Raw genomic sequence first — 115343 nt, 5'->3', positions numbered from 1 at the left:
CTTACATATGCATCACTCAAAAAAAGGGCAACAAAAAAACCGGATAAATCCGGCTTTTGTTTTTCTCTTCTATTTAGGTTTCTTTTTGTTTCCACAGCCGCAGCCTGTTTTCTTGATTTTCTTCGTATATACAGATTGTTGATTTGACTGCGCTGGATAACCTTGAAGCGTATGTGACGGCGTTTCGTTTGGTTTCATCGCAACCCTTCCTTTCCTATTCCATGATAGTATATGCATTTGTTGAAAGCGTGTCTGATCAGAATGCCTGTTTATTTCACAAGCTTTGAGACGACCGCTTCAATGATGCCTGCTGCTGCGGCAATCGCTAATAGTAAATTAAGCCACATGCTGATGACAGGAAAAAGTATGTATATCAGAAGTAAGGCAGCAGTGCACCATATGCCAGTACACCAATAACAGCTTAACAGTTCTCCAACCCAAGACCGCAGTCCTTCCCCTTTAATGATGATATATGTTTCGACCTCACCTTGTTCGTTTACCTCTTCCTGTTCTTCATGAAATAGACGGCGGAAAGGGGCCGTAATGGTATCAAACACAATCAGTCTCGTCAGTCTAAAGGATGCGAGGGCAAACACGACAAATGACAAAGCACCGCTCAGAAGCCTCCACCTCCTTCTTTCTTCTTTTTCCGTCCTTTCTTTATATATGCAAGAAAAAAGATCGTCATGATGAATCGAGCGGAAATAAAATTGGGTTGTACTTTTTCACACTTTCCGATTCCACCTTGCGTCCTTGCTGCATTAAATAATGTATAGATAAGAAAGGAGTGAAAGTATTGTCTATTGAAGAAAGTGCTGAAATATTATATACACAACTGTTAAACGAATTAATCAGCAATTATGATGATTTCATTGAGATCAAAGATTCCGAAAATGTCACAATTCATAAAACAGATGTAACAGCTGCACTCTCCCTTCAAGCGACCGTAACGACAATCATTACTCTTTTAATCCAAATTCTTGTACCAGACGATGAAGTGGCTGCCGACATCACAGATCAGCTTTTATCCACACAACAAGTGACAGTCCAAAAGAAAACTGTGATTCAAATCATCAACTGCCATAACATTACGATTACATTATCAGATGCATCCATTATAAACTCCGTCCAAATTCTCACTCAAACATTGAATGTACTCTTAGTTGAAGCCGGCATTCTTTGACCCTTTCTTTTTCTAACATGACGTATGAAAGAGGTGAAATCATCGTGGCTGAAGAGAACGAAAAAAAGGAGTTTCAAATCAATACTGATATTGATCCATTAACAAGTCTTCTTGTCAGTGATGTGTTAAACAAAAACAATATTACTGATGATCAGAAAGCAAATATCTCAGATGATCAAAGAAGAATGATTTTGAAATTAGTGGAGGACTTGCAAAAGAAAGCAAATGATTTCGTAGAACAGCAGCAGGAGAAAAAAAGGCAGGCTGAGGCAGCAAAACAGCCGGAACAAGTAGAGCCTGAACCAAAAGTACGTCCAAAACGAAATTCACTTCGAAATCGTATTCAGCAACGCCGTGATGCGCAGCGTAATAACGATTAAATAAAAATGGGTTGCCTGCTAGGGTAAATGCCCGAGACAAAACCACGCATTCCAGCATTTAATAAAGTAAACGGAAGGAGGAATAGAAATGGATTCTAAACCATATTCTTGGGTCGCTCTAGATCGTAACTGTACACACCACGGACACCACGGACATCACAGACACCACGACGATTGCAACTATGAAAGAAAAGCACTTTGTGACGACTATTATGATGATGAAGATGTCTTACAAGACTTGGATCAAGTAAGTTTCACAAAGCAGACATCTGAAGAAGTCATTATCGTCAGAGACTCTTGTGACATTAACGTCTCTTCTGTTGATGCACAGGTTGCAGCATCTATCCAAGTAGCGATTCAAACAGCGATCATCACTATTACAAATATCTCAATCGCTGACGGTGATTTGGCAGACCGCGTTACGCAGGATCTTTTACAAGCTGCTACTCACAAACAAACAAACCGCCAAAAACTTGTCATCGAAAATTCAAGAAACGTTACAGTATCTACAATCGATGCGGACATCTCTATCGCAATCCAAACACTTACTCAAACACTTGTTGCGACAATCGTTGCAATCGGTATCCTCTAATGTACAAAAGCAGAGCGAAAAGCTCTGCTTTTCCTTTTATCAAAATACATCAAATATAAATGGTCATTTACCCACACCAACTAGAGGGCGCATACATATGTTGTTAAGGACTAAAGTCAAATACCTTGTTAAAGGAGCTGAAATCCATGAGCTGCGGAAAACACCATGGCCGACATGATGAAAACTGTGTATGCGATGCGGTTGATAAGATTTTAGCAGAGCAGGAAGCTGTAGAAGATAAATGTCCTACGAGCTGCTACAGTAATTTATTAAGCCCAACAGTTTCTGGAAAAGATACGATTCCGTTTTTACTTTTTGATAAAAAGGGCGGGTTGTTCTCTACTTTCGGAAACATCGGAGGATTCGTTGACGATTGCCAATGCTTCGAATCTATTTTCTTCCGGGTTGAAAAATTACACGACTGCTGTGCTACGTTATCTGTATTAAGACCTGTTGATGTACACGGACATACGCTAAGCGTATGTCACCCTTGTGACCCTGACTTCTTTGGTCTAGAAAAAACGGACTTTTGTATTGAGGTTGATCTAAACTGCTTCTGCGCAATCCAATGCTTAAACCCAGAGCTTGTCGACAGAGTCATGCCATCAAAAGATAAAAAGCATCATCACCACGGCTAAATCAACAGGCCGCTCATCTAACTTGTCATGAGTCAAAGCATCCCCTTCCTCACGAATGACAGCCAATCATGCGGAGCAGTCAGCATAAGAAGCGGCTGCTTCCGCATTGGTTAAAAGTAGATGCATGAGCCGGCAAAGATAGCTTGAAGATGATGACAGTGCTCAAACACTCAAACAAATTTCCTAGTATAGGAGGGTTGAATATGAGCCGCAATCATTCATGGAGCTGTGTAACAGAGGCTGTTGAAAACATTAGCGACTTGCAAAATGCTGTCAAAGAAGATTGCCCGACCAGCTGTTACAGCAATCTCCTTTCTCCATCACATTCATTAGGTGACACTGTCCCGTTTGTTCTCTTTACATCCAAATCAAAACCATTCGTCGCATTCGGAAACGTCGGAGAAGTAGATGCAGGCCCTTGCTTCAGTACTGCATTTTTCAGAGTCGAACATATCTGTGATCACTGTGCAACACTCAGCTTGCTTATCGCATTTGACAAAGACCGTCATATTTTAGATTTTACAGATAAAGATTCCCTATGTGATGTGTTCCGATTAGAAAAATCGAAGTATTGTGTTGAAGTAGACCTTGACTGCTTCTGCGCAATCGAGTGCCTAAACCCAAGACTCATCAATCGTAACTGCTAACAAAAAAAGTCCCTAAATGGGACTTTTTTTATTAGTTAAAAACCTAGCGGGTGGATGGAAGAAATCTCAGCAATCGCTAATTCGACTGGATTTCCCCCGCCTGCTGTACGAATGATCACAGTATCATCTTTTCGATCCATGATGATCCCTCGATATGTTTTACCATCAGCTTCAATCAGACAAAGAGCCCTTGGCATATTATGAGGCAGTCTTGTGAGAAAATCGACTTTTTCATCAATACTCATCTGACTTAAAGGCTTTTTCACTCGTTTTCTTCTTGGTTCTTCTTTTGTTTCATGAAAGACACCTTCTGGCTGGTTTCCCTCTTCTTCTTGAGGCTCTCGCTTTTGTATGATCTCTGGTTCTTGTGTGATCTCTTGTTCCTGCGCAGGCTCGGCTTCTTGTGTAGCCTCTTGTTCCTGTGCAGGCCCTGCTTCTTGTGGGATCTCTTGTTCTTCTGTAAACTCAGCTTCTTGTGTTATTTCTCGTTCATGTTGAAGTTTAGGCGGCTCGGCTTCTTTTTTATGCTCTATTTCTTGAGCTGCAGGTTCCTCCTGCTTGCTTTCTTTGATCACATCTTTTGTATTGGGCTCACTTTCTGGCTGTTTTTCTGATTTCTTTCGCTTTCTCACAATATTTTGCATGGCCGGCTTTGATTCTTGATAGCTCGGCTGAACAATATACATCAGCGGCTTTTGATTCTCATCACCTTTATTTGACATACTAATCCCTCCCGAATGATTCATTCCTTATATATATGAACGGAGGCCTCAAATCAGAAGAAAAATAAAAAAACAGCATACCCTTCATCGGTATGCTGCAAGTCTTGTATTCGTTTAGCGGGCAATGATATGGAAGCCAGAATCAACATGCAGATTCTCACCTGTCATGCCGCGAGATAGATCACTGAATAAGAATAGAGCTGTATCGCCAACTTCTTCAGGAGTTGTTGTACGGCGGAGCGGTGCACGCTCTTCAATATCCTTCAGAATGGTATTAAAGCCGCTGATGCCTTTTGCAGATAACGTACGAATTGGACCAGCAGAAATACTGTTCACGCGGATGCCTTCTGCGCCTAAATCAGCTGCTAAATATTTCACACTTGCTTCAAGTGATGCTTTCGCTACACCCATTACGTTGTAGTTTGATACAACACGCTCTCCGCCTAGGTATGTAAGCGTCACAATGCTTCCACCCTCTGTCATTAATGGACGTGCTGCTTTTGCTACAGCAGTTAATGAGTATGCACTAATATTGTGCGCCAAAAGGAAACCTTCACGGTTCGTGTTCAAGTATTCGCCAACAAGCTCTTCCTTGTTTGCAAATGCAATGGCATGTGCAACGCCATGAATGACTTGTACTTTTTCTTTAATTGCAGCGAAACATTTTTCGATTTCTTCGTCACTTGTCACGTCACATGGAAGAATAATTGAATCATCACGCTCAAGTGTGCTTGCCAGCTCTTTTACCGATTCAGCAAGACGATCTCCAACATAAGTAAAAATCAAACGAGCTCCAGCTTCATGAAGTGAGCGGGCAATTCCCCAAGCGATGCTTCGTTTATTGGCAACACCCATCACCACGATATTACGGCCTTCTAAAGAAAAGTTCATATGTAATAAAGCCTCCTATTTTTTCAAGACATAGTATTAGTACCTGATCATAATATTATCACAGATCATAAGAGAATGACAATTTCCGCTGAAAGAAAGTTTCATTTTCACGAAAAAACCGCCCTCACAAGTGAAGACGGTTCGATTCGGTTATCGTTTGATTCTGTTTTGCTGATAAGCAAAGTGGTTCGTAGGCCCATGTCCAGATCCAATACGTAAAGGGAATTTAATGGCTTCATGGACAAAGGTTTCTGCTGTTTCAAAGGCTTCCTTCATCGAATATCCTTTCGCAATTTCAGCTGTTAATGCTGCTGCAAACGTGCAGCCTGTACCATGTGTATGCGGTGTATCAATATGTTCATTTGTGACTTCAATAAAGCCTTTTCCATCATACAGCAGGTCTGAAATCATCCCATCAGATGGACCATGGCCGCCTTTGATCACGACATGTTTCGTGCCAAGCTCATAAAGACGCTCCGCTGCCACATAGCGGTCCTCTTTCGTCTGAATACGTATGCCTGTTAGTACTTCTGCCTCAGGAAGATTCGGTGTTACAGCATAGCTGACAGGCAGCAAGTGTGTTTTCATCGCAGAGACCGCATCTTCATTTAATAAAGAGGCCCCTCCTTTTGCGATCATGACTGGATCTACAATCAGCTTCATTTCATATTGAACCGTTTTTTCAGCTACTATTTTAATCATGTCTGCACTCCACAGCATCCCTGTTTTGACGGCATCTGGCAGTAAGTCTTCTGCCACTGCATCTATTTGACGCTCTAACGCCTCAATTGAAAGCGGGTATATCCCGTGAACACCTAGTGTGTTTTGCGCAGTAATCGCTGTGATCGCAGACATTCCGTACACACCGAGCTCCTGAAAAGTTTTCAAATCTGCCTGAATGCCTGCTCCGCCGCCAGAATCAGAACCCGCGATTGTGAATGCTTTTTTGATCATTTCTTCACACCTCTCATTAGCCAATCCATTGATGATAAATAGTTCTTGCTTTGGCAATATCATTCGTACCATGAACAAGTGCTCTGCCATCTTTAAATAAGACAAGCTTAAACTCATCCTTTTGACACGAAAGCAAATATGGATTCTCAAGCACATCCATTCCTGCCCTCTTTAACCGAAGAGCTACTTCATGTAAAGGCGGCGGTGTTTCTGCTGCACTGCGGATTTGTACCGTATTGCGGCCGCATAGTACATCTGCCTTCGCTCTCTTGTCATATGAAAGAAATGGATAGGTCTTCAGTCCACAGCTTGGACATTGCTTCTTCTTTAAAGACGCGGCCGATCGAATATCAGACCGTTCATTTTTCCATAAATCGAAGGATTTTAAAATTGGCGTCACTTGATGTCCTGTTAAATATTTAAGTGCATCTGCCACTTGATATGCGGCCACCTGCTGCACAACTGGACTGATGATACCTGCAGTATCACATGTCATGCCTTGTGCAGGTAAATGTTCAAGCAGACAGTGTAAACACGGCGTCTCACCAGGAATCACAGTGAATTGAATGCCGTAACTTGCTACACAGGCACCATAAAGGAACGGAATTTGATGTTTGACAGCGGCATCATTTGCGATCATTCTCACCTCAAAATTATCCGCTGCATCGACAATGATTGAAGCCTCACTGACAAGTTCGTCAATATTGTGAGCAGTCACATCGATTACGATTCCTTTGATGTGCACGTCACTGTTTACTTGCTTGAGTCTTTTTTCAGCCGCCACAGCTTTTGGCAGCCGATCCTTCACGTCTTGCTCCGTGTAAAGCTGCTGACGCTGAAGGTTGCTCCATTCAATATAATCTCGGTCCAAAATGGTGACAGAACCAACGCCGGCACGAACGAGCATTTCAGCACTTGCGGTTCCAAGTGCCCCCGCTCCAACAATAACTGCCTTTGAGTCATTTAGCCGCTTTTGACCCTCTGTTCCGATTGGCTGAAAAAGCTCCTGGCGTGAATAACGAGTGCTCAAAATGACGGCATTCCTTCCTGTGGACTGCTCGCTGTCCCATAGTTTTTTAGCGGAATACGTCCTGCCTCAAAGCCTAGTCTTCCTGATTCAATCGCCAGTTTCATTGCTTTTGCCATTTTCACAGGATCCTTTGCACCGGACACAGCGGTGTTTAGTAATACAGCGTCAGCTCCAAGCTCCATCGCATAAGCTGCATCCTTCGGAGAACCTACGCCAGCATCAACAATGACCGGCACCTTCGCCTGCTCGATAATAAATGAGAGATTCAGAGGATTTAGTAAGCCTTGGCCTGAACCAATCGGTGAAGCACCAGGCATGATGGCATGGACACCGAGTTCTTCTAATTTTCTTGCCAGCACCACATCATCAGATGTATATGGCAGCACGATAAATCCTTCTTCGAGCAGCATTTCAGATGCTTTTAATGTTTCAACTGGATCTGGCAGAAGAGACCTTGAACAGCCAATGACTTCTACCTTGATCATGTCACAAAGCCCAGAAGCCTTTGCTAAACGGGCAATACGCACTGCCTCTTCTGCTGTACTTGCTCCAGCTGTATTCGGAAGCAGCGTATATTTTGATAAATCAAGCTGCTCCAAAAAATTAGGCTGAGATGCTTCGAATATGTTCATTCTTCTGACAGCAAAGGTTAAAATTTCGGCTTCCGATACGTTCACCGCTTCTTTTTGAACCTCAAATGATGGGTACTTTCCTGTTCCTAGTAATAGTCTTGATGTGAATGTTTTTCCGCCAATGTGCAGCATTCGATCATCCTCCTCCTACGAAATGAACGATTTCAATCGTGTCATTTGGTTGAATTTCTACTTGTTGAAACGCTTCTTTATCAATGATTTCATGGTTCTTTTCAACGATCACCACACGGTTTTCAAGCTGATAGGCTGATAGCAGATCATAGATCGTTCCATTCTCTTGATCGAAATCAACGATTCTGCCATTCAATTGAATCTTCATACGAATAGTGCCTCCTTTCGTCCAATACGAAACGCATGAAGCCATTCCTCTTTGACCGGTTCGTCTAATATCAGGTCACGAATGATTTCTCCAGTAATCGGCGCTAGTAAAATACCGTTCCTGTAATGCCCTGCAGCAAAAAGAATACGCTTGTCTTCTGGATGTCTTCCGATATAAGGATGCCGGTCGTTTGTCGCCGGACGAAGGCCAGCCCAGCACTCTTCAATCGGCATCTCCTTAATAGAAGGCATAAGCTGAGACGCCTTTTGAATCACAGCTTCCATGCCGCCAAGCGTTGGAACAGCCTGCCACTCGTTTGGCTTCATTGTTGCGCCGATAACAAGCTTTCCGCTATCTCGCTGAACGATATAACAATGATCATGATAAATGGTGTGTGCGAGCGCCGGACCATTATTCCATACAGACACACATTCCCCTTTTACTGGATAAAGAGAATGAGATAATCCGAGTTCTTCAAAAAAACGGCCAGACCATACACCACTTGCGACTGTCAGGTCATCACATGTGAATGTGCCCTTCGTTGTTCTGACAGTTAACGCTTCTTTGTCCCGCTTCACTTCGATCACAGGTGTACACTCTTTCACATCTGCCCCGTACCGGACAGCCGCCTGCCATAAAGCCCTGCATACAGCGTAAGGTTCCACATGCACATCCTCTTCAATCAAACCTGCTCCCAGCATGTGATCTGTAACTTGAGGCATGCATTTTTTTACGCTGCTTGCGTCAAGCCATTTAAATGTAGACAAATGCTGCATCCGGCAAAGGGCTTGTTTCTCTTCTTCTGTAAAGGCGACCTTCATGATACCGCCCGCTGAAGTTCGAATATCAATGCCTGATTCATGAAGAAGATCGACTTTTAATTTTTCGTACAATGCCTGGCTTGCTCTGCCTGCCTGAAAGAAAACATCCTCATGACCCTCTCCTTCCGCATGTGCACCGAGCATCCCGGCAGCCGCACTTGTCGTTTGCTTCCCTATCTCATTCGCTTCAAATAAGACCACCTGTTTTCCTGCTTTTGCAAGGTGATAAGCGATGGACATCCCTATGATTCCACCACCAATGATTGCAACGTCATAATGCTTTTTCATAAGGATTCTCCTTTACCTTTTCAGAAAATGCTTGTGCCATCATACGCGGCTGATGATGAGCAAAAATCCCAGACATGACAGCAATTCCTTTCACATTTGCCTGTTTCAATTCTGGAACTCGTTCTGGGGTCACCCCGCCGATGGCCACCACTGGAATTGTTAGTGCAGAAGTCAGTTTCTTCACAAGCTGTACACCTCTTGCCTGAAGTCCTGGTTTACAAGAGGTGGCATATACGTGCCCAAACATGACATACTCTGCTCCATTTTTCTCTGCTGCTTTCGCTTCTTCTATCGAATGGACAGATACTCCCGCATGAAGGTGAGGAAATTTTTTTCGCAGCTCTTTTGGCGAAAAGCTGTGGCCCGGGAGATGCACCCTGTGAATATTGGTAAGCAGCGCAACGTCTACTCGGTCATTGATGACGAGCTTTTCTTTCGGCACACCTTCTAAAAGGAGATTTTTCACGAGATCAACAAGCTCACTTGCTGTTTTAGACCGTTCCCGAATATGAATAAAATCCACTTCAGACGCAATGGCTTTTATTTGTTTGATCAGTTCACCCGCAGGAAGGGAATCATTTGTCACTGCGTGGAGTTCCATTTGCACCAACCCCATCTAAGCATGCTGTTTGCCACATTTCTTTTTGATACGCCATCTCCCAGAAGTGATATTCGTAATAGCTTGAAATCACAAAATTTTCTTTCATATTGGCCCGTACATGTTCTGGTGCTTTTTCCGCGAGTTCATCAAAGCGGTTCACCTGTTCGAAGACAAGTTCCTTAAACCAATCGCCTCCATATGTCAAAATCCATTCTTGATAAATCGGATGGTCAGGTGTTGTTTGTTTCAGCTTTTCACCTACCTCATAATAGAGCCAGTAACATGGTAATAACGCGGCTAAAATCTCTTCAAACCGTCCGCTTTTTACAGATCGGTACATATGAGAGGTATACGCATAAGCAGTGGGAGAAGGCTTAAAGTTCTCAATGGCTTCATCAGAAATCTGCAGAAGCTCTGTAAATTTCCTATGCAGCGACAGCTCTGCTTCATACGTGCCCTGAGCATGATACGCCATTCTGCCCGTCGTATGTAAGTCCTCACTAATCGCCGCTCCATATGCCTGCACCTTTGCAAAATGAGTTAAATAATACGAATCCTGCATCACGTAATAGGTGAAACGATCGAGTGAAAGTGTGCCATCTCCAATCCCTTTGACAAAAGGATGTGTAAAGCTTCCATTCCACCATGTTGCTGCAGCCTCTTTACATTCTGTTGAAAACGTCATGTTCCTCTCCTCCTGTTTTTCCATATAAAAAAGCCACTTTCCGCGTGGAAAGTGGCTTGGAATTTGTAAAAAGCATAGTCAAAAACCGCACCACTTCCCTACGCAGGTATGAACCTGTTCAGGTAATGAGGGTCTAAAAGTCGACACTTTTATCTCAGCCCTTTTAAAGGACTCCCCTAGTGGATCAAATATATGATGTTGTACCTCTATCTTAATCAGGAATTGTTCATTGGTCAAGGGTTCATTGTCATTCTAATTGGGCTCTTAGTCCTGCCACATACTCACGAGAGCCCGATACAAGCACACGGTCGCCGCTTCTGAGTGTCGTATCTCCATGCGGTACTAAGCTGTCTATCCCTCTGAAAATACGGACAAATACCAAATCACCGGTGAAAGGAAATTCTCTCAGCATGACATTATGATAACGATGATTGTTCATTTGAATTTGATACAAAGAAGAATCCTCATTTGTTAGCAATCGAATCGCATCAGGTGCTTCAATCAAAGCTCTTAGCACCGTTTTAGATGACAGGAAAGTAGAAAACGTATCAATTCCCGCTTCCTTCAATGTCAGCTCTGCCTCTGCTTTGTTGACACTTGCAATGACTTGTTTTGAACCTTCTTCTTTTGCAAATAAAGCAATTTCCTTATTTTTCGTCTCACTGCCTGTTGCGACGACAAGGACATCCTCTTGGCCAACGCCTGCCTTTCTCAGCGTCTCATCGTCGTATTGTTCAATTGATTCGACTTCAAAGATAGAGTCTGCCAGCAGTGCTTCCTTATTTTCTTGAAAAACATGCAAAATCCGAATGTCATATTCATCCTGATGTAAGTCAAGTGTGACAGGTAAGGTCAGCTGATTTGCTCCAATAAAGGTCACACGCTTCTTATGGATTGCCGCTTGTTCTTTTTTAAACAGCGCTTTAAACCAAACAGGTGTTAAAATACTCGTTAGCACAGCAACTAAAATCAGCGCCCCTGACATTTTATGATCAATGACACCGAGCCGCTCACCAATCGTCGCAGCTGCAATGACGAGAGATAGCGTTGAAGTTAATAAAAAGCCGGAGCCAATGACCTTTTTCATGTCATACCATTTTTTCAAATAAAGAATCGGAATGAGCTTACTTATAAGCAGCGCAATAAACAGCAGCGGAATCATGATCATGATGTTTGGGTCCTTAAACAGTGCCCATATATTCAGATCTACTCCGACCATCACAAAAAAGATCGGGATTAAAAATCCATAGCCAAATGAGTCCAGCTGCTGAACGAGCTCTTTATTTGGTGAAAGAAGGGACACAAGCACGCCAGCTAAAAACGCCCCTAGAATATTTTCAGCCCCGAGTGATTCAGATAAGGCAACTAAGACTATAATGAGAGTAAAGATTGCCCTTGTCCCAATTTGCACGGTCCCTTTAGACATCGACTGAAAAATTGACTTTGTCTTAAATACGCGGCCAAATAAATAAAGAAGAATGCCTGCAGCAAATAATAAGAGCAGGAGCCACATGTTCCCTGTTCCATCTCCATAAATGGAGGAAAACACAGCAAGCAAAATCATCGTGACCAAATCGGCAATGACAGCTACAAGCAGAATGATTTGACCGATATTCGTCTGCATCAACTTTTCCTCTTTTAAAGTTGGGACCACTACGCCTAATGAGATGGTAGAGATAATGAGCGTCATTAAAAAGGCATTTTGGATAAACCCTGCGAGTACAAACGCATAGGACAGAATAAAAGAAATACAAAATACCCCAAGAAAAATAATGGTGGCAGCTTTAAATGTATTTGGTTCTTTTAAACCATTTGGAAGTTCTCGTGCTTTCTTCTTTGACTCAAAAGAAGAAAAATCTATTTCAAGTCCACTTAAAAACATCAGAAAAATAAAACCGAGCATGGATAATGTATCTAACCACGCATCATGTTCGACAACCAGTTGAAGACCGCTTTTCCCAATGATGAGCCCCATGATGATTTCAGCTACAACGACCGGAATGGTCAGCTTAAATCGGTGCAATAAAATAGGGGTGAAAAAGGCGACAATGATAACGACAACGAGTGATGAAACAGATGTATGCTCCATTGGCTAAAGCCTCCTAACATTCATGTTTAATTTTTTAAGTCTTACGTTAAAGCATTGATTCTAACAATTGCCCAAATGAAATGAAAGCCATTCGTTATATTTTCTAAAATTCAAACTTCTTTATATCCGACGAATGGATGAAAAAAATCAGGAGGAAACCTTATGAAATTCGATATTATTGGCGATATCCACGGCTGCTACGAAGAGCTGCTTACCCTCATACACAAACTAGGATATGAACTCAAACATGGATTACCCGTCCATCCTGATAAGAGAACGCTGGCCCTTGTTGGTGATCTAACAGATCGTGGACCTCAGTCAGTAGACGTCATGCGATTTGTCATTCATGCCTATTCACACGGCGCAATCCGCTATGTACCTGGCAACCATTGCTTTAAGCTTTATCGTTACTTAAAAGGAAATCCCGTCAAATTGCTTCATGGCATCGAAACCACAGTGAACGAAGTAAAAAAACTGCCAATTCACGAACAAAACAAATTGTCACATGAATTTAAGCAGTTATTCGAGAAGGCTCCGCTTTATGATGTACTCATTCCTGATGAGCTGATCATTGCACACGCAGCGATGAAGGAAAAGGATATTGGAAAAAAGCCGAATAAACAGATGCGGTCCTATCTATTATTTGGTGCCGTCACTGGAGAAACATGGCCAGATGGACGGCCTGTTCGGAAGGACTGGGCAAAGGAGTATCACGGAAAACCGTGGATTGTGTATGGCCATACACCAGTAAAAGAACCTCGGTTCGTTGGCAGAACCGTCAATATTGACACAGGCTGCGTATTTGGCAACCAGCTGTCTGCCCTCACATACCCTGAGCTTAAAACAGTCTCTGTTCCTTCATCTATGCCTTATGACGATTCAAGGTTTCAGCATTTCACATCATAAAAAAACCCGGCCCTGCGCTGCAGGTGACCGGGTTTCTCTATTTAAAAAAGCAATGATTTCATATCATCAGGAAGCGGGGCTGAAAATGTCATTTGCTCACCTGTCATCGGATGAGGAAATACAAGGGTTTCACTATGCAGTGCCTGCCGGTCTATCCGCTCGGTCGTTCCGCCATACAGCGTATCTCCGATGAGCGGATGCCCAAGAAATTGCATATGAACACGAATTTGATGTGTTCTCCCAGTTTCAAGTGAGAGAGACACATCCGACATGTTCAACTCAGCGATTACCGCTCGCACGAAATAATGCGTCACTGCGTCCTGCCCAGTATCATCAACCATCCGCTCGATAATACTATCCCCTTTTCGGGCAATTTTTGCAGCGATCGTTCCATGTTTTTCTGTGATCATGCCATGTGTAAACGCTCTGTATGTTCGCTTAACCGCTCCACTTTTTTGCGCCTTTGATAAAAGGCTATGGGCAAAGCGATGCTTCGCCACAAGCATGACGCCAGATGTGTCACGATCAAGACGGTTCACCAAATGGACCGTATGCCGAACAGACTGCTTGGCATAATGATGCAGCAATCCATTCGCAATACTGTGCTCAGGGTGCTCCCGAGAAGGGATTGAAGGAATATACGGCCTTTTATTCAGCACAAGGACATGCTCGTCCTCAAATATAATATCAAGTGGAATCGGTGCAGGCTTTAGTCCTTCACTCACTTTTTCCTCGGGAAATAAAATGGTGAGCCTGTCCCCTTCATGCAGCTCGCACTTCACGGTAACATGCTCTCCATTAATGAGGAGGTCACCGCCAGCAAACTTAATATCTGTCAGCATTCTTTTCGAAATGCCAAGATCAATTAAATATTCCTTTAAAAGCAGCCCTTCTTCTTTGGCTGTTATGGTTTTGTTTAACGTAAAGTATTCCAGCGGGAACAACCTCTTTCTTATTCTCCTTTTCCGATAAAGGAATCTTGCACCCTTTTCCAAAACGGAAACGGTCTAAATCTGGCAAAACGGACATTCTCGTCTGCCACCCGGCATTGAATGGATTTGACGTCTTTATGAAGCAGTGTTAAATGATCAATGGTCACCTGAAAATCCACATCATTCCTCGGCTTAATCACACAAGTATGGTGGTCAGGCAAAATAAGCGGTGAACCGACCGTCCGAAACACTCGGTTGTTGATTGAAGCCATTTCTGCCAGCTGAATGGCTCTAATGGAAGGGTGAATAATGGCGCCACCTAGTGCCTTATTATAGGCCGTACTGCCAGATGGTGTAGACAAACAAAGACCGTCACCTCTAAATGTTTCAAACAGCTGGCCTCTGATTTCAACATCTGCCACAAGTGTCCCTTCCATACTTTTAATTGTACATTCATTCATTGCTAAATATTTCTCTTCTCTGCCGCCGTCGTTGTATCTGACAATGACTTCTAAGATCGGATATTCCACAATATGATAAGGCGTTTTCGCAATGGCTAAGACGAGTTTTTCAATTTCACTCGGCACCCAGTCAGCATAAAAGCCAAGATGACCTGTATGAACACCGACAAAAGCCGTTTCATTTAGACGATCGCTATAACGGTGAAACGCATAAAGAAGGGTGCCGTCTCCACCAACCGTAATGACAAGATCCGGTTCCTCTTCATTTAGTTCCATACCAAAATCCAATAAGTAGGTCTGAATTTTACTTTTGAGCGTGTCAGATACAGAATTCCCTTTTGAAGAAACTGCAAATTTCATGAATTCTTCTCCTTTTTCACCTTGCTGCTATGAGAGGGCAGCATCATATTTGATCAAACTGGCTCAGCTGTCGTTTTTCTTTTTCCGGGAAAATGCCACTTGTGCTTCTTGAATTTCCCCTCTAATTTCGGACATTTCTTCATCGAGACGAGAAGCTGCCTCAGATGCTCTTTGAAGGCGCAGCTTGACCTTCTCCGGGATGTTCCCGCTATATTTATAATTCAGAGAATGCTCAATGGTCGCCCAAAAGTTCATCGCAAGCGTACGAATTTGGATTTCGACGAGGAGCTGTTTCTCTCCGCTTACGGTTTGCAGCGGATATAACACAACAAGGTGGTAAGAGCGGTATCCGCTTTCTTTATGTTCTGCAATATAGTCGCGTTTATCTACAACCACAAAATCTTTACGTGACTGGAGCATTTTTTTCACGACTTGTATATCTTCTACAAACTGGCACATAATGCGAAGCCCAGCAATATCCTGCATCGTTTCAATCTCATGCATCGGGATGTTTTTACGCTTTGCCTTTTCTAATATGCTGGCAACGGGTTTCACTCGGCCTGTGACAAATTCTACTGGTGAATGGTCATCCTCGAATTCATACAGCTTTCGAATGCCTTTTAGTTTCACTTTTAGTTCTTCGACTGCTTGTTTATACGGTGCGAGGAATTGATCCCATTGTTTTTTGTCCATGAAACTTCCCCCAATTCCATATACCTAATTATTTCAGAGGAATGTGCTTTTCACTTTCTCTTCCATATCTCCGTAATTGGCATTGTCTTTAATATTGTCGATTAAATAATGTAATTCCTGTTGAAGCTGAATGAGTTCCAGTGAATGTTCATCTGATGCCAAATAGACAGGGATGTCACGATTCATTGCTTCTTTTAATGGAGCCCATGTATGTTCCCCTAAAATAAGATACGAAAAGGACTCCTCGGTTTCAAGTATGTAAACGAACGCAAAGTGATCAGAATCAACAAGCATTTGTCCTGATGCTTTTGCTTTTTGGATTTGCTCTTCTGACTGGATTGTCAAAATCAGCCTGTCTTCTTTTAAAGTTGCTTCTGTGATTTCAATTCTGTTTTGCATCATGATCTCCTTTACAACAAAGTACAGCTTTATTTTATCATATCAAGTTCAATATTGATAAACCGAACTTTTTGAGAAAATCCTGTTTTTCTCTTTTAAATGATCCTTTCCCAAGATTCTTCATTCATTTTGTCCATACCTAAATTGAAAATAGAGAGAAAAAAACAGTCTTTTACATGTTGAACACACTTCATGTACAATAATCATATTTCCTCTAATGAAAGGTTGATGTCAAATGGCACAGGAAATTGAAATCGAACTAAAGCAATTATTAATGAAAGAAGAATTTGAACAGCTGAAACAGCATTTTCAATTGAAGGATGCGGATTTCCATACGCAAACCAACTATTATTTTGATACACCTCAATTTGATATAAAATCTCAATTGGCTGCATTAAGAATGAGAGAAAAAAACGGTCAATGGGTGCTCACATTAAAGGAACCACATGAAATAGGCTTGCTCGAAACCCACCAAACGATTGCTCCCCCTTCTCAACTTGACGATTTTAAGCTGCCAGAAGGTGAAGTTGCAGACAGATTAGACCACCTGAACATTCTAAAGGATCAAATTGTGTACTTTGGTTCACTTGAAACGTCAAGAGCAGAAAAAATGATCCAAGAAGGCTTAATTGTTTTGGATCACAGCCGATATTTAACAGTAGAGGACTATGAACTTGAATTTGAAGTGAGCGACCTGGAAATCGGACAAGCCGCTTTCTCCGAATTGCTCCGCAAATTTCATATTCCAGTACGAAACACGAAAAACAAAGTCGTTCGTTTTTATGAAGAAAAAATGAAAACACAGAATAGATGAATTCCTTGAAGGAGGAACATGATGAACGTCAATCAACTTCAATCCTTTATGCAGCTTCAAGCGCTTAAAACGTTACAGACAGATCCAGCACAAACGCAAATGTCTGGGGGTCAAGAATCGAATGCCCAAGCTTCATTTCAGTCGCTGCTGCAAGATTTTTTAGGCGGATCGGAATTATTACGTCTCCCGCTTTCCATCTCAGCTTTTTTGGGCACGGATCCATCAACGGCTCCAAACACGCAATATGCGCGTACAAACCCATATTTATCTGCCACTTCCGGCAGTGATCAGCTTGAGGCCCAATCTTTATATGCAAATGACAATCAATTAAATACAGCGAATGGCATTGGAAATGTCTTAAACAACAGCTACACGCCGCCGCTTCAAAAGGCTGTCTCAAGTAGCTCATCATCAAAAGAGATTAATCAAATCGTGTCACAAATGGCTCAAAAGCATGGCGTTCCCGAAAAGCTGATTCACGCGGTCATCAAGCAGGAATCCGGCTACCGCTCAAATGCTGTCAGCCATGCAGGTGCGCTTGGACTCATGCAGCTCATGCCATCTACTGCTAAATCACTTGGCGTCAACAATGCCTTTGATGCGTCCCAAAACATTGAAGGCGGAACGAAGTATTTAAAACAAATGCTCAATAAATATAACGGAAATATCTCACTCGCCTTAGCTGCCTATAATGCAGGCTCAGGAAATGTAGATAAATACGGGGGCATTCCTCCATTTAAAGAAACACAAAATTATGTCAAGAAAATCACAGCTCAATATTTCGCTTAAACCGAAGAGAATAACCTCTTCGGTTTTTTGTATGTCGCTTTTCCCCCTTTTTTGACTGAATGTGTTATGATATGGTCAATTGATCACAGAATCCGATTCTCTCTTTATTTTGAGCAGACCAAAGCGGTTTGTTTGTGGAATTGAGATGAGGTTGTTAAAATAAGTACAAGAATAGAAACAATAAAATAGAACAAACTGAATATCACTTTTGAAATAAATGAAATGCGCAATAGGGTGAGTCATCCTATTAACTACGAGTAAAAGGAGTAGTCAACATGGTACAATCGTTTAACGCACCTTACGAAGCGGTTGGAGAGGAACTTCTATCGCAACTTGTTGATACTTTTTATGAAAATGTAAAGTGTCATCCTTTGCTTCATCCTATTTTCCCGGATGACTTAAAAGAAACAGCAAGAAAACAAAAACAGTTTTTAACGCAATATTTAGGCGGACCACCGCTTTATACAGAAGAGCATGGCCACCCAATGCTGCGGGCGAGACACCTCCCTTTTCCGATTACTGAGGAGCGGGCTGACGCATGGCTTGAATGCATGGAGGATGCAATGGATCAAGTAGGATTAACCGGCGATATTCGTGACTTTTTATTTGAACGGCTTTCTCTGACGGCTCGTCATATGGTCAACCAAACACCTGAAAAGGATGGACGATCTTGAGCTGCAATACGCACGATCAATATTTCTCACACTGTCACGGACATCCTCAAAAGCCGATTGAAATCTATGTATTCATTGATCCTCTAAGCCCAGACTGCTGGTTATTAGAGCCATCCATTAAAAAGTTGAAAATGAAATATGGCCGTTTTTTCACTTTACGAACGGTAACAAGTTCTAGTATTAATGCTTTGAATCGGAAAAGAAAGAAACATTTACTGACTGAAGCATGGGGGAAATTTGCCACTAAAACGCAGACTAAAAAAGAACAAATGCTGTCTGAACAAATTGTGACATCACCCTACCTCGCCTCACTCGCACTAAAAGCAGCGGAGCTTCAAGGCAGAAAATGCGGAATGAAATTTTTGCGTCTTATTCAAGAATCACTTTTTTGCCATCAGCAAGATGTCACAAGTGAGCAGGTACTGATAGAAAATGCAAAAAGTGCTGGTCTGGACATCGAGGAATTCCAGCGCGACATTCATTCTCAAAGTGCTGTGAAAGCACTGCAATGTGATATGAAAATTGCAGCTGAAATGGACGTATCTGAGCTTCCGACCTTCGCCTTTTTTAATACCGTAAATGGAGATGAAGGATTAAAAATTTCAGGTGCCTACTCTTATGATATATACGAGGAAATCCTTTTTGAAATGATTGGTGAAAAACCAACACCATCAGAACGTCCTCCAATTGAATGGTTTATTGCTTACTTTCAATTTGCTTCCGCAAAAGAGATAGCCGTTGTCTATGACCTGACGCTTGAAGAAGTTGAACGAGAAATGAAGAAGCTGGCTTTCGCTCAAAAGGTAGAACGTGTACAAGTGCAGCAAGAAATGTTTTGGCGCTATAAAGAGAATGACCACCATACAGATCTTGATGTCTATCGCTGTGAAAATGAACATGGGTGCTGACCCATGTTTTTCTTTACTCCAAAAAGGAACATTCGTTCCATTTATAAACACGAAGAAACCGCGCCGGGATAAGCGCGGTTTCACTATGTCTTAACGACAACAAAGGGGATGGGAGAAATTTTTCACGGTCAAACAAAGGGGTAATGTTTGTATGTGATTAATTTCACATCTGTAGTATATCAAATTTTGTCGACTTATGACAACAGATATACTATATGTTCATATTTTTGTCACAAAACATAAGAGGGTTGTCACTTTCATATAGTAAAAGTAACAAAAAAATGGGGGGATCTGCATGCGCAGCACAACTATTGGACTTGTTGCCATTGGCTTATGTTTCTTTTTAAATATATTAGGCTTAATGAAGATGCTTCCTCTTTATTTGACGTCTCCACTCTTATTTGCTTCGATTCTTTTTACGCTTTATCGAATGAATCACCGTAAGACCTTTAGAGGTTTTAAAGGTTGATGATTGACAAGGAACGGCCTCGACATCTGAAGAGGTCTTTTTTTATGAGAAAAAAACTCCTGTCAAAAGATGAGATAGCACTCACACGTCTGACAGAAGTCTTTTCATTACTCACCTGTTTTGGAGATGAGCTCTTCCATTTCTTTTAGTTTTTCTTCGAACAATTGACATGCTGCTTCGATTGGTTCTTTAGAAGCCATATCAACCCCTGCTTTTTTCAGCACATTGATTGGATAATCAGAGCTTCCTGCTTTAAGGAAATCGGTGTAGCGCTCTACCGCTGGTTTTCCTTCTTGTAAGATTTGCTTGCTTAATGCCTGCGCCGCACTATAGCCTGTCGCGTATTGATACACATAATAGTTGTAATAAAAATGAGGGATTCTCGTCCACTCTAATCCAATTTCCTTATCAACCACCATGCCGTCACCAAAGTACTTCTTGTTCAGGTCGTAATAAAGGTTTGTCATAAATTCTGGCGTTAAAGCCTCTCCTTCTTGTGCTTTCACATGAATAAGATGCTCAAACTCAGCAAACATCGTTTGTCTGAATACCGTTCCTCTAAATCCTTCTAACAAGTGGTTTAACACATACAAACGCTGCTTTTTATCGTCTAAATGATTGAGCAGGTATTCGCCTAGTAACGCTTCATTTGTAGTGGAAGCCACTTCAGCTACAAAGATACTATAGTTTCCATACGGATATGGCTGGTGCTTTCTTGTATAGTAGCTGTGTACAGAATGCCCAAATTCGTGAGCGAGTGTAAACAAATTATCAATATTATTTTGCCAGTTCATGAGGATATATGGATTTGTACCATAGCTCCCAGATGAATAAGCACCGCTTCGTTTCCCTTTATTCTCATAAACGTCTACCCAGCGATTGTCGAGTCCTTCTTTTAACACGGACACATATTCTTCTCCTAATGGCGCTAACCCTTTCAGCATATAATCCTTTGCTTCATCATAGGTGAGCTTCATGCCAGCATCTTTCACAAGTGGTGTATACAAGTCGTAATTGTGCACTTCATCAAGCTTTAATACCTTTTTACGCAATTCAATATAGCGGTGTAATAACGGTAAATATTGATGAACTGTATCAATTAGATTGTCATACACTTCTTCCGGGATACTGTTTCGTGATAATGCTGCTTCTCTTGCGGATTTGTAATTTCGCACTTTTGCATAAAAATTATCCTTTTTAATCGAACCGCTCAGTGTAGAAGCAAGTGTATTCTTATACTGATCATACGTTTTATACACAGCTTTAAAGGCATTTCTTCTCACTTCACGATCATCACTATTTAAAAATGTGATGAAGTTGCCGTGGGTAATCTTCTTTTCCTCCCCATTCTCATCCTTTACAGAAGGGAACGAAATATCGGCGTTGTTAAACATACTAAAGGTAGTAGATGAAGATGAAAGTGGTTCAGATGCCTCAGCTAATAAAGCTTCTTGCTCTTCACTTAATATATGTGGACGCTCTTTATTAATTTCTTCGAGAGCATGTGAATACAGTTTTAATTCTTCTTTTTCTAGTATGAATTGCTGCAATTTATCTTCTTGGATCGATAAAATCTCTGGAACAATATAAGCAGATGTACTAGACAGCTGTGTAAATAGATTCGATGCCTTATCATTTAACGCCTGAAATGATGAGTTCGTTGTATCTTCATCATATTTCATGTGCGCATATGTATAAAGCTTGCCAAGCTTTTCAGAAAGTTGATCCTGAAAGGTGAGGGCTTCATACAGAACATCAGCAGAATGGGCCAGCTTTCCTTTAAACTGGGCCAGCTTCGGAATTTCTTTTTTGACCGCTTCGAATTCCTTGTTCCATGCATCGACGCTTTCAAAAATATCTTCAAGACGCCATTTGTTTTCTTCTTTTACTTCGCTTCTGTCTGGTAAATGATTGTTTTTGTTTTGTGAAGTCATATGAATCCCCCTTGCATGAGTTGTGTTAAACCAACCTTTCGGAAAGTGAAAGAAATTGGTGTTGTATTTATCTTCTTTGTTTTGAACTATATTTGTCAAATCATATGCAGAAATAAATACCAAACAGACTAAAAAAATGAGGAAAAAGCGTTTCTTTTGATTCAATAGCAACACCACCTTTTTCTTATCATGATCAAAGTGGTCATGAAACATGCTAATGAAATAAGAAAGCATCTCGTTTTAACACTTCATCTAGTGTTCGTATAGGCATTTGATTCGACGATACTTCATAATTACCCTCTTTCGTCATATGTAAAAACCCTTGTCTTACAAGCGCATTTACATATGCAGTGACCACCTCTTTTATTTCTTCTCTTGAAACATCGCCATATCGGAGTTTCACTTCTTTCATTTGCACACAGCGATTGATTTCCATCATCAGCTGTTGAATCGTCACTCTTCCGCTTCCTTTTTTCCGCATCATCCAATCATAGAGACACCCTTGCCAAACATACACGGGACTTGTAAAGATATACGCTTCTTGCACCGGAATAAATAATTCAGTTGGCAAAAAAGGGAATGCCGTATGATGATGCTCATAAAAAATATTTCTCAAACGTTTGCTTTCATTTGATAAACTGCGAGGAGGACGCTGCCTAAATTGCTGTATACATTTAATCCATTGTTGGTTTACTTGTCGCTTGCTGGAAGGCAGAGATAGAAGTGCCGGAATATCACGGTATGCTGAAGGTGGTCTGACAGTCATGGCCGCACATATTTTCGTTGGTTGAAACACGAGGAATTGATCAAGATGGATGAACCTTTTCTGGATCGGGCAGAAAAAAATCAAGCGCCTTTCCTCTGATTCCCTTAAAATTCCCCAATGAATGGAGGAGAAAGAAAAAAGCTGGGCAGATTTTCGGTTTAAACGATTTGCCCCTATCATCCATATGGGAAAGAGCCCTGCCTCGCGGAGACCTGCTGTTCTTCTGCGAAGCTCTTGCCGGGAAATATTTGCACATTGAAATTCAATTGCATAGTTTTCATTTCCTATAGAGACGGTCACATCAGGACGCTGATGAATATTTGACATATACTTTTCCAGCGCCGGTCTATGTCCAAGCCCCTTCAGCCAATTCATAATGGCTTCCTTTCCCGCCTGATGATAAGCCGTTTCGCCTGAAGCTAACGGACATGCTGTCAGCTGTTTATGCGCAAAATGATAGACACGATGCTCCCCTAGCTTTAATTGCACTTCCTCCCTGCACTCAGGACAATAAAATTTGCACGTCGTTCTTACATGCTCCAAACGGCTTTTCGATAGATGATGTGTCATTCGGATAAGCTTACCGTTATCCATAATTGCTGCATTCATTCAGTTCGCCCCTCGCTCTTTGATGAGCGTATTATAGCTTGTTCGTCTTTAAGGAAGCGAATAGACAAAATGAATTTTTATCGTGTCAAAAGATGATTTTACTGATCATTTCCTTAGTAAAATCAAAAATCCCCCTTATAGAAAAGGGGGAAAATACAATCTTTATAAAAGTGGTGATAATAATCTTGCTGTTGATTCAAACAGTCTGACCCCCAAGGGTCTCTTTGCAAACTCTTCTGGAACAATTTCATGTGACTGCTCTAAATCACCTAAGAAATCATTGACGAGCTTCTCGGTGCTTTTTGTTTTATAGAGGAAGGCATTCACTTCAAAGTTCAAATGAAAGCTTCTCATATCCATGTTTGCCGTTCCTATCGAAGCCAGCTCGCTATCCACAATAATAAATTTACTATGCATAAAGCCTTGATCATACTCGTATACCTTTGCTCCTGCGTCAAGAAGCTCCGGGAAGTATGAACGAGATGCATGGAAAACAATCCGTTTATCTGGATTCTTTGGAGCAATAATCCGTACTTCTACTCCGCTCAATGCGGCAATTTTCAATGCGGACAAAATATCATCATCCGGCACAAAATACGGTGAAGCGATCCAGATGGACTTTTTGGCGGAGATGATCATGGAGAAAAAGAGATTTTTAATGACCTCCCACTGCTTGTCAGGCCCGCCAGCAATCATTTGTACGCCTTCTGTTGTACTCTCAAGGTGGCTGAAATCTTTGAAATAGTCCACACCAGAGCATCTTTCATTCGTCATATAGTACCAATCCTGCATGAAAATCTGCTGGAGGTCACGAACAGCTTCGCCCTTAATCATCAAATGAGTATCACGCCAAAATCCATATTGTCTGCTTCTGCCCATGTATTCGTCTCCAATGTTAAGCCCGCCGACAAATCCCACTTCCCCATCAATTACGACAATTTTTCTATGATTTCGGAAGTTGATTTTATTATTTAAAAGGGGGAGCCTTACTGGTAAAAACGGAACAATCTGAACGCCAGCCTTTTCTAGGTCAGCAATATATTGACGGGAGAGCTTTAAGCTTCCTACATCGTCATATAAAAAGCGGACAATCACGCCATTTTTCGCTTTTTCAATGAGAATGTCCTTTAATTCTTGGCCAAGGTCGTCGTGGCGGAGAATGTAATATTCTAAATGAATGTGATGAGTTGCTTTTTTAATCTCTTCAAAAATATGAGAGAATGTTTCTTCACCATTGGTTAAGACTTTAGAGGACGTGCGATATGTAATAGGAGTATGTCCGAGTCTGTGGGCCAGCTTAAATAAGAGCTGCTGATGATCACCCATATGCGTCATTTTTTCAATCGCTTCTCTATGGATACGTTCATCTTCCTGAATTAATTTCTCGTCCAATACCGCCTTCTTTTCAAACAGCCGGCGCTTTTTGATATTGCGTCCAAAGAAAATGTAGAACAAAAAGCCGAATAACGGAAAGCTGCCAAGCAGGACAAGCCATGTAATCGTTTGAGACGGATTCCGGTTCTCCAAGAAAATAACAAATCCGATGAAAATAATCGATAAAGTAAATAGAACACTCACAGAACTTAATACACTTACCGCTAAATCACCGACAATCAATTGGATAATTAAATAAGCACCTACCGTAATGATTAGAAAAAATAGAACTTTGACTACATTTCTCATTTCATTTTTCTCCTTGCCGATCTCTTTATTTATCTATTCATTCAGATAAAAAAGCCGATTCCTCTATAGAAATCGACTTTTTGTTAGTTACGAGAAGTGCTGTTGAATCGTTTCAAGGGCATTCCCTTCGATAATCAGCTGACCGTATTCTTTCAGTCTGTAGATGCTGACCACTGATTCATGAGCATATTCAAGCAAAATGCTGAGCTTATTCTCCACTTGCTCATCTGACAAATCCTCGTGGAAGTCAACATATAGATAATAACGGTTTTCAAACGAATATAAACTTGTGGTAAAATCCTGCATATTTAATTGAGAAAGTGCAATCAAATCTTCAAAGTCATCCATTTTCAATACGAATTGAAGTTGAAGTTTTTTGTCCTTCTCATTATGGTCTTCTTGATCTTGCTCTTCTTTATGAAAATCATCAAGCAGTGCGTCTAAGCTTTCTTCATCTGTTTGATCTTTTTTATCTTCTGGAATCGGCAATTCGAGCTTTTGTCCATCTTTAGAAAGTTGGGCTTTTGTCACGACAATTTCAAGACCTTTGTCAAGTGCCTGTACTTGAATCCAAAGCGGTCCCTCTACTGCAAATTCTTCTTCTTCGTGCACTTCGTCCATTACTTCCCAAAACAGCTCTTCACTGCGCTCACGATTGTACCAGATCTCTTCACGGTCAAATCCGCGATCTTCAATATCACCGTAGGAAATATAAAATTTGACTGTATGTTCATTTATTCTTTCGATTTCCATTTTGCCAACCTTCCCTTCTATATAAGATGTTGAAGGGACATACAAGCTCCCAATTAATAGTACTTTACTACACTTTACCCGTTCCGTCTACATGTTAACCGTTTAAAGAATTGAGGTATTGCTTCGTACTGTCTATTTTATGATAAAACATGAATAAAAGAAATAAAAACGCATTTTTTGCAGAGAAAACTTGCAGAAACATATATTTGAATTGTCCTCATATATTGGTTGTACGAGCTCTATTTGGGACATGAGGTGAAATAGATGGAAACAGAGTGGATCGTATCCTTACTGATGATTATTGGCATAGACCTAATTTTAGGCGGAGATAATGCGCTCATTATTGCGATGGCGAGTCGCAGTTTATCACATGACAAACGCAATAAAGCCATTTGGATCGGCACCCTTTTAGCCGTGCTGATGAGAATTACAATGACTGGTGCCGCCGTTTATTTATTGACTATCCCTTATTTGCAGTTTATTGGCGGTCTTTTTCTCCTTTATATAGGATACAATCTGTTAATTGAACAAAAGAAGGAATCCATTCGGATAAAGAGCAGCGGCTCCCTTTGGCGTGCGGTTCAAACCATTGTGATTGCCGACCTCTTTATGTCACTTGATAATGTCATCGCAGTTGCAGGTGCAGCAAAAGGCAACATGCTTCTGACCGCTTTTGGCCTCATGATTTCTGTACCGATTATTATTTGGGGAAGCAAGCTGATTCATGCAGCTTTAACAAAATTTCCGTTTCTTTTATACGGAGGAAGTGCTCTCTTGGCCTTTACAGGGGGTGAAATGATTGTGCGTGATGTGAAATTGGCTGAATTTATGGCACAGCATGCCACGCTTGAATTGATGCTTCCGTTTTTAACCGTCATAGTGGTCATATTAGCGAGCCTCTTTTACGAACAAACGGCTGAAAATAAATAAAAAAAGCTGCCAAATGATCGGCAGCTTTTTATGTTTTTATTAGTTAGCAAGTCGCTGAGCTTCTCTTAGTTGGAATGTACGAACCGTTCTTGGTAAGAAACGTCTAATTTCATCTTCATTGTACCCAACTTGTAATCTTTTTTCATCCAAGATAATTGGACGACGCAAAAGACCTGGATGCTCATTGATTAGTTTATACAATTGTTGAAGCGGCATTGTCTCAACATTGACATTTAGTTTTTGGAATACTTTTGAACGTGTTGAGATAATTTCGTCTGTACCGTCTTCTGTCATTCGAAGAATTTCTTTGATTTCATCGATTGAAAGAGGCTCAGAAAAAATGTTTCTCTCTTGATATGGGATATTGTGCTCTTCTAACCACGCTCTTGCTTTTCTACATGATGTACAGCTTGGTGATGTGTATAATGTTACCATAAATCTTCACTCCTCAATTTGTAGAATGAATATTGATCTGTATTCTTAAATTAAAATTGTTCTAAATAAGTAATCTTTATAGTGATTATACTATAAAAAAGTAAGTGTGAACAGATTTTCTTGCAATTTTTGTGACAAAAACTAGACAATTTCATTCATTTTGTCGTGCTGCTGGATGTCAGAACATTCTCATTTACTCGAGATGATCGAAAATATTTTTTTGCTTTCTATTTTCAATGATCTTCAATACATCATCAACATCCTCATACGATTGTCCATACCATTCTTCATCTTTATACGTATGGATTCGTTCATAGGTCTTCCTCATGGCTTCCATGATCTCTTCCTCATGATTTGTAAGAGGCGACCAATAAAGAATTTCCATGCGGTTCACTTCATTTGTTGCAAGTGACCTGCGTTTATAACCGATTGATTCTGCATGCTTGAAGTGCTCTCTTTGGTAAAACTTTAGGCGTTTTGCAGTATCTGCATCATCTTCATCTACAGGCTCAACCTCAAGCAAGATCGGTTTCTTTTTTTCCTTCAGCTTATGAATAAGCTTTGACCCGAGGCCTTCACCTCTTGCATCTTTGGAAACAAATAAATAATCAATAAAGATGAAAGAATCAAATTCGGCGTACATCATCACATGATGAGGTCCTTCTTCCTTATGATAAATATCACTTCTTTCCTTTAATAAAGCTTCCATATGCTCTTTTGATTTCATTTCTTCTATCGGGAAGTATTCACTGAGCTTTTCATACCAATTCATGGATCTGCTCCTTATGCTATAGTTAAGAACCACTTCCTTAGATATTCCCGATTTCCTGCTATTTAAACGCCTGTACTAGTAAGACGCAGCAAAGTCTTAAGTAGTTTCACTTTTTTTCAATTAACGCAAAAAAAGTTTTATAACGAACGATTCATGACGAGTTGAATACAGACAAACAGGATAATTGTCATCGCAATTTGAAGCATAATGAAATAAAGATATTTTACGCGCCATGCTTCTTGCTTCTGACCGCTTGTCTTTCGGTTAAGCATATATTCCATTGAAAAAGACACAATCCCAATGAGTACCATAAACGCGAGCATCCACTTTCCTCCGTTTGGTTTCCTGAAAAAAGACGTTGAAAAAAGCATGAATACAATGAGAACATGAAGCAATGAATAACGAAAGGTTTTCCATCTCAACATCCTATTTTTCCCTCCTTTTATTTGTTTAATTCTTTGGTCAGAATGTTGATGGCTTCCTTAACTTCTAAAATATTTTCTTTAGTGTTCATTTCATTTCTAGCGTGAAGTAATACTGGTCGGACTGATTCAACTGAACGCCCGAAGTTATACATCCATTCATATCTTGGTACCATCCAAGTATGAAAATGATGGGTTGTATCTTCGTTGTAAAAATAATAGACATGTTCTATCCCTAAAGCGGTTCTTTGTGCTTTTCTTATCTTTGCTAAAACGTCTATGTAGTCTAATCTTTCCGAATTAGTTAAATCATCTAAACATTTGATGTGTCTTTTTGAAGCTAAAATTATTAGCCCTCTGATTGGATAAGCGACATCTTGATGGGCGTGAAAGTACTCTGTTTCAATAACCACACCACCTTCTGGTTCAACTAATCCATTCGTTAAAGCACAACTAAGACACTCGACTTCAACTGTTTCTCCATTTGATAATGTTATTTTTTCCAATTGTCCTCCCCCAAACGAAATAGTATACAATTTGAACTTTCATTACTTAAGCGTATCATATTTTTCCTTATTTTGAATTAAACTCCTCATTATCACTTCACCTATGATTGAGTTTATTTCTTTTTGATGAGTGACACTTTCTAATATATGAAACCAGATCCAAATAAAAGAAGCACTGACTTAGCAGTGCTTCTTTCTTCTTATGATTGTTTCGCCTGAAGCTCTTTGAATTCTTCCTCTGTGCAGCTCACAAAATGACCTGGCTTCACTTCACGGAACTCGGTGTTTGTTCCTTTGTGAACAGATGGATCATACTTGATTCGTTTGCGGTTACGCTCATAATCAGGATCTGGAAGCGGAATCGCAGACAGCAATGATTTTGTATATGGATGAAGCGGGTTTTCGTATAATTCATTCGCTGGTGCCAGCTCAACCAATTTTCCAAAATACATCACACCGATACGATCGCTGATGTATTTTACCATGGACAAGTCATGGGCAATGAATAAGTACGTTAAACCTTTTTCCTCTTGAAGCTCTTTCAATAAATTGACGACCTGCGCTTGGATCGACACGTCTAATGCAGAGATTGGTTCATCGGCGATGATGAAATCCGGCTCTACTGCTAATGCACGGGCAATTCCGATACGCTGCCTTTGACCGCCTGAGAATTCATGCGGGTATCTGTTCGCGTGCTCTTTGTTCAAGCCAACAGTTTCAAGTAATTGGTACACACGCTCTTTACGCGCCTGTTTTGTTTTTGCAAGGCCATGAATGTCGATGCCCTCTGCAATGATATCAAGCACTGTCATTCTAGGGTTGAGTGAAGCATATGGATCTTGGAAGATCATCTGCATTTGACGGTTGAACTCAAGCATTTTTTGTCTTGATTTCTTCCCGTGTACATTTTCTCCCTTATAAAGAACTTCACCATCTGTCGCATCATAAAGTCTAATGATCGAACGGCCCGTAGTGGATTTACCACAACCAGACTCACCTACAAGACCAAGCGTTTCACCTTTGTAAATATCAAATGAAACCCCATCAACTGCTTTCACAGTTCCTCTTGCTGTATGGAAATGCTGCTTCAAATTTTTGATTTCTAACAGTTTTTCTGCCATGCTATTCACCCTCTTTTACTAATACAGGTTTTTCGTAGCTACCTTCTAGTTCACGCATTCTCGCCTTTACAGAAGCAGGCGGTTCAACTTTAGGTGCATTCGGATGAAGTAGCCATGATTTCACATAATGCGTATCTGATACTTTGAACATTGGCGGTTCTTGTTCAAAGTCAATTTTCATTGCATAATCGCTGCGGAGTGCAAATGCATCTCCTTTCGGCGGGTTTGTCAGATCTGGCGGTGTTCCTGGAATGGCAGTCAGCTTTCCTTCATCTCCGCCATCTGTGTCAAGACTCGGCATGGATGCTAAAAGTCCCCATGTATACGGATGCTTAGGATTGTAGAAAATTTCATCGACAGTCCCTGTCTCCACAATCTGTCCTGCATACATAACAGCTACACGATCAGCGACGTTGGCAACAACACCTAGATCATGCGTAATAAAGATAATCGAAGTGTCAACCTTTTGCTGAATTTCTTTCATTAATTCTAAAATTTGTGCTTGAATTGTTACATCAAGTGCAGTCGTCGGCTCATCGGCAATCAGCAGCTTTGGATCTGCTGCAAGCGCCATGGCGATGACAACCCTTTGTCTCATCCCGCCACTAAATTCGTGCGGATATTGTTTAATTCTTTTTTCAGGCATTGGAATTCCAACGAGCTCCAATAGTTCAATGGCTCTTTTTTCAGCCGCTTCTTTTGAAATTTGTTCATGCTTGAACAGCACTTCTGTAATTTGTTTCCCGACTTTCATCGTTGGATTCAAAGACGTCATCGGATCTTGGAAGATCATTGAGATATCTTTTCCTCGAATGGTTTGCATTTGTTTTTCAGTTTTCTTGACAATATCTTGGCCATCAAACAGGATCTGTCCGCGCTTGAAATAACCCGGCGGCATCGGAATTAATCTCATGATCGCTTGTGATGTCACACTTTTACCAGAGCCAGATTCACCTACAATAGCAAGTGTCTCGCCTTTATTTAAGTGGAAGTTCACACCACGAATGGCTTGAACCTCTCCACCATATGTTTTAAATGAGATTGCAAGGTCTTTCACCTCTAGAATACGTTCACGTTCCATCCTAATCACTCCTTATTTACGCAACTTCGGATCTAAAGCGTCTCTTAGTCCGTCTCCAACCACGTTAAAACCAAACATTGTAATACAGATAAATGCGGCTGGGAACCATAATCTCCAAGGGTAATACGTCATGGCTGGAATTCCGTCAGACGCCATTGTTCCCCAGCTCGCTAACGGAGCCGGTACACCAAGCCCTAGGTAGCTTAGGAATGCCTCTGTGAAGATAGCAGAAGGAATCGTTAATGTCATCGTCACAAGGATTGGTCCCATTGAGTTTGGAATTAAGTGTTTAAATAAAAGTCTAGATGTTTTCGCACCTAATGTTTGTGCTGCAAGAACGTATTCTTGACTCTTTAATTGTAAAACCTGTCCCCGAACAATACGTGCCATGTTAATCCAGCCTACGACTGTCATAGCGAGGATAATCGTTAATAATCCTTTTGGCAGAACAACCATCATTAAGATAACCATTAATAGTGTTGGAATTGCCCATAAAACGTCTGCGATACGCATCATCACTTCATCTGTACGGCCGCCTTTGAATGCAGCAATACTTCCCCAGATAATACCGATAATCACGTCAAGCACCGCTGCAGCAAGCCCGATAAAGATCGAAATTCTTGCCCCGACCCATGTACGGACAAACATGTCACGTCCTAAATCATCTGTACCAAACCAGTGTTCTTTTGAAGGCGGCTGGTCAGCATTCAGCAAATCAGTCGTAGAGTAATCGTATTTAGAAAACATCGGAACAAAGATGGCCAGCATCACGATAATAAAAATAATTGTAAGTCCAACCATTGCAAGTTTATTGGCACGGAAGCGAAGCATGGCATCCTTCCATAAAGATAGACTAGGTTTAGAAATTTTTTCAGATTCTGCTGCGTCAGCTGTCGCAGGCACAAATAAATCTTTTCTCATCTCTTCCATGTGTTAGACCCCTTTCTTCGCCTTCGTCAGTTTAATTCTAGGATCGATAATACCGTAGAGGACGTCAACGACTAGAATACTGATTAATAGAATAATACTGTAGAAGACTGTGACACCCATGATGACGGTGTAATCACGGTTTGTAATGCTTGTGACAAAGTGAGAGCCTAAGCCAGGAATACCAAAAATCTTCTCAACGACAAAACTACCTGTTAAAACTGAAGCAGCCATTGGTCCCATGTATGTGATAACAGGTAACAATGCGTTTCGGATGGCGTGTTTGATCGTCACAGCAGATTTTGTTAATCCTTTCGCTCTAGCCGTTCTAATGTAGTCACTATTTAGTACTTCAAGCATACTTGACCGTGCAAGTCTAGCGATAAATGCCATTGGCATGAAGGAAAGTGCAATAGAAGGTAGTACGGTGCTTGCCCAAGACTCCCATCCTGCAACTGGGAAGATCGCTATAATACTTGCCTCAGATGCAAATACATATTGTAGTAGCGCCGCTAAAATGAAACTTGGAACTGAAATTCCAAAGATCGTTAAAATGGCAATCGTATAGTCTTGCCACTTGTTATGATAGAGCGCTGCAAGGACCCCAAACAATACACCAAATGCTAATGCGAGGAGAATTGCCTCAATTCCGAGGGTAAAGGAAACGGGGAATCCAGAACTGATTAAGTCATTTACGGTTTGTCCTTTATATTTAAATGAGGGACCAAAATCTAATGTTGCAACTGAACCTAGGTAGTTTACATATTGAACAAATAAGGGCTTGTCCAATCCGTAGTGCTCGTTTAGGTTTGCTTCAATTTCAGCAGGAAGTTTCTTCTCACCAGAGAATGGACCACCAGGTGCTGCCTGCATGAGAAAGAAAGTTGCAGTTACAATAACAAACAGTGTGATTAAAATATATATTAATCGCTTACCGATATATTTAAGCAACGGAATTGCACCTCCATGATTTTACAACAATTTCTCTAATCAGCAAGAAAGGTATATGGAGAGACATCCTCCATATACCTTAAGATCCTTGCCGTAGATCTCTTACACTATTACTCTTACTTTTCGAAATGTGCCCATTTGTATTGAACATCACCTAGTCCAGATACAACTACACCTTTAAGTTTTGGATCTTGTACCCAAAGCTGAGTGTAGAAGTAAATTGGTGCTATAGGCATATCGTTGATGATGATTTCTTCTGCTTTTTTCAGCATTTCTTCACGCTTCGTTTTATCTGTTTCTTTTGCAGAATCATTCAACAATTGTTTGTACTCTTTGCTTTCCCATCCAGTGTCGTTGTTTCCGCCGTCTTTATCTTTGTAAAGCTCAAGGAAGTTCACTGGATCGTTGAAGTCACCTAACCAGCCCATACGTCCGATTTGGTAATCTCCGCTGTGGATTTTGTCGATGTATACGTTCCACTCAGAGTTATCAAGTTCAACTTTCACACCTAAATCTTTTTTCCACATTTCTTGAATTGCTTGAGCAATCTTTTGGTGGCCTTCATCTGTGTTGTAAGAAAGTTTCAATGTTGGAAGATCAGAAACAGACTTATAACCTAATTCTTTCGCACCTTTTTCAAGAAGCTTTTTAGCTGTATCTACATCGTGATCTTTGAAGTAGCCAGTTTTGTTATCTGTGAATCCTTCCATTGTTGGTGGAACGATTGCCATTGCTGGAACTTGTTCACCTTGCGTAATTTTGTCAACGATCGCTTGACGGTTGATTGAGTATGCAAGGGCCTTACGGATGTTTGCATTGTTTAAAGGTTTTACTTCTGTGTTGAATTTGTAGTTATAGATACCAGCGATCGTCTGGATTTTCAGACCGCCTTCTTTTTTCAATGTTTTTAAAGACTCAGTTGGAAGGCTTCCAGTTGGAGAACCAGCCCAGTCAAGCTCGCCTTTTTTGAACATGCTAAGCTCAGTGTTTGTATCTTTGATCATAGACATGTTGATTTTTTTCAATTTCACAGTATCTTTATCCCAGTATTCATTGTTCTTTTCAAGCGTGATAGAACCGCCATGTTTCCATTTAGAAAGAACGAATGGTCCGTTAGATACGTAGTTTTCACCAGCATTTGTGTACCAGTTTTTATTCTTTTCAGCCACTTTTTTGTTGACTGGCATATAAGTATAGAATGCAGTTAGTTCAGTAAAAAACGGTGTTGGGTTTTCTAGCTCAACTACAAGCGTTTTGTCGTCTTTAGCTTTAATGCCAACATCAGCAACTTTCGCTTTCCCTTTGTTCGCTGCTTCAGCACCTTTAATATAGTAAAGCTGGTAAGCATATTGAGATTCATTTTTAGGATCTAATGCCCATTTCCAAGCATATTCGAAATCTTCTGCTTTTACAGGGTCGCCATTAGACCATTTTGCATCACGAAGTGTGAATGTATAAGTTTTACCATCAGCACTTGTTTTGATATCAGAAGCCATTGCATTTTCTGGCTTTCCTTCAGCGTTAATTCTTGTTAACCCTTCAAAAGTCTGACGGATGACACTACCTGAAGTTGAATCATTTGCCAATCCCGGATGTAGAGAAAAAGGCTCAGTGGAGATATTCACATTTAATGTTGTTTTAGCCTCTCCAGAACTGCTCGTGCTGTCGCCTGATTTGTTTCCGCTGAAACCACAAGCGCTTAATACAAGTGTGAAAATAAGCATTAAAGTAACAACAGACCAACGCTTTTTCAACTGTATTCCCCCTTATAATATGTTTTTAGTTCAAAGGTCTCGATAGAAGATGAGATTCAGATTTAAGAAATAGCGTAAAAAAGTCCCTGAATAGCTTACTTTCTATTTCTTTTGTTTTTTCTGAATTTTCACTATGTAAAGAGCCTAGCACAAACGTGTGAACAAATTCATTATAATGAATAGAATAATTTATTGCAATATCAATTTCATATATTTTTTAAAAACGTAAATGGGGATAAAGAGGGATTTTTATAAACTAAAGTCTCAATCACTTCAACAAATTAAAGCGTAAATTGATTAAAATAATTTAACAAATTCAGCAGGAATAATGTTTTATACATATAATTAATCATCCTTTTTTAAAAAATTCTGACAGATATTTGTTATTTTATCTAAAATTTTAAGTGTCAATAGGCATGATGAGAAGGTCACATAAGGGCTTCGTGACTTTTTCATGGTCATCCTTTATAATAGATAGACATATTGTTGCGATGAAAAAGAAGAGTACATATATTCACCATTTACAGAGAATCTGCGGCCGGTGTGAGCAGATAATGGCATGTATGGAATGGGCTTTGGAGCAGCTAACCGAACACTTCTAAAAAAGTGAGTAGGCTTAGACGGAGCAGTCTCCGTTATCAACGTCTTGAGTGATTTCTATGTGAAATAACAAGGGTGGTACCACGGTTCATTCGTCCCTTTTCTGTTGAAAAGTGATGGGTGGGCCTTTTTATATTGAAGAAAAGAGGTTTTAGTATGACAAAGAAGACAATTTTTTCAGGCATTCAGCCGAGCGGTTCTGTCACGTTAGGGAACTATATTGGAGCAATGAAGCAATTTGTTGATTTGCAGCATGACTATAATGGCTATTTTTGTGTCGTGGATCAACATGCGATTACAGTGAGTCAGGACCGATTAGCTCTCCGCCAAAATATTAGAAGCTTAGCAGCTCTTTATTTAGCTGTTGGTCTTGATCCAGAGAAAGCGACATTGTTTATCCAATCAGAGGTACCTGCTCACGCCCAGGCAGGATGGATGCTTCAATGTGTTGCTTATATTGGGGAATTAGAAAGAATGACCCAATTTAAGGACAAATCCGCTGGTAAAGAAGCAGTTGTTTCAGGCCTATTAACGTATCCCCCATTAATGGCTGGCGATATCTTATTATATGGTACTGATTTAGTCCCTGTTGGAGAAGACCAAAAGCAGCATCTTGAATTGACTAGAACGCTCGCTGAACGCTTTAACCGAAAGTACAATGACATCTTCACTGTGCCTGAAGTGAAAATTCCAAAAGAAGGCGCACGGATTATGTCTTTAACAGATCCAACGAAAAAAATGAGCAAATCCGATCCGAACCAAAAATCTTTCATTACCTTATTAGATGAACCAAAGCAGCTTGAAAAGAAAATTAAAAGTGCTGTGACGGATTCAGAAGGCATCGTGAGGTATGACAAAGAGAACAAGCCTGGAATTGCCAACTTGCTGACGATTTATTCTGTATTAGGCAACATATCGATTGCTGAGCTGGAGCAAAAGTACGAAGGCAAAGGATATGGTGAGTTTAAAGGAGATCTTGCGAACGTTGTCATTGAGGCTTTAAAACCAATTCAAGATCGATACTACGAACTCATTGAATCAGACGAGCTTGACCGTATTCTAGACGAAGGTGCTGAAAAAGCAAACCGCGCAGCAAACAAAATGCTGAAAAAAATGGAGAATGCGATGGGTCTTGGCAGAAAACGCAAATAAAAAAAGCTTGCAGCACTGCCGCTGCAAGCTTTTTCTAATTTACTTTTGATTCGTTTTCCATTTCCCAAAGCTTTTCGAAAAAAGGCTGCCCTTTAATCATTTTTTCACAGAAGGCTAAATGATTCTCTGACCACCCATCAATCGTTTCATTGTAAAGCATGTTCCAAATCTCTTCGAAAGACATTCGTTTGATTTGGTTGTACATGCGCGGGTTCCATTCCGTATACCAATACGCAATCTCCGCCCTGTTTTTGAGCCCTTTTAATTGATCGAGCGCCATAAACATCAGCTGTTTCAGCTGTCTTTCTTTTCTCGTTAATCCGCTGATATGCTGCGGCGGCAGTGATAGAATGTGATATTCTTTCGTCGATTCAAGGCTGTCCTTAGAAAATTCATATTCCTCTGCCTTCACATCTTTCACCATTTCATACACCAATTGCTCCTGCCTTGGAATCAAGCGGCTTTTTCTCACAGGTATGGAATACCCTATCGTATCTACAGCAATGATTCGAATTCCGTCGGTGACTACAAAGCAATACTCTAATTTACGGCGTTCATGATTTTTTCGAATATATGATTTCTCAAATACAGACTCTAGCAGCGTCTTCGGCAGCTCTGAAAGATCATTCTCTATGTAATCAAACAAAGGGCTCTGCACCTTAAGTAAAGGCACTTGATCTAACAGTTCAACACTGTCCTCCTTACGCCACTCATGAAAATGACACACATTGTAGCCATTCTCTTCCCCTTCAAACCAATTCACCCATACGTCATGAAGAAATAACATAACCAATCCCTCACTTTATAAAAACTGTTGTCCACAGTATGGGCAAGGGATAGAGAAATTATTCCAACTTTATCAAAACTTCAAGCTGAGAATGATGAGCTTCATGTCTTTCTTTCGTTCAGGAAACGCAGAGCCCTTTTAAACTTTACTTCAGCTTTTTAGGATCAAGCGCATCTCTCAGCCCATCTCCTAAAAAATTAAAGCATAAAACAGTCAGCAAAATGAATAAACCTGGGAAAAGCGGGTACCACCAAGCTTGCACCATAATGGAGAAATTTTGTGCGTCTTGCAGCATGTTGCCCCAGCTTGCCGTTGGCGGCTGAATACCAAAGCCAAGGTAGCTGAGCGTTGATTCAGCTAAAATGACGGAGCCTACTTTTAATGTAGCTGACACAATAATAGGACCGATACAGTTCGGTAAAATATGCGAAAAGATGATGACATGATTTTTCGTTCCAATGGTTCTCGCCGCGAGGACGAATTCTCTTGTTCGAAGTGATAAGAATTCACTGCGGATGAGTCTGGCCGTTGTTGTCCAGCCTGTCAAAGCAAAGATTAAAATCAATTTATCAATGCCCGGTTTGAAAATGGTGACGAGCGTAATCAATAGAAAAATGTCTGGAATCGACAACACGACATCTACAAACCTCATTAACAAAGAATCAACAAACCCTTTGAAATACCCCGCAACCGCACCAACGACAGTACCAATGGTGATTGCACCGAGCACTGAGACAAAACCGACCAATAAAGAGACCCGCGCGCCATATAGCACCCTTGAGAAAATATCGCGGCCAAACTTGTCAGTGCCCATAAAATGCTCGGCACTTGGCGGCTGGAGCCGCTTCAATAAATCTTGCTGTTCTGGTGTATATGGAGCGATCACTGGAGCGAAAATGGCTGAAAAGATAATGATCAATAAGATCACAGAGCCGGCAACCGCCAATTTATTTTTGAAAAATTTCTCGCAAAACAAACGCAGCATCGTCTCTGGCTTTGGCGGAAGGCCCTCCTTTAATTTGATATCAACAGGAGGTGTTCCCATATTAGGCTGTGCCAATTGTGCTTCAGCTCCCTTCTAATATTCAATACGCGGATCAACGATCGCATATAAAATATCCGCTATTAAATTTCCAACCACCACAAGCACTGCGGAAATAACGGTCATTGCCATAATGACCGGATAATCTCTCGAAAAGGCAGAATCAATGAACAGCTTTCCAAGTCCAGGCCAGGTGAAGATTTGTTCCACCACGACTGCGCCGCCAATAAAAGATGGTATCATTAATCCGAAAATCGTTATGACAGGCATAAGACCGTTTCTTAAACCATGCTTAAAAATGACTTTGTTTTCTCTAAAGCCTTTCGCTCTTGCTGTGCGAATGTAATCCTGCCTCATCACATCAAGCATGCTCGACCTTGTGTACCGGGTCAGCCCTGCCATATCAGCCGTTGCTAAAACAAAGGCTGGTAAAATGATGTGATGGAGCCGGTCAAACACATTAAAATCAGCATTCAAGGTAGAGACTCCGCCAGTTGGAAACCACCCTAAGTTCACGGATAAAACCATAATGAGGATGAGACCAAACCAAAAGTTTGGAATAGCCAGTCCGATAAAAGATGTAACCGTAATGCCATAGTCAAGCTTTGTATACGGACGTTTTGCTGAAAGAACACCAAATGGGATGGCGATCAGCAGGGCAACTATTGTAGAAAAGATCATGAGGATGAGGGTATTTGGCAGCCGGGCAAAAATCAAATCAGCCACGGGTGTTCCCTTTTTGACAATGGATGTGCCAAAGTCACCTTGTAGCATATTGCCAAGCCATTTCATATATTGCACATATTCAGGATCGTTCAAGCCGTACTTATCAATAAAGGCTTCCCGGTCTGCCGCACTAATAGTAGGATCCATCATGAGTGACATCGGATCGCCTGGTGCTGCTTTCATAATGGCAAAGGACAAGATGGTAATCCCTAATAAAATGGGAATGGAGAGCAATGTCCTTCTAATGATATATGTAACCATATGCACAACTCCTTTTTCATCGGATCGCCATTCTGTGAAAAAAAGGCCAAAATGATGTTATTTTAGCCTTTTGTCTTCTTTTCAGCGTGATCTGAAAACCCTTGAATTCTCGTGCTGATGCGGAGCGAACGAAGTGATCTTTTTAGCACCCGCGCAGAGAACTGACACCGAATGCAAGGGATTGTTCTCACGGTGAAAGGGGGAGAATCCCCCTTCTTCACTATCAGCCTACTGTTCAAGCCACCATTTTTCGATTTTGTAATACTCATCTTTCGGGTGGTAAGAGTAGCCTTGGAGATTAGATGGCATAGCGCGATGTGAATTGGCATAGTAAAGGAACGTATATGGCTGATCCTCTGCGATAAGTTTATAAATTTTTTCATATGCCTTTGAATAATCTTTTCGATCGCTTAAGTTTTTAGCATCGACTAACAGCTTATCGACCTCTTTATTTTTATACCAGATGTTATTTAAGCCTTTTTCAGACTGGCTTGAGTGGAATATGCTGAATTGATCAGGGAATGTCGCAAGGCTCCAGCCGAGCAGCAGCGCATCATAATCCCACTTAGGCGGTGTCGTCTGCTCAATGAGTGCACTGAATTCCACAATTTGCGGCTTTGCTTCCACACCGATTTCTTTGAGCTGCTGCTGGACAACGACAGCGATATCTTCACGAACTTTATTTCCTTGGTTGGTCTTTATGACAAAGGAGAATTTCTTGCCATCCTTATCAAGATAGCCGTCTCCATCTGTATCCTCCCAGCCCTCTTCTTTCAGCATCTTTTTCGCTTTTTCTTGATCAAATTCAAATACTGGCACACTTTCATCCTTTGGATAGTTCCAGGACAGCGGACTTTCTGGAATGTTGGCTACTTTGCCGTCTCCATCTAGCACTTGGTCAACAATCGTTTGACGATCAATAGCATGTGTCAGCGCTTGGCGGACCTTTTTACTTTTAAAGAGTTCATTTTTCTGGTTCCAGCCAATGTATGAATAATTGAGTCCTAGATCAGATTCGATTTTAATGTTGCTCACTTTTTCAGCTGTTTGCAGCTCGGAGCCTGGTACAGCAAAGAAATCAATATCTCCTGCTGACAGCTGGGCAATCGCTGCATTCTGATCAGGAATGGTTTTAATTGTGACAGTATCAAGGTAAGGACGTCCATCCCAATAATCGTCAAAGGCTTCTAGTTTGACGTAGTCTCCTTCTTTCCATTCTGCAAATTTAAATGGACCTGAACCGATTGGTTTTTTTCGGTTAAATTCGTTTTCACCGAGATCTTTTATAGGCACATCACCTAAAATATGCTTAGGTAAAATACCGTAGCTTCCTAGTGTGACATTATAAAAATACGGATCTTTTTTATTGAGCTTGAATTCGATCGAGTAGTCCCCTGTCTTTTTAACAGACTCTAAAACTTCAAAGCCTGATCCGCGCTCCCCGTTGTAGTCCTTATTGATTGGAATGCTGTATGTAAACACAACATCATCAGCAGTCAGTTCTTCACCATCATGAAACTTCACACCTTTTTTAATGGTGACATCAAACTGCTTGCCGTCATCAGATTCTTTAATATCCTCTGCCAGCGATAGCTGAGGGTTGAGCTTTCCGTCTGTTTGAAGTAAGAAGCTGTAGATTCTTTCCTCAATATCAGAGCTTGCCACATCTGTAGAATACAGCGAGTTAAATAATGTTGGCTCTGCAATTGAACCGATGACAAGATCGCCGCCTTGTACCGGTTTACCTGTGGATTTCTTTCCACTGTCTCCAGACGTTTTATTTCCACCAGAACAAGCAGCAAGGATTAATGTAAAGATCAGCAGTAAACTGACCAAAATGGACTTTCTATTTCTACCTTTCATAGACAATTCCCCCTATTCTTTTTTAAAAATAATGATCGAATCCTGTTTCATCCCCCCTCTCAAAGATGAGATCATACAAGCTTGATCAAGCGTTGTAGAGGTGGCAGGCAACAAAGTGGTTCGTTTTTAATTCCTGAAATGCTGGTACTTTTTCTTTACAGATTTCTTTCGCGTGCGGGCATCTTGTGTGAAATACGCAGCCTTTTGGCGGATTTGCAGGACTCGGCAGATCGCCTTGGAGCATAATGCGTTCTCTTTTCGTCTGCCCTTTTTTACGGGTGACAGGAACGGAAGAAAGCAGAGCCTGTGTATACGGATGGAGCGGGTCATCGTACAGACTATGCTTATCGGCAAGCTCCATCATTTTGCCGAGATACATGACGCCGACTCTATCGCTAATATGCCTGACCACACTTAAATCGTGAGAGATAAATAGATAGGTAAGGTCAAATTCCTCCTGAAGCTCCTCCATCAGATTAATAACCTGCGCCTGAATGGATACATCAAGTGCTGATACAGGCTCATCTGCGATGATCATGTCGGGATTCATGGCAAGCGCACGAGCGATGCCGATCCGCTGCCTCTGCCCGCCTGAAAATTCATGGGGATAGCGGTTCGCAAAGCTTGGATGAAGACCTACCTTTGATAAAAGCTGTTCCACTTTTTCATTTCTTTCTTTTAAGGAATATAAGTGATGTGTTTTGTAGGGTTCTTTGATGATGCTTCGAAGTGTTTTTCTAGGGTTGAGTGATGCAAAGGGATCTTGAAAAACCATTTGGATGTTTTTTCGTGTAGATTGTCTTAGCTTTGATTCTGATACGCGCGTGATGTCTTGCCCTTTAAAAAAAATTTGACCGTCTGTTGGTTCGTATAGGCGGATCATTGTCCGGCCTAGTGTGGATTTCCCGCATCCTGACTCCCCGACAATACCTAACGTTTCACCTTTATAAATCTTCAAGTCTATGCCGTCAACAGCTTTCACTGCACCGACTTTCTTTTGAAAGACGCCCGCTTTAATCGGAAAATGCTTTCGAATCTGTTTCAGTTCAAGGATCGTTTCTTTCTCTGGTAATTCCGTTATTTGTGTTTGATTTTGAGCAAGGGTCATGTGTGGTCTGCCTCCTCATATAAGAAACATCTGACGCTTCTGCCATTTTCAAATGTTCTCAGCTTAGGCAGTTCTCCCAGGCAGCGTTCCTTCACTTGCGGACATCTAGGAGCAAAGCGGCAGCCGGCTGGAAGCTGATCTGGCGCAGGAACATTCCCTTTGATGGCTGTTAACGGCTGTATGTCTCCGTCAATGACAGGAATCGATTCAAGCAGCCCTTCTGTGTAAGGATGAAGCGGCTGTTCAAACAACTCTTCAACAGTTCCATTTTCAACAACCTGTCCGCAGTACATGACAATCACTCGATCTGCCACTTCAGACACGACACCTAAATCATGTGTGATAAGAAGAATAGATGTACCAAAGGTAGAGCATAAATCTTTCATTAATGTGAGTACCTGTGCTTGAATGGTCACATCCAGGGCAGTTGTCGGTTCATCTGCAATGAGAAGCTTCGGGTCACAGCTTAACGCTATGGCAATCATCACTCTTTGCCGCATGCCGCCTGATAAACGATGCGGATAATCTTTCATGATTTGCTCCGGGCGGGAAAAACCAACAAGCTTCAGCAGATCAACCGCTTTTTTGACCGCTTCTTTTTTTGAAAGTTTTTTGTGATAGATGAGGATTTCTGTTATTTGTTCTCCGATGGTTAAGACGGGATTAAGTGAGGTCATGGGTTCCTGAAAGATCATAGATACATCATTACCGCGGATGCTGCATAATTCCTTTTCACTATATGTAACAAGGTCCTTTCCATCAAGTTTGATGGAACCGTCCATAATTTTCCCACCCGTTCCATGAATCAGACCCATAATGGATAAGGACGTAATACTTTTGCCAGAACCAGACTCACCGACTAATGCGACAGTTTCTCCTCTGTTGATGCTGAAATCAACGCCATCCACAGCAGGTATCGGTTCCTTTTTTCGAAAAAAATATGTTTTTAAGTTTTGCACTTCAAGCAGCGTGCTCATTCATTCGCCCCTTTCTCCTTAGATCAATAGAATCGAACCTGAATATTCTGTATTTTAAAAATAAAAAGAATTATTTGTATATTATTACATCGCTATGACGAAATCAAGAAGTATTTAGTAAATTTGTAATATGTCTCTTCTTATGTGAATTATTCACTTTGTGATTCTATCGCCTTTAAAAAGGTTTCTGCTGGCTCTGCAATCATCGACTCCTCGCTGATTCGGTGCTCATTGAAATATTTTTTCACAATATAAAACCCGGTAGCGTAACCAAGCATTTTAGGGTAGTTCCCTTTTCCATAAAGAAGATTCTGTATCAGCCTTTCGTCGTCCTGGACTCTTTGATCAAGATGACTGGATACCCATTTCTTGTACATACGCTGAAGCTGTTCTTCGCTATAGAAGGTGGTCCATTTCGCTGTATAGTTTTCTCCATATCTATGATACACAGCATATTCAGCGAGCCCCTCCATCATGATTGTATCGAGGAATGTAAAGTCTTTTTCTTCTTTTGAGAGAAAATGCAGCCTGCATACATGGTGATATTCGTGAGTCAGCAATGTACCGATTCGCTCCTTCGGGGTATTTGGAGACAAAAAAAGAAAGACCTTGTCATCAAATGCCATGCCGGATTGATAATAAAATTGCTCTCTGATTTCTCTGCTGCTCTCGTTGACAGGTAAAATAAACACAGGAATGTCTGGACCTTCCCACTGCTTTTGAAGCGTTTGATATTCTTTCATGACAAGCTTGAAGTACCCTTTTTCCTTGAGCTTGTCGATCATGTTTTTGCACGAGCTCCAAGACCGAACCATCCCGTGATGCTGCAGGTGAGCGAGGATAGACGACCATTCTTTTTCCTCGGCCCCTTTAAAATAAGGAACAAAGCGCGCTGCAAGCTCCTGAAATGATGATGATTGATGAATGAGATATTGTGTATTGATCAGACCCATACCGCTGAACACCTCCATTTTCATCATATGCAAAAAAGCGGCGATCTGTTTATCGACCGCCGCTTTCTCAGAAAGTATTACGCTTCGTATTTTTTGAAAATAATTGTCGCATTATGCCCGCCAAAACCAAGTGAGTTACTTAAAGCCACTTGTACTTCTTTTGAACGTGCTTCATTTGCTACATAATCAAGATCACATTCTTCATCCGGTGTTTCAAGATTAATGGTTGGAGGAAGGACGCTGTCTTTAATCGCAAGAACAGAGAAAATGGCTTCTACTCCGCCTGCTGCGCCAAGTAAGTGACCTGTCATTGATTTTGTCGAACTGATCGCAAGCTGGTTCGCATGCTCTCCGAACACTTCTTTAATCGCCATTGTTTCAAATTTATCATTGTAAGGTGTGCTTGTACCGTGGGCATTGATATAATCAATATCTTCCACAGACAACCCTGCATCTCGAATCGCTTCTTTCATTGCACGGACGCCGCCTTCTCCATTTGGAGCTGGTGCTGTAATATGGTAGGCATCTCCAGTTGAACCATAACCAACGATTTCTGCATAAATGGTCGCACCACGTTTTAAGGCATGCTCAAGTTCTTCAAGAACAATAATCCCTGCACCCTCACCCATGACAAATCCGTCACGGTTTTTGTCGAACGGACGGCTTGCTGTCTTTGGATCAGGATTTGTCGAAAGGGCTTTGTTCGCACAGAAACCTGCAAACGACATTTTTGTTAATGGCGCTTCTGTTCCGCCTGTGATCATTGCATCTGCATCTCCGCGCTGAATAACTTTAAATGCATCACCAATCGAGTTTGTTCCTGTTGCACATGCTGTCACCGTACAAGAGTTAACCCCTTTTGCGCCAAGTGCAATAGAGATTTGGCCTGTCGCCATATCAGGAATCATCATTGGGACGAAGAATGGACTGACGCGTCTTGCCCCTTTATTTGAATACACTTCGAACTGCTCTTCAAATGTTTCAAGCCCGCCAATACCAGACCCAACCCATACACCAACACGCGGTGCGATTTCATCTGTGATTTCAAGACGTGAATCTTCCAGCGCTTTTTGAGCTGCAACGACTGCATATTGTGTGAAGCGTGCCATTTTCCGCGCTTCTTTTTTCTCCATGTAATCTTCAATGTTAAAATCTTTTAGTTCTGCCGCTACTTTTGCGGTATATTCACTTGAATCGACACGTGTAATCGGTCCAACCCCTGATACACCCGCTAAAGCATTTTTCCATGTTGACTCTACATCGTTGCCAAGAGGTGTCAAAGCACCTAATCCTGTAACAACTACTCGTTTCTTATCCATTAATTTGTGCACCCCACTCTTTTATCGGCCCCATCGCATAGCGATTGCGCCCCAAGTTAATCCGCCACCAAAACCAACCATTACAATCACATCGCCGTCATGAATTTTTCCGGCTTCGATTTCTTCACATAGTGAAATTGGAATGGATGCTGCTGATGTGTTTCCATATTTATGAACCGTCTTCGACATTTTTTCAACCGGAAGCTCTAAGCGTTCGCGTGCTGCTTCCATAATGCGAATATTTGCTTGATGCGGGATCAAGAAATCAACGTCTTCTTTTGATAGTCCAGCTTTTTCAATGACATTTACACTTGACTCTCCCATTTGTCTTACAGCAAATTTAAATACTTCTCGTCCATTCATGATTGTATGATCTTTTTCATCTAAGTACAAGTGCTTCCCGCCGCTTCCATCTGCTCCAAGTTCAAATGATAGAATTCCTTTGCCTTCGCTGACTTCTCCCAGCACAGCAGCTCCAGCTCCATCTCCAAACAAAACAGCAGTATTACGGTCATCCCAGTCTGTAATGCGAGAAAGCTTTTCTACACCGACAACAAGCACGTGTTTGTAAGTTCCTGATTCGATAAATTGTTTTCCAGTTACAAGCCCATACATAAAGCCAGCACACGCAGCGCTAATATCCATTGCACATGCTTTATGTGCACCGAGCTGCTCTTGAATCATGCAAGCAACTGTCGGAAATGCTTGATCTGGCGTGACTGTCGCCACAAGAATCATATCGATATCTTCTGCAGCCACATCTGCGGCAGCTAATGCTTTTTTTGCAGCAGCAAGCGCCATATGAGATGTATTGACATCATCAGATGCAATTCTTCTTTCTTCTATACCTGTTCTAGTACGAATCCACTCGTCAGAAGTTTCAACCATTTTTTCTAAATCATGATTTGTTAATACTTTTTCAGGTATATAGCGGCCAAGGCCAATAATTCCAGCATTCATTGAATAAGACTCCTTTTACTCATACGAGCATGTGATATTGTGATCTTATATTAGTATCTGGTACTAATTTTACCTTATTTTTTTCTTCTTGGCAATACAAACGTCTAACCTTTCCTCTCACTTTTTTCATAGATTAATGATATATACCAATAGTAGAAAGGAACATGTGATATGGCACAAAAAGATATTTTCTCAGCAATGATGTTTGGACAGCCGATTGAGAAGGAGAAAAGCAAGACAGAGGCAAAGGAGGAACGTGCGGAGACATCTTCAAGTGAGGACTCAATTGACTACATGCATGTCATGAATCAAATTGGGAACATTATGAACTCCATCGATGAGCTGAAGCCTGTGTTTAAAGATGTTGGTCCTATGATTAGTGCCTTCAAGAAAAAATTATCATAAAAAAAGCCACTATTCTGTGGCTTTTTCTGATTCTGCATCTGCTTTTCCAAGCTCGTATGCTTCCTGCATGACAGATGTAAATAATGTTAGAAGCGGCTGAAGTGCTTCAGGGTCAAGCTGAATCCCTGCTTTATCTAACTCTTCCTTCGCCTGCGGAAAATACTTCATGGCAATTTGTAAAAATTCCATCGATTTTTCGTGCTGCATGTCGTCGTCTCCTCACTTTTCATTTGGCAGTTTTCCGGTTTTTTTGTAAGACGCAATATCACTTTCAATGTCTTTCACAAAAGCGTCGTCAATGGTGGAGCTAAATTTCCCCATCTCGACCACTCCTTCTTTAAAATCAAAGGAGTACTCATCTTGTTCATTTAGCTTGCCTTCATTAAACTTCTTTGCAATGATACTGTACGCCTTATCAACATGCTGTACAGTGCTCGTTAAAACTGTATGGCTGCCGAGGTTGGATTGATCGGTGACGTACCCGATCGCTGATAAATTATCGGCTTTGATTTGTTCAATGACAGGGATATTATAACCATCACCTGCTGGATACACAACATCAACGCCCTGCTTTTTTAATTTTTGATAGAGCTCCACCGCTTTGTCAGCATCATCCCAGTTTTCGACAAACTCTGCTAATACTTGTACATGTTCATCTTGATATTTTGCTCCTTTGATAAAGCCGTCTACTTCACTTTGCCAATCATATGTAGCAAGAATACCAATCTTTTTTGTTTTTGACATATGTGCAGCTGTCATGCCTCCGAAAAAGCCCATCGCTTCACCTTTAAACGTCACGTTTGTGACATTGCCCGTCTGAGGCTTGTTTCCATTGACCGTAATAAATTGTATGTTTGGATAATCTTCACTGATCAAGTTAAAAATTTCACTGTATTCATTGCCATGGCCAATAATTAAATTGACTCCTTTTTTATGGAATTCTTCAATGGCATCAACGATTTTCTCCTTGTCGACCATTCCTTCCTTATAATAAACATCTACACCAAATGTTGATTGGATACTTAATAAGCCTTTATAACCTTTCGTTCCCCAAACTTGATCATTGATCGTATCGGGGACGAGTAAACCCACCTTCTCAATTTTTCCTTTTAAAGGCGCCTGCGAGCAGGCAGATAATAGAAGAAGGAACGAAAAGATCATGACAAGCCGCTGGTACTTCATGCCATGTTCAACTCCCTTTTGCAACATGCAGTGATGAACCTGTATGTTAAATATAGGTTTATTTTATACTGAAAAAAGATAAGATGGAAGATCATTCTTGCTTTTTGTCGAAAAATGTTGAGTTTTGTCTTTTCCATTCTGCAATCATGTCTTCTGCTTGTTTGTCATCTATTTGGCTTTCTACCTTCAATTCATACGTCATGTCCTGTCTTTGACCTGTGTCCGAAGCCCATTGTAACAATTCCTTTGCCACATCTTCTACAAAAAGTGAATCTGCACGCTTTGTTTGATCTTCATTGAGTGTCCATGGTCCGAACATGCGAGGAAGAATAACTGCCGGCACATTCTGTTTCGCTGATTCGTTTTCAGGTTTTTCATAAAGAATCTGGTACATGCCATGCTCTGCTTTGATGTCTTTCTGCCTGTTATGCGGTTCCTCTGATTGAATAAAAATGAGGTCATACGTGTCTTTGCTATCCTGAAGGTCAATGACACGAACGAGATCATTTCTGCCCAGCCACATCATCCGCTCTTCTAACAGTGTCTTTTGTTCTTCTTTAAGATCATGAGGACGCGTGATATCCACTTGAATGCCCTCTTTCATCATATATTCACAAAGTGTCAGGCCAAAAAACTCATCTGCCCCTATGATCAGTCCTGTTTCCATGTTCACGTCCCCTTTTTTAATATCGAATAAAAAGAAGAGCCCTTTCTATGAAGGGCTGTTATCATCCTATTCATCACAATTCTCTTTCATGCGATTTATAAAACTTGTGAATGGATTGAAAGATTCTTCTCGGATGATCAAACATATGCAGCGTGAGATCGACCTGACAATGTTCTGGATTTTTCATATGCTGATCAATAAAAGGCTTTGCGTGAAGTTCATATGCATAAGGTGCGCCGTTTAGCCTTTGCCATATATGAATCGGTACATGAGCAGAATGAACAGGACAAGAAGGCAGTGGATACGTTTCAGCTTCCTTTTCAGAACAGCCATAGCTCTCTGCTAACTCTTTGAGCAGCTGCTTATAAAAGAATTTGTGTTCCTGTTCTCTTTCTCGTTGTGCATCCAGATTCAGACATGGATTCACCATCGCAATGGACCTTAGTACTTCAGGCATCTCCTCAGCAAGGCTCATAGCAACAAGTGCACCCATTCCCTCTGCGAGCACATGAATTTCCCGGTTTAATATTTCTTGTTTTAGTGTGTGATGCACGAGCTGCTTGGCACTAAAAACAGCATCTTCGCATCCCCAGTGATTCCCATGAAGATGACTATTAAACAATGTATATCCTTCATCCTTTAAGGCAGTTAAAAGCTGGTTTCTTCCATAATGCTGAAGCCAGAATGATGTATTTTCCTGCACAAAGTGATTTCGGTCACCGAGGATTAGAATGCCAAAGCCATTTGGTTTTTGAGGAAGGTGAATGATGTTCCACTGGGAACCAAGCTGGAAAAAACGTTCGCTTACACCCATATGGCCAGCCTCCTTTCAGTGATTCTGCTTTCTATGATATGAACAACAACTCTTGTAGGAATAAGGAAATCCCCTAAAGACAGAAGAATTCTTTTTATTTTTATAGCAGAAGGTCTTAAAATGGTCACATAAAGGCGGAAAACAGTCTTTTCCCTTCACTTGCATCTATGGTATGATAATCAATAGATTGTTACATAAAGGACGGTGGGATTATGCATTATATTATCACCCTCATTTGGACTTTTCTGCTGACACATATGGCTGGTTACATCGTTGCCTCTATGAATGGAGCTGCTTATGATTTTACGCTCACTTCCATTCTTGCAGTTGTGTTTACGGTTATTTTATTCATCTTTGCTGAAGTAAGTCCAATGAAAGAAACGGAAAGTTCAACAAAACATTCTTAATATGACTTGTGAAAAAGAGCTAAATTGATGTTTAGCTCTTTTTTCTTTCTTTTCAGAGTGATTGCGGCACGCTAAAACCCCCTGCCTTAAACATACAGGGGGTTTTTATTGTTTATACCTCGACGGTTTCGGACTTCTGTTTGCCCTCTGTCAAATGGCTTTTCGCAAGCCCTGTAAACAGGAAGATCGCGATACCTGATAAAATTTCAAGGATTCCTCCGCCAGCAATGACAGGTCCCGCTCCAAATCTTTCTGCCAGGACGCCTGATACGACAGCTGCAAGCGGGAGAAAGACATTTGATGAGGCATTGATCACAGCATATACTTGCGGCTGATCCTCTTGGTCAACAGATGTTTGAATAATGACCATTTCCGGCACATTGATCGCACTGACAGCAGCTCCGAAAATAAAGGAAGCAAGCAGAACAACCGGCAGCCATGTACTCATCCCTGTCATAAAGAATGCAGCCCCTTCAATCATGCCAGCGACAATAAAGAACAAACCAAATCTCTTAATTTTCACCTTTGCCAGAGCAAAGCCCATCATAAACGCGCCAACTGCGGCAACACCTCTTAAAATGGAATACACCATGGAGTCGCTTTGCAGCGCTTCTGCTACGTATACCGCTGACAGTGCCTGCCACGGAGCTGCTGCGACATTCATTAAAATACAATACAGCGTGAGCGCAAATAAAATGTGGTGGTTTTTGACAACGAGAAACCCTCTTTTTAAGTTATACAAATATGTATTCTTCGCTTGTTTAATGCCCGCTGCTTTTTCTTCATCGGTTTTCTTTAGTTTGACCCCGATAATAAACAGACCAGAAATCACAAATAAAGCAGTGGTGATCAGCAGAGTATCTGCAGGTCCAATTAATTTAACCAAAAGACCAGCTACCATGACTGCTGCAAGTGCAACAATCTCAAAAGAAGATTGCAGGATTGCATTTGCTTTTTGAATGAGATGCTTTGGAACAATCTGCGGTAAGATCGCCACCGAAGCTGGATTATATGCTGCACCTGTTGCCGATTGAATAACCATTAATGAAATCAATAACCATAGAGGCAATAGATGCGAAAAGTGCAGAAGTGGAATAATGAGTACAATTGTTGCTCGAACAACATCTGAAGCGAACATCCATTTAGACAAATGGTGCTTTTTCATAAGAGGTCCTAAAATTGGGGCTAACAAAGATGAAGGGAGAACCGTTACTGCTAGAAGAAGTCCTGTACCGAGCGCTCCATCCCCTCTTAAAATCAATAGCCAAAGGACGGATGTAAAAGCAAAACTTTCCCCTGTGTTTTTAATGAGTCTTGATATGAATAATGAGGTGAAGCGTTTATTCCAAACACTTTCACTGAGATTCATCTTTTCCATCACACAAATCCTTTCAACAATATATTACATATTTTACCTTAAGTTCTCTCTTTTTCATACTATTTATTTGAAAATTTGAACTTAATTGTTTTTTATTATAAAGAAAAAAGAGGCATGACACATGCCTCTAAAGTCTTATTCCTGCTGACTCTTAGTCAATTGCTTACGGCTTTCTTTGGTAGGTCCAAACACGATTATGGTTCGAGTTATCAGGAAAGACGTCGCCTGCTTTAAGCTTAATCTTTAAAGGATCTTTTACCATACTGCCAGTTTCACCGATCTCGATATACACACCATTATTCGGTGCTTTATTCCCTGATTTAAACTGATGCTGCTGACCCATTTTCATCCTCCTTTCTCGATTGATGTTATTATGTCCCGTCCCTTGCCTCTCCAATCCTTTATGCAAAAAGTCCCTGCTCATACGAGTCAGGGACACTTGGATTTATTTGGATGTTTGATACATAAGTTCTTTCATTAACGCTTTTTGCACATGCAGGCGGTTTTCTGCCTGTTGAAATACTTTTGAGTGCGGCCCGTCAATAATATCTGCCGTCACTTCTTCCCCGCGATGTGCCGGGAGACAATGAAGGAAAATATAATCCTTTGCTGCATGACTCATCAGTTCGTTATTGACTTGATATTCTTTAAATTCAGCAAGACGTTTCTCTGTTTCTGCTTCCTGCCCCATGCTTGTAAACACATCTGAATAAATAACATCTGCCTCTTTTACAGCTGCAACAGGATCTGTTGTCACGGTCACTTCTGCCCCTGATTGTTTTGCAAACTCACGGGCAGTGTCTGTGACTTCTTGAAGTGGTTCATAGCCTTTTGGTGATGCAACCGCAATGTCACAGCCTAGCTGCGCACAGCCGACCATCAAGGAGTGCGCCACGTTATTTCCGTCACCGATATAGGCCACTTTGATTCCTTTTAAAGTACCTTTTGTTTCTTTAATGGTTAATAAATCAGCAAGCGCCTGACATGGATGTGAGTAGTCGGTTAATCCATTAATGACTGGAATAGACGCGTATTGTGCAAGCTCTTCAACCTTCTCATGTTCAAAGGTTCGAATCATAATACCATCGACATAACCAGACAGCACCTGCGCTGTATCACTGATGGTTTCTCCTCTGCCAATTTGCAAATCATTTGAGCTGAGGAAGAGCGCATGTCCTCCTAGCTGCGTCATCCCCGCTTCAAACGAGACACGGGTTCTAGTTGAAGATTTTTCAAAGATCATCGCTAACGTTTTTCCTTTGAATAAATCTTGATATGGGTTTTGTTTCATTTCTTCCGCTTTTTCAATTAAATATGCAATCTCATGGATTGAGAAATCTTTTAATGATAAAAAGTCTTTTCCGTATAATGCCGGTTGCACGTCGACTTGACTCATGCCGTCACTTCCTTTTTATATAATTCATGGAGCGATACTGGTGATACATCTCCATTTTTTCCTTGCAGGAATGCTTGAACTGTTTCATATTCGGTTAGGACTTGAACGCCGTGTGTAAGTGCTTTTACACGCTGCTCTTTTGCCTCTTCATCTTCTCCTAAATGAATATGAAGGGATTTATCTTCATTCTGCAGCCAAGATTCAAAGCTGCCAGTCCAGACGTCAAAGCCTGCATGCTTCGCTTCATCTATCAATTGCTCGCTGCCTTGTATAAAAAGGCTTCCTTTTTGCTTCCAGATCGGCGCAAATACTTTTTTCAATGCGCTTTCGGCGTTCTTGCCTACACACATTCCTTCTCCAGTCGCTTTCATTTCAGGTGTCAGCTTGAGGTCGATATCTTGAATGGCATGTGATGAGAACACTGGGAATTTGACCGCTGTCCCCCCTTTGTTTTTCGTTGCAGGGTTTAGTTCTTCAAGCGATGCACCAGCTAATAATTGAGTGGCCATTGGGATCATATCAATGCCCATTACCTTACTGACGACTGGTACAGTCCGGCTTGCCCGCGGATTCACTTCTAATACAAGCGCCTGATCCCCTTTGATGACAAATTGGATATTCATAATGCCCTTGAATGATAATTTCTTCGCTATTTGTTCAGACGCGGTATGCACCTGCTGTTTGATGTCTTCACTGATTGAGATACTTGGTAAAATGGCAAAACTGTCACCTGAGTGCACGCCCGCTTTCTCAATATGTTCTACGATGGTTGGAATGAACGCCTTTTTTCCGTCAGAAATAAGATCCACTTCAATTTCTTTTCCCGTGACATACTCATCAATTAAGATTGGGTATGGCAAATGATCTGGCTGATCAAGCAGTGATGCCAAATGTGCTTCTGACTGAACAACGATCATTCCCATTCCACCAATGACATACGATGGGCGAATTAATACAGGGTAACCGATGCTTTTCGCATGTACGAGTGCTTCTTCTTTTGAATGAGCCGTATCTCCTTTTGCGTGAGGAAGATTCAGTTCATCAAGAAGCTGATAGAATAAATCGCGGTCTTCAAGTGCATCCAGCGTATCAAAGGACGTACCTAACAATGTGACACCGGCTTTTTCTAAGCCTTCTGCGACGTTAATCGCAGTCTGTCCGCCAAATTGGACAATGACAAAATCAATTTGTTCTGCTTCCACAACGTTTAGGATGTGCTCTAATGTAATCGGCTCAAAATATAAACGATCTGCAATCTCATAATCAGTACTGACTGTTTCTGGATTGTTGTTCATCATGATGGTTTCAAATCCAAGCTTTTGCAAGGTCAGAACGCCATGAACAGCGCTATAATCAAACTCGACCCCCTGCCCGATTCGAATCGGACCAGAGCCAATGATGAGTGCACGCTGCTTTGTTTTTTCTTGATGTTCACCATCGCTTTTGCCGAAGTAGGTGGAATAGAAGTAATTCGTTTTAGCATCAAATTCCGCCGCACATGTGTCGACAATTTTAAATGAAGCAGCAATGCCGTATTCTTGACGAAGCTGCCTGATTGACTCTTCCGTGTGACCCGTAAGAAGAGCAATCGTTTCATCAAGGAAACCCTTTTCCTTTACCTTTTTCAAGGTATCTTTTGATAGCGTCCCCTTATGATCTTTCAATTCTTGTTCGAGCGTAATCATATTCTGGAACACATGTAAGAAGAATCGATCGATTTTCGTCGTTTGATGAATCGTTTCAACCGTTTCTTGTCTTGAAAGAAGCTCCATAACAGCGAAAAACCGGCGATCGTCTGGTGTTTTGATAAGTTCAAATAAAAGTTCTGTCGATTGCTCTTTCAGTTCTGGCAGGTGGAAGCCCTTCGTTTTAATTTCAAGTGATGCAACTGCTTTTTGAATGGCTGACTCTAAATTCCGATCAATCGCCATGACTTCACCAGTGGCCTTCATTTTTGTGCCTAATTGACGGTCTGCCTGTTTAAATTTATCAAACGGCCAGCGCGGGAATTTCACGACAACATAATCGAGTGCCGGCTCAAAACTAGCATAGGTTGTACCTGTAAGCGGGTTTTTCAATTCGTCTAGCGTATAACCCACCGCAAGCTTAGCTGCCATTTTCGCAATCGGATAGCCTGTTGCTTTTGATGCAAGAGCAGAAGAACGGCTGACCCGAGGATTCACCTCAATGACAAAGTATTCTTTACTGAGTGGATCAAGGGCAAATTGGATGTTGCAGCCGCCGACTACATCCAGCGCTGAAATGATTTTCAGGCTTGCAGAACGGAGCATTTGGTAATCCTGATCCGTTAATGTTTGGGAAGGTGCAACGACAATCGAGTCTCCTGTATGCACACCAACTGGATCGATATTTTCCATGTTGCATACCGTGATACACGTATTTTGACGGTCTCTCATGACCTCATATTCGACTTCTTTAAAGCCAGCTATGCTTTTTTCAACTAAACACTGGTGAATTGGACTCGCTAAAAGAGCTCCTTCAATGAGCGGCTTAAACACCTCTTCTGTTAGAGCGATTCCGCCGCCTTTACCGCCAAGTGTGTATGCTGGTCTTAGGATGACTGGGAAGCCGACTTCTTTTGCAAATTGAAGAGCATCTTCCGCATTATCCACAATTTCACTATCTGGCACGGGTTCGTTCAAATGCTTCATGAGAGCACGGAATTTCTCTCGATCTTCACCGTTTTCAATGGTTTCAACTGACGTTCCGAGCAGAGTCACCCCATGCTTTTTCAGCACACCGGCTTTTTCCAGCTCGACAGCAAGGTTTAAAGCCGTCTGTCCGCCAAGGTTGGCTAAAAGACCATCTGGTTTTTCCTTTTCAATGATTCTTGTCACTGAATCAACTGAAAGCGGTTCAAAATAGATTTCATCAGCAAATGACTCGTCTGTCATAATGGTTGCTGGGTTATTATTCACTAAGATGACTTTGTAGCCTTCTTCTTTTAAGGCCATACATCCTTGTGTTCCTGAGTAATCAAATTCTGCTGCCTGACCAATGATGATTGGACCAGACCCGATGACTAGAATGGTTTGTATGCTTTGATCTTTAGGCATGTGCGACTTCTCTCCTTGCTTGTTTCACTTTCTCAATAAAATCATCGAATACCCATTCACTTTCAGCAGGCCCTGGGTGTGCTTCTGGATGAAATTGAACTGACATAATCAGCTTTTCTTTATGAATGAATCCTTCTACAGATCCATCATTGACATGAAGGAATTTCACATCCACTTCTTTGTCATTCATGCTTTTTTCATTCACAACATAGCTATGGTTCTGACTTGTCATAAAGACACGTTTGGATTCTGTATCCTGGACAGGATGATTCGCTCCCCTGTGGCCAAATGGCAGCTTATACGTATCTCCGCCAAGTGCAAGAGCGATTAATTGGTGACCTAGGCAGATCCCAAGTGTCGGAAATGACATCATGATGTCATGAATTGTTTTTAAATACGGTGTCATGGTTTTCGGGTCTCCAGGTCCGTTTGACAAGAGGATCGCATCCGGCTTGATCTCAAATACCTTTTCCATTTGTTTATATGGAATGACGGTTACTTTACAGCCGCGCGCTGCAAGCGAATCTGCAATTGATTTTTTAAAGCCAAAATCAATGAGCGCCACATGTTCCTCACCGCTGCCTTGTGTGTAGATTTCACTATCTGTCACCTGTGCGACGACATTGTCTTGTTTCATTGCAGGCGGCGTTTCGTTTTCGTCTACACTGAGCACAGCGTTCATCGTTCCATTTGCCCGGATGTTTTGCACGACTGCGCGCGTATCTGTATGTGTCAGAAGCGGGATATTCCACTTTTGTAAATAATCTTTTAAGCTGACCGCTGCAAGATGATGTGAAAAATGCTCTGCTGCCTCGTACACAACTACCGCTTTTACTTGAGGCTTCTTGCTCTCAAAGTCTTCATGGTTAATGCCGTAATTTCCGATCAGCGGATAAGTGAAAACAATGATCTGACCTTTATAGGAAGGATCTGTGAGCACCTCTTGATAACCTGTCATACCTGTAAAAAAGACCACTTCACCTGTGATGCCAGCTTCTCCTGTCAGATCTCCTTCAAAAGAGGCTCCATCTTCTAAATTTAAATAACCCTTCATGCTTATGTCACCCCAAAATTGAATAATTAATGATATAAATGCATTTTTATACGTTTGTTTGTAAAAAAAATTTACACCGAAACTGTTTTATTGGCTAATACTTGAACAATTGTTTCGATCGCTTGATCCAGCTCTGCTTTCTTCACATTCAGCGGAGGTAATAAACGAATGACATTCGGACCAGCTGGAAGCACCAGCAGCCCTTGTTCTCTAAGAGCTGTGATATAGCCGGCGACTGGCTGATCACATTCAATACCTGCCATCAATCCTTTTCCCCGCACTTCTTTTACGATATTCAGCTGTTTGACATTTTGCAGCTTTTCTAACAGGTAATCACCCTTTTCTTTCACTTCTGAAAGAAACTCTTCTTTGAAAATGACATCGAGTGTCGCATTCACAGCCGCCATGGCAAGCATATTTCCACCAAATGTTGTACCATGTGAACCTGGCGAGAATGCATCTCCTAGAGCTTTTTTCCCTATGACTGCACCAACTGGAAAGCCGCTTCCTAACCCTTTTGCCGAAGAGATAATATCAGGGTCAAGACACGTCTCTTCGTACGCAAATGCTGTTCCTGTTCGACCGATGCCGGTTTGGATTTCATCTACAATCAGCAGTGCTTCATGCTTTTTGCAAAATGCTTGAACGGCTTCTAGAAATTCTGGTGTCGCTGGATTCACTCCACCTTCACCTTGCACAACCTCCAGCATCACCGCTGCCACATCATCGACTTCACACGCTGACATAGCGTCTGGATCATTAAACGGTACGTAGTGAAAGCCTTCTAGCATAGGGCCAAAGCCAGTTTTGATTTTATCTTGGCCTGTCGCAGCCATACCAGCATACGTGCGCCCATGGAAAGAGTGCAAAAATGTAATGATATTTGTTTTCCCTGTCGCTTTACGTGCTAATTTAATGGCACCTTCATTTGCCTCTGCCCCGCTATTGCAGAAAAACACGAGATCCCCTGAACTGTTTTCTGCCAGCTTTTCTGCTGCTTTTTCTTGCAGTCCATTTTCAAATAGATTTGAAACATGCCAGACGTGGTCAAGCTGTTCCTTAATGGCTTCATTGACCTTTGGGTGATTGTGGCCTAAATTTGTAACCGCAATGCCTTGTATAAAGTCTAAATATTTTTTTCCATTTGTATCGACTGCCCAAGAACCTGCAGCCTCTTTAATTTCAACATTCCACCGACCATAAGTTTGAAAGAGATGACTCACAGGACCGCCTCCTTTTGTTTCACAATTCTTGTTCCTTTAAAGGTTTCTCCTGTAAAGATACTGCCTTTGCCATTTACGATCATCACTTCATCCACATCACCTGATAAAGCACTCAATGCGGATTGTACTTTTGGAATCATTCCCCCGGAAATAATGCCTTCATCAATGAGTGAAAGGGCTTCTTGTTCGGTGACGACATCTAATAGTTCACCATTTTTTAAAATGCCTTCAACATCTGTGACAAACATAAGCTTATCAGCCTTCATGGCTCCGGCGACAGCTGATGCTGCTAAATCGGCATTCACATTTAAGGTTTGGCATTCTTCCGTCATAGACAGCGGCGCAATCACAGGAATGAATTGTTTTTCCATGAGTGCTTCTGCCATCTCTGGATGAACTTCTTTGATTTCGCCAACGTACCCGTAAACGTCTTGATCTAGGAAATCGGCGACAAGCATCTGCCCATCTTTACCGGATACGCCGACAGATGAAATATCATGCTTTGCGAGCTCTGACACAAAGTATTTATTGACCGTTCCCGAAAGAACCATTTCGGCTACCTCTAACACAGGCTTCGTTGTTTTACGCTGCCCGTCAACAAATTCTGTTTTCACTTCTAATTTTTGCAGCATGTCGGTGATTTCAGGTCCTCCGCCATGCACGATAGCCAGTTTAAATCCAGCGGCTTGAAGTGAGCGGACATTTTCATAAAAGGTATCTGAAAGTTCTCGAATGACACTGCCTCCACACTTGAACACGATCGTTTTATTCATGTCTATCTCCTTCTTTATGTGCGATAGCTCGCGTTAATTTTCACATAATCATAGGTAAGGTCACAGCCCCATGCTGCTGCTTCACCATTCCCCTCACTCATTTGAATGAAAATCGTAATCTCATCCTTTTCTAGATATGCTTTTGCTTCCTCTTCTGAGAATGGCTGCGGTTCATTGCGTTTGAACAAACATTGTCCGCCTAAATAGACTTCTACCTCTTCCGGTGTGACGGAAGCTGCGCTATGACCAATGGCTCCAACGATTCGGCCCCAGTTGGCATCCGTACCATATACGGCAGTTTTAACAAGACTTGAACCAACGATTTTTTTCGCAATGATGCCGGCTTCCAAGTTATTTTTAGCACCAGCGACTTTCGCTTCAATTAATTTTGTTGCGCCTTCTCCATCTCTCGCAATCTCTTTGGCTAAATCCTCACAAGCAAGTTTTAATCCTTCTTTAAACAATGGCCATTCTGGATGCTCTTCATTGAGTACATCGTTTTGTGCCATGCCATTTGCCATCACAAGCACCATATCGTTTGTCGAAGTTTCTCCGTCGACGGTAATTTGATTAAAGGTCACATCCGTAATGTCACGAAGCGCTTGCTGTAAGGCTTCCTGTTCAACATTTGCATCTGTTGTGACAAAGCCAAGCATTGTCGCCATGTTCGGGTGAATCATGCCAGAGCCTTTTGCTGCGCCTGAAATGATAATCTCTTTTTCGTCTATCGTAAGAGTGTATGCTGTATTTTTAATGACAGTATCTGTCGTTAAGATCGCTTCTTCAAAATGGCCTTTTTCGGCTTTTGCTTCTTTTAAATCGGCGATGCCCTTTTTGATTTTATCCATCTCCAGACATTCCCCAATGACACCCGTAGAAGAAACAGCAATGTAATCAGGTGCTACACCTAACATATCTGCACAGGCTGCCTGCATGTCGTATGCGTCTTTTATTCCCTGCTCACCAGTACATGCATTGGCGATAGCACTATTGACAATGACACCTTTTAATTGTCCTGTCTTTTTTAAGCTTTGTTGTGTGACTTTGAGAGGCGCAGCTTGAAAGTGACTTTGTGTGTAGACCGCTGCACTTGCTGCTGGTACTTCGCTGACGATGAGGCCAAGGTCTTTTTTTGAATAGCGCAAGCCAATGTGAATCCCCTTTGCTTCAAAGCCTTTTGGTGATGATACGTCACCGTCTATTTTGACAATGCTTTTTTCATTCAATTCGATCATGTTTGTTGTCTCCCCTGTTCTCTTATGGATAAAGAGGTGTCATTGTGAGGCCCGCCTCTTCATGTAAGCCTTTGATAATGTTGAAGTTTTGAACCGCTTGGCCGGCCGCGCCTTTCATGAGATTGTCTATGACCGACACGATTGTCAGTCTCCCTGTTCGCTCATCTAAATGAAAGCCAATATCACAGAAGTTACTGCCGTATACTTCTTTCGTTTGTGGATAAACGCCGTGATCTCTCACTCTGACAAAATAGGAATCTTCATAAAAGTCTTTCATTCGCTTCATCAATTCTTCTTTTGTGGCTTCTGTTTTTAATTGTGTATACATCGTCGCCATAATCCCTCTTGTCATCGGGACAAGATGCGTAGAAAATGTGACGTTCGCCGTCTGCGGATTCCATTCTCTTAATATTTGCTCTATTTCTGGCGTATGCTGATGCTCATTCACCTTATAAATTTTAAAGTTATCGTTTAGTTCTGAAAAATGCGTGCCAAGTGAGGCAGATCGTCCGGCACCGGACACCCCTGTTTTTGCATCTATTATAATCATGGATTCATCGATGACATTCTGTTTGATGAGCGGTGCTAAACCGAGAAGAACTGCGGTAGGAAAGCAGCCCGGATTGGCAATCACTTCAGCCTGTTGAATTTTGTCACGATTCAGTTCGGATAAACCGTACACCGCTTGCTGGACAGATGCTGCATCCGCTGCCCTTCGTTTATACCAAGCTTCATAGGTTGCTCCATCTTGAATGCGCAAATCACCTGATAAATCAATGATCGGCACTCCTTGATTCATAAGCTTTGGTGTCAGTTCACTAGATACGCCTGCTGGTGTCGCTAAAAACACAGCATCTGTCTCTTGCACAATGGCAGCCGGGTCAATGGCTTTTAATGTTTGGTCAGTCATGTTTGTCAGATGCGGATAAGATTGACTGTATGATTGCCCATCACCACTTGATGAATACAATATACATTCCTCCACATGCGGGTGATGCTTGAAGATACGAACCAATTCCGCACCACCGTACCCTGTAGCACCTATAATACCTATTTTCAACGTCAATACACCCTCTTGATCTTTGTGAAATTATTTAACATTATAACATGTATAAAAATTAATTCAATTGTATATTTAATATTTGTTTTCATTTTTTTTCAACAAAAAAACCGCATGTCTCATGAAGATATGCGGATTTATCTTTCGTTTTTGATATAGAGGACCATGAGTGCACTGCATAAATATAATATGGAGCTTGCATAAAAAATGAAGTAAACGGTAAAGAAATCAGCAAACAGGCCGCCAAGCATAATGGCAATGGATGAAAATAGGGCTGTCCAAAAATGATAGTGACCGACTTCTTTCATTCTTTTGTTCTCTGTTGTCAGATCAGTGACAAGCAGTTTCTCCCCATGTTTTTGAAAGCCGCCCAGCGCACCAAGTGCAAGCTGAATGATATACACTTGCTCCACTTCTGTTATATGCGGAAAAAGCAGCAAAAGAAACGCCATACCGAACGAATGAATGATTAAAAAGAGCCGCCTGTCAGTGGTTTCCGGCAGTTTTCCTAAAAGTAAATGAATAAACGCACCGCTTAAACCAAACAGACCATAGGCGAGTCCAAACTGTGAATAGCTTGATCCAACATTTTTAATAAAAAGAATGTAAAAGGGGAATATCAAACTGCTGGCGAAAAACAGCAGACTTTGAGAGTAGACGAACCATTTCATTGCTTTTGCATTCATTGTGTATTGTACCTCTCATAAAAGTAGTTGGTAAACGTGCCATCTGGATCTGCTTGTTTTTTCTTTTGGAAAAATACATCGGTTTTAGGATAAGCCCGCTTCATTTGCGCCTTCGTTTGATAAGGCATGTACGGTAAGTAATAGCTTCCATCGTGCCGCAGCGTGATATCTGTCATTTTTCGAATGATCCGCTCTGCTTCCGCCTTCTCTTCTTTTTCGAACCCGTAATTCACTAAAAGCACAAGGGCAAACATATCTTGTTTCGCATATGAGAGATCCGCTTTTTCATTTTTTTGAACGTAGCGGATTGTGATATTCATTAGATTCAAATCTTCCTGTTGTAAGAAGGCTCTCATGTCATCGATGTACGCACGAAAACGGTCAACTGGGACGAAATATTCCTGCAGCACATCTGTGTCTGACTCATTTTCATATTCCAAAAAGGCAGAATCAGAACGCATCACATTGTTTCTTGTGATCAGCTGATCATTTTGACTTAGGAAATACTTCTTTTGCAAATTCCAGAGCAGATCTTTCCCCATATCAAATCTCCTTGAAAGGCCGAGCATAAATTTCAATGGCATAACGAGTTGATCTTCTTTCAGCTCTTGATATGATTCGTTTTTTTGATCTGAAGAGAGGGAATAATTCGTCACATACATTTCTTTCAAAAAGTTTGTTTTTGCTGTTGAGATTCTGGCAAGATGCATGCGTACTTCTTTATTGTGTTTGACATGCTTTTGAAAATAATCCGTATACTCATCGTAATCTAGAGAGGTTGTCTCCATTTTATATAATTCATCTTTTGTTAAAGAAAGATCAGCATCTAAAATGACACCGAACAATCCGTATCCCCCAATGACCGCAGAAAACAAATCATCACCTGGCTTTACTGTGACAATCTCACCATTTGCTTTTAACAGCCTAAAGGAACGTACCGTATCAATGAGTGACCCGTAGCGAATGTCACGTCCATGTGCATTTGCACTTAAAGATCCGCCAATTGTAAAGATATTCTGCGATTGCATCACCTTCACAGCTAGGCCATATGGATTCACATATTTTTGTATATCATCCCATGTAGCACCGCTTTGAACCCGAATCGTTTTCTTTTTTGGATCAAACGCTAAAATCTGGCGGAATTCCGTCATATCGAGCACGATGCCGTTTTCATAATATGTGTGGCCGCCCATACTATGCTGTTTTCCGGCAATAGAAATCGGCAGGTGTTTAGCTTTTGCTTCTTTCAATACTTCTTTTAACGTGTCTATCTCTTTCCCTTGAACAACTTTTTTGATTTTGACAGGCATGAGATGACTGACATCAGTAAAAGCCTCAAGATCCTTTTTTTTGTGTACTTGGCCTTCTCGTATAGTGATTGATATAAGAAATGCAGCAGCATATACGATCAAAAGAACGATCCATAGCCATTTTTGTTTCATGATAGGTACTCCGTTCTATAAAATTACATCTATTATATCAAGCTACTCTCTTCCTCCACCTTAATTTTTCATAAAAAAACCTGGCATGAGTTTAACTCATACCAGGCATTTTTCATTTTGTGCTTATTGAATACCGAGCGCGATTTTTGCGTATCTTGACATTTTGTCTCGTGTCCAAGGGGGATTCCATACGATGTGAACTTCTGTTTCTTTTACTTCTGGAAGATCACTTAATGCTTTTTTGACTTCATCTACGATAATTGGTGCAAGAGGACAACCCATTGATGTTAAGGTCATGGTGATATCCGCTTTTCCATTCTCATCAAGATCGACATCATAGACAAGTCCAAGGTTGACGATGTCGACATTCAGCTCAGGGTCAATCACCTGTTCTAGGGCGCCTAAAATATTTTCTTTCAATGCTTCATCCATGATATCCACTCCTTTTTCCATTAGTATAACGTACTTTTTCTTATGACTAAACGTTTGTGCTTTTCAGATGTGTCTCAAACCAGTCTATCGTTTCGAACATCGCTTGTCTTGAGATCTTATGTCCAGCTTGTCCATCAGTGATAAAACGAATCAGATGCGGATCCTGCTTATATTGTGTGGCTACTAACTCATCATATAGAGTTTTTGCGTGCCGGTAAGGGACGACAGGATCGTTTTCTGCATGCCAGAATAACAGCGGTCTTTTGTTTAATCGATCCGTTTGCAGCGTTAAATCATATGGGCGCAGGGCGTCTAATTGCAGATGAACCTCTTCGTCTGTAATGTCTTTCATTAACCCTTTGTGACGCATGTCCATGATTTGTGCTTTTAGAAACGTCGTATAGTTTGGACTTCCCATCAAGCTGACAGCGGCTTTGATCCAATCATGCTTGGCAAGTGCACCAAAGGTGGTGATGCCGCCCATGGATGTACCCGCAACGCCTATCAGATCGGCTTCAATCAATTGTTTTTCTTGAAAGTATGTTTTAAGTATATCGATTTCACGAATTTCGTTCAGGACAATTTCCCAGAACTTTGATGCCAGTTCCTCTAAGCTGAGGTTTTCTGATCTTACACCATGATAAGCACAGTCAGGCAAAATGACTCTTATGCCTTTTTCCGCCAAATGGAAGGCAAAGTGTAAATTATGCTCGCGTGCACTTGTAAATCCGTGAATAAAAAATACAAGCGGCAGCGGTTTGTCTTTATTTTCAGCTTTTACGATATGTAAAAATGGAATATCGCGCGTAATTTGCTCATCAATGGTGATCACAGCCTATGAATCCTCCTTTATCATTCCCGTCTTTGTTTATTTTAACATGTAGACAACAAAGATGTGATAAAGATACACTATAGAAAGAGGCGCTAACATGAATTGCCTCCTATCACTTACAGATCAAAGGAGATTTTATGGAGACTAAACCTTATCTAATCGCACTTGACCTGGATGGCACATTATTAAAAGATGATAAAACCATTTCTGCGCATACACTTGACGTCATTCAAAAAGTGAGAGACAGCGGGCATCACGTCTGTATATCAACAGGCCGGCCATTTCGTTCCAGCTCTCCTTATTATCAGCAATTACAGCTTGATTCACCCATTGTGAATTTTAACGGAGCGTTTGTCCATCATCCTCTTGATGAAAAATGGGGCAGATTTCATACGTCACTTGATCTTCAAGTAGTCAAACAGCTTGTAGACATTAGTGAAGAATATAAAGTGCATAATGTCTTAGCTGAAGTGTTAGACGATTTGTATTTCCATTATCATGATGAAAAACTCATTGATATCTTTAATATGAATGCAAACAAAGTCACTGTTGGAGACCTTAGGGACAACCTTGGAGAGAATGTGACGAGCGTGTTAATTCATGCAAAAGAAGAGGACGTCGGAGCCATTCGAAGCTATTTATCAGATGTTCATGCAGAAGTGATTGATCACAGGCGCTGGGCTGCCCCGTGGCACGTGATTGAAATCATTAAAACAGGCATGAACAAAGCCGTTGGACTGCAAAAGATCAGTGATTATTACGGTGTTCCTAAGGAGCGGATTGTGGCATTCGGAGATGAAGACAATGATTTAGAAATGCTTGAATTTGCTGGATGCGGTGTAGCAATGGGCAACGGAATTGATGCCGTGAAACGTGTCTCAAATGAAGTCACTGATACAAATGAACAAGATGGGATTGCAAAGTTTCTAACGAATTACTTCTCGCTTTAATTTTTCCATTCATACATAGCAGATGAAAGCGGGCATACTACCGTTAGACAGGTTGTCCTGTCAGCTTGTGTAAAGGGGCGGATTCCGAATGGGTAAAAGAAGCAAATCGAAACGCTTTATACAACAAGGTAAAGATTCAGTCAGTCTTCATGACGCACGTTTTCCTTATCGTTCGACACTTGAAGAAGCGTCAGACAGAGGGAATATGAAGACTGATGCTTCTGGAGGTTCATTGTGAGAAACGAACTTTTTGATCAAGCCAAATCGTTTACTGAAGAAGCTCTTACTTCTTCATTTTCATCTGGGTTAGAGCGTCAGCAGGCAGTCAAGCGAGCGAAAAATGCCGTATCCTCTGCATTTGCCAATTCGACAGATGCAGAAAGAAACCAGCTGCATACCTTCCAAGACTTGCTCGATGATCTCTAACATAAAAAAAGCTGTTCACCTAATGTGGACAGCTTTTTCTGATTCCCTCGCTTATTTGACTTGAAATGTTTTCTTCTCCGTGATTTGTTTCAGCCCTTCTGCTTTTCCTTTAAACGTTACGACTGCTTCGTATGTTCCGGGCTTTACACCGTTTGACCATGTATCTTGAAAATCATAGGCCTCGCCTTTTTTCAGCACAAAAGTTTGGATGGCCTGTGTGAACATACGGTCTTTCGAATAGCGGTATTGTTCATTCCCGTTTTCGTCATACACACTAAGCTCGAATTTTTGGCTTGTGTTAAAAGTAAATTCAAAATCTCGGTCTGATTCATTTTTCAGTGACATGTTAAATTGAACTGAAGAACCTTTCTGGACGGGGTCTACTGTGAGCTCAACCGTTTTTTCTCCCATTTGACCGGATACCTCCTTGTCTGGTTCATCCTTTTTTTGTTGTCCACAAGCGGCTAAAACCAATAGAATGAGGAGAAGCACAAACCCTTTTTTCATCTGCTACCCACCTTTTAATCTCGTCTGAAAAATCCAAGAATATTGGTTGTCTGTACAATATTTGTAAAGGCTTTTGGATCGACTTCTTTAATAATTTGTTCAAGTTCATACAGCTCATACCTTGTAATAACGATCACCATCATTTCCTTTTGCTCGTTGGTGAATGCGCCTTTTGCAGGTACAGTCGTAATGCCTCTGACCATTTTTCCGTAAATGGCTTCTTTGATTTCATCTGCTTTCTTCGTGACAATCATCGCGGTCAGCTTCTCATGTCTTGTATGGATGGCATCAATGACCCTTGTGGTCACATATAATGTGACAAGGGTATATAATGCTTTCTCCCAACCTTGTAATAATCCTGCTGTAAAAATGATGATTCCATTTAAAATGAAGAAATACGTGCCAACTGGTTTATCCTTCCACTTCGCTAAAACCATAGCAACAATGTCTAGTCCGCCTGTCGATGCCCCGTATTTGAGCGTAATCCCAATCCCTACTGCGGATATGACACCGCCAAACACAGCATTTAATAAAATATCGTGGGAAACACTCGTTTCTGGTAAAATGCCAAGGAAAATGGTCGTCAGTGCAACACTGATGATGCTGTACAAAGTAAAGGAACGGCCAACTTTCATCCAGCCTAAAATGCCGACTGGAATGTTTAAAATAAATAATAGAATCCCTGTTGATACATAAAATGGCGCATATTGATCGATTAAGCTGGATAACAGCTGGGCTACCCCTGTAAAACCGCTTGCATATACGTCAGCTGGGATTAAAAATAAATTCAGTCCAATCGCATTGAGTAATGCACCAATAACGACGACAATGAGTTTTTTTGCTTCTCCAATGAACATGTTGTCATTCCTCCACTTACCATTCTCTCTATGGTTTTCCCTAAAATTTAGAATTTGAACACGAAAAGATGATTTCTATGATATAGTTAGGCTAAAAAGATGTAAAATATGGCTTATTTTTTAGAAAGAAGGGATTTATATGACTGTTCATATCATAGCAGACAGTGCTGCTGATCTGCCTCTTTCTTATTATGATGAACATAACATAACGCTCATTCCGCTCCGCGTATTGCTTGGCGAGCAGGAATTTGAGGATTTGATCACCATTGAACCAAAACAAGTATTTGATGCGATGAGACAAGGAGCCAGTCCAAAAACGTCACAGGCTTCACCAAACCGGATCAAGGAAACCTTTGTTTCTGCCGCTCAAACCCATACATCTGCTATCTATGTCGCTTTTTCATCAGAGCTTTCAGGTACATACCAGACAGCTGTGATGATGGCAAACGAAGTGAAGGAAGAATACCCTGATTTTGATTTACGAATCATTGATTCTAAATGCGCTTCACTCGGCTATGGGCTTGCTGTCAAACACGCTCAATCACTTGCCATTGACGGAAATACAATACAAGAAATTGAAACGTCTGTAAAGCATTTTTGTGAATCTTTACAACATATTTTTACTGTAGACGATTTATCGTATTTAGCAAGGGGCGGAAGAATCAGTAAAGCGTCCGCATTTGTTGGCGGTTTGTTAAGTATTAAGCCCATTTTACATGTCGAAGATGGAAAACTCATCCCGCTTGAAAAAATCCGAGGACGTAAAAAACTGCTGAAACGCATTATTGAACTAATGAAAGAACGCGGAACGGATTGGTCGAACCAAACGGTCGGTATTAGTCATGGTGATGATCCTGCACTGGCGGAAGACATGAAACAGCTGATCGAAGCCGAATTTCATCCAAAGGAAATTGATATTCAAATCATCGGTGCCGCTGTTGGGTCCCATTCAGGGCCTAGCACGCTTGCGATCTTTTTTACAGGCAAATGATCATAAAAAGCACCCTTCCCTGACACAACACGGGAAGGGTGCTTTTCTTATGAAAGTTTAAATCGCTGGACGGTTTCATTTAACCTCGCCGTCATACTCATCAATTCTTCGACCTGTTTGTTCATTTGATGGAACGATTGCAGCTGTTCATTGGCTGAGGCAGAAATTTCTTCGCTGCCAGCTGCTGTTTCTTCTACAACTGCACTAATATTTTCAATCGAGTGCAGCACTTGTCCGCCAAGTTCTGTTGATTGCATAATTTGGTCATTTAAGACCGCCATTTCTTGTTTAATATGCTGCGCTTTTGTTTCTATATCTTCAAAGGAGTGTGAGGTTTTGTCCATCGCATCCTGCTGCTGAAGTGAAAGTTTGACCCCTTCTTGAACAGTTTGACTAATGGATTGAATGCCTCTTTCAATATGACTGACCATGTCAAAGATTTGTCTTGTTGCATTAGACGATTCATCAGCAAGCTTGCGAATTTCATCTGCTACAACGGCAAAGCCTTTTCCAGCTTCGCCTGCTCTTGCCGCTTCAATGGCTGCGTTTAAGGAAAGCAGGTTTGTTTGGTCCGCAATGTCAGAAACCGTTTTGGCCATGGCCGAGATTCCGCTGGCGTATTGCGTAAATTCTCCTGCTGATTCTTCGATTTGTCTCGTGGCATGTGTATTTTTTTCAATCGCTGTTTTTGTTTCTGTTAACGTGTGCTTTCCGCTTTCTACGGCTTCGATGGCATCCTCTGTACTGCGGATGACCGTTTGCGAGCGTTCTGAATTTTTACGTCCATGCTGGTCCATTTTCTCAATCAAGCTGACGCCGTGCTGGAGATCTTCTGAAATCGCTTGTGACCCATTGGCCATTTCGTCTGTCGAAACAGATACTTGATTCGCAGACTCCATCATCTTTTTGTTTTCATCATTCAGGTGGATCGAGAATGTCTCTACTCGGCTTGAGACATTGCTGATTTCTTTAATCAGACTAATCAGCTGATCTGTCATTTGATTAAAGGATTCATTCAAGCCGCCGATTTCATCCTTGCGCTGAATATCCATCCGCTCCACAGCAAGATTGCCTTCTGCGATCTGCTTTGCTCTGTAGGATAGTGATTTGATGGGTGTCACGATGGATCGCGTTAATCCAATATTCAAAAAGACAGCAATGACAATCAGTGTGAGTGCTGAGACGAGTGCACTTGTGATAATCCATTGGACATTGTCTGCTGCAGCCTCTAGATTTTGTTTATACGCTTCTTCTGCCCTTTTATTCATCGTATGCACATCGTTTAAAACGCCATCAATTCTTGCTGCCACACGTCTTGCATCCGATGCGTTTTTTTCACCAATGGCGTTGTTTGCTTCCTTGGTCCACGTGTCAAATTTTGAATTTAACCTTGTTAATGCCTCTTTGTTCATATTTCCTGTATGTTTGTTTAGCGTTTGCAGCTGCTTTTTTGCTGTAGAAATATCGTTTTGAACGATCTCTAGCTGTTCATCTGAGAGTGTCATCGAATAATTGGTCATGGCTTGCTCGACACTTTCAAAGCTTGCCTTCGTTTTTTGTACGTTTAATAAGGTTTGCACATCTGTCTCATTTGATGATTGGATCTTTGTCATGCTGACAATGATAAAGGCGATGACGCCAACTGCTAAAAGAAGTGAAATAAGTGAGTTAAGTAAAATTTTGACGCGTAAGCTCATGATGCGTCCCCCTCTTCTTTTAGAAGCGTCTGCTTCAGACCATTTAATTTTTTGGTCAGTGTCTCAGCATTTTTCAGGATCCGGATTTTTGCCATATCGATTCCATCATTGCTTAAGTCATAGACAACATGACCGCTTTTCATTTGATTGTTCTTGACGAGCTGTTCACTGAATTGATAGACCACTTCATCGACTTTTTTCACCATAGACGAAATGACCGCTTTTTCAGCAGTATAGTACTGATCGCTGTCTACACCAATGGCATATTTACCCTGCGCCTGCGCTTCTTTTAATACACCGACACCTGTATAACCGGCTGCGGCATATAAAACGTCTGTTTTCTTTTTGATCATGTCTTTGGCTATTTTACTACCCTTGCCTGCATCACTAAACGTACCGGCATAGGTGGATAAGATCTTGATTTTCGGATTGACTGATTTGGCGCCTTTTTGAAATCCTTTTTCAAAACGATGAATGACATCTGCGTCAACACCGCCAACAAATCCAATGACATCGCTTTTCGTTGTCATCGCAGCAAGTGCTCCCGCTAAATAGCTGCCTTGCTCTTCTTTAAACGTCACAGAGGTCACATTTTTCAGCTCAGATACAGCATCGATCAAAAGGAACTGCTTCTTCGGATATTTCTTTGCGACTTTTTCCAGGTCTTCTTGCATACTGAAACCTACACCAATGATGAGATCATTTCCATCTTTCACTAGCTCTGTCAGCCCTTTTTCATATGTATCAGTTTCTGCAATTTCTCTATAATCAAATTCAATGCCAAGCTCATCACGTGCTTTTTCTAATCCTTTAAATGATGAATCGTTAAATGATTGATCACCAAGACCATCATCTGTGAGCATAACGCCAATATGCTTCGCAGTTGATTTTGGCGCCCCCTCCTGTTGATTACCGCATGCGGCGAGCACCATAAGCATGGCTGCCATCAGAAGTAATGAAATCTTCACTTTCATCCAAAAACACACTCCTTTTATCATCCTTACTCCTTTTTTATCGGATTTGAGAGGCGTTGTTTCAATGATTAGTGAAGGTTTTTCATGACTTTTTTCACAGAAAAAATCCATTATTTAAGACAAAAATAAAAAAGTGAGCAAATGCTCACTTTTTCTCGTATGTCCAGCCTTCTTTTTGGTAAACTAAATCATTTTTCATGAGATGACCTAGTGCTCGTTTAAAGGCTGCCTTGCTCATTTGAAATCTTTCGCGGATATCCTCTGGATCACTTTTGTCCCCATAAGGCATGGCGCCGTTTCTTGTTCTCATATAGGTTAAAATTCCTTCTGCATCGACAGATAGTGCATCCTGTTTTCTAGGAAGCAGAGAAACGTTCACCGTTCCGTCCTCTTTCACTGCAATGACGCGTCCTGTCACGGTCGATCCTAATCGTGGCTCTTCCTTTCGTTCCGTGCGGTGAATAAACCCACGCACGCCTGTATCTGTCAGCATAAAAGAACCTGTCGCAATTAAACGATAGATTGTTCCAGTGATTTCTTTGTTCATTAAGGTTTCTGGTGCCTCTGTGAACAATTCACTGATCACGTCTTCTGTGGCTGGTTTTGCGAACATTCTGCCGTAGCTTGTGACTTTCAGCATACAGTAGAGTTTGTCTCCTTTTTTCGGCCATGCTTCCTCAAAAGGCGGGAGGTGTTCTGTTGCAACAAGTGCATCCTTTGACAGCCCAACATCAACAAATGCGCCCATGTCTTCTACCACGTCCACGACTTCTACCCAGTCGTATGTATGTGCGTTAATTGTAGGTATTTTCATCGTGGCAGCGAGTCTTTCTTCATGATCTACATATAAGTAGACCTCTACTTCATCTCGGTCACCAATATCTTCTGTCATTTCACTGCGGTGTAAGAGGACCGAATCTTCACCGTCTGTCAAAAAGTAGCCGTATTCCATTTCATTCTCTATTTGCAAGGTCAGTTGCTCACCTGGTCTCATGTTCTCTTCCTTCCTATCTGCCCATAAAAGAGCGTTCGTTCATCTTTTGATTCACTCTATTCTACTATACTTCTTCCTGCATGAACATCTCTAGTTCTGTTAGCTAAAGTGGACAAACTGGACACGATTTATACGGCTGGCGGCTTTACTCTTTGATAAAGTTTTCTTCTTCTGCTATTTGCATGATAAAATAGACGCAATATCTAAACTTGGAGGTCATGTGTGATGGCAAAAGAAAGCTCATTTGACATTGTATCGAAGGTTGAACTGCCTGAAGTGCAAAACGCTGTTCAAGCAGCACTGAAAGAAATTAAAAACCGTTATGATTTTAAAGGAAGTAAAAGTGATATTTCTCTCGAAAAAGAAGAGCTTGTCCTCATTTCTGATGATGACTTCAAACTTGAGCAGCTAAAAGATGTGCTTGTGACAAAGCTGATCAAACGAAATGTTCCAACTAAAAACATCGATTACGGAAAAACTGAGCATGCCCTAGGCGGTACAGTACGCCAGCGTGCGAAGCTGATCAGCGGGATTGATCAAGACAACGCCAAAAAGATCAACGCGCTTATCAAGCAGTCTGGCATCAAAGTGAAATCACAATTTCAGGATGACCAAGTGCGTGTGACAGGGAAAAATAAAGATGATTTACAAGAGGTGATTTCTCTTATGCGCAAGGCTGATTTACCGATTGATGTCCAGTTTATAAATTTTCGATAAATTTCAAATTTTCCATTGATTATTTCTGCATTTTTCGTTACAGTTGATGGAAGTTCAATTCATTGACATGTTCATATTGCTTTCTTATCAAGAGAGGCAGAGGGACTGGCCCTGTGAAGCCTCAGCAACCGGTGTAGTAGAAATCTATTTTCTATGACCAAGGTGCTAAATCCAGCAAGCAACTGCTTGGAAGATAAGGAGAAGAATTACGATACAGCCAAAAAGTCTTCTTCTTATCAGAAGGCTTTTTTTGTTACATAGAAATAAGGAGGAATACAATGGGCCTATTACAAGACTTACAAAACCGCGTACTGATAGCTGACGGAGCGATGGGAACACTTTTATACTCTTACGGCATTGACCGCTGCTTTGAAGAATTAAATTTATCGAAAGAGGATGAAGTGAAACGCGTGCACGAAGCATATGTGCAGGCAGGCGCTGACATCATCCAAACGAACACATACGGTGCGAATTATATTAAACTATCCCGCTACGGCTTAGAGGAAGAAACGAAACGCATCAATACAAAAGCGGTACAAATTGCAAAAGCAGCCGCAGGCTCTGCTTATGTACTCGGAACAATTGGCGGCATTCGAACGTTTAACAAAAATGCCTACTCTATAGAAGAAATCAAACGAAGCTTTAGAGAGCAGCTGTACATCCTATTAAATGAAGAGCCTGACGGATTATTGCTTGAAACATATTATGATATAGAAGAAGCGAAGGCTGTTCTCCAAATTGCCCGCAAAGAAACGACTCTTCCGATTGTCATGAACGTCTCTATGCATGAACAAGGCGTTTTGCAGGATGGTACCCCGCTGAAGGATGGTTTATCTGAGTTATCATCTCTTGGTGCAGATGTTGTCGGCATCAACTGCCGGCTGGGCCCTTATCACATGATTCAGGCACTCGAAGGCGTTCCACTTTTGGAAAATTCGCATTTATCTGTCTATCCTAACAGCAGTCTCCCCTCTCTTGAAGCAGGCAGACTCGTCTATGATACCGATAACGATTATTTCCGAAAAAGTGCACTTGAATTTAGAAATCAGGGCGCACGTATTATCGGAGGCTGCTGCGGAACAACACCTCAGCATATTAGCGCAATGGCTGAAGCGGTCAAAGATTTAGCACCTATCACTGAAAAAGAAGTGAAAGTGTTAAAAGAAGAAATCATTTCAATCCAAGATCAGCGCACTGAGCCAGGTCTTGATGAGCTGGCTGTGAAAAAACGATCGATTATCGTAGAGCTTGATCCGCCGAAGAAGCTGAACTTCGAAAAATTTCTCGTTGCTGCAAATGAATTAAAGGATGCTGGCATTGATGCATTGACGTTAGCCGATAATTCTCTTGCGACTCCGCGCATTAGCAATGTCGCTTGCGGCGCATTATTAAAGCAGCAGCTCGATATGCGTTCTCTTGTTCATATCACATGCCGCGACCGTAATTTGATTGGGCTTCAATCTCATTTAATGGGGCTCGACACCCTTGGATTAACCGATATTTTAGCGATCACAGGCGATCCATCTAAAATTGGAGACTTCCCAGGTGCAACATCTGTGTATGATTTAACCTCCTTTGATTTGATTCGTCTCATCAAACAGTTTAACGAAGGCCTTTCTTTCTCAGGAAAGCCCCTTGGCAAAAAGACCAATTTTTCAGTGGCTGGCGCGTTTAACCCAAATGTGCGCCATATTGATAAAGCGGTGAAACGTCTTGAGAAAAAAATCGAATACGGTGCTGATTATTTTATTTCACAGCCTGTTTATTCTGAGGAACAGCTTGTGAAAATTCATGAGGAAAGCCGCCACTTGGATAAACCGATTTATATCGGCATTATGCCGTTAACAAGCAGCCGAAATGCAGAGTTTATTCATCACGAAATTCCAGGCATCAAATTATCTGATTCTATTCGTGACATTATGGCCAAAGCTGGCGAGGATAAAGAAAAGCAGCGAGCAGAAGGCTTAGCGATTGCCCGCTCTTTATTAGATACAGCCTGCGAATTGTTTAATGGCATTTATTTAATTACTCCTTTCCTTCGATCAGATTTAACAGCAGAACTGACCAACTACATCCATCAGAAAGAAAAGGAGTCTAACGTCCATGTCAACTATCACTGAACAGCTCAAAAAACGCATCCTCGTGCTTGATGGGGCAATGGGCACAATGATTCAAAACGCCAACCTGACAGCAGAGGACTTTGGCGGAGAAGAGTATGAGGGCTGTAACGAGTATTTGAATGTGACAGCCCCTCACATCATCTCTAAGATCCATAGGGAGTACCTCGAAGCAAATGCTGACCTCATTGAAACAAATACGTTCGGCGCGACAGAGCTCGTCCTTGATGAATATGGGCTTGGCCATCTTGCCTATGAACTCAATGTTCGAGCTGCGCAGCTGGCTAAGGCTGAAGCAGACCGTTTCTCTACACCGGAGCAGCCTCGTTTTGTTGTAGGCGCAATGGGCCCGACAACGAAAACATTATCTGTAACAGGCGGCACAACCTTTAGTGAGCTCGTCAGAAACTATGAAGAACAGGCCCGCGCTCTGATTGACGGTAAGTGTGATGCCCTTCTTTTAGAAACAAGCCAAGATATGCTGAATGTAAAAGCTGGATTCAAAGGGATTCAAGAAGCCTTTCAGCAGACGGGCATTCAATTACCACTCATGGTATCAGGAACGATTGAACCGATGGGCACCACCCTTGCTGGCCAGGATATTGAAGCCTTTTATATCTCTCTTGAGCATATGAAACCCATCAGTGTGGGCCTTAACTGTGCGACTGGTCCAGAATTTATGACAGACCACATCCGCACGCTCTCCTCCATCGCAAAGTCAGCGGTGAGCTGCTATCCGAATGCTGGTCTCCCAGATGAAGAAGGCCAATATCATGAATCCCCTGCCTCTCTTGCGAAGAAAATCGCCGCCTTTGCTAAGGAAGGCTGGTTAAATATCGTCGGCGGCTGCTGCGGGACTACACCTGCGCATATTCAAGCATTGTCAGATGAAGTACGCACGCTTCAGCCGCGTCGTATCAATTGCGAATCACCGCAGCATACCGTATCAGGAATTGAGCCCCTTATTTATGAGGATTCGATGCGTCCTCTTTTTGTAGGCGAACGGACCAATGTCATTGGTTCTCGCAAATTCAAACGGCTCATTGCGGAACAAAAGTTTGAAGAAGCAGCAGAAATTGCTCGTGCTCAAGTGAAAAATGGCGCTCACGTCGTTGATGTGTGTCTCGCCGACCCAGACCGTGATGAGGCAGCAGACATGGAAGGCTTTTTACAAGAAGCCATGAAAAAGGTGAAAGCCCCTTTTGTCATTGATTCAACGGATAAACACGTGATTGAAAAGGCACTCACCTATTCTCAAGGGAAAGCCATCATCAATTCCATCAACCTTGAGGATGGCGAGGAACGCTTTGAAGAGATTCTTCCTCTTGTGAAGCTATATGGCGGTGCACTTGTTGTTGGCACGATTGATGAAATAGGAATGGCCGTGACAGCAGAACGAAAGCTTGAAATTGCTGTACGTTCTCACGATTTGCTAACGAGGAAGTATGGAATTCCCGCAAGTGACATCATTTTTGATCCGCTTGTCTTTCCCGTAGGCACTGGAGACGAGCAATATATTGGCGCCGCTGAAGAAACAATCAAAGGCATTAAAATGATCAAGGAAACCCTGCCTGAGTGCCTCACTATTTTAGGCATCAGCAACGTATCTTTCGGACTTCCGCCTGTTGGCAGAGAAATCTTAAATGCCGTCTATTTGTATCACTGCGTGCAAGCAGGGCTTGACTATGCCATTGTCAATACAGAAAAGCTTGAACGCTTTGCTTCCATTCCAAAGGAAGAAATCAAACTAGCTGAAACCTTGCTTTATGAAACAAATGATCAAACACTAGCTGAATTCACCCAATTTTACCGCGGTAAAAAGAAAACGGAGAAAAAACCAAAGATCTCCTTATCACTTGATGAAAGGCTGGCGCTCTACGTCGTCGAGGGAACGAAAGAAGGTCTCATCGATGATCTAGCCCTTGCTTTGGAGCATTATGAATCGCCGCTTCATATCATCAATGGCCCGTTAATGCAGGGAATGGCTGAAGTTGGTCGTCTTTTTAATCAAAACGAACTGATCGTAGCCGAGGTGCTCCAATCGGCAGAGGTCATGAAAGCATCTGTTTCGTTTCTTGAGCAATATATGGAAAAGCAGCATGCAAGCGGGAAAGGAAAGATTCTTCTTGCGACTGTAAAAGGAGATGTCCATGATATCGGGAAAAACCTTGTCGACATCATTTTGAGCAATAATGGCTTTCAAGTGGTCGACCTCGGTATCAAGGTGACACCTCAAACATTGATTGAAGCTGTGCAAAAGGAAAAACCAGATATGATTGGATTATCAGGCTTACTTGTAAAGTCCGCACAGCAAATGGTACTAACCGCTCAGGATTTACAAAAAGCAAACATTTCTGTTCCTATTTTGGTCGGCGGTGCTGCCCTTTCTCGTAAATTTACAAAAATGAAAATTTCGCCTCATTATGATGGGCCTGTTCTTTATGCAAAAGATGCTATGGACGGACTGTCATTAGCCAATGAGTTAAAAGCAAATCCACTGCAATTTCAAACAAAGCCGCCAGAAGAGCCAGCGGCACCTATCAAGGAGAAAGAAGGAAAGCAGCCGAAAGCTGTCATTGAATTACTAGAAAAACGCGCATCTCTCCCGCAAGCACCGGTATTTACACCAGAAAATACCACACGCCATTATGTGAGGGACATCGATTTGCATCATATTATGCCATATGTGAATGAACAAATGCTCATTGGTCATCATCTCGGTTTAAAGGGAAAGGTCAAAACCTTATTAGCTGAACAGCACCCAAAAGCATTGGAATTAAAACAGCTTGTCACAGATCTTCTAAACGTAGGCAGAGAGAAAAACTGGTTTGCGCCAGCATTTGTGTATCAATTCTTCCCTGCCAGTTCAGACGGAAATGATTTGCATATTTATGATCCTGAAGAACCTGACCGCATCATTGAAACGTTCCAATTTCCAAGGCAGGAGAAGCTCCCGTACCGCTCTATTTCTGATTATGTACGGAAAAGTGATGAAAACGAGAAAGATTATATTGCCTTATTCGCCGTCACAGCCGGCGCGCGTATACGTGAAGTCGCGCAGCAATTTAAGCAGGAAGGAGATTATTTAAAAATGCATGCTGTCCAAGCTCTGGCACTTGAACTTGCAGAAGGATTGGCTGAAAGAACTCACCAAGTGATTCGTGACAAATGGGGATTCCCTGACCCAGTCGATTTTACAATGGAAAAGCGATTCCAAGCGAAATATCAAGGGCAGCGCTATTCCTTTGGTTATCCAGCGTGTCCAAATCTTGAGGACCAGGAAAAGCTATTCAAGCTGCTTCAGCCTGAAAAAATCGGCATCCATCTGACAGAAGGATTCATGATGGAACCTGAAGCATCTGTTTCTGCGATCGTCGTTTCCCACCCTGAAGCTCGATATTTTAATGTTCATTAAGACTAGAACCTCCGTCATTGGGGGTTCTTTTTTCATACACGCTGAGAGGAAAAGGATCTTCCTTTTCCTTTTTCTTATGTCTTCATATGGTACGATACATATAGATGAAATCAGCTAAGAAGGAGTTGCGTGTATTGGAAAACGTTGTACAACGAACTTTAACACTTGATGACATACCCGATCTTATCGCATTGTCAAAAGAGGTCGACTGGCCTGATTACAATGAGGATGAGCTTACATCTCTTTTAACAAACGGATATTTTACAGGTTTTTCAACAACAGATGGACAAGTGATCTCATGTGCGGGACTTTTCCAATATGATAAAGCAGCATCAATTGGTGCCGTTATTGTATCTGAGACGCATCGCGGCTTAGGCCTTGCGCGGAAAATGATTGACACCCTGCTTCGCCGGAGCGATCAAAGTGTTCCTGTCGTTTTAACTGCTACTGTACAAGGACAGCCCGTTTACGAAAAAATCGGATTTCAAACGGCCGGCTATATTCATACATACAAAGCACAGACTACGAATCCATCGGCTTTTCGTGTGTCAGGCGGGATTCACCTTTCTCCTGCTGATGAAGCGGACCTTCCGTCTATTGAAGCACTTGACGAAAAAGGTGCAGGCACCAATCGATCAAGCTTTATAAGAAAGCGAATGGAACGAGCATCGTTCCGGCTGATCGCAAAGAATGAGCATCATGAAACAACTGGATTTGCATTTGGCATCGAAACCCCTGCTAATCTAATGATTGGACCGCTTACAGCAAACGATGAACAAACCGCTCTCTCGCTCATCCAATCACTCATCTCGTCTTATTCAGGGGCAATTCGTTTAGATATGCAGGAAGAAACTGCTGAACGCCTGCATGAAACACTTGTTGAAGCAGGATTTACGAAAACAAACGTAGCCCATTTTATGATGATTCGCGGGAAAGAAAAACTAAATGATCCCGCCCTTTTCTATTTTCTTGCCTCTCAAGCATTTTCTTAAAAAACAAACAAGCTGTAGACACTTAATGTCTACAGCTTTTCTATTACTTCTCCCCAACTGACGAAAGAACATGAGCGAGTGCATTTGTGACCTTCCCATGCTCTGATGCATGCGGGCGGTCATCTCCATCTCCATAGCCATAATCAATCATTCGATTACGATTTAAGCAAAGCTTTGTCAGCTTCGGCTGGAATAGATCAAATAATTCAAAACGGTCTTTTAGCTGCGGAAATTGCTTTTGATACTGCTGAATTTCTTCTGCAAGCAAACGCCAAAGAGTCGTTTCATCTAACAGATTGTGATTGTCTAATACGTTGGATACATAACGCAGATTGCAAATAAATAATCCTGTAAAGATAAATTGTACTAGACCTTCTGGCGGCTCACTGCGCAGCACTTCTTTTAAATCTTCTTCTAATGAAGCTAATTCAGGCAGCGGCTGGTCACTTATATTCACATCATCAACGAAATCTTTGATCGCCAAACGATGCGGCTGATGATTTTTTAACACAAGAATTGTATTTTGCCCATGCGGTGAAAAGACTGTGCCGTATTGATACATAAAGTGCAGCAGCGGCGGCATCACGACATGGAAGAACTTCGCCATCCATTCTTTTGCTGAGAGACCTGATTTTTCAATCAGCTGCTTGATATACGGCTCACCTTCATGATCCTCGTAAGTAAGTGCCGCAAGTGTAACAGGGCTCTCCCCTTCTTCTAAGTACGTATAAATGCTTTCTCTAAAAATGACACCGAGCATCTCAAGATATTGATACGGCGCACCAGGCAGTTTGCTGTAGTATGGATGATCGACATTGATACTTGCATTCTCACCTGGTAAAATGACGCGGCACACATCAGATAAAAATGAGTCTTGATCGGCAATCCCTTTAATATGCGCTGTAATGCGCGGGGCAATGACCGTACGTTCTGATGGGAGTCCACGGTACACGAGCGTATTTAAAATACTCATTGGCAGTTTAATATGATGCTTGTCTTTATTTGAGATATTTGTAAAGGTTCTGATCGACTGCTGCGGGATATATTGATCCAGCCCCTCTCCCAAATACACAATCCGGCGCAAGGCCAAATCTTCAGGGAAATGCTGAATAATCATATGCGTCCACTGCCACTGATGAACAGGCATCATATAATAGTCAGCTGCATTCAGTCCTTCATCCTTTAACACACGCTGAAATTGACGAATCGTGACTTCATCTAATTCTTTGGCGATCACCTGCTCATAGTTTTCATGATCGACTGCATGGAATGTCGCAAGCTCTCTATGTACAGCAATCCAAGACAGCTGCACACATTCCTGCCGTTCTGGTGCATAGGCTAAGTAATCATCGTAGCTGAATCCTATACGTCCTTTGTTATACACAATCCAAGGATGGCCTGTCATTTCTCCTTCAATCCATGCATAATCCGTATCTGTCAGTTCATCCGCACGAAGTGCTTTTTTCGACAGCACATGGACATCGGCTAACAAAGTATGGTGAAGCTCTTTGATAAGATGGCCTGTTGTGTCAGAGGACATTGGAATGATCGGCTGAATGTCTAGTAAAAACACAATAGCACTGACATCCTTTGACCATTTTCCATCTTGACAGCACTCAATTGATTCAGCGATTGTATCAAAACTATCAAACAACCGAGGTTTTGCTAGATAACGATATTTCTTATGTTCGTGAATGATTAATTCATACTGCGCGATGCCATCCTTACAATCCAGTTCTATAGGATGAAGCATGTCCTCATACATGTATTCAGACAGCATTTTTGCCACCATTCGCTGGTTTGCCTTTTTCCAAGCAGCAGGATTCACCGCTTTTTTCAATTCATCTTGTACACTCATCGCTTCATCCTCCTTATCCTTTGATTTCTTCAAATGTGTGTGCGTTCTTGTGTGTACCAAATGTCTGGAAGACGTGCTTTTGATAAAGTGGATACACGGTTTGACGAGCAAGTTCATTGATGATCACACTGTTTCGATAAGCCCCCAGTCCCAAATCTGGTGCGCCGACCCCATGTGTATGAAGCTCTGCATTTTGTACAAAAATATCATTTTCACCTATCGTATTTGTTTTCAAACGATATTCACGTTCAACTTGGAATCTCCCTTGATCATCCCATTGAATGTGATGAGAAATAGGATTGATAAATGGCGGCAGAACGGATTGATAGCCAGTCGCCAATACGACAATATCCGTCTCATGTGTAAAGGATTCTTCCTTGACCCATTGCGTGCATGAAAGTGATAACCCGCCCGCTGTTTCCTCAATCAAGTTGACCTCTGTCATGGCTTGAAGCACTGTGTTCAGCTGGTTTCCGCAGGCAGAACGTTCATAAAGCAAATGATAAATATCACGAATCATCGCCGAACTGATACCTTTATAAAGCAAGTCTTGCTGTTTTAATAACGCATCCTTTTTGGCTTGCGGAAGCTCATAAAAGAAATCAATATAGTCAGGGGAGAAATACTCAAGTCCAAGGTTTGAATATTCCATTGGGAAAAATCCTTTTGACCGTGTGAACCAGTGAATATCCTTTGCCTCATCATCTGATAAAATGTCATAAAACACTTCTGCCGCACTTTGACCAGAGCCGATAACTGTTACAGATTTCCCTTTGAAACAGCCTTCTTTCTTTCGTTTTAAATAGTCAGCTGAGTGAAAAACCTTCTCTCCTAAAGCTGGCTGGAGCGATGCGGGTATCGCCGGCTGCGTGCCAATTCCTAAGACGAGATGTTTGCTTTCAAACACCTCTACAGTTTGGTTCTTTACATGACGGACATGCACTTCATACCGCTTTTCCCCTGCCTTCTCGATCAGTGAGACAGATTCGACGTTCATGCCAAATCGGCAGGAATCTAACTGGTCAGCGACCCAGCGGCAATAATGACTGTATTCCTTGCGCGGGATATGGAAGTCTTCTAGAAAGTAAAATGAATACAAACGGTTTTGTTCCTGCAAATAGTTGAGAAAGCTATATTTGCTTTTCACATCTGCCATGCTGACAAGGTCCGCTAAAAAAGGGACTTGCAGTGTTGTCCCTTCAATGAGCATCCCTGGGTGCCAGTGAAAGGCTTCATTTCTTTCAAAAAACAAAGCGTCGATTTCATTTACCTCTTCAGATAATGCGGCAAGCCCGAGATTAAACGGGCCAATGCCGATCCCAATTACATCCACTATATTATTTTGCTTGTTGAACCGCGTCATGGTTATACTTCCTTTCGAATCGTTCTCGATCACAAAACATCAAAAGACCTGTTTTATCGGGTAAAGTGACTGGTTTCACACGTTCGAAGCCGCATTTTTCAAATACATGAATCATTTTTTCATTGCGAATATCCGGCTCAGCAACGATTTTTTCTGTTCGTTTGTTCTGCTCAAATTGAAATGCTGTCATTGCCTGAAGGAGCGGCGCAGCAAATCCTTTTCCCACATAATCCGGCTCCCCTATTAACAGGTGGATGCCTTGATCATGCGGAGAAGGCTCATAGTAGGATTCAATGATATCCCCTTTCACGTTGTAAGCCTCAAAATAACTCATTGGCGTCCCATCAATCGTGCCTAAATAAAGGGTTTGATGCGGATCATGTATGGCCTGATAAAAATGCTTTTCAAAAGCAGGAAATGGAATATTCAAATGCCAAAATGGGTGAACGTACTCTTCTTGCATCCACTTATGGACAAGCTGGACATCTCTTTCATATTCAGCACGAATAAACCTGATGCGATGCCTCATCCAATCAGCGCCTCCTTATGTAAAAAGAGCGGATTCAAGACAGCCGTGTAACGAGACTGTGTTTCCAGAGATCCTGTCAGCTCATCCATATCTTCAAATCGTGTCAACAAATTCGCTTTTGAAGGAAGTTCTTTTGAGCGGAGAAGGCTGTTAGTCAAATCAGATGCTCCGTACGTCTCCTCATGAGCGAGCAATGTATCTCTCACGAGTGCCAGCAAATCTTCTTCCTTTGCTAGACCTTCTGTGCCAAAGCCATTAATGAGACCAAATAAATGATTAAAGAAGAAATAATAACGGAGTCTCTCAACGGCTACATCATCCGCACAAATGGTTTCACTTCTTACGCTCAAGTTTTGAACTAGATTTGCGAGCTTATCTTTTTTTGATTCACTATAATAGTAGCCTTGGTTGTCACGATAATAGAAAGTCTCTGGATAACCATCCTTCATTTGCACAACAGCATTTTGCTGATGGGCCTCGAGTGCAAGACCATACGTTTCAAACAGCCAGAGCATCGGTTTTAACGAAATGGTCAAATATTGTTTAAACCAATCTTGGCTGACCGCTTCTGTTGACCGGCCTTCTGAATCTGCAAGTTTATGAATAATTCCTGCTAATCTCGATTTTCCTCCGTACGCATGATCCTGACATAGCCCAGCAATTAAGCTTGCGCCTCTTTCACGATGCAAGAATGGATTTTGACGAATGACCACTTCAAAGCCAGATTCCGCTTCATCTCCTCGAATAGAGAGATATGCAGGATCTTCAATGACACGGAATCCAGAGAATTTTTCATATAAAGAAACGCCTAATTCTGTTTTTAAGATGCGGGACATCTCTACTCCTCGATCCAGTTCCTTTTGTTTATTGATACGTAAAGAGTTCGTAATTTTCACAGGAACAGAGAATTTGAGCATGTAAGCAGAATCCTTTTGATAGACCGTTCTAAAGGATGAGGTCGCTGTGTATTCAGACCCGAGCGGTCCTAAATAAGTCAGTTTCCCCTCCTCTATATAACGCTTCACGAATGCCTTCTCCATGACCACTTTGACTTGCAGCGGATGAATCGGAATGAGCACAAATTCTCCGTTTTCTGTTAACCTATTCAGTCTCTCTGTTTCTTCTGGCACCTGACGCATAAGCTCTTCTAACATGAGGCTTGCCGCAGATTGTGAAATAGACGAATCCTGAAGCACAATCGAATGGTGCGCTTTAAAGTAATGAAGCTGGAAAGCTCCTTTCAGCTCAGGAGAATAGACGGCTTCCTCTTCTTCTGTCATCCCTTGTCTGCTTTTTGGTGTAGGATGTGTTAAATGTCCAAGGAGAAGTGACTGCTCAGCCTCGATGTACTCAAAATCAGCTTGAGATAAAGCAGCTTGATCACTTTCTCTCTCCCGTAAGAATCGTTCAATATTTCGGCAGCTTAAAATGATGCGCAGCATGAATTCATCCTCTGCATCAGTGCGGCCATATGCAATGAGAAGCTCCTTTGAACATAAAGCAACAAGTGTCGTGTAATCGACGATCGTTCCCTCTTTTTCGCTGCCACTTGGACGAAAGCGAATCGGAAAATCAAAGAGATGGCGGCCTACAGATGAAAAATATCGGATCGGAATCACAAGCTCAAGGTCTTGCTTTGCTAGTTTTGCCACGAATACAAGCGAACCATCTGCTTTCGTCTCTTTTTTTGCAGATCGATCGATTCCTGTTTCACGTAAAAAACAGTTTAAAAAGCTTTGCATAGTTGCATTTTCAGCCATTTGTTTATATTGACTCAACGTAGTACCCTCCCGGATTGAATATGAGCGATCCCGATATCAACGATGTCAGAAAGGATTTCCTCAATATGTGTGATTGTCGTTCTCGGATTTAACAAAGTGAATTTTAAGCATGTTTGACCATCCACCACTGTTTTCGCAATGACAGCAGTTCCTGATTTGAATAACGTTCGATGGATGATTTTATTGATGGCATCCGCCCCCTTAAATCGAAACACAACTGCATTGATTTCTGGCTCAGGATTGATCACGTCAAGGTGATCATTGCTCTCAATAAGCGCGGCCACATCCTTCGCAAAATCAATGGTATGGTCAATGATGTCACCAAACCCTTCCTCCCCAATCAGACGAAGAGAAAGAAGCAATTTCAGTGCGTCAAACCGGCGCGTCGTTTGCACAGATTTATGGACAAGATGTAGTATTCCATCCAGTTCATCTTCCTTTGGATTGAGATAATCTGCATGATAATGAATCAAACCAAAATGTCTTTTATCCTTCAGTAAAAATGCTCCGCAGGAGATCGGCTGATAAAATTGTTTATGAAAGTCAATCGTGATGGAATCAGCAAGTTCAATACCGTCTAATTTATTCCCGTAGGTTTCGCTTAATACAAGCGCTCCGCCGTAGGCAGCATCTGCGTGAATCCATAGACCGTATGGCTTGACGATGTCATACACATCTCGAACCGGGTCAATACTGCCAAAATCAGTTGTCCCGCAAGTCGCCACTACCGCAAAAGGCAGGAGATCTTGTTCCTTTAATTCAACAAGTTTCTTCTTCAAATCGTTGAGGTCCATGCGGTGATGCTCATCTGTCTCTACCAGAACAACTGCCTGCTCCCCTAAGCCTAGCTGGGATGCAGATTTCTTCACAGTGAAATGAGCATTCTTAGAACAAAGAATTCTCATGCGGTGAGCCTCACTCGGCAAGCCTTTCTGCTGAACATTCCATTGCCATGTGTTTTCACAAAATGCATCTCTTGCAAGAAGCAGTCCCATGTAGTTAGATTGGGTGCCACCGCTCGTAAATGTCCCATCTGCTAGATTTCCATAAGAAAACTTCGCACATAGCCACTTTAAAATTTCCTCCTCAACCAAAGATGCAATACCGCTTTGATCGAAGGAATCCATTGATTGGTTAAAGGAGCTCACTATCACCTCTGCGGCAAGTGCAGGGATAAGCGGCGGACAATGCAAATGTGCCAAGCATTTAGGATGCGATACATCAACGAGATGCGGCAAAAGGTGCTGCTGTATATCTTGAAAGACAGATTCCATTGATTCGCCAGACGGTTGAAGCTGAAATAAGGATTCGACACTAGCCGCTAATTTCCCAGGCAATATTCCGCTGTATGGACCTTGGTCTTTTTGCCACTGATCCAGTAAGCTGTCGATAGATGTATGAAGAGCCGCTCGGAAGGACTCTCTTCCAAGCTGGCTTTGATTGATAAATAATGAATCCACAGAAGCTTTAGTTGATTGCATCGTAAACGGCCTCTTTGAAAATAGCGATGACTTGTTCAAGCTGTTCTTCTGTCATGATCAATGGCGGTAAGAATCGAATGACGCTACCGAAACGGCCTCCTGTCTCTACAATTAAGCCTTTGTCGAAGCAATTCTTTTGAATGAGACTGGCTAGCTCAGGATTTGCTGGATAACTTCCATCCACATCCTGCTTCTCATTTGGATTGACTATTTCAGCACCAATCATTAATCCTCTTCCTCGAACATCACCAATAGCAGGTACATTTTTTTGAATGTCTTTTAGATAAGCCTGCATGCGATCCCCTAGCTGGTCTACATGATCAAGCAGATTGGTTTCTTTTATAAATTTAAGCGTAGCGGTTCCTGCAGCCATCGCCATTTGATTCCCTCTAAATGTGCCAATGTGTGCACCTGGATTCCATTGATCCAAATCTTGATCATAAATCACAACTGAAAGCGGCAGGCTTCCACCAATGGCTTTAGATAATACAATAACGTCTGGCACAATTCCCGCATGTTCAAAGGCAAACATCTTGCCTGTACGGCCAATGCCTGATTGAACCTCATCGATAATGAGCGGAATGCCTTTTTCTTTTGTGATTCTTCTCATTTCTTTTATCCATTCAATAGATGCTGGAATTGAACCTCCCTCACCTTGCACTGCTTCAAAGATCATACCTGCTGGCGGAAGAATACCACTTTCAGGATCATTTAATACACGCTCAATATAAGAGCTGGAAATGCGGTGTGAATCTTTCCCGCCAATGCCAAATGGGCAGCGATATTCATATGGATAAGGCATGAAATGCACATCTGGAATTAACCCTTGCACTCTTTCCTTTGGAGACAAATTTCCGCTTAATGACATCGTGCCATGTGTCGCACCGTGATAAGCACCGTGGAAAGAAAGAATGGAACGATTTCCTGTCGCTGTCTTGACTAATTTAATCGCAGCTTCTATGGCATCACCGCCAGTTGGTCCACAAAATTGAATTTTTGCTCTCTTTGCAAACTCTTCTGGCAGGTGAGAAAAAATTTCATTCACAAATTCTTCTTTAATTTCTGAGGTTATGTCCAACGTATGCAATGGTCTTTTTTCATGAAGCATACGTTCAATAGCTTCTATAACAACCGGATGATTGTGACCAAGTGCAAGTGTTCCTGCGCCTGCCAGACAGTCATAAAACTCTCTGCCATCTGCATCTGTCACGATCATACCCTCGGCTTTTTGCATGGCTAACGGGAACCGTCTCGGGTAAGACCTTGCATTAGATTCTCTTTGACTTTGCTGCTCTAAAAATTGCTGATTTTTAGAAACGGTTTTGATGGACATAATAAAACACTCCTCCAATTGATAAAGATTATCATTTTCATTTATTAGCCTAGAGGATGTGAGATAGGAAAGTCAATTGTATTCAAAAAGATGATTCAAAAAGCACATGAATGCAATATTCTCTTTTTAATGAGTATTTTCGAGTAATTTTTACAAACCTTACTGCTATAAGGAGATGGAACGCATGAGACGGTTTGATATTGAAAAAAATTACAAATCATTCTTCCTGGTTCTTTTGTTCTACTCAACTCAAAGCGCTTATTTTATGAAGAAATTTGGATGAAATGAAGGTAGAAAATTGAAGAAGTAACATCATTTTTTCTTGATATAAATGGTTTGGATGGTATAATTTCTCTGAAACATAAAGGGATGGAGGGGAATTTGATGATTTTTACAAAGCACGATCTTCACCATTACTTAACGCAGGATAAGAAAGCATTAGCGATCACGCGCAGAAGACCAAAGTGGTTTGGGGACGATATATGGAAATATCAAAGGTATTTGCGAAAATATGAGTACTATTCTAATAGCGGCGCTCTACTGCGCAAATGGTTTTATCGCTGTTTACATAAAAAGAAAGGCATGCAGCTTGGCTTTGATATTCCGATTGGCGTCTTTGGCCCCGGCCTTAGAATCAATCATAGTGGTCTCTTAATTGTGAATAAGCACGCAAAAATTGGGGCATTTTGTGATATTCATCAAGGGGTGAATATTGGCCAAAACCATTCCGAAAAGGATGTACCAACCATTGGAGATCACGTATGGGTTGGCCCCGGTGCTAAGCTGTTTGGAGACATTTACATTGCAAATCATATTTCAATCGGAGCAAATGCCGTGGTGAATCGTTCCTTTCATGAAGAGCAGATCGTCATTGCTGGTGTACCGGCTCAAAAGGTAAAAGAAAAAGGCCCTTCTTCATGAAGGCGCCTGATAAAAAAGAATAACACCGATCAAAACAGAGATGAGCAGCATGAGATAAAACAAGATGGTTAAAATCAAGATCGTCCAGCCCAGCCCCTTCCTCTCTGTCTTGATCAAATAAATACCAAGTACGATGGTGCTAAATAGCACGCCTAAAACAGCCCACAGCCATTTGTCTTTGTTATGTTTTGGCGCATCAAACCATAAATAGATGGCAACAGCAAGTGAAACGAATAGACCCGTTAATCTCATATTTAAATTCCCCCTTATGTAAAAAAACACATTTTCTATTATTCGCTTGAAAAACCGATTTTTTTCAGTTTATTCAAACATACGATACTTTTGTCCTAAAATATTTTATCATTGTTCCGCGGAAGGCTTCTCCATTCTTCTCTCAACATTCCGTAGCGCATTGAATCATAATAAACCCCTTGATAATAACGGACCTTTCTCAGTCTCCCCTCAAGGATAAATCCGCAATTCTCTGCGCACCGCATCATCCGTTCATTCCCTGACCAAGTTGTTAAACCAATTCGAGGGATATCAATATGCGTAAATAACACATCAATCCAAAGATTTAATGCCTTTGTCCCAATACCCCCGCTCCAAAAGCGTGAATCATAAATGATAATGCCGCATTCAAGCCACCTCGTACGTTCATTCTCCCAATAATATGATACGGTGCCTTTGATATCACCATCTATTTCAATGCCATATAGCTTTTGAGGAATGGATTCTTCCTGTAAGTAACGTTTCTTAAATGCAGCAAGCGGGATTTCGTGTTCATAAAAATAAGGGGCATTCCATTTTCGATAGGACTGGTCTGATGCTTTAAATTTTAAATGCCACACCGTTTCTAAGTCCGTTTCGGTTAATGGACTTATGTTCACAAGCTCTTCCTTTTCACTTTTCATCTGTTCACGTTCCTTTACTTTGTCGTTCTTTTTGCTAAATGACGGTACTCGATCGGCGTCATGCCTTCATTTTGCCGAAACAGCTTAGAAAAATAAGTAGGGTCGTCAATACCTACATGATCTGCAATGGCAGCGATTTTTTCATTCGTTGAGGCCAGCATGCTTTTGGCTTTTTCGATTTTGAGACGATGGCTGTACTGGTTTGGCGTCAATCCATACACCGTCTGCATACATCTTGTCATGTAATCAGGATGATAGTGCAGTTTCTCTGCAAGCTGCTCCATGTGTAATTTCTCCATAAAGTGATGCTCAAGATAGTGAACCACTTCTGATGCGACAGTCTCCTTTGCAGTTGGAATATGGAATGCTTCCTTTTGCAGGTGAATGAGCATTTCCTCAAATAATAGCTGTTTTTTCAGCGGAAGTTCAGATGCATCATGATTTAGTGCTCTCATCGCTGAAAGGTGTTTTTTTAACACACTTCGTCCTTTCACTTTTGCTAAACGGGGCAGACTAAATTCATAGGTTGCCGGCTTTTCGAAGGTCGCTTGATTTTGTTTCATATCAATCCAGTGTTCTCTCGGCCGGTTCGTCAGCTCAAATCGGTCAATTGAGAAATGCAGCCACTCATAGTGGGTTTCCTCTTCACACGACAGATGTCCACCATGAGACAGGCCCGGTGAGAGAATCATATATTCACCTTCTTTTACATGAAAAGCCTCCTCGCCCTCTGTCATCCATAGTTCACCTTTTGTGATATAGAGAAGATCAAATACAGTGAAGGTTCTTGAGATATGTCTTTCTCCTTGATGAAATACACCTTTACCTGAAGCAATATAAATCGGAAACGGCGGTACAGTAAATGTAATAAATCGATCCATATTCATCCCCTTATGAAGTCGGATTTCTCCAATAAGTTTCGGTTTCATCTCTTCTTATTATAGTCGATGCACGGTACACTATAAATCGGATTTATACGAAAGGGGGCTATGTGATGAAATCTCAAACCCTGTCATATGAAAAGGTTCAAGCCAAAGATGAGAAAACACACCCTTCATTATTTGCATTAACTTGGCCTATTTTTATCGAAATCTCTTTATATATGCTCATGGGGAGCGCTGATACACTTATGCTCAGCCAATACTCCGATAACAGTGTGGCCGCAGTAGGTGTAAGCAACCAGCTCCTGAATTTATTAATTGTCATGTTCAGCTTCATTACAACAGGAACGACCATTGTGATTGCGCAGCTTTTAGGAGCTGACCGCAAGCAGGAAGCGACTCAAGTCGCCTATGTCTCACTAGGAACCAACTTCTTGATCAGCTTTGTCATTAGTCTCCTCATGTTTGTGTTAGCTGTTCCAATCCTGCACATGATGGGCTTATCAAGTGAACTCATGCCGGATGCGGCGGTCTTTTTACAAATTGTCGGCCTGCTTTCTTTTATTCAAGCACTCATTATGACGTATAGTGCTATTTTAAAAAGCTACGGATATACAAGAGACACGATGTATGTCACCATCGGAATGAATTTGCTAAACGTTGCCGGCAATTATTTGGTCATTTTTGGTCCGTTTGGCTTTCCTGTATTAGGTGTCATGGGTGTTGCCTTTTCAACCTCGCTGGCTCGTTTGATCGGATTGATGGCGATGATCCTCATTGTCCGCCGCCGAATTGGATTGCGCTTTTCACTGAAGAGTATGTTTCACATCCAGCGGACGCATTTAAAAAAGCTGCTGAAAATTGGCATTCCTTCTGCTGGAGAGCAGCTTTCTTATAACGGCTCTCAAATGATTATTACACTGTTTATTACATTTATGGGGACGCAGGCTTTAGCCGCAAAGGTCTACACTCAAAATTTGATGATGTTTATTATGTTGTTTGGTGCAGCGATTAGCCAAGGGACACAGATTTTAATCGGGCGCCATATTGGAGCGAAAGAATTTGATGCTGCCTACCGCAGATGTATGAAAAGCTTATACTGGGCCATTGGGATCTCTCTTCTTTCTTCCACTGCTTTATCTTTATCATCGACGCATTTGCTTACCTTTTTCACTAGCAATCGTGAAATCATTGAAATCGCCGCCACACTTCTCCTATTGACGATCATTTTAGAGCCGGGACGCTCTTTTAATATGGTCATTATTAATTCATTGCGGGCTGCTGGTGACGCGAAGTTTCCAGTGTATATGGCGATGATTTCAATGTGGGGAATTGGGCTTCCGATCGCTTATTTGTTAGGCATTCAGTTTGAAATGGGGCTCATCGGGGTTTGGATTTCTTTTATTGTGGATGAATGGGTAAGAGGTATCTTCATGTATAGGCGCTGGCGTTCCAGAGTATGGACGGAGTATCGTTTTTCTTCCACATAAAAAGGACTGCGGGTGCAGTCCTTTTTTACGTAATATCTTCTAAAATAAGTGCTTTTTCCTGTTTTGAAATAAATGCTCGCTCTGTAAAGACGCGGTATTCGTTTTCTCTTGTTTTATCTAAAATGGCTTTATAAAAGTAGGCTGCTGCTTTCACCGGTATTCGTGAATAGAGCGGGAATTCATGAAGATGGTCAAAAAACTCCTCGTAGTATGCCTCTGCCTCAAAGGCAATGTACTCCCAGACGTGCTGGAAGGCTTGATTCACAATCCCTTCCTGCAATTCTTGCTCTGTGTACCCGAATTGATCCATCACTTGCTTTGGCAAATAAATGCGGTCTCTTTCAGCCTGATCTTCGCCGATATCTCGAAGGATGTTGGTTAGCTGCATAGCAATCCCTAACGAAATGGCTGCTTCTTTTAGCTGCTCTTTTTTACGCGGTGCAATAATGGGAAGGAGCATAAGCCCAACTGTACTAGCAACATGATAGGAATAGATGAGCAGTTCATCCAACGTTTCGTATCGCTGCTGCTCTAAATCCATCTCCTGTCCTTGGAGCAGGTCACGGAACGGGGCTTCATCCATCCGAAACTCTTGAAATGTATGCTCTAGCGCCACCCATATTGGATCATTCCGGTCTACCTCACCTTGTAAAAATCGATCAAACGTCTCCCGAAAGGATGCAAGGTCCTCTTTTGGCGAAGGGGATTCATCTACAATGTCATCTGCTCTACGGCAAAAGGAATATACGGCCCAGACGGCCTGTCTTTTCTTTTTAGGTAGCATGGAAAAGGCCCGGTAAAACGTTTTTGAATGGGTTTGAATGGTTTCCTCACACACTTTTAATGCTGTTTGTACATCAACCACTTAGCTTCACTTCCTTTCTATCATTCAAATCTTTTAGTAGTACAGAAGCCATAAGCTTCGCACTTTGCATCACGATCGGCACCCCGCCACCCGGATGGATGGAAGCACCTGCCGCATAAAGATTATCTGTCTCACTGACCTTCACTTGCGGGCGGAAGACACCTGATTGAAACAAATTAGGCGCAAGTCCAAAGCTGCCGCCTTCAAACAATCCTTCTCGCAAGGAATCATTTGGTGTTCTGACCTTTTTCCAGACAATCGACTCTCGCAATCTCGGAAAGCCTCTTTTCTCAAGGACATCCACCATCTTCTCGACAAACTCTGTCTCCTCTTCCCAGTTGATATGATCTCCTGAAGGAACGGGAACGAGCATGTATAGAACACTGCAGCCTTCTGGGGCAAGAGATGGATCAATGATCGATGGATTAAATGTATAAAACGACGGGTCTTGAGGAATCGTTTTCGTTTGAAAAACTTCTTTCATATGCTGATCAAAGTGTTCTCCCATAAAAAATTGATGAACAGGTGCTTCATGATACATCTTGTTTAACCCGAGATACAACATCACGCAGCCAGAGGACGGCACGTATTTCCGGCGATCTTGTTCGTCTAAACCAAGCTGCTTTAACGCAGCTGGATAATCTCCATTGATCACAAATGCATCAGCGGTTTCATATTCATCATTTACTTTTGCTTTGACTGCCCGTTTCCCCTCAAACACCAATTGCGTGACTTCTTCATTTTTTCTTACATGCACACCCATTTTGATGAGCTGCCCTTCCAATATATCTACTAAACTCGCATATCCGCCTTTTAAATAGTAGATTCCATGCGCGTGCTCACTATAGGACACAAGCGAATAAATAGCCGATGCTTCATACGGGTTTCCCCCAACATAGAGGGTTTGAAGTGCGTATGCATCTCGCAGGCGTTCGTCTGAGAAATATTTTTTCAGAGCACTTTGTACCGTTCGATACGCCTTTAATTTCATTAAAATCTTCATATTCGCTTTTGTAAAAAATGTACGTTTTTCGTGAAATGATTTTTCTAGAAAGGCTTGCTGCCCTTCTTGAAACCGGTCTGTCATTTCTTCCATAAACCTCAGGAACCCTTGATCTTCCTTTGGAAATACACGTCTGATTTCATCTAGCTGACGAAGTGCATCAGAGTATTTCGTATAGGAGGTTCCATCTTGATACTGAATTGTGTACAGCGGATCAAGCTGCAGCAGATCAAGAGATGAATCGTCAATTCCTACCTCATGTAAAATGCCTTTTAACATGTCAGGAAGTAGGACAATGGTCGGACCTTCATCTACTTTATATCCTTTCTCACGTACAAAAGCAAGTCTCCCGCCAAGCCGTTCATTTTTTTCGACAAGGGTGACATCATGTCCCGCTTTTTTTAAATAAAGCGCTGAGATCATTCCGCCAATACCGCCGCCTGCAATTAATATATGTTTTTTCATGAGGCGCTCCCCTTTTCTTGATGCGGCATTGTTTTGTGTGAATGTTTCTCTTTTTTAAGAATGGCATTTGTCGTGATACGTGCTGATTCTAAAATGGTTGGCAGTCCGCTTCCTGGATGTGTTCCTCCTCCAACGAGCCAGCAGTGCTTTAATTCATCAAATTCATTGTGCGGCCTTAGGACCATCATCTGCGTCAGCTGGTGGCCGAGGTTAAATGTAGCTCCTTCATATACGTAAAGGTCTTCCTCCCATTGCTTCGGTGTGATCATCCGCTCGACTTCTATATGCTGTCTCACATTCTGAAAGCCTGTTTTCCGCTCCAATGTATCTAGCACAAGCTCTCTAAATTCATCTTGATGCGCCCCCCAATCAATACCGCTTTGGTTATTGGCAACTGGAGCCAGCACATAAAGAGCTGATTTTCCTTTTGGAGCAAGTGAGTCATCGGTTACACTTGCATTTTGAATATAAATAGACGGGTCATCTGGCAGCTCATATGTTTTCGTAATGCCTTTGACAAATCTAGCATAATCATCGGAAAAAACGATGGTATGATGCGGCTCATCATATATGGTATCCAGTCCTAAATAAAGCATAAAGGTAGAGCAAGAGAATTTTTTCTTTTTTAATTTCTTCTCGCTGTATTTCTTTAAGAGTCCTGGCTCGACAAGCTTTGTCATCACATGTGCAAAGTCTCCATTGACGACAACCTCATCTGCTTGTATTTCTTCCCCAGATTCTAAACGAATGCCTTTTACTTTCCTTCCCTCCGTGAGCAGCTTTTCGACGCCGGCTGACAGATGAATCTCTGCTCCAGCTTCAAGCGCGGCCTTTGCCATCGCTTCTGACAGCTGATTGACACCGCCCTTCGGATGAAATACACCTGTGTCATGTTCCATAAACGAAAGGATCGAGAACGCACCAGGGCATTCCCACGGGGACATTCCTAAGTACTTTGATTGAAATGTAAAAGCATATTTCACTGATTCATTCGAAAAATAGTCTGACAGCACATCATACAAACTTTTATTTAGTGAAAGCTGTGGAAGTGCTTTGATCACCTTCAGGCGAAGGTAATGATGAAAGCGGTCCATTTTACTTTGTAGAATTGGTGTCAAACGATCCATTTTGCGCTTTGTATCCTTCATAAATCTTAGATACCCTTCACCCTCACCAGGTGCAAAGGCTTCTAATCGTTTGTACATTTCATCGCGATCCCGAATCATATCGAGCTGATTGTCTTGAAATATTAATCTATACATCTCTTTTAATTCAATCACATCAATATAGTCATAAAGATTTTTACCAGCAAAGGTGAACAGCTCCTCTGCAATATGAATCATGCTGAGAAAGGTAGGACCTGTATCAAACGTGAAATCACCAAGTTGAAACTTAGCGTTACGCCCGCCAACAAAGGACTGTTTTTCGTATACATGAACATCATGTCCTTTGCTTTGAAGCATCATAGCTGCTGCAAGACCCCCTGGTCCCGCTCCGATCACAATGATTTCCATTATCCTTTTTCCTCCAAATTAATTCACTTTAAGTTAATTATACAAATTAGAAAGATTAGATCAACTTTTGATGTGCTCAAAAAGTCTCATGTTATGTATCAAAAAAGCCGGCTTCCTTTCAACAAGTGCAAGAAAGCCGACCCTTTATTACGCTTCTATATCAATTCGATACGTTTCAAACCAATGATGAATCTGTGCAAGATGGGCAATCAACTGCGGGCCCTTCATGAGCTGGCCATACCATGGCACATGAAAAGAAGCTCCTTCCGTTTCAATCAGCTGCTTTAATTGATGTGGGTCTAAAAATTCGTGAAGTACAGAGTCTTTTTGCGCGAGGCAGTCTGTTAGCATCTCTTTCACAGCCTGAGTATAGGCTGGATGATGTGTTTTCGGATAAGGACTCTTCTTTCGATAAAGCACTTCATTCGGTAAAATTCCCTCTAATGCTTTTCGTAAAACCCCTTTTTCACGATTTCCATGCATTTTCATTTCCCAAGGAATATTCCACACATATTCGACAAGACGATGATCTGCAAATGGCACACGTACCTCAAGACTAGCCCCCATACTCATTCGATCTTTTCGATCAAGCAGTGTTGTCATAAACCAGATCATATTTAAGTAAAAAAGTTCTCTACGGGCTTTATCAACGCCAGTTTCTCCATCTAAAAGAGGCGTTTCTGCCACCGTTTCTTCATATTTGCTTTGCACGTATTCCTTAAGTGACAGCTTTTTTTGCCACGAGTCTTGCAGGAGCTGAGTTCTCGCTTCAGTCGATCTCATCCACGGAAAACCATTCGTTTCATTTTCCATATGGAACCAAGGGTAGCCGCCAAAGATTTCATCAGCACATTCACCTGACAAGCCAACAACGAAGTCCTTTTTAATTTCTCGGCAAAACCAAAGCAAGGAAGAATCAATATCTGCCATACCCGGTAAGTCTCGAACCTCAACGGCTTCCTTCAAATAGGAAGCGAGCTCTTTTTGTCCAATGATACAGCTGTGATGATTCGTTTGAAACGCTTTTGTCATTTGATCAATCCATGGGCCGTCAGCATTCGGCTGGAATTGATTTGCCTCAAAGAATTGATCGTTTCCTTCGTAGTCAATGGAATACGTATGAAGCGGTGCTTCCCCTATTTTCTCAAAGTGCTTAGCGGCAATGGCAGTAATGGCACTAGAATCGACGCCCCCAGATAAAAATGTACATACAGGCACATCAGAGACGAGCTGTCTTGTCACGGCATCTGTAAAGAGATGCTTAATGTGCTGTGCGGTGTCATCAAGTGAGTCGGTATGCTCCTTGCTTTTGACATTCCAATATCTCCACACGCGCAGTCCGTCTTTTGAAAAGGTCAAGGCATGTGCAGGTCTCAGCTCTTTTATCCCTTTAAACACTCCTTGACCTGGTGTTCTTGACGGTCCTAAGCCAAAGATCTCCGACAGCCCTTCATAATCGACTTTTGCTTTGATATCAGGATGAGCAAGAAGTGCTTTGATCTCTGAACCAAATAAGAAGGAATGATGACGTTCTGTATAGAAAAATGGCTTGACGCCTAGCCGGTCTCTCCCTGCAAATAACAATTCACGCTCACTATCCCAGATCACAAATGCAAAAATGCCATTAAAATGGGAGACACACTCTTCCTTCCATTCTGTATAGGCATGAAGAAGAACTTCTGTATCAGAATGCCCAAGAAAGCGGTGCCCCCTTTTTAATAATTCTTTTCTTATATCCTCCGTGTTATAGAGCTCTCCATTGTATACAATCGTATAAGCATGGTTTTGATGTGTATATGTCATCGGCTGCTTTCCGCCTTCTACATCTACCACCGCTAACCTTTTATGCCCGAAAAGAACGTGCTCACTTTTCCACGTATTTGTATCATCTGGCCCTCTTTTAGATAATGTATCTGTCATTTGATTGATTACATGATCCTGTTGGATGAGCTGCTTTTTAAAGTCTGCCCAGCCTGTAATTCCACACATCATCATCAGCTCCCATCCGTTTTTCCTCAAGTGTTCTCATTCAGCCTTTCTTAGTTTATGCATCGTCTCCTTGATAGTTGATTTGTCCTTTTTTCCCGGCGTATAGGACAAGCTTAATTTGGTAAGAAAAGAAAGAAGAAAGGAGCTTTTGCAAATGGAAAATCGAATGAAGCAGCTTGAACGCTGCAGCCGAAGATGGTGTAACGGGTATTTGCTCATTGAAAACGGGCATTGTCTGATTGAAGATGAAGAAGGAGAGATCATGCTGCCAGAAAGTCTTCAAAGCACAATGATCTGTTTGAAGGAAAATGACCAATGGACAAAAGGGGAATTGCTCGGTTCTATGATTCTTCATGAAAACGGGCAGCTAATAGAAGTACAGGGAGGAGAAAACATTCAATATACGGCGTCCCTTGCCAAAGGATGGCTTGATCTTCTCATGTTCGTACCGGAAAACGTTTTTGATCACATCCTTGAACAGGTAGAGCAGCTTGGTTTTTCCGTCTATGATTGTGTCTTCTCCTCCTTTTATTCAATGCAGCGCGTCTCTTTCTTTCAGTTTTCGACAGATACGCAATCACTTGCACTTCAATGTCACTATGAGCCTGCAGCCAGCCACATTCGTTTTGAATGGACCACTTCAGACGGACAACGGATCGTTTCACAATTTGATGCCACATAAAAAGGACACTGCTTCGTATAAGCAATGCCCTTTTTATATTAAAAGATATGGAAACCGATCGGCAGACGTAAACCGAGAAGAATGGTCACAATCGCAAATACGATAAACCCAATCAACACACCAGTCACCGATTTTCCTTTTTTCTTGCGCACTAGGACCATTTCCATGAAACCGATCACGAGGATACCGAGAATCATTTTTCCAATATACTCGCCCCCGAAACCTGGAATTTTCATTCCTGTGCGAACATACAATTCTACGCCTGTTGCGATAATGATCAAGTAGAATAAGCGAACGATCATGTGCACAATTTTAGCGCCTTTGTCGTTTTTACCTGCAAGAGCAAAGGCTACGAAGAATAAAATAATCCCCAGCACCCATGCTGTGATATGTAAATGTGTTCCCATTTGTGATTTCCCCCTTTATCAGAACAAGTACCTTCTCATCGTACCACGAAATAAGTCGAACACAAAGCGACAATCCTGTGTCATCACGCGCTTTATTTGACGTGATTTGTCAGCGTTCCAATCGGCTCAATTGTGATGTCAATTCGATCTCCAGAAGCTAAAAACTTAGGCGGTTCAAAGCCCTTCCCTACCCCAGAAGGTGTACCTGTTGCAATGATGTCACCCGCTTCTAATGTCATCCCTTTTGAAAGAGTGGAGACAATGTCTTCAATTGTGAAGATCATTAATTCCGTACTGGCAGACTGACGAACCTCTCCGTTTACCTTTGTTTCCACATGGAGCGCACCATGATCCTCGATCATTGACTTATGAACGATATAAGGTCCTATCGGGCAGGTTGTATCTAAGCTTTTGCCAATGAAAAATTGTTTATGTTTTTTCTGTAAATCTCTTGCCGTCACATCATTTAAAATGGTGTAACCGAATATATAATCTTGGACCTCTTCAGGAGCAACGTTTTTTCCTGATTTGCCCATCACAATGGCAAGCTCTCCTTCATAATCCAGTTCACTGGTCACACCTTCATGAAGAAGAATGTCCGCTCCGTGTCCAATGACAGAAGTAGGTGCCTTTGTAAAAATCATCACGTCTTTAGGAATATCCGCCGCACTTCCCATCTCCATGACATGGTCTTGATAATTCTTTCCGACACACATGATGTTTTTAGACGGCTTTGGAATCGGCGCATGGAGTTTCACGTCCGAAAGCGGATATACATAAGAACCGCGGTCTTCTTCTTTTTTCTCAGCCCAATCAAGAAGCTGTCCTACATGTTCAACAAACTTGTCCCCCATTTTGATACACTCAGATAAAGAGTTTGGCAGTGTCTCAAGCTCAAATAATTTGGCTTCTGCCTTTTTGACGTCCATCACCCATTCATCATCAATGACTACCCCAATAAACATGCTGCTATGTATCTCACCTGTAAAAAACTTCATGTCTTCCCCTCACAATCTTCATTTCGCTAAGTTATGATGTCTCATTTTATTTCTCTACGAAATAAAAAAAACCCTTTTTTATCATACTCTCTTTTAAAAAGGGTTTCAAAAATGATGATTGAATGCTTAGCGGAAACGGCGGTACTCCCACATGTTCCCTTGATCCCATTTACGCTCAACATTTCCTCTATTTCTGGAACGATGCGACTTCTTTCCACATCTTCGGCAAGAGCGGCTGCGTTTATGGTGATGAGAACGTTTAGATCGATGGCTGCGGCGCGACTTTCGGCTCTTCTTATTGTGGGATCTGTGCTTGCTGCGATGTGACTTGCGGCAGCTCTTCTTATGATGAGATCTGCATTTGCTGCGATGTGACTTGCGGCAGCTCTTCTTATGGTGAGATCTGCATTTGCTGCGGTGTGACTTGCGGCAGCTCTTCTTATGATGAGATCTGCATTTGCTGCGATGTGACTTTTTCGGTTCGCTCTTTTTGCTTCTGTAAGATTTTTTGCTTTTATATGACTTTTTACTCTTCATGCTTTTCTTCGAACGATAGCTTTTCTTAGAGCGATAACTTTTCTTTGAACGATAGCTTCTGTAGCTTTTTTTACTGCGGCGTGATTTACGGCGTCCACCACCGCCAAAGAACCAATGACCGCGACTTGAATGACGAGAACGAGCTGACTTATGCGAACGTCTCGATTCTGGTTCACGATCTAAGTGATGATCACGTCCCTCACTTCGAAGTGAAGCTACTGCATGTTCAATGTGTGAATGATCAAATGTACTCACGAACAATTCCCCTCCCAGTCTATCTTCGACAAAACAAACAGACAAAGCTGTTTATCTTCTCTGCTTTATGTTACGAGACTCGGTAGACAAGTGTTCGTGACGAATGCCTCTTTCCTTGAAAACTCCATGAATACCTACCAGCCGGTACAGGACATTCCTTCACTTTCATATCGTAAAGAAGAGCATATAGGAGGCTGATGAACATATGAACACAGAACCTTTAAAACAACTTGATATGTGGATTCATCCAAAGGACCTGATTGAATTAAAAAAAGACATTTGGAACGATGAACCTGTTGAAGCTATTCTAAAAACCGGCCAAACCAAATCACATATTTATGCTTCATACCGCGGATCGCACATTAGAAAGCTTAAGAAAAAGTCCTATCAAATTGAATACCGAAAGCCAAAACAAAGACAAGGCGAATCCATCTTTCATTTAAATGCAGAGTACAATGATCCGTCGTTTATCCGAAACAGGCTGTCCTTTTATTTCTTTGAGCAGATGGGGGTGCATAGCCCAGCCGCTTCTCATGTGTTTCTCACCATAAATGGAAGAAAAGAAGGGATTTATTTGAAAATAGAATCCGTCGATGAGTTCTTTCTTCAAAAACGGCAGCTTTCAGGAGGCGGCATTTATTATGCGGTTGATGATGACGCGAACTTCTCCCTTTTGAGTTCTTTTGATAAAAAACCAAAAAAGCACCTTCTTCTCGGATATGAGAAAAAAACGGGAACTTCTCAACATGATCAGCAGCTGAGCGAATTTATTTACTTTCTCAACACAGCGAAAGATGACACTTTTGCAGAAAAAATTGAACAATACCTAGATGTGACACAATATTTCCGCTGGCTCATCGGTGTGGTATGCACACAAAACTTTGATGGTTTTGTTCATAACTACGCCCTTTATGTAAATGAACAAGGGAGGTTTCAAGTACTTCCTTGGGATTATGATGCAACATGGGGTCGTGACATTCATGGAGAAGAAATGCCGTTTGATTATATCCCAGTAAACGGGTTTAATACATTAACTGCTAGATTACTAGATATCCCTTCGTTTAAAAGAGACTATTACACACTTTTCCAGCATGTACTCGATACACATTTTGTAGAAGACCGGCTCTGCCCAGTCATCGAGAAATGGCATGAATCGATTGAGAATCGAATTGGAGATGATCCATATACGAAAGATCGAAAAGATGTCTTGCAGTCTGAAAGAGACTTAATCCGGCAATATATCAACAAAAGACGACGTTATTTACAGACTGAGATCAAAAAAGAGATTTTTGGTACGTAAGAACACTTTCGAATTTTGTCAATTTATTACTCATATTGACGAAACAGCTTTTTTTATAGAAAAATAGGGTATACTAACCATATCCTTCTATTTGATAAAAAATGTGAGAGTTGGCGTCCGTTATGATCAATTATGAAATTGAACAAAAAAGATTACATTTAATTGAGACTGCGAAAAAATTCGGGATGAATGCCGAAGAAACGATCAGGTGCAGTCAAGAGCTTGACACACTCTTAAATAAAGGCATTAAATCCACCTCTAAAGATTGCTCAAAAAAAGGGTAAACCATACATCTAATTCCTCTCATCAAAAGCTTTCAAAAAGACAATCACACATTAAAAGACCCATCATAAGCTATGGTGAAACGCCCAAAACAAGTGCCCTAATTTTATAAAGGATGTGCACCGCTATGCCGGCTATTGTGGGAGCCTTTAAAGTAAATGCCGTCGGAACGAGCGGAGTCGTTCATGTTGGAGACTGCATCACTATTTCTCCAAATAGTCAGGTTAAAACGTTTGCTGGCGCAGGCAGTTTTAATACTGGTGATCAATTGCGAATTAGCAACTACAAAAGTGTGACAAATACGTACGACAGTGATGTCATTGATCAACCGCTTGTTGGTAACTTGTAAGGAGTGAGGATCCGTTGAACTTCTATATTAATCAAGCGATACAAATTAATTATTTACGTGTAGAGTCTGTAAGTAACTCCTCTGTTCTGCAAATTGGGAGCGCTGGATCCATCAAGGCCCTTTCCAACCTGTATAACACGGGAAGCTACGTAGAAGCAGCACCTGCCGCAGCAGGTACACAAGGAATTGAAGAATCTCAAGGCGCAAGCACAGCACCTTTTGTACCGCTTCAGTCACCAACAACTTAAGTCATCTGCAATCCCCGGAGGTGTATGTAAATGTATGATTATCAGAGCAACGCTTCACAGGTATATGGCATCATTCAAAAACACTCGCAACAAATCATGATGCTTGAAAAAAGGCTTAACGAGCTTCAGCAGGAAATACAAATGATCAAAGATAAACCGACAACGAATATTGAACGGATTGATTATCAATTTGATCAACTGAAAATCGAACGGCTGGAAGGAACGCTGAATATCGGCCTCAATCCATCTGATCCAAACAGTGTTCAAAACTTTGAAGTGGGCCAAACAACAACCCCGGGAATTGGAATGATGCAGCAAGAAATGGCTGATCAATTTTTCAATCAAACACGGCAGCTTGTCGATGCATTTTTAAATGAAGAAGCTCCAGAACTTCTTGAAGAACTAGAACAGCGATATGAAGGGTCCCTCGATGAAAGCAACAAACACCATATCATTGAGGATATTCGCAAGCAAATTGACAGCAGGATCAAATACTATGCGGGACAGCTGCCACACCGGGAAGAAATGACACCGCTGCAGCGTTCAGAGCAAATTGCTGAATATGTGAAGCATGATGTAAAGCGGGCGATTGAGCACTTTTTAGCCCATATTCCAAGTGAAACGAAAGGAGAGGAAAACGGATGAATTTCACAGTTGTCAACCGCAACATCGAGACCGGAAGCATTAAAGTAGTCGGGGTTTCGTCCTCTTCCCTGTTTATCATCGGGGACACAGACCATGTACAATTATCCTCGATTTTCGATACACCGCCAGAATCACTGATTATTGGCCCGTTTGTTCCTCTGGCACCTCGATAATGATCAAGCGCACATCTAAAGTGAAGTTCTCAAAGGTGAATTCTGTCGGGATTTCGAGTGTGGTTCAAATTGGTGATACACAAGAGCTGTGCCCGAAAGTCAAGGTATTAGCTGTTCAACGAACCATTAGTTTGTTTTATGGCTATGAAGCAGAAAATTTAGATGCGAAAGAATTTGAAGTGTATTATGAGCCCATTCCATTGATGCTGCCAGAACGATCAGTGAGAACGGCATTTTTCCATGAAAAGCCTGTGATTAAAGTGTCTTCAATCCATGTAGAAGGGGTATCATCGTCCTCTGTCTATCAAATCGGCTCTACTTGTAGAATGAATGGCGTTGCGCGAGTGAAGCATATTAGAGAGCTGTTTAGCAATGATGAAAGTCCGCAAAACTCACAAATGGACCTACCTGCGCATATGATGGTGATATGACTTCGAATAAAGGATGTCGATTATGCCAGCAATTGTCGGACCCATTTACATTAACTCTATTTCTGGAGGCGTCGTAAACGTCGGTGACTCATTCTACCTGTCGCCTAAAAGTTCGTCAAAATCTGCTTTAGGCTCTGGAGCGGGGAATACCGGAGATTTCTTGATATTAAATAATGGCATTAGCGCCACCAACTATGTGGATCCTGACTTAAATGATCAGAATATGGTAGGCAATGCATAAAGCAGCTCCTCTACACCCATTTCAAATAGAGGAGCGCTTTTTATGCTTATTTTTTTCTGCGCTGTCTCGATTTTTTCGTTTTGACCAGCTTGCTTGCCGGCTGTTTCCGAATCCATTTGATGTACGAAGCAAGCTTTTCATCCTGCCTCAGCGCATCAATTGTATTCAAACGTGCGGCAAGCTCCTGGTTTGTAAAGAGGGCATGTACTTGTTTATGACAAGGGATGCATAGGAAGGCAGTCGGTAAAAAAGCCCCGCCCTCTTCTCTTGGCGTTAAGTGATGTTCTGTGAGCAGGACATCTTGTCTTCCGCACATCTCACATAATCCAATTGTTTGCTTTGCCACCGTGTCATCACCTCAATATTTACATTAATTCCATTGAGACTGTTGTCCCTTTCCCGCTTGGATCTGCTGGATGGACAATCAGTTTTTTCGGCAGCCGCATTTTCAATTCTTCCACATGGCTGATGACACCAACAGCTAAGTTTTGAGACTGTAATTTCTCTAATGCGGTAATCACTGTATCGAGCAAGTCTTGATCAAGGGTACCAAAGCCTTCATCAAGGAAAAAGAATTGCAGCGGGAACTCACCTCTCAGCTGAATCTGCGCTGAAAGAGCTAGTGCAAGCGCAAGCGACGTCAGGAAGGTTTCCCCGCCGGACAAGCTGGACACTGGACGTCTGACACCGCCATTCGCATCATCACGCATGACAAAGCCGCCTTCTGAATCAACTTCAATCGCATACCTTTGTCTTGTCAAAATACCAAGACGGGCAGATGCATCACGACTGACACTTTCCAGCTGTTCTTCTGCTAAGAACTCAACAAATGTATTTCCTTTAAACACGGTTTGCAGCTTATCGAGCCGATCAATTTCTTGCTGCAGCTCCGCCAAGCGTTCATGAATACTTGCAAATCGCTGGTGATTCTCTTCCATTACACGCAGATGTTCATATGCAGAGCCGCTCATCACTGTTGCTTCTTCCAATGCCTTCTCTGCCGCTTCTTTCCTCAGTTGAATATCAGTCCACTGCTTTTCATCTAGTGACTCATCTTTCAGCAGCTCAGAAATTCGCTTTAAGTTTGCGGCACATTGCTTTCTTTTATCCTCAAATTCGTCAATTTCCTGTTTAACCGAGTGACGTACTGCCTGATTCATAAAAGCAGATTCAATCTCTTGAGGCTTATCAAAAGGAGAAGACTCCGATTCTTTAGCCCATGCTGCACTTGCTTCTTGTTTTCTCCGGTCAGCCTCTTGAAGCTGACGCTCACAGCTTGAAAAATGACTTTGTGCTTCACTAAAGAGCTCCTGCGCATGCTGTAATTGCTTGTACGATTGCTGTTCCATTTCATTGAGACGAGCAAGCGTGTGTTCAACCTCGATCAGCTCTTCAGAAATAGAGACAGCTTTCAATGGATATCTCCCTAAATCTGTTTCATATTGATAAATGAGCTGCTGCTGGCTTTCTAGCTGATGCGCTAGTTTATCAAGTTCCTTCTCTACATCATATATGGCTGTTTGCAGCTGTTCTTTTGCCTGCTGTTTTTCTTCCAAAAATGAAATACTTTTCTCAATACGCTCTTTATAGCCTTCCGCTTGCTGGTCCTTTTCGTCGATCTGCTTTTGCATCTCTTGTACTTGGTGCAATGTAAAGTGCGGGAAGGCCTGTTCAAATTGAGACGTTTGCTCTGAAAGCTCAGATTGAAGCTCCTTGATCAGCCCGTCTAATTCTTCGATACGCTGCTGATCAAATGTCATTTGATCTTTCGTCTTGCTTATCTCTGCTGCTTGATCGTATGTTTCATCCATTAAACGAGCTCGTTTACGTTCAACTTCTTGAATATCTTGTTTCAAGCCTTTCCATTCTTGCATGAGATACTGCAAGGACTCCGGCTTTTGCACTGCTTCTACTGCTGCTGCAACTTCCGCACCTGGAGCTTTCTGAGATAAAAAGGCAAACTGCTTTACTAATTGATTGGCGTGCGTTTCCAATAACTGCTTGGCGGCATACATGTCTCTTGTATATTCCTCTGCCTGCTTGAGCTCTGTGTCCATCCGTTGAATCACTTCATCGATTTGTGCCACTGTTTCTTCATGGTCATTGTTTTCCAATGCCTTTGGGTCATGATGAATCGATCCACAAACAGGACATGGCTCACCATCTACGAGCTCTGCCGCTAATTCTTTTCTTAATTCTGCCGCCCTAACAGCATCACGCTGTTTTAATTTTGCGAGCTTCTGACTTTGTTCTCTTTTACTCCATTCTGTAAAAGCCCGTTCGAATTCACATACATAGAAATAGAGCTGTTCAATCGCTTGAAACGATTGGTCTATTTTTTCATGATGGTCTTTTTGCTGTTTTTGAAGCTTTTCATATGCTGCTGCGGTCTGTGTTGATCGCTTTTTGAGCTCCTCCATCTTTTGTTCTTCCTTGTGTATGCTTTGGTGTATTCTTTGAACATTTTCGCTTAAACGCAAAGCATCCTGTACACTTTTCCGTTCTTTTACAGAGACTTGTAATTGCTCCAGCTCACGCTTCAGCTGTGTTTGTTTTGCCAGTGCACGTTCTAACAAAGATTGGAGATTGTCTGCTTCTTCTTTTTTTTGTAATAATTGCTGCGCTGTATCGTTTTTTCGCTGTTCGATTGCCGTCTTTTCCTGAAGAGCCGCCTCTTTTTTCCGTTCAATTTCCTTTAGCTGAAGCAGCTGCTCTTTCTTTTGAAGAAGTTCTGGCTCAGTTTCTATTTTCTTTTGCCTTGCTTGCTCATAGTTCTGCGTCATTTGATCATAGATCGTTCGTTGATGCAGTAGCTGATTTTCTGCTTCCTGCTTCTCTTTTAATGCTTGAGAAAGCTGATTTTCAGCCTTTGTTAATGCATCCGCATAAGGCTTTAATGCCTCTGCCTGCTCAGCAATATGAAGCTTGACCTTTTTTTCTTCCATTGATGGTGCCAGTTGATTCAGATGGTTTAGTTCCGTCTCATAGGCTTCTCGTTCCTTTTGATACTGCCAAATTGTTTGCGCCTTTGTAAAAGCAGTGAACGCTTCATCCCGTGCTTGTTTTTTCTCATGAAAAATAGCCTTTGCCTGCTCAGCCGCTTCCTTTGCCTTTGCGAGCGCCTCTGGGCCAGCTTCTCCTAAGCCATTCAGCTCAGCAAGCAGTTCATTTTTTTGTCCATACTGATTCTGCGCTTTTGCGCGCAAACGTTTAACGAGCTGATCCCCATACTTTTCCAGGTTAAACAAACGCTGTAGCATTTGTCGTCTATCGGCTCCTTTTAGGGAAAGGAATTCTGCAAACTTCCCTTGAGGCAGGACAACCGCTCGCGTAAAATCATCAATGGTTAACCCGAGTAATTCTTCTATTTTACGATTGACCTCACTCGCTTTATCTGCAAGAACTGTCTGTGTATCCCCAATTTCAATCAGACGGCATAGTGTCGTTCTGACTTTCATTTCATCTGCCCGCTTGAAAGCACGTTCGACTTTATAAGAAATGTGGTGTTCCTTTTGTAAAGCGAACGTAAAGGAAACTGACAGCTTCTCTTCCGCTTGGTTCAAAATACCATGTGTATTATTTAACGCACGTTCCACTTTGCCATAAAGTGCCAGGGTCATGGCGTCTAATATGGACGACTTTCCGCTGCCTGTCGGTCCAAAAATGCCAAACACACCTGCATCACATAATGAGCTAAAGTCAATTGTTTGTTCTTCTCTGAAGCTATGAAGTCCTTTAATGGTTAGCGTAATCGGCTTCAAGTCGCTTCCTCCTCTTGCATTTCATTGGCGAGCTCCAAAAACAGCTTGACTGTTTTTTCATCAGGAAGACCGCCGCCTGTCTGGCGCTCATAAAATTTCACGAACCGCTCCTCGATTGAGAGCTTTTCGGCTTGCTTTTGTTCTTCCATTTGCTGAAGTTCTTTAAATTTCGGTCTAATATGGACAAACCCGCTATGCTGCTTTCGGAGCTGATGGATCTCTTCTATGGAGAGCTGATCTGTTAAATGAATCTCTAAATCAATCCATGCCTGAAGATCCCGTTTTTCATCCAGCCACTCGTGCACTTGACTCAGTCCCTCAGTTGCCTTCCATTTCACAAGTGGTTTTCCGCTTGATAACAACACTTCTTTCCAGCTTGCTTTTTCATTAGGTTTTGCCTCTACAATTGTGACTGATTTGGCATATCCTGATTCAGAAAAGCTGTAAGCAAGAGGTGACCCGGAATAGCGGGCAATCGTTTTGGCACGCTTGATGGTTTGCGGGCGGTGCAAATGACCAAGGGCCACATAGCAGGCTGCTTCTGGCAGGCTTTCTGCCGCAACGGTATATGCACCGCCTACTTCAATCGGTCTTTCTGAATCTGTTTGACTTCCTCCTGCCACATAAATATGGCTCGTTGCGATATTGACCGTATCGGCTTGAAATTGAGTGCTTAAATGTTGGAACGCTTGCTGTATTTTTAAATTGTAATGATCGCGAAGCAATTTCTCTTCAAATGTTTCAGCCAGCACCTCGTTTAGTCTCGCTTCAGACGGATAAGCGAGTGCTGCAATGGATAAACGTTCACTTGAAGAAGGAACATCGACGCGGATGATGTCATTTGTCGGATAACCAATTAAATGAATCCCCTGATCATTAGTTAAAGGAGATGCGGCAGATAGTCGATCCGGATTATCATGGTTGCCTGAGATGACCACGACCTGACGTTTTCCTTTATCTGATAAGGCGGATAGACTTTCATAAAAAAGCTGTTCTGCTCTAGCAGGCGGATTCACTGTATCAAAGGCGTCTCCAGCCATGACAATGACATCAATGTGTTCGTCTTTTACGATTTGATTCAGCTCATCTAAAAACTGTGCTTGCTCATCAAGCCGGCTCCGGCCTTCAAGGGTTTTTCCTAAATGCCAATCTGCCGTATGCAGAATCCTCATGTGATTCACCTCTCATTCCGATACATTTATAATGAAATTTCTAAATTACCATCAAAGAAATAAAGAATTTTCTCCTCTAATGTTCTGTTTGTTAAACGTTCTACTGCTTTTGCATATAACGCTATTTGAGTTTCATAGCGCTTTTTCAATATAGGTACAGCTGCTTCAAGACCGTCTGTATATCTGCCTTGCACTCTATCTGTTTTATAATCTAGTAAATATAGTTTTCCATCCGTTTCAAACAAACAGTCAATCATCCCTTGAATAAGGACAGGCTCCCCCTCTGCATCAATATGGCTGTATACCTCTTTAACAGGTAACACCATACTAAATGACACTTCTCGTTTCACCCAGTCCGCTTTCCGCAGCTTTTGACCAATAGAAGTAGAGAAGAAAGCTGCAATTCCTTCTTGATCAATTGACTGGACTTGTTCATCTGTTAGCAAGTCTCGCTGCTGTAAGGAATCGAGCAGCTGATGTATACGGATTTCATCGAAGGGCTCGTCAGAAGGAAGCGCAATATGCTGCATGACTGTATGCATTGCGGTGCCTTGCTCTGCGGCAGTGAGTGTTTTTTTCTTCATGAAAGCCGGCCGGTCATACATCGTGGCACGGTCTTTTCGAAGAGAAGAAGGAACACTGTACTCATCCTGTATTTCTTTCATTCTTTTTATCTCGGAAACTGACTGCTTTGTGCCGACTTGTGAGGCCGCTAGGTATGGGTATCTCCATGAAAGTCTCTCTGCTACTTTCTCATCAGCATCACCATATTTTTCAACAGGCAGACCTTCCATCAAAGCTTGTACCACCTCGTCCTGCTGCTTCTTTTCAAGTGACATATCTTCTTTTAGAAGATCGGAAGCTTGAGTAAATGAGATCGTGAATGCTGATGGGTGTGACAGAACAACATCACCTGTTTCTTCTAAAATAGATGACATTGCTTGGTGGCGGATGAGAGCAGGACCAATAAAATCTAAGTATGTTTTCGATTGATAACGTTCAAAATCAGGGAGGAGCCAGTCCTCTCCGGTTGCAGCATTTTGCCATTTGCTTAATGCCTTCACCTGATTTTTGACAGAGCCGACCAGAAATAATTTCTCCTTAGCCCTTGTGAGCGCTACATATAGAACTCTCAGCTCTTCAGATAATAGCTCTTTCCTCATCTTTTTTTTCATCGCCACAAGCGGTAATGTTGCATAGCTAATTCTCAGCTCTGGATGAATATATTTGCTTCCAAAGCCTAATTCTTTATCAAGCAAGTAGGACTGGTTTAAGTCCATCATATTAAAGTTTCTGCCGAGTCCTGCGGTAAAGACGACTGGAAATTCTAATCCTTTACTGCTGTGGATCGTCATCATGCGAACAACGTCCTCTGTTTCACTGAACGTTTTTGCCGCACCAAGATCATCTCCACGCTCCTGCATTCTTTCGATAAAACGAAGAAAACGGAACAGCCCTCTAAAGGCAGCTTTTTCATACTGCTTCGCTCGATCATAAAGAGCACGGAGGTTCGCCTGTCTCTGCTTGCCTCCAGGCATCCCGCCAACGTAATCTAGATACTGCGTATCGCGGTATACTTCCCAAATCAATTCCGCTACTGAATGATTCATGGAGAAATCACGCCACTTACGCAGCAACCTGAAAAACCGTTCTAGTTTTTTGCATGTAGGGTGATCTGAATGAGTCACACTCATAAATGCCTTCACAGCATCATAATAAGTGCCTTTTTTATCACTCGTGCGAATCAGTGCCATTTCATTTTCGTCTAAATGAACAATTGGTGATCTTAATACAGCTGCAAGCGGGATATCCTGATATGGATTATCGATGACTTTTAACAGAGAAAGAATCACAGACACCTCTGTTGCTTCAAAATAACCGGAGGAAAGATTCGCATACACAGGGATTCCCTGCTTCTTCAATTCCTCCATCATTTGCGGAGCCCAAGGCATGGAGCGAAGTAAAATCACAATGTCCCGATACTGCAAGTTACGGGTCATTTGCTGTTTTGCATCGTACACTTGAAATGGCTGCTCCACCAATTCTCTTATTTTTTTAGCAATGACTCTCGCTTCTAGTTGTACGGTCTCTAGTTCTTCTCGCTCTTCGTCAGTTTCTGCTTCCTGTTGATCTAAATGTACAAGAAGCATTTCTGTCGTTGTATCTTCGCTTTCTGGATAACTAGCTCCAAGCTTTAATTCAGCTTGTTCATCGTAATCAATTTCTCCAACTGTTTCCCCCATCAGCTGTTTGAACAAAAAGTTCGTACTGTCTAACACATCTGAACGGCTGCGGAAGTTTTTATTTAAATCAATTCTCTTCCCTGTTTCTTTGCCGTCTGGTGTAAATTGTTTATATTTGTTTAAAAAGAGCATAGGCTCAGCCAGTCTAAAACGATAAATGGACTGCTTTACATCACCAACCATAAACAGGTTGCCCTCTGCAGCATGTTCCCCTTTAGATACAAGCCTTAAAATCGTTTCCTGTACAAGGTTTGTATCCTGGTATTCATCAACGAGCACTTCTTCAAACTGCTGTTGATAGTACTTGGCCGCTTCTGTTTCAATCAAATTTCCTTCCGCGTCCTGCTCTGCTAAAATGCGTAAGCAATAATGCTCTAAATCCGAAAAATCCACGATTGATTTTTCTTGCTTCGCTCTTTCGAAACGCTGTCCAAATTGGATGACAAGCTCCACAAGTGTTTCGATCACCGGCTTCATTTCAGCTAAACTGTTCAAATGCTGGGCGGGACTGCGCATAAAGTATTCATCTTTGAGCTTTTCTAATTGTTTTTTTGCTTGATTGCGTGCATCTGTGGCTTTTTCTAACAGCACAGGGTCATATTCGTCCCCTTTACATGTTTTGAGCCTTTTAAAATTGATGTTTGGCAAAAGCTCGTAAAGCTTCTCAAAATCATCTTGGTGCCTGATTAATTCATTGATCTGCTCTAAATCATCTATAAAATTTTCTGCTCTCGGCGCGGGGCCACCCGGTTCTTTTGATAGGGCGAGAGCTCGTTCGAGCAGTTCAAGACAGCTTCGAAAAACGAGAGAAAGGTCCTCTTTGATATATGGGTAAAACGGTAATTGTTCTACTTTTGTTTGAGCATCTACATCATAAAGAGAAAGGAATGCCCTCATCCATTGTTCAGGTGAAGGATGAGATCTGGAAAACTCATAAATTCTCTTCACAAGCCATTGCAAATCTAAATCATGACGGTCAGAAGTGTAACGATCAACCAGTTCAAAGAACGCTGGCTTTCCAGCCTTATATTCATCCTCAAACAGTTCATCTAACACTTCATCTCCTAATAATTCTCCTTCTGTTTGATCAGCCAAACGAAAGCCTGGATCAAGGTCAATCTCATAGTAAAAGGTGCGCAAAACCTGCAAACAAAAGGAGTGCAGGGTGGAAATATTGGCACGATTCATGAGCGACAGCTGTCTTCTCATATGAAGGGACCCGGGGTTCTTAGCTAATTCCTTTTCAAGTGCTTCTGTGATCCGATGCTTCATCTCTGCCGCAGATGCATTTGTGAAAGTCACAACGAGCAGACGATCCACATCAACTGGATCTTCAGGACGGGTCATTTTTCGAATCAGCCGTTCAACCAAAACAGCTGTTTTACCTGACCCTGCCGCCGCCGCAACAAGGATATCTTGTCCTTCTGAAACGATGGCTTCCCACTGGTCATCCGTCCAAGTACTGTTATTCGGTTTTGGTATTTGCATACTGATCCCCTTCTTTTTTGATCCGGTCTATCACAACATCATCCTTTTCAGATGAAAGCACTCTAAATTCATTATCCTCTATCGATTCATCAAATTGGCAAATAGACTTAAATGAACAAAAGCGGCATGGTGTTTGATCCTTCAATTTATATGGATTAATCGCTACCTCGCCATTTGTAATTCTTTCGCCTGCCTCTTCAAACGTGCGCCGAACATGCTGTGTGAGTATATGGAAATGATCTTCACTTAAAACAGCAGAGTCAGAACGGAAAGACCCATCCTTTTTCAAGCCAGCTTGAATGACTTGTGATCTTCCTGATTCAAGCGTTTGATCCATTAGCTTTACCGCTTCTACATCTTCAAGCAAAAGACCTTTCATTTTAAATTTCTTGAATATTTCCTGCTCGATTTCATCCTCTGCAAGCGGAATCGGTGCTTGAATGAGCGGATCATGAATATGGAAATATAAAATGCCAGCTGGCGTTGCTTCTACACCGAGCCACTCCTTTGAATACGTAATCGTCAGGTCTAAGTATGTGAGCATTTGCAAGGCGAGCCCATAGTATACTTCTGCTAGATCAAGGCCTTTCTCACTCGATTTGTAGTCGACGATTCTCAACAGCAGCCCTTTTGAACCTTCTGCTTTATCCACCCGGTCAATTCTTCCGACAAGCTCCATCGTGCAGCCATTTTTCAATTGAAAAGTAAACGGCGGAAGTGGCCCTTGGCCGCCAAAGCCTAACTCAAGCCCAACGGGAGAAAATCCACTCACTCTTGCATGCTCACTTAATATAGAAGAGACTCGAATCAAGATTTTCTGGAGCTTTTCTTTAATATAAGCATGCCGGTTAGAGCTTAATAGGATTTCCTTTTGAAGACGCGGTGCAAGCTGTTCGATTGCATGTCTTGAATAGTTGACACAGTCATCCTTCGTTAGGTTTTTCCAATCCTTTTTTTGTTCAACAAGCGTATCTGAAATATGCTTTAAGGCCGAGTGAAACAGCTGGCCGATATCGGGTGCTTCCAATTTATAAAATTGCCGGTCCTTTAGTTTTAACCCGTGGGAAGCAAAGTGAGAAAATGCACACGCATTGAATTTCTCCATTCTTGAAACACTGCCTTGAATGTGATCACCATAAAGTTCTTTTGTGACGTTTGGTTTTAAGCGCTTCGCTCGATTTGTAAAAAACAAACTCGACAAGATGTTTTTTGATACATCCCGATGAGATGACGTCATCAAATAATTATAGACACTCCACCATACACCACTGATGGGGTATTGGTTGAGCCATTGCTGCAGCTGCGAGACAGTATACGATAACGAGACATGCTCATTCGCTACAAATTTTAATTGCTCCTTGTCATCCAGCTGTTCCGGGTCTAACACATACAAAGCATGCTCATGATTTGGCATAAGCTCCTGACAATACTTGATAAGAGGCGAAGGCAATAGAGAGCGCCCCTCTTCATCTGACACTGAATAAGACAGATACAAATGATGAGATGGACTCGACAGCGCCTGGTAAATTAAAAATTGCTCATCTAGCAGCCGTTCTTTTCCTGTCTCTGCGAGTTCTGCTCCTGCTCGTTTTAACCACTCCCGGTCATCCTCAGACAAAACACTTTCGTCAGAAGGACGTGCGGGAATAACGCCATCATTTACCCCAATGATAAACATACACTTCACTTGATACATTCTCGATAAATCCATACTTCCGATAAATACTTGGTCGAGTGAAGGCGGAATTAAAGCGAATTTTAAAGAGGCCAATCCTGTATCCATCATCTGTTGGAATAAAGGAAATGAGAGCTCCTCCTCACCGAGCATTTCAACAAATTCATCCATTAATTGAATAACAGCATCCCATACTTGTCCATGCTGCATGGCTTCAGCTAATCTACCTGCTTCTTCAGCTTCCAGCCTAGCCTTTTCAAGTTTATCCGGCACTTGTATTTCCTCTAAGAAGACATAAACTGCCTCTACCATGTCTTTTACCTTTTGCGCTTTTTTCAGCCTTTTTTGCAATTGGAAAAGCGGCGGTGCGATCCATTCCTTTACATCATTCAGCATCTGTTCCATTTCAATTTCTTGATCTGTTTGTCCAAAATCCTCATCTAAGGATTGGAATCGCCTGTAATGGAAACGGGAACCGTTTGTCCAGCATTCTCCTTTTACACCATAAGCAATACAGTAGTTTTCAAGCTGGTCTGCCTGTTCTCTCGCTTTGTTTTTGGCAAGTTCGAGCGGAAATAAGAACTCTGTCTTCACGCAGCGAAACACGGCCTCATAACGCCAGTTTCCTTTTATGACATCCAAGCTTGAACGAATTAATTCAATGAGCGGATGATACTGCATCGATTCATTTCCATCAATAAAAAATGGAATATCGTAATCTCGAAAAACCTCTTTTAACGTATCTTTATAGTCGTCTACATGCCGCGCTACAATCGAAATATCTCGCAGTCTAAGTCCTTCTTCTCTCACTAAATGAAGAATTTCTCTCGCTACTCCCTCAATTTCAGCTCGTTTACTCGCACTTTTAGACACTGTGAGATGAGGGGTTATTTCCTGATATGGCTTCACCGGTCTCTGCTCATATTGCCGTTCTAAATAAGCAAGATCCGGCGTATGAAGATGACGGTTATTTTTCTCCAAAATGTGCTCAGAAATGGACGCGCCGCACTCTTTAGCAAGCTGATAGAGCTGGAAATACGTTTTACCTGTCATACGAAATAAATCAAGTTCATTTGGCT

At 41.8% G+C, this 115343-nt stretch carries 114 protein-coding genes, 2 riboswitches and 1 other annotated feature (1 of these 117 cut by a window edge); of the genes, 34 read left to right on the top strand and 80 right to left on the bottom strand.

Annotation, left to right across the window (positions count from 1 at the left end; genetic code table 11):
• Positions 1 to 69 precede the first annotated feature (69 nt).
• Both NST65_RS05755 and NST65_RS05750 read right to left on the bottom strand, forming a co-directional pair.
• Positions 70 to 198, bottom strand: a complete 129-nt coding sequence (locus NST65_RS05755) for a hypothetical protein (RefSeq protein ID WP_258521776.1) — start codon at positions 196 to 198, stop codon at positions 70 to 72.
• 71 nt (positions 199 to 269) lie between these two features.
• On the bottom strand, positions 270 to 620 hold the full coding sequence (locus NST65_RS05750; protein WP_024426459.1) for a DUF1360 domain-containing protein: 351 nt from the start codon (positions 618 to 620) through the stop codon (positions 270 to 272).
• A gap of 167 nt (positions 621 to 787) precedes the next feature.
• Between NST65_RS05750 and NST65_RS05745 the strand changes: the two genes are divergently transcribed.
• From NST65_RS05745 to NST65_RS05725, 5 genes are all read left to right on the top strand, one after another.
• Entirely contained in the window at positions 788 to 1183 is a 396-nt protein-coding gene (locus NST65_RS05745) for a spore coat protein (RefSeq protein ID WP_240491035.1), read from the top strand.
• Between the two features lie 44 nt (positions 1184 to 1227).
• Positions 1228 to 1563, top strand: a complete 336-nt coding sequence (locus tag NST65_RS05740; protein ID WP_034282321.1) for a hypothetical protein — start codon at positions 1228 to 1230, stop codon at positions 1561 to 1563.
• Between the two features lie 88 nt (positions 1564 to 1651).
• Positions 1652 to 2155 carry a spore coat protein gene (locus NST65_RS05735; protein WP_034282028.1) on the top strand — a complete coding sequence of 168 codons (504 nt, stop codon included), beginning with the start codon at positions 1652 to 1654 and terminating at the stop codon, positions 2153 to 2155.
• A 146-nt stretch (positions 2156 to 2301) separates the two neighbouring features.
• Positions 2302 to 2793, top strand: coding sequence for a CotY/CotZ family spore coat protein (locus tag NST65_RS05730; RefSeq protein WP_003211658.1), 492 nt, complete (start codon positions 2302 to 2304; stop codon positions 2791 to 2793).
• A 203-nt stretch (positions 2794 to 2996) separates the two neighbouring features.
• Entirely contained in the window at positions 2997 to 3440 is a 444-nt protein-coding gene (locus tag NST65_RS05725; protein ID WP_024426462.1) for a CotY/CotZ family spore coat protein, read from the top strand.
• A gap of 35 nt (positions 3441 to 3475) precedes the next feature.
• Here NST65_RS05725 and NST65_RS05720 read toward each other — a convergent pair whose 3' ends face one another.
• The 10 genes from NST65_RS05720 to NST65_RS05675 all read right to left on the bottom strand — a co-directional run bounded on the left by NST65_RS05720 (position 3476) and on the right by NST65_RS05675 (position 12493).
• Entirely contained in the window at positions 3476 to 4162 is a 687-nt protein-coding gene (locus tag NST65_RS05720; RefSeq protein ID WP_034282029.1) for a CotO family spore coat protein, read from the bottom strand.
• Between the two features lie 114 nt (positions 4163 to 4276).
• A complete protein-coding gene (gene fabI, locus NST65_RS05715; protein WP_024425017.1) occupies positions 4277 to 5053 on the bottom strand; it encodes an enoyl-ACP reductase FabI in 777 nt (258 codons plus the stop codon).
• Positions 5054 to 5203: 150 nt separating this feature from the next.
• Positions 5204 to 6007 carry a bifunctional hydroxymethylpyrimidine kinase/phosphomethylpyrimidine kinase gene (gene thiD / locus NST65_RS05710; protein WP_046310584.1) on the bottom strand — a complete coding sequence of 268 codons (804 nt, stop codon included), beginning with the start codon at positions 6005 to 6007 and terminating at the stop codon, positions 5204 to 5206.
• A gap of 16 nt (positions 6008 to 6023) precedes the next feature.
• Positions 6024 to 7037 carry a thiazole biosynthesis adenylyltransferase ThiF gene (locus NST65_RS05705; protein WP_081124267.1) on the bottom strand — a complete coding sequence of 338 codons (1014 nt, stop codon included), beginning with the start codon at positions 7035 to 7037 and terminating at the stop codon, positions 6024 to 6026.
• Positions 7034 to 7801 (bottom strand): thiazole synthase, encoded by a 768-nt coding sequence (locus NST65_RS05700; RefSeq protein WP_081124266.1) that lies wholly within the window; start codon positions 7799 to 7801, stop codon positions 7034 to 7036. The genes NST65_RS05705 and NST65_RS05700 overlap by 4 nt, the downstream gene beginning before the upstream one ends.
• A gap of 4 nt (positions 7802 to 7805) precedes the next feature.
• Complete coding sequence (gene thiS / locus NST65_RS05695; protein WP_024426466.1) at positions 7806 to 8009, bottom strand: sulfur carrier protein ThiS; 204 nt, start codon at positions 8007 to 8009, stop codon at positions 7806 to 7808.
• A complete protein-coding gene (gene thiO, locus NST65_RS05690; protein ID WP_081124265.1) occupies positions 8006 to 9118 on the bottom strand; it encodes a glycine oxidase ThiO in 1113 nt (370 codons plus the stop codon). The genes thiS and thiO overlap by 4 nt, the downstream gene beginning before the upstream one ends.
• Positions 9102 to 9719: a thiazole tautomerase TenI gene (tenI, locus tag NST65_RS05685; protein WP_081124264.1), complete on the bottom strand. Its 618-nt coding sequence runs from the start codon at positions 9717 to 9719 to the stop codon at positions 9102 to 9104. The genes thiO and tenI overlap by 17 nt, the downstream gene beginning before the upstream one ends.
• Positions 9694 to 10404 (bottom strand): thiaminase II, encoded by a 711-nt coding sequence (gene tenA / locus NST65_RS05680; RefSeq protein WP_095408208.1) that lies wholly within the window; start codon positions 10402 to 10404, stop codon positions 9694 to 9696. The genes tenI and tenA overlap by 26 nt, the downstream gene beginning before the upstream one ends.
• 78 nt (positions 10405 to 10482) lie before the next feature.
• A riboswitch (TPP riboswitch) is annotated at positions 10483 to 10592 on the bottom strand.
• Positions 10593 to 10651: 59 nt separating this feature from the next.
• Positions 10652 to 12493: a monovalent cation:proton antiporter family protein gene (locus NST65_RS05675; protein ID WP_081124262.1), complete on the bottom strand. Its 1842-nt coding sequence runs from the start codon at positions 12491 to 12493 to the stop codon at positions 10652 to 10654.
• Between the two features lie 162 nt (positions 12494 to 12655).
• Between NST65_RS05675 and prpE the strand changes: the two genes are divergently transcribed.
• Positions 12656 to 13399: a bis(5'-nucleosyl)-tetraphosphatase PrpE gene (prpE, locus tag NST65_RS05670; protein WP_081124261.1), complete on the top strand. Its 744-nt coding sequence runs from the start codon at positions 12656 to 12658 to the stop codon at positions 13397 to 13399.
• 41 nt (positions 13400 to 13440) lie between these two features.
• On the opposite strand, the gene NST65_RS05665 is transcribed toward prpE, so the two are convergent.
• The 4 genes from NST65_RS05665 to NST65_RS05650 form a co-directional block, all read right to left on the bottom strand.
• Positions 13441 to 14334: an RluA family pseudouridine synthase gene (locus NST65_RS05665; RefSeq protein ID WP_065214459.1), complete on the bottom strand. Its 894-nt coding sequence runs from the start codon at positions 14332 to 14334 to the stop codon at positions 13441 to 13443.
• Positions 14335 to 14351: 17 nt separating this feature from the next.
• Positions 14352 to 15152, bottom strand: coding sequence for an NAD kinase (locus NST65_RS05660; RefSeq protein ID WP_003211364.1), 801 nt, complete (start codon positions 15150 to 15152; stop codon positions 14352 to 14354).
• A 63-nt stretch (positions 15153 to 15215) separates the two neighbouring features.
• The gene (locus tag NST65_RS05655; RefSeq protein ID WP_024425028.1) at positions 15216 to 15845 is read right to left on the bottom strand and encodes a GTP pyrophosphokinase family protein; all 630 of its coding nucleotides are present in this window, start codon (positions 15843 to 15845) and stop codon (positions 15216 to 15218) included.
• 33 nt (positions 15846 to 15878) lie between these two features.
• A complete protein-coding gene (locus NST65_RS05650) occupies positions 15879 to 16244 on the bottom strand; it encodes a hypothetical protein (RefSeq protein WP_034282045.1) in 366 nt (121 codons plus the stop codon).
• A 235-nt stretch (positions 16245 to 16479) separates the two neighbouring features.
• On the opposite strand from NST65_RS05650, the gene NST65_RS05645 reads away from it, so the two are divergent.
• The 5 genes from NST65_RS05645 (at position 16480) to NST65_RS05625 (ending at position 19898) form a co-directional block, all read left to right on the top strand.
• Positions 16480 to 17058 (top strand): CYTH domain-containing protein, encoded by a 579-nt coding sequence (locus NST65_RS05645; protein WP_111927235.1) that lies wholly within the window; start codon positions 16480 to 16482, stop codon positions 17056 to 17058.
• A gap of 21 nt (positions 17059 to 17079) precedes the next feature.
• Complete coding sequence (locus NST65_RS05640; protein WP_111927233.1) at positions 17080 to 17847, top strand: lytic transglycosylase domain-containing protein; 768 nt, start codon at positions 17080 to 17082, stop codon at positions 17845 to 17847.
• 275 nt (positions 17848 to 18122) lie between these two features.
• Positions 18123 to 18521 (top strand): thiol management oxidoreductase, encoded by a 399-nt coding sequence (locus tag NST65_RS05635; RefSeq protein WP_008355333.1) that lies wholly within the window; start codon positions 18123 to 18125, stop codon positions 18519 to 18521.
• Positions 18518 to 19429 (top strand): ClpXP adapter SpxH family protein, encoded by a 912-nt coding sequence (locus NST65_RS05630; protein WP_024425033.1) that lies wholly within the window; start codon positions 18518 to 18520, stop codon positions 19427 to 19429. The genes NST65_RS05635 and NST65_RS05630 overlap by 4 nt, the downstream gene beginning before the upstream one ends.
• Before the next feature lie 295 nt (positions 19430 to 19724).
• Positions 19725 to 19898 (top strand): hypothetical protein, encoded by a 174-nt coding sequence (locus NST65_RS05625; RefSeq protein ID WP_024425034.1) that lies wholly within the window; start codon positions 19725 to 19727, stop codon positions 19896 to 19898.
• Positions 19899 to 20005: 107 nt separating this feature from the next.
• Here the strand turns inward: NST65_RS05625 and pepF are convergent, their stop codons facing one another.
• The 4 genes from pepF to mecA all read right to left on the bottom strand — a co-directional run bounded on the left by pepF (position 20006) and on the right by mecA (position 25643).
• Positions 20006 to 21832, bottom strand: a complete 1827-nt coding sequence (gene pepF / locus NST65_RS05620) for an oligoendopeptidase F (RefSeq protein WP_309300292.1) — start codon at positions 21830 to 21832, stop codon at positions 20006 to 20008.
• 214 nt (positions 21833 to 22046) lie between these two features.
• Complete coding sequence (locus tag NST65_RS05615; protein ID WP_111927231.1) at positions 22047 to 23207, bottom strand: competence protein CoiA family protein; 1161 nt, start codon at positions 23205 to 23207, stop codon at positions 22047 to 22049.
• Between the two features lie 162 nt (positions 23208 to 23369).
• Positions 23370 to 24890, bottom strand: coding sequence for a cardiolipin synthase (gene cls / locus NST65_RS05610; RefSeq protein ID WP_342489346.1), 1521 nt, complete (start codon positions 24888 to 24890; stop codon positions 23370 to 23372).
• Between the two features lie 87 nt (positions 24891 to 24977).
• Positions 24978 to 25643 (bottom strand): adaptor protein MecA, encoded by a 666-nt coding sequence (gene mecA / locus NST65_RS05605; protein WP_024425038.1) that lies wholly within the window; start codon positions 25641 to 25643, stop codon positions 24978 to 24980.
• 264 nt (positions 25644 to 25907) lie between these two features.
• On the opposite strand from mecA, the gene NST65_RS05600 reads away from it, so the two are divergent.
• A complete protein-coding gene (locus NST65_RS05600; RefSeq protein WP_034282060.1) occupies positions 25908 to 26573 on the top strand; it encodes a TerC family protein in 666 nt (221 codons plus the stop codon).
• A gap of 39 nt (positions 26574 to 26612) precedes the next feature.
• Here the strand turns inward: NST65_RS05600 and spxA are convergent, their stop codons facing one another.
• The 9 genes from spxA to NST65_RS05555 form a co-directional block, all read right to left on the bottom strand.
• Positions 26613 to 27008 carry a transcriptional regulator SpxA gene (gene spxA / locus NST65_RS05595; RefSeq protein WP_003211421.1) on the bottom strand — a complete coding sequence of 132 codons (396 nt, stop codon included), beginning with the start codon at positions 27006 to 27008 and terminating at the stop codon, positions 26613 to 26615.
• A 193-nt stretch (positions 27009 to 27201) separates the two neighbouring features.
• Positions 27202 to 27780: a GNAT family N-acetyltransferase gene (locus NST65_RS05590; RefSeq protein WP_034282062.1), complete on the bottom strand. Its 579-nt coding sequence runs from the start codon at positions 27778 to 27780 to the stop codon at positions 27202 to 27204.
• A 137-nt stretch (positions 27781 to 27917) separates the two neighbouring features.
• Positions 27918 to 28205: a hypothetical protein gene (locus tag NST65_RS05585; protein ID WP_111927229.1), complete on the bottom strand. Its 288-nt coding sequence runs from the start codon at positions 28203 to 28205 to the stop codon at positions 27918 to 27920.
• A 17-nt stretch (positions 28206 to 28222) separates the two neighbouring features.
• Complete coding sequence (locus NST65_RS05580; protein ID WP_041117126.1) at positions 28223 to 28708, bottom strand: diadenosine tetraphosphate hydrolase; 486 nt, start codon at positions 28706 to 28708, stop codon at positions 28223 to 28225.
• Positions 28709 to 28908: 200 nt separating this feature from the next.
• A complete protein-coding gene (locus NST65_RS05575; RefSeq protein WP_024425041.1) occupies positions 28909 to 29829 on the bottom strand; it encodes an ATP-binding cassette domain-containing protein in 921 nt (306 codons plus the stop codon).
• Between the two features lies 1 nt (position 29830).
• Positions 29831 to 30919: an ABC transporter ATP-binding protein gene (locus tag NST65_RS05570; protein WP_087975602.1), complete on the bottom strand. Its 1089-nt coding sequence runs from the start codon at positions 30917 to 30919 to the stop codon at positions 29831 to 29833.
• A 3-nt stretch (positions 30920 to 30922) separates the two neighbouring features.
• Complete coding sequence (locus NST65_RS05565) at positions 30923 to 31840, bottom strand: ABC transporter permease (RefSeq protein ID WP_024425043.1); 918 nt, start codon at positions 31838 to 31840, stop codon at positions 30923 to 30925.
• 3 nt (positions 31841 to 31843) lie between these two features.
• Positions 31844 to 32788 carry an ABC transporter permease gene (locus NST65_RS05560; protein WP_024425044.1) on the bottom strand — a complete coding sequence of 315 codons (945 nt, stop codon included), beginning with the start codon at positions 32786 to 32788 and terminating at the stop codon, positions 31844 to 31846.
• Positions 32789 to 32904: 116 nt separating this feature from the next.
• Entirely contained in the window at positions 32905 to 34542 is a 1638-nt protein-coding gene (locus NST65_RS05555) for a peptide ABC transporter substrate-binding protein (protein ID WP_034282068.1), read from the bottom strand.
• A 482-nt stretch (positions 34543 to 35024) separates the two neighbouring features.
• Positions 35025 to 35245 (top strand) — a binding site (T-box leader).
• A 53-nt stretch (positions 35246 to 35298) separates the two neighbouring features.
• Between NST65_RS05555 and trpS the strand changes: the two genes are divergently transcribed.
• Entirely contained in the window at positions 35299 to 36294 is a 996-nt protein-coding gene (gene trpS, locus NST65_RS05550) for a tryptophan--tRNA ligase (protein ID WP_065214229.1), read from the top strand.
• A gap of 34 nt (positions 36295 to 36328) precedes the next feature.
• Here the strand turns inward: trpS and NST65_RS05545 are convergent, their stop codons facing one another.
• The 9 genes from NST65_RS05545 to NST65_RS05505 form a co-directional block, all read right to left on the bottom strand.
• Positions 36329 to 37081, bottom strand: coding sequence for a YjbA family protein (locus NST65_RS05545; RefSeq protein ID WP_024426484.1), 753 nt, complete (start codon positions 37079 to 37081; stop codon positions 36329 to 36331).
• 145 nt (positions 37082 to 37226) lie between these two features.
• Positions 37227 to 38126 (bottom strand): oligopeptide ABC transporter permease, encoded by a 900-nt coding sequence (gene opp4C / locus NST65_RS05540; RefSeq protein WP_111927227.1) that lies wholly within the window; start codon positions 38124 to 38126, stop codon positions 37227 to 37229.
• Between the two features lie 33 nt (positions 38127 to 38159).
• Positions 38160 to 39110 (bottom strand): ABC transporter permease, encoded by a 951-nt coding sequence (locus tag NST65_RS05535; protein WP_111927225.1) that lies wholly within the window; start codon positions 39108 to 39110, stop codon positions 38160 to 38162.
• 228 nt (positions 39111 to 39338) lie between these two features.
• Positions 39339 to 40973, bottom strand: a complete 1635-nt coding sequence (locus tag NST65_RS05530) for a peptide-binding protein (protein ID WP_046310550.1) — start codon at positions 40971 to 40973, stop codon at positions 39339 to 39341.
• Between the two features lie 85 nt (positions 40974 to 41058).
• Positions 41059 to 42081, bottom strand: a complete 1023-nt coding sequence (locus tag NST65_RS05525; RefSeq protein WP_034282075.1) for a dipeptide ABC transporter ATP-binding protein — start codon at positions 42079 to 42081, stop codon at positions 41059 to 41061.
• Complete coding sequence (locus tag NST65_RS05520; RefSeq protein ID WP_034282076.1) at positions 42078 to 43058, bottom strand: ABC transporter ATP-binding protein; 981 nt, start codon at positions 43056 to 43058, stop codon at positions 42078 to 42080. Before NST65_RS05520 ends, NST65_RS05525 begins: the two co-directional genes overlap by 4 nt.
• Positions 43059 to 43207: 149 nt before the next feature.
• A complete protein-coding gene (locus tag NST65_RS05515) occupies positions 43208 to 44011 on the bottom strand; it encodes a DUF2268 domain-containing protein (RefSeq protein ID WP_024425050.1) in 804 nt (267 codons plus the stop codon).
• A gap of 77 nt (positions 44012 to 44088) precedes the next feature.
• Complete coding sequence (fabF, locus tag NST65_RS05510; protein ID WP_034282078.1) at positions 44089 to 45330, bottom strand: beta-ketoacyl-ACP synthase II; 1242 nt, start codon at positions 45328 to 45330, stop codon at positions 44089 to 44091.
• Positions 45331 to 45351: 21 nt separating this feature from the next.
• The gene (locus NST65_RS05505) at positions 45352 to 46290 is read right to left on the bottom strand and encodes a beta-ketoacyl-ACP synthase III (protein WP_034282079.1); all 939 of its coding nucleotides are present in this window, start codon (positions 46288 to 46290) and stop codon (positions 45352 to 45354) included.
• 171 nt (positions 46291 to 46461) lie between these two features.
• Here NST65_RS05505 and NST65_RS05500 point away from each other — a divergent pair, with 171 nt between their 5' ends.
• On the top strand, positions 46462 to 46695 hold the full coding sequence (locus NST65_RS05500) for a hypothetical protein (protein ID WP_034282082.1): 234 nt from the start codon (positions 46462 to 46464) through the stop codon (positions 46693 to 46695).
• 9 nt (positions 46696 to 46704) lie between these two features.
• On the opposite strand, the gene NST65_RS05495 is transcribed toward NST65_RS05500, so the two are convergent.
• The 4 genes from NST65_RS05495 to NST65_RS05480 form a co-directional block, all read right to left on the bottom strand.
• The gene (locus NST65_RS05495) at positions 46705 to 46902 is read right to left on the bottom strand and encodes a ComZ family protein (RefSeq protein ID WP_034282083.1); all 198 of its coding nucleotides are present in this window, start codon (positions 46900 to 46902) and stop codon (positions 46705 to 46707) included.
• A gap of 12 nt (positions 46903 to 46914) precedes the next feature.
• On the bottom strand, positions 46915 to 47877 hold the full coding sequence (locus tag NST65_RS05490; protein WP_111927223.1) for a BMP family ABC transporter substrate-binding protein: 963 nt from the start codon (positions 47875 to 47877) through the stop codon (positions 46915 to 46917).
• A 91-nt stretch (positions 47878 to 47968) separates the two neighbouring features.
• Positions 47969 to 48544 carry a nad binding enzyme gene (locus NST65_RS05485; RefSeq protein ID WP_111927221.1) on the bottom strand — a complete coding sequence of 192 codons (576 nt, stop codon included), beginning with the start codon at positions 48542 to 48544 and terminating at the stop codon, positions 47969 to 47971.
• 73 nt (positions 48545 to 48617) lie between these two features.
• Positions 48618 to 49358: a hypothetical protein gene (locus NST65_RS05480; protein ID WP_111927219.1), complete on the bottom strand. Its 741-nt coding sequence runs from the start codon at positions 49356 to 49358 to the stop codon at positions 48618 to 48620.
• Between the two features lie 212 nt (positions 49359 to 49570).
• Between NST65_RS05480 and NST65_RS05475 the strand changes: the two genes are divergently transcribed.
• A complete protein-coding gene (locus NST65_RS05475) occupies positions 49571 to 49765 on the top strand; it encodes a YjzD family protein (protein ID WP_003211779.1) in 195 nt (64 codons plus the stop codon).
• A 112-nt stretch (positions 49766 to 49877) separates the two neighbouring features.
• Here NST65_RS05475 and NST65_RS05470 read toward each other — a convergent pair whose 3' ends face one another.
• From NST65_RS05470 to NST65_RS05410, 13 genes are all read right to left on the bottom strand, one after another.
• Positions 49878 to 51143: an MFS transporter gene (locus tag NST65_RS05470; RefSeq protein WP_046310541.1), complete on the bottom strand. Its 1266-nt coding sequence runs from the start codon at positions 51141 to 51143 to the stop codon at positions 49878 to 49880.
• A 163-nt stretch (positions 51144 to 51306) separates the two neighbouring features.
• Positions 51307 to 51486, bottom strand: coding sequence for a YjzC family protein (locus tag NST65_RS05465; RefSeq protein WP_008348517.1), 180 nt, complete (start codon positions 51484 to 51486; stop codon positions 51307 to 51309).
• A 102-nt stretch (positions 51487 to 51588) separates the two neighbouring features.
• Positions 51589 to 52539 (bottom strand): ornithine carbamoyltransferase, encoded by a 951-nt coding sequence (argF, locus tag NST65_RS05460; RefSeq protein ID WP_111927217.1) that lies wholly within the window; start codon positions 52537 to 52539, stop codon positions 51589 to 51591.
• The gene (locus NST65_RS05455) at positions 52536 to 55616 is read right to left on the bottom strand and encodes a carbamoyl phosphate synthase large subunit (RefSeq protein ID WP_111927215.1); all 3081 of its coding nucleotides are present in this window, start codon (positions 55614 to 55616) and stop codon (positions 52536 to 52538) included. Before NST65_RS05455 ends, argF begins: the two co-directional genes overlap by 4 nt.
• Entirely contained in the window at positions 55609 to 56670 is a 1062-nt protein-coding gene (locus tag NST65_RS05450; protein WP_024425061.1) for a carbamoyl phosphate synthase small subunit, read from the bottom strand. The genes NST65_RS05455 and NST65_RS05450 overlap by 8 nt, the downstream gene beginning before the upstream one ends.
• A gap of 71 nt (positions 56671 to 56741) precedes the next feature.
• Positions 56742 to 57893 carry an acetylornithine transaminase gene (locus NST65_RS05445; RefSeq protein ID WP_041117114.1) on the bottom strand — a complete coding sequence of 384 codons (1152 nt, stop codon included), beginning with the start codon at positions 57891 to 57893 and terminating at the stop codon, positions 56742 to 56744.
• Positions 57890 to 58666 (bottom strand): acetylglutamate kinase, encoded by a 777-nt coding sequence (gene argB / locus NST65_RS05440; protein ID WP_025093396.1) that lies wholly within the window; start codon positions 58664 to 58666, stop codon positions 57890 to 57892. The genes NST65_RS05445 and argB overlap by 4 nt, the downstream gene beginning before the upstream one ends.
• Before the next feature lie 14 nt (positions 58667 to 58680).
• A complete protein-coding gene (argJ, locus tag NST65_RS05435; protein ID WP_061109664.1) occupies positions 58681 to 59901 on the bottom strand; it encodes a bifunctional ornithine acetyltransferase/N-acetylglutamate synthase in 1221 nt (406 codons plus the stop codon).
• A gap of 22 nt (positions 59902 to 59923) precedes the next feature.
• The gene (gene argC, locus NST65_RS05430; RefSeq protein WP_061109663.1) at positions 59924 to 60961 is read right to left on the bottom strand and encodes an N-acetyl-gamma-glutamyl-phosphate reductase; all 1038 of its coding nucleotides are present in this window, start codon (positions 60959 to 60961) and stop codon (positions 59924 to 59926) included.
• A 137-nt stretch (positions 60962 to 61098) separates the two neighbouring features.
• Positions 61099 to 61647 carry an MFS transporter gene (locus tag NST65_RS05425; protein ID WP_061109662.1) on the bottom strand — a complete coding sequence of 183 codons (549 nt, stop codon included), beginning with the start codon at positions 61645 to 61647 and terminating at the stop codon, positions 61099 to 61101.
• Positions 61644 to 63089 carry an FAD-binding oxidoreductase gene (locus tag NST65_RS05420; RefSeq protein ID WP_065214219.1) on the bottom strand — a complete coding sequence of 482 codons (1446 nt, stop codon included), beginning with the start codon at positions 63087 to 63089 and terminating at the stop codon, positions 61644 to 61646. Before NST65_RS05420 ends, NST65_RS05425 begins: the two co-directional genes overlap by 4 nt.
• Positions 63090 to 63212: 123 nt before the next feature.
• Positions 63213 to 63521, bottom strand: coding sequence for a metal-sulfur cluster assembly factor (locus tag NST65_RS05415; RefSeq protein ID WP_024425066.1), 309 nt, complete (start codon positions 63519 to 63521; stop codon positions 63213 to 63215).
• 46 nt (positions 63522 to 63567) lie between these two features.
• Entirely contained in the window at positions 63568 to 64353 is a 786-nt protein-coding gene (locus NST65_RS05410; protein WP_111927213.1) for an alpha/beta fold hydrolase, read from the bottom strand.
• A 137-nt stretch (positions 64354 to 64490) separates the two neighbouring features.
• On the opposite strand from NST65_RS05410, the gene NST65_RS05405 reads away from it, so the two are divergent.
• The 3 genes from NST65_RS05405 (at position 64491) to NST65_RS05395 (ending at position 65729) form a co-directional block, all read left to right on the top strand.
• A complete protein-coding gene (locus NST65_RS05405; RefSeq protein WP_024425068.1) occupies positions 64491 to 65303 on the top strand; it encodes a Cof-type HAD-IIB family hydrolase in 813 nt (270 codons plus the stop codon).
• An 88-nt stretch (positions 65304 to 65391) separates the two neighbouring features.
• Positions 65392 to 65541, top strand: coding sequence for a hypothetical protein (locus tag NST65_RS05400; protein ID WP_024425069.1), 150 nt, complete (start codon positions 65392 to 65394; stop codon positions 65539 to 65541).
• Positions 65538 to 65729, top strand: a complete 192-nt coding sequence (locus tag NST65_RS05395; RefSeq protein ID WP_024425070.1) for a DUF3813 domain-containing protein — start codon at positions 65538 to 65540, stop codon at positions 65727 to 65729. Before NST65_RS05400 ends, NST65_RS05395 begins: the two co-directional genes overlap by 4 nt.
• Before the next feature lie 51 nt (positions 65730 to 65780).
• Here NST65_RS05395 and NST65_RS05390 read toward each other — a convergent pair whose 3' ends face one another.
• Together NST65_RS05390 and NST65_RS05385 are read right to left on the bottom strand one after the other, a co-directional pair.
• Positions 65781 to 66236: a BsuPI-related putative proteinase inhibitor gene (locus tag NST65_RS05390; protein WP_024426502.1), complete on the bottom strand. Its 456-nt coding sequence runs from the start codon at positions 66234 to 66236 to the stop codon at positions 65781 to 65783.
• Between the two features lie 14 nt (positions 66237 to 66250).
• Positions 66251 to 67093: a YitT family protein gene (locus tag NST65_RS05385; RefSeq protein ID WP_024425072.1), complete on the bottom strand. Its 843-nt coding sequence runs from the start codon at positions 67091 to 67093 to the stop codon at positions 66251 to 66253.
• 139 nt (positions 67094 to 67232) lie between these two features.
• Here NST65_RS05385 and NST65_RS05380 point away from each other — a divergent pair, with 139 nt between their 5' ends.
• On the top strand, positions 67233 to 68084 hold the full coding sequence (locus NST65_RS05380; RefSeq protein ID WP_024425073.1) for a DegV family protein: 852 nt from the start codon (positions 67233 to 67235) through the stop codon (positions 68082 to 68084).
• Positions 68085 to 68131: 47 nt separating this feature from the next.
• On the opposite strand, the gene NST65_RS05375 is transcribed toward NST65_RS05380, so the two are convergent.
• The 3 genes from NST65_RS05375 to NST65_RS05365 form a co-directional block, all read right to left on the bottom strand.
• Complete coding sequence (locus NST65_RS05375; protein ID WP_111927211.1) at positions 68132 to 69781, bottom strand: methyl-accepting chemotaxis protein; 1650 nt, start codon at positions 69779 to 69781, stop codon at positions 68132 to 68134.
• Positions 69778 to 70755: a BMP family ABC transporter substrate-binding protein gene (locus NST65_RS05370; protein WP_111927209.1), complete on the bottom strand. Its 978-nt coding sequence runs from the start codon at positions 70753 to 70755 to the stop codon at positions 69778 to 69780. Before NST65_RS05370 ends, NST65_RS05375 begins: the two co-directional genes overlap by 4 nt.
• Before the next feature lie 145 nt (positions 70756 to 70900).
• Entirely contained in the window at positions 70901 to 71749 is an 849-nt protein-coding gene (locus NST65_RS05365; RefSeq protein WP_111927207.1) for a S1 RNA-binding domain-containing protein, read from the bottom strand.
• A gap of 225 nt (positions 71750 to 71974) precedes the next feature.
• Here NST65_RS05365 and NST65_RS05360 point away from each other — a divergent pair, with 225 nt between their 5' ends.
• The 4 genes from NST65_RS05360 (at position 71975) to NST65_RS05345 (ending at position 78990) form a co-directional block, all read left to right on the top strand.
• Complete coding sequence (locus tag NST65_RS05360) at positions 71975 to 72466, top strand: YajQ family cyclic di-GMP-binding protein (protein WP_012009527.1); 492 nt, start codon at positions 71975 to 71977, stop codon at positions 72464 to 72466.
• Between the two features lie 81 nt (positions 72467 to 72547).
• A riboswitch (SAM riboswitch) is annotated at positions 72548 to 72666 on the top strand.
• A 78-nt stretch (positions 72667 to 72744) separates the two neighbouring features.
• Positions 72745 to 74586, top strand: coding sequence for a bifunctional homocysteine S-methyltransferase/methylenetetrahydrofolate reductase (locus NST65_RS05355; RefSeq protein ID WP_111927205.1), 1842 nt, complete (start codon positions 72745 to 72747; stop codon positions 74584 to 74586).
• Entirely contained in the window at positions 74570 to 77998 is a 3429-nt protein-coding gene (metH, locus tag NST65_RS05350) for a methionine synthase (RefSeq protein ID WP_111927203.1), read from the top strand. Before NST65_RS05355 ends, metH begins: the two co-directional genes overlap by 17 nt.
• 134 nt (positions 77999 to 78132) lie before the next feature.
• A complete protein-coding gene (locus NST65_RS05345) occupies positions 78133 to 78990 on the top strand; it encodes a GNAT family N-acetyltransferase (protein WP_070325692.1) in 858 nt (285 codons plus the stop codon).
• A gap of 43 nt (positions 78991 to 79033) precedes the next feature.
• Here the strand turns inward: NST65_RS05345 and NST65_RS05340 are convergent, their stop codons facing one another.
• From NST65_RS05340 to NST65_RS05315, 6 genes are read right to left on the bottom strand one after another with little or no spacing between them, the layout of a single operon-like run.
• Entirely contained in the window at positions 79034 to 80848 is a 1815-nt protein-coding gene (locus NST65_RS05340) for an IucA/IucC family siderophore biosynthesis protein (RefSeq protein ID WP_111927201.1), read from the bottom strand.
• Positions 80849 to 80861: 13 nt separating this feature from the next.
• Positions 80862 to 82211: a lysine N(6)-hydroxylase/L-ornithine N(5)-oxygenase family protein gene (locus NST65_RS05335; RefSeq protein WP_111927199.1), complete on the bottom strand. Its 1350-nt coding sequence runs from the start codon at positions 82209 to 82211 to the stop codon at positions 80862 to 80864.
• The gene (locus tag NST65_RS05330) at positions 82186 to 82740 is read right to left on the bottom strand and encodes a GNAT family N-acetyltransferase (RefSeq protein WP_024426511.1); all 555 of its coding nucleotides are present in this window, start codon (positions 82738 to 82740) and stop codon (positions 82186 to 82188) included. Before NST65_RS05330 ends, NST65_RS05335 begins: the two co-directional genes overlap by 26 nt.
• Positions 82737 to 84518, bottom strand: coding sequence for an IucA/IucC family protein (locus NST65_RS05325; protein WP_111927197.1), 1782 nt, complete (start codon positions 84516 to 84518; stop codon positions 82737 to 82739). The genes NST65_RS05330 and NST65_RS05325 overlap by 4 nt, the downstream gene beginning before the upstream one ends.
• Positions 84515 to 86002, bottom strand: a complete 1488-nt coding sequence (locus NST65_RS05320) for an aspartate aminotransferase family protein (protein WP_111927195.1) — start codon at positions 86000 to 86002, stop codon at positions 84515 to 84517. Before NST65_RS05320 ends, NST65_RS05325 begins: the two co-directional genes overlap by 4 nt.
• Entirely contained in the window at positions 85989 to 87335 is a 1347-nt protein-coding gene (locus NST65_RS05315; RefSeq protein WP_034282119.1) for an aspartate aminotransferase family protein, read from the bottom strand. The genes NST65_RS05320 and NST65_RS05315 overlap by 14 nt, the downstream gene beginning before the upstream one ends.
• Positions 87336 to 87719: 384 nt before the next feature.
• Between NST65_RS05315 and NST65_RS05310 the strand changes: the two genes are divergently transcribed.
• Positions 87720 to 88256, top strand: a complete 537-nt coding sequence (locus tag NST65_RS05310; protein WP_111927193.1) for a serine acetyltransferase — start codon at positions 87720 to 87722, stop codon at positions 88254 to 88256.
• On the opposite strand, the gene NST65_RS05305 is transcribed toward NST65_RS05310, so the two are convergent.
• The 3 genes from NST65_RS05305 to NST65_RS05295 all read right to left on the bottom strand — a co-directional run bounded on the left by NST65_RS05305 (position 88251) and on the right by NST65_RS05295 (position 90051).
• Complete coding sequence (locus NST65_RS05305; protein WP_034282121.1) at positions 88251 to 88508, bottom strand: hypothetical protein; 258 nt, start codon at positions 88506 to 88508, stop codon at positions 88251 to 88253. The genes NST65_RS05310 and NST65_RS05305 overlap by 6 nt on opposite strands.
• A gap of 95 nt (positions 88509 to 88603) precedes the next feature.
• Positions 88604 to 89170: a GNAT family protein gene (locus NST65_RS05300; protein WP_111927191.1), complete on the bottom strand. Its 567-nt coding sequence runs from the start codon at positions 89168 to 89170 to the stop codon at positions 88604 to 88606.
• 14 nt (positions 89171 to 89184) lie between these two features.
• On the bottom strand, positions 89185 to 90051 hold the full coding sequence (locus NST65_RS05295; protein ID WP_342489345.1) for an AraC family transcriptional regulator: 867 nt from the start codon (positions 90049 to 90051) through the stop codon (positions 89185 to 89187).
• A 113-nt stretch (positions 90052 to 90164) separates the two neighbouring features.
• Between NST65_RS05295 and NST65_RS05290 the strand changes: the two genes are divergently transcribed.
• Positions 90165 to 91541 (top strand): MATE family efflux transporter, encoded by a 1377-nt coding sequence (locus tag NST65_RS05290; RefSeq protein WP_034282125.1) that lies wholly within the window; start codon positions 90165 to 90167, stop codon positions 91539 to 91541.
• Between the two features lie 25 nt (positions 91542 to 91566).
• Here the strand turns inward: NST65_RS05290 and NST65_RS05285 are convergent, their stop codons facing one another.
• The 4 genes from NST65_RS05285 to asnB form a co-directional block, all read right to left on the bottom strand.
• Positions 91567 to 92406 (bottom strand): phytoene/squalene synthase family protein, encoded by an 840-nt coding sequence (locus tag NST65_RS05285; protein ID WP_034282127.1) that lies wholly within the window; start codon positions 92404 to 92406, stop codon positions 91567 to 91569.
• Positions 92399 to 93874 carry a phytoene desaturase family protein gene (crtI, locus tag NST65_RS05280; protein WP_268436399.1) on the bottom strand — a complete coding sequence of 492 codons (1476 nt, stop codon included), beginning with the start codon at positions 93872 to 93874 and terminating at the stop codon, positions 92399 to 92401. Before crtI (NST65_RS05280) ends, NST65_RS05285 begins: the two co-directional genes overlap by 8 nt.
• On the bottom strand, positions 93871 to 95388 hold the full coding sequence (gene crtI / locus NST65_RS05275; protein WP_268436398.1) for a phytoene desaturase family protein: 1518 nt from the start codon (positions 95386 to 95388) through the stop codon (positions 93871 to 93873). The genes crtI (NST65_RS05280) and crtI (NST65_RS05275) overlap by 4 nt, the downstream gene beginning before the upstream one ends.
• A gap of 147 nt (positions 95389 to 95535) precedes the next feature.
• Entirely contained in the window at positions 95536 to 97377 is a 1842-nt protein-coding gene (asnB, locus tag NST65_RS05270) for an asparagine synthase (glutamine-hydrolyzing) (protein WP_111927185.1), read from the bottom strand.
• 154 nt (positions 97378 to 97531) lie between these two features.
• On the opposite strand from asnB, the gene NST65_RS05265 reads away from it, so the two are divergent.
• A complete protein-coding gene (locus NST65_RS05265; protein WP_041117073.1) occupies positions 97532 to 98059 on the top strand; it encodes a DUF2777 family protein in 528 nt (175 codons plus the stop codon).
• A gap of 38 nt (positions 98060 to 98097) precedes the next feature.
• On the opposite strand, the gene NST65_RS05260 is transcribed toward NST65_RS05265, so the two are convergent.
• Complete coding sequence (locus tag NST65_RS05260; RefSeq protein ID WP_034282135.1) at positions 98098 to 98466, bottom strand: YisL family protein; 369 nt, start codon at positions 98464 to 98466, stop codon at positions 98098 to 98100.
• 92 nt (positions 98467 to 98558) lie between these two features.
• Complete coding sequence (locus NST65_RS05255) at positions 98559 to 99464, bottom strand: fumarylacetoacetate hydrolase family protein (protein WP_268436397.1); 906 nt, start codon at positions 99462 to 99464, stop codon at positions 98559 to 98561.
• Positions 99465 to 100461: 997 nt separating this feature from the next.
• Between NST65_RS05255 and NST65_RS05250 the strand changes: the two genes are divergently transcribed.
• The 8 genes from NST65_RS05250 (at position 100462) to NST65_RS05215 (ending at position 103925) form a co-directional block, all read left to right on the top strand.
• Complete coding sequence (locus NST65_RS05250) at positions 100462 to 101556, top strand: CotH kinase family protein (RefSeq protein ID WP_268436395.1); 1095 nt, start codon at positions 100462 to 100464, stop codon at positions 101554 to 101556.
• 122 nt (positions 101557 to 101678) lie between these two features.
• Positions 101679 to 101840, top strand: coding sequence for an aspartyl-phosphate phosphatase Spo0E family protein (locus NST65_RS05245; RefSeq protein WP_029707539.1), 162 nt, complete (start codon positions 101679 to 101681; stop codon positions 101838 to 101840).
• A gap of 125 nt (positions 101841 to 101965) precedes the next feature.
• Entirely contained in the window at positions 101966 to 102187 is a 222-nt protein-coding gene (locus NST65_RS05240; protein ID WP_003211745.1) for a spore germination protein, read from the top strand.
• 14 nt (positions 102188 to 102201) lie between these two features.
• The gene (locus tag NST65_RS05235; protein ID WP_003210877.1) at positions 102202 to 102435 is read left to right on the top strand and encodes a spore germination protein GerPB; all 234 of its coding nucleotides are present in this window, start codon (positions 102202 to 102204) and stop codon (positions 102433 to 102435) included.
• Between the two features lie 30 nt (positions 102436 to 102465).
• A complete protein-coding gene (locus NST65_RS05230; protein WP_041117065.1) occupies positions 102466 to 103080 on the top strand; it encodes a spore germination protein GerPC in 615 nt (204 codons plus the stop codon).
• Positions 103077 to 103253: a germination protein GerPD gene (locus tag NST65_RS05225; protein ID WP_003210893.1), complete on the top strand. Its 177-nt coding sequence runs from the start codon at positions 103077 to 103079 to the stop codon at positions 103251 to 103253. The genes NST65_RS05230 and NST65_RS05225 overlap by 4 nt, the downstream gene beginning before the upstream one ends.
• Positions 103253 to 103684 carry a spore germination protein GerPE gene (locus NST65_RS05220; protein WP_342489344.1) on the top strand — a complete coding sequence of 144 codons (432 nt, stop codon included), beginning with the start codon at positions 103253 to 103255 and terminating at the stop codon, positions 103682 to 103684. Before NST65_RS05225 ends, NST65_RS05220 begins: the two co-directional genes overlap by 1 nt.
• 22 nt (positions 103685 to 103706) lie before the next feature.
• A complete protein-coding gene (locus tag NST65_RS05215; RefSeq protein ID WP_003211468.1) occupies positions 103707 to 103925 on the top strand; it encodes a spore germination protein in 219 nt (72 codons plus the stop codon).
• Positions 103926 to 103971: 46 nt separating this feature from the next.
• Here NST65_RS05215 and NST65_RS05210 read toward each other — a convergent pair whose 3' ends face one another.
• The 5 genes in view from NST65_RS05210 to addB are tightly spaced (at most 26 nt apart) and all read right to left on the bottom strand, a layout consistent with a single transcriptional unit that may run on beyond the window.
• Complete coding sequence (locus NST65_RS05210; RefSeq protein WP_034282144.1) at positions 103972 to 104271, bottom strand: hypothetical protein; 300 nt, start codon at positions 104269 to 104271, stop codon at positions 103972 to 103974.
• A 19-nt stretch (positions 104272 to 104290) separates the two neighbouring features.
• A complete protein-coding gene (locus NST65_RS05205; protein WP_268436393.1) occupies positions 104291 to 107686 on the bottom strand; it encodes an SMC family ATPase in 3396 nt (1131 codons plus the stop codon).
• Positions 107683 to 108858 (bottom strand): exonuclease subunit SbcD, encoded by a 1176-nt coding sequence (sbcD, locus tag NST65_RS05200; RefSeq protein ID WP_326135024.1) that lies wholly within the window; start codon positions 108856 to 108858, stop codon positions 107683 to 107685. Before sbcD ends, NST65_RS05205 begins: the two co-directional genes overlap by 4 nt.
• Positions 108859 to 108884: 26 nt before the next feature.
• Complete coding sequence (gene addA / locus NST65_RS05195) at positions 108885 to 112589, bottom strand: helicase-exonuclease AddAB subunit AddA (protein WP_326135023.1); 3705 nt, start codon at positions 112587 to 112589, stop codon at positions 108885 to 108887.
• Positions 112567 to 115343, bottom strand: partial view of a helicase-exonuclease AddAB subunit AddB gene (gene addB, locus NST65_RS05190; protein WP_342489343.1) — the 3' portion only. The gene runs 733 nt beyond the window's last position; 2777 of the gene's 3510 nt are visible here — the last part of the coding sequence; its start codon lies off the right edge, out of view; its stop codon occupies positions 112567 to 112569. Before addB ends, addA begins: the two co-directional genes overlap by 23 nt.

It is taken from the genome of Bacillus sp. FSL P4-0248 (genome assembly GCF_038593305.1).
GTDB classification, from domain to species: Bacteria; Bacillota; Bacilli; order Bacillales; family Bacillaceae; genus Bacillus; species Bacillus safensis.
This window is presented reverse-complemented; position numbering and strand designations above follow the sequence as displayed.

Coding starts and splice junctions, on each gene's coding strand:
- NST65_RS05225 (WP_003210893.1), top strand. CDS start 103,077: ATGAATTTCACAGTTGTCAACCGCAACATCGAGACCGGAAGCATTAAA.
- fabF (WP_034282078.1), bottom strand. CDS start 45,330: ATGGATAAGAAACGAGTAGTTGTTACAGGATTAGGTGCTTTGACACCT.
- NST65_RS05635 (WP_008355333.1), top strand. CDS start 18,123: ATGGTACAATCGTTTAACGCACCTTACGAAGCGGTTGGAGAGGAACTT.
- NST65_RS05490 (WP_111927223.1), bottom strand. CDS start 47,877: ATGAAGTACCAGCGGCTTGTCATGATCTTTTCGTTCCTTCTTCTATTA.
- thiS (WP_024426466.1), bottom strand. CDS start 8,009: ATGAAGATTCAATTGAATGGCAGAATCGTTGATTTCGATCAAGAGAAT.
- NST65_RS05625 (WP_024425034.1), top strand. CDS start 19,725: ATGCGCAGCACAACTATTGGACTTGTTGCCATTGGCTTATGTTTCTTT.
- cls (WP_342489346.1), bottom strand. CDS start 24,890: ATGAGAAATGTAGTCAAAGTTCTATTTTTTCTAATCATTACGGTAGGT.
- NST65_RS05515 (WP_024425050.1), bottom strand. CDS start 44,011: ATGGGTCTGATCAATACACAATATCTCATTCATCAATCATCATCATTT.
- trpS (WP_065214229.1), top strand. CDS start 35,299: ATGACAAAGAAGACAATTTTTTCAGGCATTCAGCCGAGCGGTTCTGTC.
- NST65_RS05530 (WP_046310550.1), bottom strand. CDS start 40,973: ATGAAAGGTAGAAATAGAAAGTCCATTTTGGTCAGTTTACTGCTGATC.
- NST65_RS05505 (WP_034282079.1), bottom strand. CDS start 46,290: ATGAATGCTGGAATTATTGGCCTTGGCCGCTATATACCTGAAAAAGTA.
- NST65_RS05495 (WP_034282083.1), bottom strand. CDS start 46,902: ATGCAGCACGAAAAATCGATGGAATTTTTACAAATTGCCATGAAGTAT.
- tenA (WP_095408208.1), bottom strand. CDS start 10,404: ATGACGTTTTCAACAGAATGTAAAGAGGCTGCAGCAACATGGTGGAAT.
- NST65_RS05465 (WP_008348517.1), bottom strand. CDS start 51,486: ATGGGTCAGCAGCATCAGTTTAAATCAGGGAATAAAGCACCGAATAAT.
- NST65_RS05645 (WP_111927235.1), top strand. CDS start 16,480: ATGGCACAGGAAATTGAAATCGAACTAAAGCAATTATTAATGAAAGAA.
- pepF (WP_309300292.1), bottom strand. CDS start 21,832: ATGACTTCACAAAACAAAAACAATCATTTACCAGACAGAAGCGAAGTA.
- NST65_RS05735 (WP_034282028.1), top strand. CDS start 1,652: ATGGATTCTAAACCATATTCTTGGGTCGCTCTAGATCGTAACTGTACA.
- spxA (WP_003211421.1), bottom strand. CDS start 27,008: ATGGTAACATTATACACATCACCAAGCTGTACATCATGTAGAAAAGCA.
- mecA (WP_024425038.1), bottom strand. CDS start 25,643: ATGGAAATCGAAAGAATAAATGAACATACAGTCAAATTTTATATTTCC.
- NST65_RS05575 (WP_024425041.1), bottom strand. CDS start 29,829: ATGGCAGAAAAACTGTTAGAAATCAAAAATTTGAAGCAGCATTTCCAT.
- NST65_RS05255 (WP_268436397.1), bottom strand. CDS start 99,464: ATGAAGTTTTTTACAGGTGAGATACATAGCAGCATGTTTATTGGGGTA.
- NST65_RS05290 (WP_034282125.1), top strand. CDS start 90,165: ATGAAATCTCAAACCCTGTCATATGAAAAGGTTCAAGCCAAAGATGAG.
- opp4C (WP_111927227.1), bottom strand. CDS start 38,126: ATGGGAACACCTCCTGTTGATATCAAATTAAAGGAGGGCCTTCCGCCA.
- NST65_RS05315 (WP_034282119.1), bottom strand. CDS start 87,335: ATGTCCATCAAAACCGTTTCTAAAAATCAGCAATTTTTAGAGCAGCAA.
- sbcD (WP_326135024.1), bottom strand. CDS start 108,858: ATGAGGATTCTGCATACGGCAGATTGGCATTTAGGAAAAACCCTTGAA.
- NST65_RS05590 (WP_034282062.1), bottom strand. CDS start 27,780: ATGAATTGGTATGAAAAGCTCAGTGAATACTTCCCGATAGAAGAAATG.
- NST65_RS05615 (WP_111927231.1), bottom strand. CDS start 23,207: ATGAATGCAGCAATTATGGATAACGGTAAGCTTATCCGAATGACACAT.
- NST65_RS05700 (WP_081124266.1), bottom strand. CDS start 7,801: ATGCTGCACATTGGCGGAAAAACATTCACATCAAGACTATTACTAGGA.
- argJ (WP_061109664.1), bottom strand. CDS start 59,901: ATGATCGAATTGAATGAAAAAAGCATTGTCAAAATAGACGGTGACGTA.
- NST65_RS05400 (WP_024425069.1), top strand. CDS start 65,392: ATGGGTAAAAGAAGCAAATCGAAACGCTTTATACAACAAGGTAAAGAT.
- NST65_RS05660 (WP_003211364.1), bottom strand. CDS start 15,152: ATGAAATTTGCAGTTTCTTCAAAAGGGAATTCTGTATCTGACACGCTC.
- NST65_RS05380 (WP_024425073.1), top strand. CDS start 67,233: ATGACTGTTCATATCATAGCAGACAGTGCTGCTGATCTGCCTCTTTCT.
- tenI (WP_081124264.1), bottom strand. CDS start 9,719: ATGGAACTCCACGCAGTGACAAATGATTCCCTTCCTGCGGGTGAACTG.
- NST65_RS05360 (WP_012009527.1), top strand. CDS start 71,975: ATGGCAAAAGAAAGCTCATTTGACATTGTATCGAAGGTTGAACTGCCT.
- NST65_RS05220 (WP_342489344.1), top strand. CDS start 103,253: ATGATCAAGCGCACATCTAAAGTGAAGTTCTCAAAGGTGAATTCTGTC.
- NST65_RS05375 (WP_111927211.1), bottom strand. CDS start 69,781: ATGAGCTTACGCGTCAAAATTTTACTTAACTCACTTATTTCACTTCTT.
- NST65_RS05265 (WP_041117073.1), top strand. CDS start 97,532: ATGGAAAATCGAATGAAGCAGCTTGAACGCTGCAGCCGAAGATGGTGT.
- NST65_RS05405 (WP_024425068.1), top strand. CDS start 64,491: ATGGAGACTAAACCTTATCTAATCGCACTTGACCTGGATGGCACATTA.
- NST65_RS05215 (WP_003211468.1), top strand. CDS start 103,707: ATGCCAGCAATTGTCGGACCCATTTACATTAACTCTATTTCTGGAGGC.
- NST65_RS05655 (WP_024425028.1), bottom strand. CDS start 15,845: ATGGACAAAAAACAATGGGATCAATTCCTCGCACCGTATAAACAAGCA.
- NST65_RS05500 (WP_034282082.1), top strand. CDS start 46,462: ATGGCACAAAAAGATATTTTCTCAGCAATGATGTTTGGACAGCCGATT.
- NST65_RS05535 (WP_111927225.1), bottom strand. CDS start 39,110: ATGGTTACATATATCATTAGAAGGACATTGCTCTCCATTCCCATTTTA.
- crtI (WP_268436399.1), bottom strand. CDS start 93,874: ATGAAAAAACATATATTAATTGCAGGCGGCGGTATTGGCGGAATGATC.
- fabI (WP_024425017.1), bottom strand. CDS start 5,053: ATGAACTTTTCTTTAGAAGGCCGTAATATCGTGGTGATGGGTGTTGCC.
- NST65_RS05295 (WP_342489345.1), bottom strand. CDS start 90,051: ATGGATCGATTTATTACATTTACTGTACCGCCGTTTCCGATTTATATT.
- NST65_RS05370 (WP_111927209.1), bottom strand. CDS start 70,755: ATGAAAGTGAAGATTTCATTACTTCTGATGGCAGCCATGCTTATGGTG.
- NST65_RS05390 (WP_024426502.1), bottom strand. CDS start 66,236: ATGAAAAAAGGGTTTGTGCTTCTCCTCATTCTATTGGTTTTAGCCGCT.
- NST65_RS05585 (WP_111927229.1), bottom strand. CDS start 28,205: ATGTTGAGATGGAAAACCTTTCGTTATTCATTGCTTCATGTTCTCATT.
- NST65_RS05245 (WP_029707539.1), top strand. CDS start 101,679: ATGATCAATTATGAAATTGAACAAAAAAGATTACATTTAATTGAGACT.
- NST65_RS05545 (WP_024426484.1), bottom strand. CDS start 37,081: ATGTTATTTCTTCATGACGTATGGGTGAATTGGTTTGAAGGGGAAGAG.
- argF (WP_111927217.1), bottom strand. CDS start 52,539: ATGAGTCAAGTCGACGTGCAACCGGCATTATACGGAAAAGACTTTTTA.
- NST65_RS05355 (WP_111927205.1), top strand. CDS start 72,745: ATGGGCCTATTACAAGACTTACAAAACCGCGTACTGATAGCTGACGGA.
- NST65_RS05450 (WP_024425061.1), bottom strand. CDS start 56,670: ATGAAGGGTTATTTAAATTTAGAAGATGGAGCCTCTTTTGAAGGAGAT.
- NST65_RS05600 (WP_034282060.1), top strand. CDS start 25,908: ATGGAAACAGAGTGGATCGTATCCTTACTGATGATTATTGGCATAGAC.
- NST65_RS05230 (WP_041117065.1), top strand. CDS start 102,466: ATGTATGATTATCAGAGCAACGCTTCACAGGTATATGGCATCATTCAA.
- NST65_RS05480 (WP_111927219.1), bottom strand. CDS start 49,358: ATGGGTGTAAGCGAACGTTTTTTCCAGCTTGGTTCCCAGTGGAACATC.
- NST65_RS05320 (WP_111927195.1), bottom strand. CDS start 86,002: ATGCAATCAACTAAAGCTTCTGTGGATTCATTATTTATCAATCAAAGC.
- prpE (WP_081124261.1), top strand. CDS start 12,656: ATGAAATTCGATATTATTGGCGATATCCACGGCTGCTACGAAGAGCTG.
- NST65_RS05650 (WP_034282045.1), bottom strand. CDS start 16,244: ATGCAAAACAGAATTGAAATCACAGAAGCAACTTTAAAAGAAGACAGG.
- NST65_RS05330 (WP_024426511.1), bottom strand. CDS start 82,740: ATGAGGCATCGCATCAGGTTTATTCGTGCTGAATATGAAAGAGATGTC.
- NST65_RS05755 (WP_258521776.1), bottom strand. CDS start 198: ATGAAACCAAACGAAACGCCGTCACATACGCTTCAAGGTTATCCAGCG.
- NST65_RS05420 (WP_065214219.1), bottom strand. CDS start 63,089: ATGAAACAAAAATGGCTATGGATCGTTCTTTTGATCGTATATGCTGCT.
- NST65_RS05335 (WP_111927199.1), bottom strand. CDS start 82,211: ATGACGCGGTTCAACAAGCAAAATAATATAGTGGATGTAATTGGGATC.
- NST65_RS05565 (WP_024425043.1), bottom strand. CDS start 31,840: ATGGAAGAGATGAGAAAAGATTTATTTGTGCCTGCGACAGCTGACGCA.
- NST65_RS05415 (WP_024425066.1), bottom strand. CDS start 63,521: ATGGATGAAGCATTGAAAGAAAATATTTTAGGCGCCCTAGAACAGGTG.
- thiD (WP_046310584.1), bottom strand. CDS start 6,007: ATGATCAAAAAAGCATTCACAATCGCGGGTTCTGATTCTGGCGGCGGA.
- NST65_RS05675 (WP_081124262.1), bottom strand. CDS start 12,493: ATGGAGCATACATCTGTTTCATCACTCGTTGTCGTTATCATTGTCGCC.
- NST65_RS05640 (WP_111927233.1), top strand. CDS start 17,080: ATGAACGTCAATCAACTTCAATCCTTTATGCAGCTTCAAGCGCTTAAA.
- NST65_RS05720 (WP_034282029.1), bottom strand. CDS start 4,162: ATGTCAAATAAAGGTGATGAGAATCAAAAGCCGCTGATGTATATTGTT.
- crtI (WP_268436398.1), bottom strand. CDS start 95,388: ATGGAAATCATTGTGATCGGAGCGGGACCAGGGGGTCTTGCAGCAGCT.
- NST65_RS05260 (WP_034282135.1), bottom strand. CDS start 98,466: ATGGGAACACATTTACATATCACAGCATGGGTGCTGGGGATTATTTTA.
- NST65_RS05305 (WP_034282121.1), bottom strand. CDS start 88,508: ATGAGATTAACGGGTCTATTCGTTTCACTTGCTGTTGCCATCTATTTA.
- NST65_RS05470 (WP_046310541.1), bottom strand. CDS start 51,143: ATGGAAAAGATGAATCTCAGTGAAAGTGTTTGGAATAAACGCTTCACC.
- NST65_RS05240 (WP_003211745.1), top strand. CDS start 101,966: ATGCCGGCTATTGTGGGAGCCTTTAAAGTAAATGCCGTCGGAACGAGC.
- NST65_RS05455 (WP_111927215.1), bottom strand. CDS start 55,616: ATGCCTAAAGATCAAAGCATACAAACCATTCTAGTCATCGGGTCTGGT.
- metH (WP_111927203.1), top strand. CDS start 74,570: ATGTCAACTATCACTGAACAGCTCAAAAAACGCATCCTCGTGCTTGAT.
- thiO (WP_081124265.1), bottom strand. CDS start 9,118: ATGAAAAAGCATTATGACGTTGCAATCATTGGTGGTGGAATCATAGGG.
- NST65_RS05310 (WP_111927193.1), top strand. CDS start 87,720: ATGATTTTTACAAAGCACGATCTTCACCATTACTTAACGCAGGATAAG.
- NST65_RS05425 (WP_061109662.1), bottom strand. CDS start 61,647: ATGAATGCAAAAGCAATGAAATGGTTCGTCTACTCTCAAAGTCTGCTG.
- asnB (WP_111927185.1), bottom strand. CDS start 97,377: ATGTGTGGAATTACAGGCTGGGCAGACTTTAAAAAGCAGCTCATCCAA.
- NST65_RS05365 (WP_111927207.1), bottom strand. CDS start 71,749: ATGAGACCAGGTGAGCAACTGACCTTGCAAATAGAGAATGAAATGGAA.
- NST65_RS05725 (WP_024426462.1), top strand. CDS start 2,997: ATGAGCCGCAATCATTCATGGAGCTGTGTAACAGAGGCTGTTGAAAAC.
- NST65_RS05250 (WP_268436395.1), top strand. CDS start 100,462: ATGAACACAGAACCTTTAAAACAACTTGATATGTGGATTCATCCAAAG.
- NST65_RS05475 (WP_003211779.1), top strand. CDS start 49,571: ATGCATTATATTATCACCCTCATTTGGACTTTTCTGCTGACACATATG.
- argB (WP_025093396.1), bottom strand. CDS start 58,666: ATGAATAAAACGATCGTGTTCAAGTGTGGAGGCAGTGTCATTCGAGAA.
- NST65_RS05520 (WP_034282076.1), bottom strand. CDS start 43,058: ATGAGCACGCTGCTTGAAGTGCAAAACTTAAAAACATATTTTTTTCGA.
- NST65_RS05385 (WP_024425072.1), bottom strand. CDS start 67,093: ATGTTCATTGGAGAAGCAAAAAAACTCATTGTCGTCGTTATTGGTGCA.
- NST65_RS05485 (WP_111927221.1), bottom strand. CDS start 48,544: ATGGAAACAGGACTGATCATAGGGGCAGATGAGTTTTTTGGCCTGACA.
- NST65_RS05525 (WP_034282075.1), bottom strand. CDS start 42,081: ATGACCCTTGCTCAAAATCAAACACAAATAACGGAATTACCAGAGAAA.
- addA (WP_326135023.1), bottom strand. CDS start 112,589: ATGCAAATACCAAAACCGAATAACAGTACTTGGACGGATGACCAGTGG.
- NST65_RS05730 (WP_003211658.1), top strand. CDS start 2,302: ATGAGCTGCGGAAAACACCATGGCCGACATGATGAAAACTGTGTATGC.
- NST65_RS05340 (WP_111927201.1), bottom strand. CDS start 80,848: ATGAGTGTACAAGATGAATTGAAAAAAGCGGTGAATCCTGCTGCTTGG.
- NST65_RS05300 (WP_111927191.1), bottom strand. CDS start 89,170: ATGAAAAGTGAAAAGGAAGAGCTTGTGAACATAAGTCCATTAACCGAA.